Source organism: Streptomyces inusitatus, assembly GCF_014651115.1.
In the GTDB taxonomy this organism is placed as follows: domain Bacteria; phylum Actinomycetota; class Actinomycetes; order Streptomycetales; family Streptomycetaceae; genus Streptomyces; species Streptomyces amakusaensis.
Window position 1 is genome coordinate 372,605 of sequence record NZ_BMWG01000002.1, and the last position, 98,302, is coordinate 470,906.

The window sequence follows — 98,302 nt, forward strand, 5'->3', positions numbered from 1 at the left end:
GGAGCGGGGCGCCCCGGCGCGCGCGGGGGCCGCGCACGGGGGGGGGGGGGTGGGGTGGGTCCCCCTCGCCGACCACCTTTCCGTGTCCCCGTGTTCTCCGTGTGTTCTCCGTATCGGGCGGCGGTGGGGGTGATGTCCGAAACCTGCCGGACACCGTGGTGCGGGAGGGGCACACTCGAAAAGGGTGGCGCTGACTCGGGAGACGCGCCGCCAGATGTGAGGAAGGGAACGAACGGTCATGACCGGCATGACGGTCCATACGACGATCGACAGCCCGCTGGGCGAGATTCTGCTGGTCGGAGTGGTCTCCGAGACGGCTCCGGGGGGTACGGCGCTCGCCTCGCTGTCGCTGCCCGGGCAGAAGGGCGCGGCGGCCGTCCCGGAGGACGGGCGGCGCGATCCGGGGGCCTTCGAGGAGGTCGGCCGGCAGCTGACCGCGTACTTCGGGGGCCGGGCCACGGGCTTCGACCTGGAGTTCACGGAGTCGGGGACGGAGTTCCAGCGCGGGGTGTGGCGGGCGCTGGAGGAGATTCCGTACGGGGCGACGACGACGTACGGGGAGATCGCCGAGCGGGTCGGGACGTCCCGGGTCGGGGTGCGGGCGGTGGGGACCGCGATCGGGCGGAATCCGCTGCTGGTGGTGCGGCCGTGTCATCGGGTGATCGGTGCGGACGGGGCTCTGCGCGGCTACGCGGCCGGTCTGGAGCGCAAGGAGCGGCTTCTGGGGCTGGAGGGCGCGCTGAGTCGTGACTGAGGGCGCCGAGGCTCTCTTTCCGAGGGCGCTGGTCTCGGGAACGCCCGGGGGCCGACGGGCCGGTGAGCCCTCGGTGATCGCCCCGGGGGCGGTGCATGTGCCGGGGTGGCTGTCGCCGGAGCGGCAGCGGGAGCTGGTGGCGGCCTGTCGTGCCTGGGCGCGCGGACCGGTGCCGCTGCGGCACACCGCGCTGCCGGGCGGTGGGGTGATGTCGGTGCGAACGGTGTGTGTGGGCTGGCACTGGCAGCCGTACCGCTACAGCCGGACGGCGGACGATGTGAACGGCGCGCGGGTCGCCGGTTTCCCCGGCTGGCTGGTGGAGCTGGGCCGTACGGCGCTGGCGGCGGCGTACGGGCAGGGCGGCGGGGAGCCGGGCCGGGGGTACACCCCCGACACCGCGCTGATCAATTTCTACGACGGCGCGGCGCGGATGGGGATGCACCAGGACAAGGAGGAGCGCTCGGACGCTCCGGTGGTGTCGCTCAGCGTCGGGGACAGCTGTGTCTTCCGCTTCGGCAACACCCGTACCCGGGGGCGTCCGTACACCGATGTGGAGCTGGCGTCGGGAGATCTGTTCGTCTTCGGCGGGCCTTCGCGGTTCGCGTACCACGGGGTGCCGAAGGTGTATCCGGGGACGGCCGACCCCGCCGCGGGGCTGAGCGGGGGGCGGCTGAACATCACCCTGCGGGAGACCGGGCTGACCGGCTGAGACGCCGCCCCGGGCGGGGTGGGGCGTCAGCGCGAGCGGGAGTGGCCGAACAGCAGCCGGTAGCCGATCAGCAGCACCAGGGAGCCGCCTATCGCGGCGGCCCAGGTGGTCCCGTCGTAGAAATCCTTGGTGAACGGCCGGTCGAAGAAGCGGGCCGAGATCCAGCCGCCGAGGGACGCGCCGACGACGCCGATGAGGGTGGTGATGATCAGACCGCCCGGGTCGCGGCCCGGGAGCAGAAGCTTGGCGATGGCTCCGGCGAGCAGACCGAGAATGATCCAGCTGATGATGCCCATGTCCTGAACCCGCCTTTCGTACGGTGTTGTTCTGATGACGCCGGATGTGCCCCTTCTGGTTCCGAAAGGGGCCCCGGCGCCGGGTCGACTGCCGTGCTGTCACTCACTGTCAGTCATATGTCCAGCATCGAGCGGGACATGCCTCCATGGTGACGTACGCCACTGACAGTCGGCCTTCGCGCCGGTTCAGAACGACGGGCCGCATTCCCGGCGAGCGGGTATCAGCTGAGGTCAGCGGGTGGCGAAGGGCTGGTCGGAGGGGACGATCTCCTTGCCCAGCGGCATCAGGGAGACGGGGATCAGCTTGAAGTTCGCGATGCCCAGGGGGATGCCGATGATGGTGACGCACAGGACGATGCCGGTGGCGATGTGTCCCAGGGCGAGCCACCAGCCGGCCAGGACCAGCCACAGCACATTGCCGACGCACGAGGGCGCGCCCGCGTCCCGGCGCTCGACCACGGTGTAGCCGAAGGGCCAGAGGGCGTAGACACCGATCCGGAAGGCGGCGAGACCGAAGGGGATTCCAATGATCGTGATGCAGAGCAGAACACCGGCGAGGAGATAGCCGAGGAACATCCAGAACCCGCACAGAACCAGCCATATGACATTCAGGATCGTCTTCATGGGCGTTGACCTGCCATCTGTTCGAGTCGGGCGATGCGCTCCGCCATGGGCGGGTGGGTGGAGAACATCTTGGACAGGATCTTTCCAGGTCTGAAGGGGTTCGCGATCATCATGTGGCTCGCGGTCTCCAGCCGGGGCTCGGCGGGCAGCGGCAGCTGTTTCGTGCCGGCGTCGAGCTTGCGCAGAGCGCTCGCCAGGGCGAGCGGGTCGCCGGTGAGCTGCGCGCCCGACGCGTCCGCCTCGTACTCCCGCGAGCGGCTGACGGCGAGCTGGATGATGGCGGCGGCGACCGGCCCCAGGATCATGATCAGGAGCATTCCGGCGAAGCCCGGCCCGTCGTCGTCGGACCGGCCGACGGGGATCAGCCAGGCGAAGTTCACCAGGAACATCACGACCGAGGCGAGGGCTCCGGCGACCGAGGAGATCAGGATGTCCCGGTTGTACACATGGCTCAGCTCATGGCCGAGGACGCCTCGCAGCTCGCGCTCGTCGAGCAGCGAGAGGATGCCTTCCGTGCAGCAGACCGCCGCGTTGCGGGGATTGCGGCCGGTGGCGAAGGCGTTGGGGGCCTGGGTGGGCGAGATGTACAGCCGGGGCATGGGCTGGCGGACCGAGGTGGAGAGCTCGCGGACGATGCGGTAGAGGCCGGGGGCCTCGAATTCGCTGACCGGGCGGGCGCGCATGGCGCGCAGCGCCATCTTGTCGCTGTTCCAGTACGCGTACGCGTTGGTGCCGAGCGCGACGACGAGCGCGACGAGAAGCCCCGTACGGCCGAAGAAACTGCCGATGACGAGGATGAGTGCGGACAGTCCCCCGAGGAGTACGGCGGTCTTCAGCCCATTGTGCCGGCGGTGCACGGTACGCCCTCCAGGTGGTGCGGCAGGGGAACCCTTTTGCGTGGTGCTCCACTCTCCAGTGGACCCTTCTGTACTGGTCAACGCCAGGCGAAGGACGCCAGTTCCCTTGTGCTCCGTGCCGGGGGCCGGTCCGTTCGGGTGATGGTCCGGTCAGAAGAGGTCTGCCGCCGCGAAGCGGAGGACCAGCTGGGGGTAGCCGGACAGGACGACGCCCAGGACCGCGGCCAGGGCGATGGCCGCGGTGACGGCGACCGGGACGCGGCCGTGCGCGGGGCGCGGGGCGGCCTCGGAGGCCTCGGTGGTCTCCCCGGAGGCCGCGGGGGCCCCGGCGGGGGCCTTGAAGAGGATCGCGGTCCATTTCAGGTAGTAGTACAAGGCGATCACGACGTTGACGCCCATGACCACGGCCAGCCAGCCCAGGCCCGCGTCGACGGCCGAGGAGAAGACGACCACCTTGGCGAAGAGCCCGATGATGCCCGGCGGCAGACCCGCCAGGCAGAGCAGGAAAAAGCCCATGGTCAGGGCGGTGAGCGGGCTCTTCGCGTAGAGGCCCCGATAGTCGGAGATCCGGTTCAGCGGCTTCGTGCGCGCCACCAGGACCACCACCGCGAACGCGCCCAGGTTCACCACGGCGTACATGAGCGCGTAGGAGACGGTCGCGCCGATCTGGTCGTCGCTGGAGTACGCGGCGGCGGCGATCGGCACCAGGATGTAGCCCGCCTGTGCCACCGACGACCAGGCCAGCAGGCGTACCGCGCTCCATCGCCGGGTGGCCGACTGGCGCAGGGCGGCGACATTGCCCGCGGTCATGGTCAGGGCGGCCAGCACCGCGATCGCCGGGCCCCAGACATCGGCGTACCCGGGGAACGCGATCACGGTCACCAGGATCAGCCCGGAGAAGCCGACCGCCTTTCCGACGACGGAGAGGAAGGCGGCGATGGGCAGCGGTGCGCCCACATAGGTCTCGGGGACCCAGAAGTGGAACGGGACGGCGGCCGTCTTGAAGGCGAAGCCGATGAGTGTGAGCGCCACACCGGTCTTGGCGAGGGTGTCCAGCTGACCGGGGACTTCTCCCAGCTCAGAGGCGATCCGGGTGAGGTGGAGGGTGCCCGTGGTGGCGTACACGAAGCTCACGCCGAGCAGCGTCACGGCGGTCGCGGTGACGGAGGAGAGGAAGAACTTCAGCGCCGCCTCACTGGAGAACCGGTCGCCGCGCCGCATTCCGACGAGGGCGAAGGCGGGCAGTGAGGCGACTTCGAGGGCGACGACCAGGGTGGCGAGATCGCGCGCGGCGGGCAGCAGCGCGGCGCCCGCGGCGGAGGAGAGCAGCAGGAACCAGTACTCGCCGACGGGGGGCTTGCCGCGCTCGCCGTGGAGCGAGAGCAGCGCGGTCAGCAGGGCTCCGCCCAGTACCAGCAGCTGGATCGCCAGGGTGAAGTGATCGGCGGTGTAGCTACAGGTGGCGGGGTCCGTGGTGAGACAGAACGTCTCGCGTTCGCCGTCGCGCAGCGGTACGAGGGTGATGATCGCGGCGAGCAGTCCGACGATCGCGCCGGCGCCCAGCAGACGCTTGTGCTTCTCGGCCACGAACAAGTCGGCGACCAGGCAGAACAGCGCGGCCACCGCGGTGATGACGGGCGGCGCGATCGCGAGCCAGTCGACGGACTGGACGACGCTGGGGACGTCGCCGGCGGCGGTGACGACGGCGGGCGCGCCCCCTGCGATGGTCGTGATCACGACTTGCCTCCTGCGAGCAGCTTCTGCACGGCCGGGTCGGTCAGGCCGAGGAGGACCGCGGGCCAGAGTCCGGCGAGGACGGTGAGGGCGACGAGCGGCGACCAGGTGGCCAGCTCGTACGTCTGGACGTCGGCGATCGCCCTGGTCTCCTGGTCCTTGGGCCGTGGCACGCCCATGCAGACGCGGCGGACGACGATGAGGAGGTACGCGGCGGTGAGCAGGGTGCCGAAGCCGCCGATCGCCATGAAGGTGAGGAAGGCCGGGCGGTTCAGCCCCGGGGCCGGGTCGAAGGCTCCGAACAGCGCGAGCATCTCGCCCCAGAACCCGGCGAGGCCGGGGAGGCCGAGGGAGGCGACGGCGGCGAAGGCGAGCAGGGCTCCGAGCCGGGGCGCGCGGCCGTAGAGGGCAGCGCCGGTGGCTCCGGCGAGGGTGTCGAGGTCCGCTGTGCCGTAGCGGTCCTTGAGCGCTCCGACCAGGAAGAAGAGCAGGCCGGTGATGAGGCCGTGGGCGACGTTGGCGAAGAGCGCGCCGTTGACTCCGGTGGGCGTCATGGTGGCGATGCCGAGGAGTACGAAGCCCATGTGGCCGACGGAGGAGTACGCGATCAGGCGCTTGAGGTCGCCGCTCGCGCCCTTCTTGGCGAGGGCGAGGCAGGCGAGGGATCCGTAGATGATGCCGACGACCGCGAAGGCGGCGAGGTAGGGCGCGAAGGTCCGCATGCCGTCGGGCGCGATGGGCAGCACGATACGGACGAATCCATACGTTCCCATCTTCAGCATGACGCCGGCCAGCAGGACGGATCCGACGGTCGGCGCGGCGGTGTGGGCGTCCGGCAGCCAGCTGTGCAGCGGCCACATCGGGGTCTTGACCGCGAGGCCGATGCCGATCGCCAGAACGGCGATGAGCTGCGTGGACGCGGTCAGCGCCCGGCCGTTGTCAGTGGCGAGTGCCACCATGTCGAATGTGCCGGCCTGTAGCCCGATCAGCAGCAGACCGAGCAGCATGATCACGGAGCCGAGCAGGGTGTAGAGGATGAACTTCCAGGCGGCGGGCCGACGGGCCTCTCCGCCCCAGCGGGCGATGAGGAAGTACATCGGGATGAGCACCATCTCGAAGGCCAGGAAGAAGAGCACCAGGTCGAGGACGGCGAAGGTGGCGAGCGTCCCCGATTCGAGGAAGAGCAGCAGTGCGACGAAGGCCTTGGGGGACGGGCCCGCGGGCATCTTGTAGTAGCTGTACAGCGCGCAGAGGAAGGTCAGCAGCGCGGTCAGGACCAGAAGGGGGAGGGAAATGCCGTCGACGCCGAGATGGATGCGCACATCCAGGGCGGGGATCCAGCTGATGTCCGTCGTGGCCTGCATGTTCGACGGCTGGTCGTGGTCGAACCCGATGACCAGGGCGATCGCGGCCGCCAGGATCACCCCGGTGACGGTGACGCCGTGGCGCAGGACCGCCTGGTCGGGGTTCTTGCCGCGCAGTCCGGGCGGGGCAGGCAGCAGGGCGGCGGCGGCTCCCAGGAGGGGGCCGACGACGATGAACGCGAGAAGGAACTGCATCACGGACTCGCTGATATCGATCACGGCTCACGATCCCGCGTTGACGTTGGAGAGGACGACGGCGGCGATCGCCAGGACCACGGTGCCCGCGAGGAGCACGCTCACATAGGTCTGCACATTGCCGGTCTGGGCGCGTCGTACGAGGACACCGAGCCAGTTCGCGCCGGTGCCCGAGCCGCGCACATAGGTGTCGACGACCTCGCGGTCGAGGAAGCGGACGAGTTCGGCGCCGGCCTGTACGGGGCGGACGAAGAGCAGGTGGTAGACGGCGTCGAGGTGGAAGCCGGTCACCGCGTGGCGATGGAGGGGGCCCAGCAGCAGCCGGCCGGGGTCAGCCGGGTCGGGTGCCCCGGCGACCGAGCCGTAGGCGGCCTCGTGGGTGGCGACCGCCTCGGCCTCGACGGCGGAGGGCGCGGCGTCCGGGTGGGCGACGACGGCCGCCGCGGGCATCGGGACGGCCAGGCCGTCGCGGTGGCGCAGGGTGCGCCAGGCTCCGTAGGTCAGCAGCGCGCCGATCAGGGCCACACCGGTGCCGAGGACGGCGGTGAGCAGGGTGGGGGCGAGGCCCCGGCCGTCGAACCACTCGTCGAAGTAGCCGAAGGCGGCCCCGAGGCCGAGCGAGGGCACCGCGAGCAGCCAGAGCACGGAGGTCATGGCGCGGGGTTCGCGGCCGTGGTCGGGGGCTTCCGCGCCCCGGCCCCGGAAGGCGAGCAGCCACAGCCGGGTCGCGTACGCGGCGGTGAGCAGGGCGGCCAGCAGGCCGGCGACGAGCACGGTCCAGCCCGCGGCCGCGGGGGCGGTGAGGCCGCCGAGCGCGCTGTGCTCGGCGGCGACGAGGACTGCTTCCTTGGAGAAGAAGCCCGCGAAGGGAGGGATGGCGACGAGCGCGAGCAGGGCGACGGTCATCGTCCAGTAGGCGTCGGGGATCCGCTTCGGCAGCCCGCTCATCCTGGACATGGCGGCCAGCGAGTTGGTCCCGGCGGCGTGGATGACCACACCGGCCGCGAGGAAGAGGAGTGCCTTGAAGGCGCCGTGCGAGATGAGGTGGAAGACGGCGGCACCCCGGTCCGCGACCGCGAGGGCGCCCGCCATGTATCCGAGCTGGCCGATGGTCGAGTAGGCCAGCACTCGCTTGATGTCGTCCTGGGCGAGCGCGGCGAGTCCGGAGCCGACCATGGTGACCGCCGCCATCACGGCGAGGACGATCAGCGCGGCGGCGGAGGAGGCGAAGAGCGGAAGGAGCCGGGCCACGAAGTAGATGCCGGCCGCGACCATCGTCGCGGCGTGGATCAGCGCGGAGACGGGGGTGGGGCCCGCCATGGCGTCGGGCAGCCAGGTGTGGAGCGGGAACTGCGCCGACTTGCCCGCCACACCGGCGAGCAGCAGCAGCGCGATCAGCGTGGGGTGGTCGATGCCGCCCTTCTCGACCGCGTCGAGGATGCCGGTGATCCGGAAGGTTCCGGCGTCGGTGGCGAGCGCGAAGAGACCGATCAGGAAGGGGACGTCGCCCAGTTTGGTGACCAGGAACGCCTTCAGGGAGGCGGCGCGCGCCTCGGGCGTCTCCCAGTAGTGGCCCACGAGGAAGTACGAGCAGATGCCCATGATCTCCCAGCCGACCAGCAGCACCATCAGATCGCCGGAGTAGACGACGAGCAGCATCGCGGCGGTGAAGAGGGAGACGAGGGCGGCGTAGGAGGGGTAGCGCGGGTCGTCGCGGAGATAGGCCGTGGAGTAGATCTGCACACAGGAGGCGACGACGCCGACCAGAGCGGCGACCAGGACGGCGAAGCCGTCGAGGTGGAGCGCGAGGTCGATGGGGACCGATCCGGTCGGGGTGAACCGGGTGGCCGCGTCGATCGTCTCTCCGCCGCCCTGGCGGACGGCGACGACGACCGCGAGAACGGCCGCCGCGAGAGTCGGCAGGATCGCCAGGGGACGGACGAAGCCGGGGGCTTTCCGGCCGAGGAGCAGTCCGGCCGCCGCGCCGAGGAACGGAAGGAGGGGGACGAGGACGGCGAGGGTGGTGGTGGTCACGCGGTGGCCTCAGCCTTCTGCGTCCGCTGCGCCGGGGCGGCCGCGTCAGGGTCGTCGGAGCTGTCGTCGTCGGGGCCTTCGGCGGTGTCCCGGAGCCGGTCGACGTCCGAGCTGCCGCGGTTGCGGTAGACCATCAGGACGATCGACAGGCCGATGCCGATCTCGGCGGCGGCGATGGCGATGGTGAAGAGGGTGAGCGCCTGGCCGGAGTGGAGGGCGTCGCGCAGCCAGACGTCGAAGGCGACGAGGTTGAGGTTGACGGCGTTGAGCATCAGCTCGACGGACATCAGGACCAGGATCGCGTTGCGCCGGGCGAGCACTCCGTAGAGGCCGGTGCAGAAGAGGAGGACGCTCAGCACGGCGGGGTAGGCGAGGTGCATCAGCGCTCTCCCTCGGAATCGGAATCCGTGGCGGAGCCCGTTTCGGAGCCCTTGGCATGCTTGCGGGAGAGCACGATCGCACCGACGAGGGCGGCGAGCAGCAGCACGGAGAGGGCCTCGAAGGGCAGCACCCAGTGCCGGAAGAGGATCGCGCCGACAGTGTCGGTGGAGCCCTGGGCGGGTCCGTCGAGATCGATCCAGCTGGTGCGGAAGGCGTCCACCACGACCCAGACCAGGGCGGCGGCGGCCGTGCCGGCCACCGCGAGGGCGACCGGGCGGTTGCCGGAGTCGGCGTCCGGGGAGCGGCCGATGGGGGCCTTGGTGAGCATCAGCCCGAAGAGAAGGAGGACGACCACGGAGCCGAGATAGATCAGTACCTGGACCCAGGCGATGAACTCGGCCGTGAGCAGCAGGTACTCGACGGCGAGGCCGCCGAGCGCGACCACCAGCCAGAGGGCGGCGTGCACCAGCTGCCGGGTGGTGACGGTCATGACGGCCGCGCCGAGGGTGACGAGGCCGACGAGGATGAAGGCGATCTCGACGCCGGTCGGCGAGAGGAAGCCCTGGGTCGTGGCGGCGAGGTTCATGCCGTGCCTCCGTCGCCGGCGGCGGGGGCGGCCGGGGGTTCGGGGGTCTTGGGAGCTGCGGCCGGGGGTTCGGGTGCCGGAGCCTCGGGGGCGGGCTCGGCCTGGGCGGCGGCGAGCTTCTCGGCGGCCTTGCGGGCAGCCGCGATCTCCTTGGGCTCCTCGGCGGCCGGGTCGAGCGCGGGCGGTGCGGGGACCGTCCACATCCATTCGCGGAGTTTGTCCCGCTCATGGGTGAGTTCGTGGATGTCCGTCTCCGCGTATTCAAACTCCGGCGACCAGAACAGCGCGTCAAAGGGGCAGACCTCGATGCAGATACCGCAGTACATGCAGAGCGAGAAGTCGATGGCGAACCGGTCGAGGACGTTGCGGCTGCGCTCACGGCCACCGGGGGCGGCCGCGGGCACCGTCTCCTTGTGGGAGTCGATGTAGATGCACCAGTCGGGACACTCACGGGCGCAGAGCATGCAGACCGTGCAGTTCTCCTCGAACAGTCCGATCACGCCGCGGGAGCGGGGCGGAAGCTCGGGCTGGACGTCGGGGTACTGCGCGGTGACGGTCTTCTTCGTCATCGTGCGGAGGGTGACGGCCAAGCCCTTGGCCAGGCCGGAGCCGGGGATGGGAGGCATGGTTACTGAATCACCACCTTCACGACGCCGGTGAGGGCGATCTGGGCGAGAGCGAGGGGGACGAGGGTGGTCCAGGCGAGCTTCTGGAGCTGGTCCTCGCGCATCCGCGGGTAGCTCACCCGCAGCCAGATGATGATGAAGGCGAGCACGGCCGTCTTGAGCAGGGTCCAGACCCAGCCCAGGCCGTCGTCGCCCATCGGCCCGTGCCAGCCGCCGAGGAAGAGCACGGTGGTCAGACCGCAGAGCACCACGATGCCCGCGTACTCGGCGAGCAGGAAGAGCGCGAAACGGAGGCCGGTGTACTCGGTGTACGCGCCGAAGATGATCTCGGAGTCGGCGACCGGCATGTCGAAGGGAGGACGCTGGAGCTCGGCGAGGCCCGCGACGAAGAAGACGATGGCCCCCACGATCTGCCAGGGCAGCCACCACCACTCGAAGGCGTCGAGGATGCCGGTCAGCGAGACCGTGCCGGCCGCCATGGCGACGGAGGCGGCGGCCAGCAGCATCGGCAGTTCGTACGCCAGCAGCTGGGCGGCGGTCCGCAATCCGCCGAGGAGGGAGAACTTGTTGGCGGACGCCCAGCCCGCCATCAGCGAGCCGAGGACGCCGACGCCCATGACCGCCATCACGAAGAAGATGCCCGCGTCGACCACCTGGCCGACCGCGCCCTCGCCGGGGCCGATCGGGATGGCGACCAGGACGAGGAGGTACGGGAGCAGGGCGACGGCGGGGGCGAGCTGGAAGATCCGGCGGTCGGCGTTGGCCGGGACCACGTCTTCCTTCTGGGCGAACTTCACTCCGTCCGCGACCAGCTGGGCCCAGCCGTGGAAGCCGCCCGCGTACATCGGGCCGAGGCGTCCCTGCATATGGGCCATCACCTTGTGCTCCGCCTGTCCGATGACGAGCGGGAGGGCGATGAATGCGGCGAAGACGAGGAGGAGCCGGAAGGCGACGTCTAGGGCGTCGTTCACGCGGGGTCGCCTCCGGTGCGTTCGGTGGGCTCGCCGCCCTCGGGTCCGTCACCGGACTCGGGCTCGGGCTGGGGCCGTGGGGTCGGTTCGGGGGCCGGGGTCGCCTCCGGGGCGGGGGCGGCCGGGGCGGGGCTGTCCGCCGGGGGGCGCTCCGGTGCCGGCTTCGTGTCGTCGAACGCCGGGCGCGCGTGGTGCCAGGGCGCGTCCGGGGCCGGGGTGGTCTCGGCGGCCGGGGCCGGGGCCTGGGCCGCGTCCGGCGGGGTCTGGCTCGCGGAGCCGTCGCTCGCGCTGCGGGTGCGGCGCGGCGGGGTGGCGGCGGGGGCCGGGGCCGGGGTCTCCGGGGTGGCCTCGGCGGCCGGGGGCGTGGCGGGTGCGGGTGTTGTCTGGCTCGCGGAGCCCTCGGCGGCGGTGCGCGCGCGGCGGGCCGCCGGGGCCGGGGCTGTGCCGGGGGCGTCCGGGGTGCCGTCGGCCGCCGGGCGGGCGCGGCGGACCGGGCGCTCGGCGCCTGCGGCACCGGCACCGGCAGCGCCTGCACCGGCCGCTCGCGGGGTGCGCGCGGCTCGGGCGGGGCGGGCCGGGGCGGGCGGGAGCTGGCCCTTGAGGGGGCCCCACTCGTTGGGGTCGGGGACGCCGGGCGGCAGCATCTGGCGGCGCTTGGGCCCGCCGTGCTCGGCCTCGCCCGGTTCCTTGGCCCCGGGCCACGCCTTGGCGACCCGCGCGGCCAGGACGAAGTCCTTGCGCAGCGGGTGGCCCTCGAAGTTCTCGGGGAGGAGCAGCGGAACCAGATGGGGATGGCCGGTGAAGTCGACGCCGAACATCTCGTGCGTCTCCCGCTCGTGCCAGTCCGCGCCCGCGTAGACCTCCCTGGCGGTGGGGAGGGCGGGGGCGTCGTGCGGGACGGTCGTCCGGAGCAGCAGTCTGCGGACCCGTCCGGTCTCCAGGGCGGCGACGTGCGCGCAGATCCGGAAGCCGGTGCCGGGCTCGTCGACCGCGCTCAGCCAGTCGAAGTAGGTGCATCCCAGGGTGGTGCGGGCGGTCTCCAGGGCGGCGATCCAGCCGTCGGCAGGCACATCGACCGTGAGGAGGTCGTAGGCCAGCTCGGCGGTGGCGTCCGGGCCGAAGACCTCGGTGACGGAGTCCGGCAGGCCGTCGTACGCGCTCACTTCTCTCCCCCGGCGGCCGGGGCGGCGGGCGGGGCGACCAGACCGCTGCGCAGCTCGGAGACGGACGCGCGGCCCGTTCCGTACCGCTCGCTGAGCGACTCGCGGGCGATCTTCTCCTGGAGTTTCAGAATTCCCTGGAGGAGCGCCTCGGGGCGCGGCGGGCAGCCGGGTACATAGACGTCGACCGGGATGATCTGGTCGACGCCCTTGGTCACCGAGTAGGAGTCCCAGTAGGGGCCGCCGCAGTTGGAGCAGGCTCCGAAGGAGATGACGTACTTGGGCTCGGGCATCTGCTCGTAGAGCCGCTTGACGGCCGGGGCCATCTTGTCGGTGACCGTGCCGGAGACGATCATCAGGTCGGCCTGGCGCGGGCCGGGGGCGAAGGGGATCACCCCGAGCCGGATGAAGTCGTGGCGGGCCATCGAGGCCGCGATGAATTCGATGGCGCAGCAGGCGAGACCGAAGTTGAAGACCCAGAGGCTGTAGCGGCGGCCCCAGTTCAGGACCACCTTCATCGGCTCGGGGGCGAGCCGGGAGAGGATGCCCAGCCGCTGCGGCTCCGGCAGCGGGACCGGCGCGGCGGCCGTCCGTGCCGGGGAGGTTCCCGCGGCCGGGCCCGGAGTGGGATCCGGGGCCGGGGTCTGGGCCTGGGTCGGGGTCACGTCCATGCGAGGACGCCCTTCTTCCATGCGTAGAGCAGTCCCACGGCCAGGAAGCCGAGGAAGATGAACATCTCCACCAGGGTCGTCCCGCCGTATCCGGGGGCGGCGAAGACCGTCGCCCACGGGAAGAGGAAGATCGAGTCGACGGCGAAGATCACATACAGAAACGCGTAGACGTAGTAGCGGACCTGGGTGTGCGCCCAGCCCTCGCCGACGGGGTCCACTCCGCACTCGTAGGTGAGCAGCTTCTCCGGGGTGGGGGCCACGGGCCGCAGCAACCGCCCGGCTCCGAAGGCCACGGCCACGAACATCACGCCGATCAGGGCCAGCAGCCCCACGACCGAATAACTGGCGAAATAATCCGCCGCGAGCACGGCCACGGTGGGTTCCGGCACGTCCGCCCCTCGCTCCCTGACCTCGACCTCGCGGATCTCCCGCGCAGTGGCTGCCGGCGATCTGCTCGGTGATCCGTGTTCTGTACGCACGGGAGTCTAGGCCCTGCTAAGGGGACCCTCCGCAGTCGCATCCCGCTTCAGGTGGGGTTATCCCCACTTCATCCCACCCAGGTACCCCATGGCGCGCGCCGTGGGCGGCCAGGCAGGCTGGCTTCATGACCGCGACCGACACCTCGTACGGCACCGCCTCCGAAGCGCCCGGCGGCGACGACCGTCCGCCGCCCGTGAGGATCGCCCTTACCGGCCACACCTGGAAGGAGACAGCTCATCTTCTGGCCAATCTGCCGGTTGCGTTGATCGGTTTTATTTACGTGGCGTTCACAATCGGTCTGGGTGTGGGGCTGTCGGTGACCGTGATCGGGCTGCCCCTGCTCGCGCTCGGGCTGGCCGGGGCACGGCTGATCGGCAGGTCGGAGCGGGCCCGGGCGCGGCTGCTGCTGGGGGTGCGGGTGGAGGAGCCGAGTCCGCTGCACGGGCCGGGGCGGCGGACCGGGTTCGTCGCCCGGGTGGTGCGCGGGCTGAAGGACCCGGTGGCGTGGCGAACCGCGCTGTACTGCTTCATCCGGCTGCCGTGGGGGGTGCTGACCTTCGCCGTGATGATGGTGAGCCTGTTCCTGCTCTGGCCCGTGCTCCCCTTCGTCGCGCGCGGGCTGGCCAACGCCGACCGGGCGATGGTGCGCGGGCTGCTGTCGCCCTCGGACGAGCTGGAGCGCCGGGTGGCGGAGCTGGAGTCGGACCGGGGCGTGGTGGTGGACACCGCCGCCGCCGACCTCCGCCGCATCGAACGCGACCTCCACGACGGGGCGCAGGCCCGCCTCGTCGCCCTCGCCATGGGCCTGGGGCTGGCGAAGGAGAAGCTCCTGGAGGACCCGGAGACCGCCGCCGCGATGGTCGACGAGGCCCACGGCGAGGTCAAGCTCGCCCTCCAGGAGCTGCGCGACCTGGCCCGGGGCATCCACCCCGCCGTCCTCACCGACCGGGGACTGAGCGCCGCGCTCTCCTCGATCGCCGCCCGCTGCACGGCTCCGGTGCGGGTGTCGGTCGATCTCTCCGAGCGGCCGGCGGCGGCCATCGAGGGCATCGCCTACTTCACCGTCTCCGAGCTGCTCCAGAACATCAGCAAGCATGCGGGGGCGAAGAGCGCCTCGGTGGAGGTGTGGCGGTCCGCGGACCGGCTGCTGATCCAGGTCGACGACGACGGCCGGGGCGGGGCACGGCTGGACGGCGGTACGGGGATGGCCGGGCTCGCCGAGCGGCTGGGCGCGGTCGACGGGCTGTTCGTGCTGGACTCGCCGGTGGGCGGACCGACCACGGTCACGGTCGAGGTGCCGTGGCGCGAGCGCGGCGCGCTCTGAGCGGCCCGGCAGGAAAACCCCCGGCCGACCGCCCGACCGCCCCGGCCGACCGCCCGACCACCCGACTGCCCCGGCCGACCGCCCGACCGCCCTACCGCCCCTGCCCCCGCCCGGTGATCGCCAGTGGCCGGACACCGGAGCCCTGGTAGGGAAAACCCCCGCCCGGAGAGGGCGACCTCCCTCATGGTGCGTGCCTCGCCACCGGCGCACTCTGTATCCATGACAGCCCGCATCGCAGAACGGACGGCACCGATGGCCACGGACCACCCCCGCGCCCAGTGGCAGGACCGGCCCGAGAGCAGCCGCTCCTCCTTCGTCCCCCCGGCTCTGCGCGCCCCGTTCGAGGGCCGCACCTGGCGCGAGTTCGGCCATCTGCTGCTGGGGCTGCCGATCAGCGTGCTCTTCTTCGTCCTCGCCGTCGTGACCGTCTCGCTCGGCGCGGGCCTGCTGATCACCTTCCTGGGTGTGCCGGTGCTGGCCGCCGGGCTGATGGCCTGCCGGGGCCTCGGCGCGCTGGAGCGCGGCCGGGCGCGGGCGCTGCTGGGGCTGGACGTGGACCGTCCCGAGCCGGTCAGGCCGCAGGGGAAGGGCGTGATGGCGTGGGTCGGCGCGGTCCTCAAGAGCGGGGTGTCCTGGCGTCATCTGCTCTACGCGCTGCTGCACCTCCCCTGGGCGATCACCTCGTTCACGGTGTCGCTGACGCTGTGGGTCACGGGGTGGGCGCTGCTGGCGTACCCGCTGTGGCAGTGGGTCTTCCCGACCTACGTCGGGCAGCCGGGCATCCAGGTCTTCGGTGACGGGCGGAACAACAACTTCTATCTGGACACCTCCTTCGAGATCGCGGGCGCGTCGGCGGCGGGGCTGGCGACGGTGCTGCTCTCCGCCTGGCTGATCCGGGGCTTCGCGCAGGTGGACCGGCTGATGATCAGCGGTCTGCTGGGGCCCTCGCGGCTGGCGACCCGGGTGGTGGAGCTGGAGTCGGACCGGGGCGTGGTGGTGGACACCGCCGCCGCCGACCTCCGCCGCATCGAACGCGACCTCCACGACGGGGCGCAGGCCCGCCTCGTCGCCCTCGCCATGGATCTCGGTCTCGCGAAGGAGAAGCTCCTGGAGGACCCCGAGGCCGCGGCCGCGATGGTCGACGAGGCCCACGGCGAGGTCAAGCTCGCCCTGCGGGAGCTGCGCGACCTGGCCCGGGGCATCCACCCCGCCGTCCTCACCGACCGGGGCCTGAGCGCCGCGCTCTCCGCCATCGCCTCGCGGTGCGCCGTACCGGTGACCGTGGAGGTGGATCTCGCGGAGCGCCCGGCGGCGGCCATCGAGGGCATCGCCTACTTCACCGTCTCCGAGCTGCTCCAGAACATCAGCAAGCACGCCCGGGCGAGCCGGGCTTCGGTGGACGTCTGGTGCTCCGACGGCCGGCTGATGCTCCAGGTCACGGACGACGGCCGGGGCGGCGCGGATCTCGCCGCGGGCAGCGGTCTGCGCGGGCTGGCCGAGCGGCTGGGCGCGGTCGACGGGGTCCTGGCCATCGACTCGCCGGCCGGCGGGCCGACCTCGGTGACCGCCGAGCTGCCCTGGCGCGGCTGACCCCGGTCCGCCTGGAGGCTCTCCGCGGACCGCACTCCGTCCTCCGCACTCCGGCCGTGTTGCTGGGATGCTGGTGGGGACAGGGCGGTACCGGGATCGACAGGGGGGCATCAGCGCCGTGGAGAACGCCGTGCGGGACGCCGTGAGAGACGACGCCGCGAGAGACAGAGACAGAGACAGAGTACGAGTGGTCATCGCCGAGGATTCGGTGCTGCTCCGGGAGGGGCTGACCCGTCTGCTGAAGGACCGGGGCCACGATGTGGTCGCGGGAGTCGGTGACGGCGAGGCCCTGATCAAGACAATCGGCGAGCTGGCGGACCAGGGGGCGCTGCCGGATGTCGTGGTGGCGGATGTCCGGATGCCGCCCACCCACACCGACGAGGGTGTAAGGGCCGCCGTGCGGCTGCGCAAGGAGCATCCCGGCATCGGGGTGCTGGTGCTCTCGCAGTATGTGGAGGAGCAGTACGCCACCGAGCTGCTGGCGGGCAGCAGCCGGGGAGTGGGATACCTCCTCAAGGACCGGGTGGCGGAGGTGCGGGAGTTCGTCGACGCCGTCGTACGGGTCGCCCGGGGCGGCACCGCGCTGGATCCCGAGGTGGTGGCCCAGCTGCTGGGCCGCAGCCGTAAGCAGGACGTACTGGCGAATCTCACTCCGCGTGAGCGGGAGGTCCTCGGTCTGATGGCCGAGGGGCGGACGAACTCCGCGGTCGCCCGGCAGTTGGTGGTGAGCGACGGCGCGGTGGAGAAGCACGTCAGCAACATCTTCCAGAAGCTGGGCCTCTCCCCGAGCGAGGGGGACCACCGCCGGGTGCTGGCGGTGCTGACGTACATCAACTCGTAGCGGGACCCCCAGCGGGCTGACGCTCCGTCAGTGACGATCCCGCGGTGAGCCGCGCGGGCCGCCGCCCCGGAGCCGAAAGCCCCTGGTCCTAGACCCAAAGAATGAGCGGGAGCCTTGTACTGGACGCCATATCGGGGTGGATAAATTATGACAAAACAGGTCATCCAAGTGTCTCAAAGGGACGTCCACTCCCCGGCCTGTCCGGGGTAGGCCACCCTTACCGACGTAGGGTGGCTCTGGGCCGGCCAGTGGGACGACCGGCCCGGACAGCCGCCTCAAGGGAGGTTCAGTTCAGTGACCAGTCAGGTCAGTAGCCCAGCCGAGCACGCCGATGAGGCCGACGGGGCCGACGAGGCACTCGTCGGTGAACAGCGCGGGCCCGCCGCCGGCGCCGAAACCGGGCCGAAAGAGGTCCGCCGGCTGGACCGGGTGATCATCCGTTTCGCGGGGGACTCGGGTGACGGCATGCAGCTCACGGGTGACCGGTTCACCTCGGAGACCGCCTCATTCGGAAATGATCTGTCCACCCTGCCGAACTTCCCCGCCGAGATCCGCGCCCCCGCGGGAACCCTGCCGGGCGTGTCCTCGTTCCAGCTCCACTTCGCCGACCACGACATCCTCACCCCCGGCGACGCGCCCGACGTCCTCGTCGCGATGAACCCGGCCGCGCTCAAGGCCAACCTCGCGGACGTCCCCCACGGCGGCGAGATCATCGTCAACACCGACGAGTTCGCCAAACGCGCCATGGCCAAGGTCGGCTACACCACCTCGCCCCTGGACGACGGCACCCTCGACGCCTACCGCGTCCACCCGGTACCGCTGACCACACTCACCGTGGAGGCGCTCAAGGACTTCGGCCTCACCCGCAAAGAGGCCGAACGCTCCAAGAACATGTTCGCCCTCGGGCTGCTCTCCTGGATGTACCACCGCCCCACCGAGGGCACGGAGAAGTTCCTGCGGACCAAGTTCGCCAAGAAGCCCCACATCGCCGAGGCGAACATCACCGCCTACCGCGCGGGCTGGAACTTCGGCGAGACCACCGAGGACTTCGCGGTCTCCTACGAAGTCGCCCCCGCCACCAGCGCCTTCCCCACCGGGACCTACCGCAACATCTCCGGGAACCTCGCCCTGTCCTACGGCCTGATCGCCGCCGCCCGGCAGTCCGAGCTCCCGCTCTACCTGGGCTCTTACCCCATCACCCCGGCCTCGGACATCCTCCACGAGCTGTCCCGGCACAAGAACTTCGGCATCCGCACCTTCCAGGCCGAGGACGAGATCGCCGGCATCGGCGCGGCCCTCGGCGCGGCGTTCGGCGGCTCCCTCGCCGTGACGACGACCTCCGGGCCCGGTGTCGCGCTCAAGTCGGAGGCGATCGGACTCGCGGTCTCGCTGGAGCTGCCGCTGCTGATCGTGGACATCCAGCGCGGCGGCCCGTCCACCGGTCTGCCCACCAAGACCGAACAGGCCGACCTGCTCCAGGCGATGTACGGACGGAACGGCGAGGCCCCCGTGCCCGTCGTCGCCCCGATGACCCCCGGGGACTGCTTCGACGCGGCGGTGGAGGCGGCGCGGATCGCGCTGGCCTACCGCACCCCCGTCTTCCTCCTCTCCGACGGCTATCTCGCCAACGGCTCCGAGCCCTGGCGCGTACCGGAGACCGAGACCCTGCCCGACCTGCGGGTTCAGTTCGCCACCGGCCCCAACCACACCGAGGCCGACGGCACCGAGGTCTTCTGGCCCTACAAGCGCGACCCCGAGACCCTGGCGCGGCCCTGGGCGGTCCCCGGCACCCCCGGCCTCGAACACCGCATCGGCGGCATCGAGAAGCAGGACGGCACCGGCAACATCTCCTACGACCCGGCCAACCACGAGCACATGGTCCGCACCCGCCAGGCCAAGATCGACAACATCCGGGTCCCCGATCTGGAGGTCGACGACCCGGACGGCGCGACCACCCTCGTCCTGGGCTGGGGCTCCACCTACGGCCCCATCACCGCCGCCGTCCGCCGGCTGCGCGCCGAGGGCGTCCCCATCGCCCAGGCGCATCTGCGGCATCTCAACCCCTTCCCGGCGAATCTGGGCACCCTCCTCGCCCACTACCGCCGCGTGATCGTCCCGGAGATGAACCTCGGCCAGCTCTCCGCCCTCCTCCGGGCGAAGTATCTGGTCGACACCCACAGCCACACCCAGGTCAACGGCATGCCCTTCAAAGCCGCCCAGCTCGCCACGGCCCTCAAGGAGGCCATCCATGACTGAGGCACTCTCCCTGATCCCCAAGGCCGAAGCCCGGCAGAGCATGAAGGACTTCAAGTCCGACCAGGAAGTCCGCTGGTGCCCCGGCTGCGGCGACTACGCCATCCTCGCCGCCGTGCAGGGCTTCATGCCCGAACTGGGTCTCGCCAAAGAGAACATCGTCTTCGTCTCCGGCATCGGCTGCTCCTCCCGCTTCCCCTATTACATGAACACCTACGGGATGCACTCCATCCACGGACGTGCGCCCGCGATCGCCACCGGGCTCTCCACCTCCCGCCGCGATCTCTCGGTCTGGGTCGTCACCGGCGACGGAGACGCCCTCTCCATCGGCGGCAACCACCTCATCCACGCGCTGCGGCGCAATGTCAACCTCAAGATCCTGCTGTTCAACAACCGGATCTACGGGCTGACCAAGGGCCAGTACAGCCCCACCTCCGAGGTCGGGAAGATCACCAAGTCGACCCCGATGGGCTCACTCGACGCGCCCTTCAACCCGGTCTCCCTCGCGATCGGGGCCGAGGCCACCTTCGTCGCCCGCACCATCGACTCCGACCGCAAGCACCTCACCCAGGTGCTGCGCGAGGCCGCCGACCACCCCGGCACCGCCCTGGTCGAGATCTACCAGAACTGCAATATCTTCAACGACGGCGCGTTCGAGGCCCTCAAGGACAAGGAGCGGGCCCAGGAGGCCGTCATCCGCCTCGAACACGGCCAGCCCATCCTCTTCGGCGCGGACAACGCCAAGGGCGTCGTCCGCGACCCGCTGACCGGGGACCTCTCCGTCGTCGCGGTCACCGAGGAGAACCAGTCGCGGATCCTCGTCCACGACGCCCACAACCCTTCCCCCACCACCGCCTTCGCGCTCTCCCGGCTGGCGGACCCCGACACTCTGCACCACACCCCGATCGGGGTGCTGCGCTCCGTCGAGCGGCCGGTGTACGACACCCTCATGGCCGAGCAGCTCGACAGCGCCGTCGAACAGCAGGGCAAGGGCGACCTCGGCGCGCTCCTCGCCGGCAACGACACCTGGACCGTCGCCGGATAACGCGCCGGTCCAAAGGGCAGGGGCAGGGGCCCGGGAACACCCGACGAGGGCGTTCCCGGGCCCTTCCCGTGCGCCCTCAGCTCTTCGCGGTGACCGTCCCGCGCTCGCCGAGGAACCTGGCCCGGCCGCCCTCCACCCGGTGGACGAAGAGCGCGCCCGCGCTCTCGTCCAGCAGCTCGGTGGTGTCGCGGAAGACGATCGTCTTGGCGGCTCCCTCGTGCCTCACCCCGCGCAGCCGCTCCAGCAGCGCGGCGCGACCGGACCCGCCCCCGCCGCCCGGCTCCCGTACCGCCCGGGCGAGCCAGAGCACCGCGTCGTACGCCTCCGCCGCGTACCGCCCCGGCCCTGGCTCCGGCTCCGAGGACTTCCAGCGCTTTCGGTACGCGGCGAGAAACGCCCCGGCCCGGGAACCCGCCGCCGACCGCGCCGCCGGGCCGGTGTACGCCGTGCCGAAGACCCAGCCCTCGGCCGAGGCCCCGGCGCGGGCGAGGAACTCCGGCTCCAGCACGGGTTCGAGCGCGCCGCGCACCCCGGTGTAGCGGCGGTCGGCCAGGGCACGGGCCAGGCGCGCCGCGCGGGACGGCGAGTCCCCCGCGTAGATCACTCCGTCGAAACGGCCGGTCAGCACCGCGCGGGCCAGGGCGGTGAAGTCCTCGGTCCGGGCGGATGCGGATACGGAGTGGACGACGACCTCGTCCGCGCCGAACGGCACTTCGGTCGCCAGCATGGCGACCGGCCAGGAGAAGTCGGGGCTCGCCCGGTCGGCCACGACGGCGACGCGCCGGACGCCCCGGACGGCGAAGTAGCGGGTGAGGGAGCCGAGCAGAAACCGGTGCCCGGGACGCAGCTCGAAGTAGGCGCGCCGCTCGGCGGGGTTCAGGGCCAGGGCGGAGTCCGCCGCGACCGCCACCAGGGGCAGTCGCGCGGCGCGGTGGCGCAGCGCCGTGGCCCGGGTGACCTTCCGGGCGGTGAGGTCGACGACGGCCAGGACCGCCGGGTCGGCCGCCAGCGCCTCGGCCGCCGTACGGGCCCTGCCAGGGTCTCCGCCGTCGTCCCGTACGCGCAGGGCCAGCTCGAAGGGGCGGTCGGGCGCCGCGTTGAAGGTCTCGGCGGCGAGCCGGGCGGCGCGCTCCCGGGTTCTGCCGCCGGCCTTGTCCGGGCCGCTCAGATCGGCGAGGACCCCGATGACCCGGCGCGGCGGGGCGGCCCCGGCCTCGGCCCCGGTGCCGGGCCCGGACGGGCGGCTGCCGAACCAGAGCGCGGCGGCCCCGCCCGCTCCGGCCGCCGTCCCCAGGAGGAGGAAGCGGCGGCGTGAGCCCCGTACCCCCGGCGTCGCCGGGCCCCCCACGGCCACGGTCGGCTCCGGCACGGGCAGATCGAGGACGCGCGCCGAGCGCTCCGCGATCAGGGCGGGGAGCCCCGGGGGCAGCCAGTCGGTCCCGGGGCCGCCCGCCGCGCCGGTGCGCGGATCGGCGAGCGCGGCCCCCAGCTCGCGCGCGGTGGGGCGGGCCGCCGGGTCCTTGGCCAGCGCGGACCGCAGCAGCGGCAGCAGTCCGGGCGGTACGCCGTCGAGGTCGGGCTCCTCGTGGACGGTGCGGAAGACGATCGCGGCCGCCATCCCCGTACCGAAGGGCCGTCGGCCCGTCAGGGCGTACGCGAGCACGCAGCCGAGCGAGAAGACGTCGGCGGCCGGGCCGACCTCGGCGGATCCGGCCAGCCGCGCCTGTTCCGGGGAGAGATAGCCGGGTGTGCCGATCATGGCGTCGGTCGCGGTCAGCGCGGTGACGCCCGCCGAGCGGGCGATGCCGAAGTCGATCAGGCGCGGGCCGTCGAGGGCGAGCAGCACATTGCCGGGTTTGACGTCGCGGTGGATCAGGCCCTGTTCGTGCGCCCCGGCGAGGGTCCCGGCGAGCCCGCCGCCGAGGGCGCGCACGGTGTGCTCGGGCAGCGGGCCGTGCGCCGCGACGGCCTCCGCCAGTGAGGGGCCGGGGACGAACTCGGTGGCGAGCCAGGGTTCCTCGGCCTCCGGGTCCGCGTCGACCACCCGCACCGCCCCGGGGCCGGTGATCAGCCGGGCGATCCCGGCCTCGCGCCGGAAGCGGGCCCGGAAGCCGGGGTCGGCGGCGTGCTCGGCCCTGATCACCTTGACCGCGCAGAGCGTGCCCCGGGCCGAGCGGGCGAGATAGACGACGCCCATGCCGCCCGCGCCCAGCCGCCCGATCAGCCGGAACCCGGCGATCGAGGACGGGTCGGCGGTCTTCAGCGGGCGCATACGGCGACTCCGGGTGGCGGCAGGAGCGCCGCCGTGGGCTCGGGCACGGCTCAGGTCGTCTTCCGGGCGGGGGCGGGTTTCTCGGTGGGGGCGTCGGAGAGGAAGCGGAATCTGCCGCGCTCGGCGAGGTAGAGCCGGGTGCCGAGAGTGTCGAGATCGCCCTTCTCGCGGTCGAAGCGGTAGCTCCCCATGACGCCCCGGTAGTGGTTGATCCGCACCGCGTCGGCGAGCGCCGCCCGGTCGGGCAGCGGACCGCCGCGCTCGCGGGCGGTCATGACCAGCCGCCCGATCAGCAGACCGACCGCGTCGAACGCCTCCCCCGCGTAGAAGCCGGGGGTACGGCCGTACTTCTTCCGGTACGCGGCCACGAAGGGCTTCGCGGCCGGTTCCCCGGCGGTGTCGGCGGCCGGGGAGCCGATCACCCAGCCGTCGGCGGCGTCCCCCGCGAGCTTGAGGAAATCCTCGCTCAGCACGCGCGGCCCGGCGAGGAGCGGCCCGTCGAACCCCGCCGTCTTGAGCGCGCGGGCCGCCTTGGCCGCCGTCGCGGCCCCGCCCGCGTGGAGGTAGGCGTCGATGCCCGCGTCCACCATCTCGCCGATCACGGAGTCGTACGAGCCGAGCGAGGCGGGCACCACCCGGGGGTGCACACGGTGGCCGTAGCTCCGGAGCAGCGAGGTCGCGCGTACGGCGAACTGCCAGGAGTACTGCTCGTCGACGCGGTCCTGGAGCACCCCCGGGCGGCCGACGGGCCGCTTGAGCTGCCGCTGGTAGAAGGACTGGAGTACGTAGGAGAGCTGGGCGGCGGTCGCCGGGTGCGCGGGACAGGCCCGGGTGAAGGAGCGGCTGACCCCCTCGGTCAGCCGGTTGAATCCGGCCGAGACCGACATCAGCGGCAGCACGGCCTCCTCGTAGACGGGCAGCACCGCCTCGGTGGTGTAGTCGCCGGTGGAGCCGAGTACGGCGGCGACCTCACGGTCGGCGGCGAGACGGCGGGCGGCGGCGAGCGCCCGGGCCGGGTCGCCCGCGTCGTCCGCCGTGGTCAGGGTGAGCGAGAAGGGCCGGTCCGCGCGGGTGTTGAACGCGTCGACCGCGAGCCGGGCCCCGCGCTCCTGCTCGATGCCCAGTGCCCGCTGGGGGCCGGTCAGATCGGCCTGTACGCCGATGGTCCAGCTCCGCTCGCGGTCCGGGCCGGCCCCGGAGCCCTCCTCCGGGCGCAGGGCGGCCCAGAGACCGCCGCCCGCGCCCGCCGCGAGCAGGGCGCCACCGGCCGCCAGCAGCGCCTTCCGGCGGCCCGCGGTCCTCGGCGGCCGGGGCCTCCCGGGCTCGGTGGGCTCGATGTCGGGCAGCGCGAGCATCCTCGCCGAGCGCTCGGCGATGGTCCGTACGACGGCGGGCGGCAGCCAGTCCGCGCCGTGCGGGGCGTCCTCGGTCAGCCGCCCGGCGACCTCGGCGGCCGTGGGGCGCAGCGCCGGGTCCTTGGCGAGGCAGTCGGCGAGCAGCGCGGCGAGTCCGTCGTCCTCGACGCCCCGGAGGTCGGGGTCGTCGTGGACCGTGCGGTAGAGCAGCGCGTCCACCGCGCCCCGGCCGAAGGGGAGCCGTCCGGTGACGGTGTACGCCAGCAGACAGGCCAGCGCGAAGACATCGCTGGGCGGGCCGATCTCGGAGCCGCGCGCCTCGGCCTGCTCGGGGGCGAGGAAGCCGGGGGTGCCGACGATCATGTCCGTGGCGGTGATCGCGGTTCCGGTCTCGTCGGCGGCGCGCGCGATACCGAAGTCGATCAGGCGCGGGCCGTCGGCGGCGAGCAGCACATTGCCGGGTTTGACGTCGCGGTGGACCAGACCGGCCGCGTGGACGGCGGCGAGCGCGCGGGCGAGCGCCGCGCCCAGGATCCGGGCGCTGCGCGGGGGCAGCGGGCCGTGCGCGGCGACCGCCTCCGCGAGCGAGGGGCCGGGGACGAACGCGGTGGCGAGCCAGGGCTCGGGGGCGTCCGGGTCGGCGGCGGTCACCGGGACCGCCCAGGGGCTGGAGACCCGCCGGGCGGCGGCCACCTCGCGGCGGAAGCGGGCCCGGAAGTCGGGGTCCTCCGCCTGGTCGGCGAGGGTGACCTTGACGGCGGCCAGCTCGCCCGCCTCCGTACGGCCCAGATAGACGACGCCCATGCCGCCCGCCCCGAGGCGGCCGAGGAGCCGGTAGCCCGCGACGGCCGAGGGGTCCGTCGGGCGCAGCCGCTCCCGCTCGCCGGGCTCCCCCCCCCCCCCCCCGGGGGGGGGGGGGGGGGGGGGGGGGGGGGGGGGGGGGGGGGGGGGGGGGGGGGGGGGGGGGGGTGCTGCGGGTGCGCACGAGGGTGCGGGCCGTTGTCGGGGGCGCTGCCCCCGAGCCCCCGCGCCTCAATCGCCGGCGGGGCTGAATTTGAGGCACCCGTCTGGTGAACGCCCCTGAGGGGCTGATTTTTACCTGGCCCGGTGCCGCCGCGGCGGGGCTGAGATTGAGGCTTTATTTGTCGGTCAGGCGTTGGCGGAGGTAGTCGTGCCAGAGAGCGGTGAAGGCTTCGGGGGTGGTGGAGAGGATGGTGGTGAGGGCGGAGGGGAGGGCGGTGGTGGGGTCGGGGGCTTGGGTGAGGGCGCGGTAGAAGTCGGTGAGGTGGGTCTCGCTCCAGTGGTCGGCGATGAGTTCGCAGGCGAGCCAGCCGCTCTCGTAGGCGCGGGCGAGGGTTTGGGGGGAGCCGCCGAAGGCGAAGTCGTCGTTGGCGGGGAGGGTGGGAGGGAGGTCGCCGCGGCGGACGGCGCGGTGGAGTTCGGGGGCGGTCTGGGCGGCGGTGCGGCCGGTGTCGCGGTAGGCGACCCAGTCGGCGAAGCCCTCGGAGAGCCACATGGGGGTGGCGGGTGAGGTGTGGGCGCGGGTGGCGACATGGGTGGTCTCGTGGGTGATCACGACGCGCTTGCCGAAATCGCCGAGGGCGTCGTAGGCCGCCGGGTTGACGATGACGCGGTCCGCGGGGGCTTCCCCCGTCGTGCCGGTCTCGCCGGTGGTGACGGCGGCGATGCCGCGGTATCCGGCGGCGGGGGCGCCGAGGAGGGCCCCCATGGCCTCCAGTGAGCGGGGGGCGAGCACCACGACCCGGCCGGCCCAGCGGGTGGGCCAGGCGTCGGAGACGGCGGGGACCGAGCGGTCGGCGGTGCGGGCGAGGGCAGTGAGGCGGGCCTCGTCGTGGCCGACGCCGAGGATCAGGCTGCGTTCGCCGCGGACCGCGCGGACCGGGCCCTGGTGCCAGAGCTGCTGGGCGCCGCCCTCGGCGGCGCGGTCGGCGGTGAGGTGCCAGCGGCCGTCGCGGCGGGCCAGCTCCAGGGTGCGGGCGGCGGTGACGGGGCCGGAGTCGTAGCCGGAGATCCGGTAGCGCAGCTCGGCCTCGGCGGTCGCCCGGTCGCCGCGCCGCCGCACCTCGCCGAGGCGGTACTCCCAGGAGGCGAGGGGCACCTCCGTCAGATTGCGGAAGTGCCGCAGCTCCTCGGCGCGCAGCCGGTCCGCGGCGGGGTCCAGCGCGGCGAGATAGCCGGGCTCGTCGCGGGCGAGCACGGCGGCCGCCCGGGCGTCCAGCACCCGGCGGATCTCCGCCGGGGCGCCCGCCCGGTCCCCGGGGGCCTCGCCGCAGCCCGCGAGCAGCACCGGGGCCAGCACCGCCGCGACGAGCGCGAGGCCCGCCCCGGCACGTCCCCTCGCGCGCCGCGCGCGCCTGTCGTCCGCCACCCTGCCGATCGTACGGAACCCCGGCACCGGTCAGACGCGAGTGACCCCGGAGACCGGCATCATCCCGACCGGGTCGTAGCGGACCGAGGCCCCCGGATAGGGGGCGTGGAGAACCTGGCCATTGCCCACGTACATCGCGATATGACTGGCGTCGGACCGGTAGGTGATCAGATCGCCGGGCCGGGCCTCGGCGAGCGAGACCCGGCGGCCGGCGTTGCGCTGCGCCTGGGAGGTGCGCGGGAGTGAGATGCCCGCCTGGGCGTACGACCACTGGGTGAGGCCCGAACAGTCGAAGCCGGAGGGGCCGTTGGCGCCCCACACATAGGGGCGGCCGACGGCGGCCCGGGCCGCCCCGAGCGCGGCGGCGGCCCGGGAGGAGGCGGCCGGCGCGCCGACGGCGCCGGGGGCGGCCCGGTCCCGGCCGGAGCGGGAGGCGCGGGTGAATTTGTCCCGCTCGCGCGCCGTGAGGGTGTTGAGCAGCCGCTGCGCCTCGGCGAGTTTGCGCTCCACGACGCGCTTGCTGCGGGCCACGGCGGCGCGGGTGCGCTCCAGTTCGGCCAGGGCTCGGGCGGCCTCCGAGCGCTCCTGGACCAGTTCGCGCTGGACCACGCGGAACTCCCGCAGTACGGCGTTCTGGCGTTCGCCGAGGCGCTCCAGGGCCTCGGCCCTGGAGAGATAGCTGTCGGGGTCGGAGGAGAACAGCAGGATGAGCGCGGGGTCCATGCCGCCGGAGCGGTACTGCGCGCCCGCGACCGAACCGAGCGCCTGCCGCATCCGGTTGACGTTCTCCTGGCCGCGCGCCACGCCGTCCTGGGTCCGGGAGAGCGCCCGGCGCAGCTTCACGGACCGCTCGCCCGCCGCGTTGTACCGCTCGGTGGCGCTCTCCGCCTCCTCGAACAGCCGGTCCACCCGCGCCTGTGCCGTCTGTGGGGAGCCGCCGTGCGGATCCGCGCTCGCCGGCACGCCTCCGAACGCCGCGGCGGCCGTCGCGACCGCCGCGGCGGAGAGGACGGTGACCTTGGCACTGTGAGTGAGACCGGACTGTGAGGGCCGTCGATGGGACGCCACTGACCGCGCTCCCTTCCGCATGTGCGAGGAATGCGTACGGGTGCGGCACACCGTGCACGACGGAGCGGACGCGAACGCCGTACGAGGGCTGTTGCGCGGCAGACAGTAGTCGGGCGACCACACGCTGACCAAAGACATCGCCCGGCGCGCACAACCGCGCCCCGCCGGGAGACCACAGGTCACCGGCGGGGCGCGGCGTCAGCGAGCGGATCGGGAATTCCCCCGAATGGGCGGCATGAACGGGCCGCGCCCGGGGTCCGGACCGTGGAGGGTCAGACGCGGACCCCGAACATGTACGGCATGTTGCTCATCGCCTCGTACCGGACCACGGTGCCGGTGCGAGGGGCGTGCAGAACCTGTCCGTTGCCCGCGTAGAAGCCGACGTGGTGCAGATCGGAGTAGAAGAAGACCAGGTCGCCGACTTGCAGATCGCTCTGGGAGTTGATCCGGGTGCCTATGCCGGTCTGTGCCTGGGAGGTGCGGGGTATGGAGATGTTGGCCTGGGCGAAGGCCCAGGAGGTCAGGCCGGAGCAGTCGAAGGAGCTGGGGCCGGACGCGCCGTAGACGTAGGGCTTGCCGAGCACGCTCTGGGCGGCCGCGTACGCGGAGGAGGCGCGGCCCGAGGCGGGCTTGGCCTTCTCGGTGGAGGGGCGGTCGGCGGTACGGCTGGCGCGGTCCTCGTCGCCGCCGGTGGCGCGGTCGCTCTCGGCGGCCTGGGCCTTCTCCGCGGCCTGCTGGGCCTTGGCGGCCTTCTCGTCCTCCTCCTTCTTGAGCGCGGCACGCTCCGCCGCGGTCAGGGAGTTGAGGAGTTTCTGCGCCTCGCCCAGCTTGGACTGGACTTCCTGCTTCTTGGAGCTGAGCTCCTTGCGGGTGTCGGAGAGGTCGCCGAGCTTGCCCTGGGCCTCCTTGCGCTGCTGCGCGAGGGTCCGCTGCTTGTCCTGGATCTCGGTGATCGCCTCGGTCTGCTTGGCTCCGAGCTGGTCCAGCGCGGAGGCCTTGTCGAGGTAGTCGTCCGGGTCCGAGGAGAGGAAGAGCTGAAGGGCCGGGTCCATGCCGCCGGAGCGGTACTGCGCGCTGGCCACCGAACCGAGGCTGTCACGCAGCTCGTTGAGGTCGTCCTGACCGCGGGCGACCTTGTCCTGGAGGTTGTCGACCTGCTTCTGGAGCTTGCCCTGCTGCTCCTTGGCGCCGTTGAGCTTCTCCGTGGCCTGCGCGGCCTCGTCGTAGAGCTTGTCGACCTTCTCCTTGACCTCGGCCTTGCTCGGCTTGGGATCGGCCTGAGCGGTCTGGGAGGTCAGGGCGACGGCGGCGGCCGCGGTCGCGGTGAGCACGGTCACTCGGGCGCGGCTCGGCTGCTTGGGACGACGGTGGGACGCCACGAAGGACGGCTCCTTCTTCCTCGAAGCCGCCTACCGGGAGTGAAGGCGTTTCCCCGGCTCCGTACTCACAGCTCCCGGGAAACGGCTGAGGCGCACGGACTCGGCGGTCCTCCGCTGCCACCCCGGATGGGTGATCAACCGCGCGAAGGTTCGAGGCCCGACACTAGTGACCCACTTGTGATCACTTCAAATCCTGTGGGAAAAAATCTCGGTCGGACACGCATTCTTTACCCGTTTCACACCCGTAGTGATGAGCATTTGACGCTACGTCCCGTTCATATGAGAACGAATACGGTCATTGGGCATGGGAGTTGACATCAGCCCCGATTCGGCACAGGAGCTGAGGTAAGGGCCGAGAGGACGGCCGGGGTGACGGCCGGGTGACGCCCGGGGTGACGGCCGAGGTGACGGCCGACGGGCGGTCAGACCCTGGAGAGCCGTTTCAGCAGCAGCGCCGAAGCGACCGGTCTGGCACCGGCCTTGGCCACCCCGTCGGCCACCTCCCGGTCGGTGGAGACCACCACGACGGGCCGGCCCGGCGGCTCCGCGCGCACCAGCTGACGGATCAGCTCGTCCGCGGTCACCCCCGGCTTGGAGAAGAGCACCCGCACCCCGCGCGGCGGCGCGAGGAGGACCGGAGCGGCCAGTTCGGCCCCGTCGAAGACACAGGTGATCTCCGCGCCGGTCTGCGCGGCCAGCACCGAGAGCCCGCCGAGCAGCCGCAGCCGCTGCTTCTCCAGCGGCATGGTCGGATAGCCGGTCTTGGTGACGTTGTAGCCGTCGACCACCAGATGCGCCTGCGGCAGCGCCAGCAGCTGGTCGAGGAGGGCGGGATCGGTCTCGGAGAGCGCGCGGGCCGCGATGTCCTTGGGGGACATCCGCCCGGGTTCGACGGCGTCGACCGTGTCGGCGGGGTGGACGGAGACCGGCGGCAGCGCCAGCTCACGGCGGAGCCCCTGGGCCGCGTCCAGCACGGTGTCCAGCAGCAGCCGCAGCCGCATGTCCTCGATCGAGCGGCCCTCCCGGGCCGCCCGGCGGCCCGCCTCCACGGCGGCCTCCGCCTCGACGAGCCGGGCCCTGAGCCGCCGGGTCTCGCTCTCGGCGGCCGACACCTGGGCGGAGCACTCCGCCCTGGCCGTCTCGATCTCGGCGGCGGCCCGGCGCAGCGCCGCCTCACCGCGCTTGATGTCACTCTGGGCGCTGCGCACCTTGCGCCGGAGCGACTCCGCGTCCTTGCGGGAGGCGTCCAGCTCGGCGCGGAGCCGCTCGGTCTCGCTCTTGGTGAGCCCGCGCGCCTCCGTCAGCTCCTCGCGGAGCCGCTCCAGCTCGCGCCGCCCCGCCTCGTCGGCGCGCTCGGCGTCCGCGCGCTGGGCCTCCTCGCCCGCGGCGGCCACCAGCTTCACCCACCCGGCGGGTCTCAGCACATAGGCGGCGGCGGCCACATCGAGGGGGTCGGCCGCGGCCGGCGGGGAGCCGGCCGCGAGCGCGGCGCACAGTTCGGACTGGACCTGGGTCAGCCGCTCCCCGATGCGCTGCCGGAAGAGCGGGTCGCTCTCCAGCGCCGCCGCCATCGCGTTGCCCGCGAATTTGGCGCGCCGGGAGGGCGTGAACCGGGCGTACTGCCGCAACTGGGCGGGAAGTTCTCCGACGGTCAGACCGCCGAAGGCGTCCGAGACCAGTGCCACCACTCGGCGCCGGACGCCTTCCGGCAACGGCCGGTCGAGCGCCTCGGCGGCGTCACCGGCCGCACCGGCCGGTTCGGCGCCGCTGTCAGGCTGCTCCACAATCCGTCACCCCACTACCCGGAAACACCCGCTCGCGCGGGGTCCACTACCCTTCGCGCGGGCTCCGTCAGGAGTCCGCGCCCGGCCGGTCCACCAACTCGATCTTGTCCACGGCGTTGCACCAGCGACAGCGCACGGACTCGATGGTCTCACTGAGCACCTCGCGCTCCTCGACCTTGGGCTCTCCCGCCAGGTCCAGATGGACGTATTCGACGACCTTCGACGAGCGGGTGACATCGAAACGGGTGAGATTGCCGCAGAGTGTGCAACGCCAGCGGGTGTCAGCGGTCGGCGAGGGAACCGTCGTCATAGTCGCGTCCTCTTCCGTTGTGCGGTTTTCCGGTTGCCGCGGTGCGCCGTCGAACTGCGGGTGTACTCCCCGTAACTCTATGGCCTCGCGGGTATCCGGGGACACGGCGAGGCACTCTGTACCGTTCCATTCCACTACGCCATCATCTGTCCATGGTCGATTGGCGGGGTGTGGCCCTGGGCGCGATCCGGGGTGCGGCGACGGGGCCCACCGTGACATACGGCGTGATCGCCGTGTGCTGCGCGGTCTTCCTGGTCTCCCCGGTCTCGGGGCTCAACCCGTCCTACGGGACGGGGGACGCGCTGCTGGCGGCCCAGAGCGCGTACTTCGAGCGATGGGGGGTGATCCCCGCCGAACTGATGAGCGGGGACCCCGGCACTCTGCTGACACCTTTCACCGCGCTCTTCGTCAGCGGGAACTGGCTGCATCTCCTCGGCAACATGCTCTTCCTCTACGTATTCGGCGCGATGGCCGAGGAGCGGCTCGGCCAGCCCGAGTTCATCCTCTTCTACACGGTCACGGGGTACGTGGCGCTCTGCGCCTACGCGGCGGCCAACGCCGGGTCCGACCAGACCCTGGTGGGAGCGTCGGGGGCGATCTCGGGGGTGCTCGGAGCCTTTCTCTTCCTCTTCCCGAGGGCGAGGGTCACCAGTCTCTTCCCGTTCCTCTTCTTCCTGCCGCTGCGCTTCCCCGCCTGGATCGTGCTGATCTTCTGGTTCGCGCTCCAGTGGCTGGCGGCCTCGGGGGCGGGAAGCGGCGGGCCGGGAGTCGCGTATCTCGCGCATCTGGTGGGGTTCGGGGCCGGATTCCTCTACGCATGGGGACGTTTTGGACGTGGGGCTAGAGTGAAGTCCTCAGCAGCGGCCACCGAGGGAGAAAGCAAGCCGTGATCACCGCGATCGTGCTCATCAAGACCAGCGTGGACCGGATCCCCGAGATCGCGGAGTCGATCGCCGCCCTGGACAGCGTCAGCGAGGTCTTCTCCGTCACCGGTACGTACGACCTGATCGCGATGGTCCGGGTGGCCCGGCACGACGATCTGGCCGAGGTGATCCCGGGCAGCATCAGCAAGATCGCCGGGGTGGAGGCGACCGACACCCATGTGGCCTTCCGCACCTACTCGCAGCACGACCTTGAGGCGGCGTTCGCGATTGGGCTGGATTCCTGAGCCCCGAACCCCCAAGATGAAGACTTCCTCATCTTCGTCTCATCCTGCTTCTCTCGTGATCTGGCCAGTATCGAACACATGGTCTTCTCTCATCGCATAGCGGCACTCGCCGCGGTCGTCGCGATCCCCCTGGGTATCGCGGTGACCAGTTACGCCCTCACCGACAGCCCGGACGACCGCAAGGTTCCCCCGAAGGTGGAGCTCCCGACGGGCACCCCGGCGGGCTCGTCCGGTTCCTCGGTGACCCCGGAGGAGCCCACCGAGCCCCGGCCCGCCGACTCGGGGCCCTCCTCACCCCGCCCCGTCCCCAGCGACGAGACGGTCAGCACCCAGCAGCCCGGCCCCGGCTCCGACACCCCCTCCCAGCCGGTCGACGAGACCGTCTCCGGGCCCCCCGTGCGCGAGAACCCCCCGAGCGGCGACGACAACGATGACGACGGCAACGGACAGGGCGACGACGGCCCGGGCGGCGACGACTTCGGTGACGACGGCTGACCCCGTACGCCGCTGGGTCTCCGCACGGCTGCGCATCCTGCTCTGGCTGCTGCTCGTCATGGCAGTGGCCCTGGGCGCGGTGGCCACGGCGACCCGCTCCGTACTGCTACGCGATGTGGACCATCGGATCAACGGCCTCCTGGTCCAGGAGGCCGCTGAGTTCGCCAACTTCGTCGCCCAGGGCGTCGACCCCAGCAACGGCAAGAAGTTCAGCGACCCCAACCCGCTGCTGCGGGTCTTCCTCGCCCGCCAGTACGCCGACCCGGACGAAGAGCTGCTCGGCCTGGTCGGCCGGGCCGGCATGGGCCCGGCGAGCAAGGCACAGGAGCGCGAGGCCAGGGCCTACAAGCCGCTCGCCGACGACTCCGCCTCACTGGCCGCCGTCTTCGAGTCCCCGCACGCCACCGGCACCCTGAACCGCCCGCAGGGCGAGGTCCGCTGGGCCAAGGTGGAGATCGACTCCGGCCCCGGCCACGAGTCGGCGGCCTTCGTCGTCGCCATCCACCCCAAGGGGGAACAGGACAAGGCCAACGACATCTTCCTGATGCTGCTGGCCATCTCCGGAGTGGCCCTGCTGATGACCACCGGCGTCGGCTGGGCCGTCGCCGGCCGCATCCTCCAGCCCGTACGGCTGGTGCGCACCACCGCGGCGCAGCTCACCGAACAGGATCTGACCCGGCGGATCCCGGTCGAGGGCCGCGACGACATAGCGGCCCTCGCCGAAACGTTCAACGCGATGCTGGACCGGCTGGAACGGGCCTTCGCCGCGCAGCGGGAGTTCGTCGACGACGCGGGCCACGAGCTGCGCACCCCCATCACCATCATCCGCGGCCATCTGGAGCTGATGGGCGACGATCCGGTCGACCGGGAGGAGACCGTACGGATCGTCATGGAGGAGCTGGACCGGATGAGCCGCATCGTGGAGGACCTGCTGCTGCTCGCCAAGGCCGAACGGCCCGACTTCGTCTCCGCGGAGCCGGTGCAGCTCGGCGAGCTGACGGCCGACGTCTTCGTCAAGGCGCGCGCGCTCGGCGAACGGGAGTGGACCCTCGCCGGGGTCGCCGACGCCGAGGTGCACGTCGACGCGCAGCGGATCACCCAGGCCATGGTCCAGCTCGCCCAGAACGCCGTCCAGCACACCGTCCCCGGCCAGCGGGTCTCCATCGGCTCCCGCAGCCGGGAGGACGGCATCGAGCTGTACGTCGCCGACACCGGCCCCGGCGTCCAGCCGCAGGACGCCGAGGTCATCTTCGAACGGTTCCGGCGCGGCACCGCCCGGCGCGGCGCGCGCGCCACCGGCGCGGGGCTCGGGCTCGCCATCGTCAAGGCCATCGCCGAGGGCCACGGCGGACGGGTCGAACTGCGCCCCACCGAAGGCGGCGGCGCCACCTTCGTCCTCGCACTCCAGAGAGAAGCGACCCTGTGAATCGGATACTCATCGTCGAGGACGAGGAACGCATCGCCTCCTTCGTGGAGAAGGGGCTGCGGGCCAACGGCTTCACCACCACCGTCGTCGGCGACGGAGACGCCGCCTACGACTACGCCGTGACCGGCGGTTTCGATCTGATCGTGCTGGACATCGGGCTGCCCGGCAAGGACGGCTTCACCGTGCTGCGCCAGCTTCGCGAGGCCCGGGTCTCGGTGCCGGTGATCGTGCTCACCGCACGGGACTCGGTACGGGACACCGTGGCCGGCCTGGAGGGCGGCGCGGACGACTGGATGACCAAGCCCTTCCGCTTCGAGGAGCTCCTCGCCCGGGTGCGGCTGCGGCTGCGCACCGCGGCGGGCGCGCCCGAGGTGACGGTCCTGCGCAACGGCGAGCTGACGCTCGATCTGCGCACCCGCCGGGCCCGCTCGGGCGAGCGGACGGTGGATCTGACCGCGCGTGAGTTCGTCCTGCTGGAGCTGTTTCTGCGCCACCCGGGGCAGGTGCTCTCCCGGGAGCAGATCCTGTCGCACGTCTGGGGGTACGACTTCGACCCCGGCTCCAACATCGTCGACGTCTATGTCCGCGCCCTGCGCAAGAAGCTGGGGGCCGGACGGGTCGAGACGGTACGGGGGATGGGATACCGGCTGCCCGAGTGAGCGGGCGCGTGAAGTTCCTTTCATGAAGTGCTCATGGAGCCCTCACCGCCCGGGTGAAATCTCTTCCATGTGACCTTGAACCTGCGACAAGCGGCGACCCTGTGCGTGGCCCTGAGCATCTGCGCACTGCTCATCGTCCCCGGAAACTTCCCGGGGCTGAGCGGCGACGCCCGTATCACCCTCGCCGTCTTCGCCCTGGCGACCTGCGCCTGGATCGGCACGCCGATCGACGACACCTATATCGCCCTGGGCGCGGGGCTCGCTCTGACCGCGACGGGGGTGATCAGCAGCGACGAACTCTTCGGCACCCTCGGTGACGACACCGTGTGGCTGCTGATCTGCGCCTTCGTGCTGGCCGCCGCGGTGGCCAGGACCGGGCTCGCCGGGCGGGCCGCCGCCTTCCTGGTCGGCGGTGCGCGCACGGTGCGGCAGCTGGTCCATCTGACCACCGCGGCGCTGGTGGTCACGGCCTTCGCGGTGCCCGCGACCTCGGGGCGGGCCGCGCTCGCCATGCCGGTCTTCCTGGCGCTGGCGAAGGCGCTGTCTGACCGCAAGCGGCTGGTGGTGATGCTGGCGCTGCTCTTCCCCACCGTCATCCTGCTGTCGGCGGTCGCCACGCTGATCGGCGCGGGAGCGCATCTGATCACCGTGTCGGTGCTGTGGGAGGCGGCCGGGGAGCGCATCGGCTTCACCGAGTGGCTGATGATCGGACTGCCGCTGGCCGTGGTCTCCTCCCATCTGGCGGCGGAGGCGGTGCTGTTCACCACGACCCGCCGCGAGGACCGCGGGGGTCCGGTGCACATCACCGCCGAGGAGATCCAGAAGCACAGCGACAAGCCGGTCACCGGCCCGCTGGAGGCCGCCGAGACCCGGTGCGCCCTGCTGCTGGCCACGGTGGTCGTCCTGTGGTGCAGCGAGCCGCTGCACCGGGTGCCGCCCGCCGTGGTGGCGCTGATCGGGGCCATAGTGGCGGCCTCGCCGGCGCTGGGCACCGTACGGCTGAAGGACGCGCTCAAGACCGTGCCGTGGTCGCTGCTGCTGTTCATGGCGGCGACCATGGCGATGGGTGTGGCGCTCGCCGACTCCGGGGCGGCGAAGTGGCTGGTCGGCGGGGTGCCGCTGGATCTGCCGCCGTGGCTGTTCCTCACCGTGGTGGTGGGTGTCTCCACCATGGCGCACCTGGTGCTCCAGTCCCGGTCGGCGAGATCCTCGGTCCTGGTGCCGCTGGTGGTCGCCGCGGCCGTCGGCGCGGGGGTCAACCCGGTCGCCGCCGCCCTCGCCTCCACCGCCGCCGCGGGCTTCTGCCACACCCTGCCCGCCTCCGCGAAGCCGGTCACCCTCTTCGCCGAGATCCCCGGGACCCCCACGTACACCCCGCGCGATCTGCTACGGCTCTCCGCCGTGCTCGCCCCGATGACCGCGGCGCTGGTGCTGCTGTTCGCGGTCGCCGTCTGGCCGCTGATCGGCGTACCGCTCCGCTGACGGCCCGCCCGTCCCCCGGATCCTCAACCCTCTGTTCAACCCTCTGTCAGGAGTTCATACGATGCTGACCCGATTCGCGATCGCCCCCAGCGGTTTCAAGGAGTCCCTCTCCGCGCAGTCGGCCGCCGAGGCCATCGCCGAGGGCGTACTCAGGGTGGTGCCCGAGGCCGAGATCGATCTGATCCCGCTGGTCGACGGCGGCGAGGGCACGGCGCAGGCGCTGGCCTCCGCGTCCGGCGGGCGGCTGGTGCGGCTGCGGGCCACCGGGCCGACGGGCGAGCCGATCGACACCCACTTCGCGCTCCTGGGCGAGCGGGAGGAGACCGCGGTGGTGGAGATGGCGGCGGTGGCCGGGCTCTCCCTCGTACCGCGTGAGCTGCGCGATCCCGGCGCGACGACGACCTATGGCGTGGGTGAGCTGATCTCGGCCGCGCTCGACACCGGCGTCCGGCGGATCCTCGTCGGCTGCGGCGACTCCGGGACCTCGGACGGCGGGGCCGGGGCGCTCCAGGCGCTCGGCGCTCGGCTGCTCGACCAGAGCGGCCGGGAGCTGCCGCGCGGCGGCCGGGAGCTGGTGCGGCTGGCGCGGATCGACGCCTCCGGGCTCGATCCCCGGCTGGCGCGGACCGAGATCCGGGTCGCCTGCAATCCGTTCAACGTGCTGTGCGGCGAGCGCGGGGTGGCCAGGGTCTTCGGGCCGCAGAAGGGGGCGACGCCCGCGCAGGTCGAGCTGCTCGCGGCGGGCCTGGAGCGGTGGGCGGCCGTGCTCACCCGGGATCTGGCGGTCCGCACCGATCTGTACGACGGGCCCGGCACCGGGGCCTCCGGCGGTCTGGGCGCGGGGCTCGCGGCGCTCGGCGGCGCGCTGCTGCCGCGCTTCGACGTCCTCCTGGACCATCTGGACCTGGACGCCCGGCTGGCCCGCGCCGATCTGGTGGTGACCGCCGAGGGCGCTCTCGACCACCAGACCCCGCGCGGCAAGGTGCCGGCCGAGGTGGCCAGGCGCGCCAAGCTCCACGGGCGCGAGGTGCTGGCGCTGGCGGGCACCATCGGGGAGGGCGCGCATCTGGTGCGCTCCTCGGGGGTGGACGCGTACAGCTCGATCCTGCCCGCGCCGGTCTCGCTCACGGAGGCGCTCGGCCGCGGTGGGGAGTTCCTCACCGACGCGACCGAGCGTGCCCTGCGGATGATTCTGATCGGGACGCGGCTACCGGTTCACGCGGAGGCGGTGTCCGGGACGCACCGGCCGTCCTCGGTGCGGTAGTTCCACCGCGCGCCCTGGGCGACCAGTTCCTTGACGGCGCGGACAAAGCGCTCGACGTGCTCCTCGGGGGTGCCCGCGCCGAAGCTGACCCGGATCGCGTTGAGCGAGCGCTCGCCCGGCTCGCTCTCCGGCGCGCCGCACTCCCCCGGGTCCTGCGGGTCGCTGCCGAGCAGGGTGCGGACCAGGGGGTGGGCGCAGAAGAGTCCGTCGCGGACGCCGATGCCGTACTCGGCGGAGAGCGCGGCGGCGAAGTGCGAGCTGTTCCAGCCCTCCACCACGAAGGAGATCACGCCGACCCTGGGGGCGTCGTCGCCGAAGAGCGAGAGCACCTTGACCTCGGGGACCTCGGCGAGACCGGCGCGGACCACGCCGACCAGCCGCTGCTCACGGGCGACGAGCTCGTCGAAACCGGCCTCGGTGAGGGCCTTGCAGGCGGAGGCTATGGCGTAGACGCCGATGACATTGGGCGAACCGGCCTCGTGGCGGGCGGCGGTGGAGTGCCACTCGACCTCGACGCCGCCGTCGGCGCGGCGCGCGACCTTGCGGGACGCGCCGCCGCCGGCGAGGTAGGGGTCCGCGTCCTGGAGCCAGTCGGCGCGGCCGGCCAGCACGCCCGAGCCGAAGGGGGCGTAGAGCTTGTGTCCGGAGAACGCGACCCAGTCGACGTCGAGTTCGCGGACGGAGAGCGGGTGGTGGGGGGCGAGCTGGGCGGCGTCCAGGACGATGCGCGCGCCGTGGGCGTGCGCGGCGGCGGCGAGTTCCCGTACGGGCCACAGCTCGCCGGTCACATTGGACGCGCCCGTCACACAGACCAGGGCGGGCCCGTAGGGGTCGCGGTCGGCGAGGGCGCGCTCCAGGGTGGTGACGGCCTCGGCGGGGGTGCGGGGGGCGTTGAGGTAGGTGACCTCGGCGTCGCGCCAGGGGAGCAGGGAGGCGTGGTGCTCGGTCTCGAAGACGAAGACCTGGCAGCCGGCGGGGAGGGCGGCGGCCAGCAGGTTCAGCGAGTCGGTGGTGGAGCGGGTGAAGACGAGCTGGTCGCCCTCGCGGCAGTCGAGGAACTCGGCGACGGTGCGGCGGCTGTTCTCGAAGAGGTCGGTGGAGAGCTGGGAGAGGTATCCCGCGCCCCGGTGGACGCTGCCGTAGTAGGGCGCATACGCGGCGACGTCGTCCCAGACGCGCTGGAGGGCGGGGGCGCTGGCCGCGTAGTCCAGGGCGGCGTAGGTGACTTCGCCGCCGGTGACGAGGGGGACCGTCACATCGCGGCCGAGGACGGCGAGGGGGGTGCTCACGGTGGTGTCGACGGCGGTGTTCGGGCGTGCGGACATGGCGATATCTCCCGGCAGGACAGGCGGAATGGCTTCTTGGACCCGGCCGCGGGCGTGCGGAATCGCAGTGCGGCGTGCCGGGGATTGCCTCGGGGAGCGCGGCGGAGGCCGCGCGTGGAGGGTGTGCTGAAGAAGGGGCGTACAGCCCTATCGCATTCGCTTGCTCACGAGACTGCTCCCTTGAGGACCAGGACCCCAGGGCGTACAGGGGTCCGCGCTTGCCGCAGACCTCGCTGCCTACGGCCTGGTCTTCACCCGGGGCACCCCGCCACGGACGGAGGGTTGCCGGACAGCGGGCCGGGGCCGTAGTCGCTGTCGCTCATGACCTGCCGGAACCGTATGCCAGCGGAGCGCGACAGCGCAAGACCGTTCCGCATCCCAAGACGGTCCGGGAACACGAGAAGGCCCCCGCCGGCTTCGAAAGTCGGCGGGGGCCCGGGGGCGGGAAGGCGTCAGGCGCTGGTGGCGGCGACCCAGCGCTCCAGGGCGGCGGCGGCCGCGCCGGAGTCGATGGAGTGGGCGGCGCGGGTGATCGCCGCCGCGAGCTGGTCCTCCAGCGAGGCGTCCGAGGGCGCGAGGGCCACCAGCGCCGCCGCCGAGTTGAGCAGGACCGCGTCACGGACCGGCCCCTTCTCCCCGGCGAGGAGGCGGCGGGCCACCTCCGCGTTGTACGAGGCGTCCGCGCCGCGCAGGGCCTCCACCGGGACCAGCGGGATCCCGATGTCCCTCGGGTCGAAGGACCGCTCCCGCACCGAGCCGTCCCGTACCACCCAGACCCGGGAGGTCGCCGTCGTCGTCAGCTCGTCCAGCCCGTCGTCGCCCCGGAACACCAGTGCGGAGGATCCGCGCTCGGCGAGCACACCCGCGAGGATGGGCGCCATCCGGGCGTCCGCGACACCGGTGGCCTGGGCCTTCACCCGGGCCGGGTTGGTCAGCGGGCCGAGGAAGTTGAAGGTGGTGCGGATGCCCAGCTCCTTGCGGGCCGCCGCCACATGGCGGAGCGCCGGGTGGAACTTCACCGCGAAGCAGAAGGTGATGCCCGCCTCCTCCGCGACCTCGGCGACCCGCTGGGGGGGCAGCTCCAGATTGACGCCGAGCTTCTCCAGGACGTCCGAGGCCCCCGAGGCGCTGGACGCCGCCCGGTTGCCGTGCTTGACGACCTTCGTACCGGTCCCCGCGACGACGATCGCGGACATCGTGGAGATGTTGACCGTCTTCGCGCCGTCGCCGCCGGTGCCGACGATGTCGACGCTGGGGCCCGGCACCTCGATGAGCCGCGCGTGCTCGTACATCGTCCGGACCAGGCCGGAGATCTCCGCGACGGTCTCGCCCTTGGCGCGCAGCGCCACCGCGAATCCGGCGATCTGCGCGTCGGTGGCCGCGCCGCTGAGGATCTGGTGCATCGCCCAGGCGGTGGCGTCCGCGCTCTGGTCGTGCTGGTCGAGGAGGGAGTTCAGCACGAGGGGCCAGGAGAGGTCCGCCACGCTGTCGCCGCCTGCCGGGGTCACAACGTTCATGGTCCGCTCCAGGGTCCATCTGGGGATAAGGGGTAGGCCTCCACCCTATCCAGCCCCGGGGACGGCCAAGAGCCCCGTCCATTGCCTGGACGGGGCTCTTGGCTGTGGCGATCGTAACGATCAGATCAGGCGATCAGTGGTGGCCGTGGCCACTGGTGATCTCCTTGTACTCCTCGGCGGTGGGCTTGGGAATCTGGTTCCCCTCGCCGTAGAAGCTCTGGCTGAGCTTGGCCTGCGTCTTCTTGACGAGCGAGACCTTCCGCTCCACGCCGTTCTTGTCCACGGTCGGGCCGATCTCGATCGGCTTGTACTGCTCGTGCGCGGTGAGGCGGTACAGCTCACCCTGGCTGAGCGGTTCGTGGACCTCGACGAACTCACCGTGCGGCAGTCGCTTGATGATGCCGGACTCGCGTCCGTGCAGCACCTTGTCCCTGTCGCGGCGCTGGAGTCCGAGGCAGATGCGCTTCGTGACGATGAAGGCGATGACCGGTCCGGCGAAGAAGAAGATCCGGACGAACCAGGTGATCGCGTTGATCGACAGGTTGAAGTGGGTGGCGACGATGTCGTTGCCACCGCCGATCAACATGATGAAGTACGCGGTCAGCCAGGCCACACCGAAGGCCGTACGCGTCGGGGCGTTGCGCGGGCGGTCCAGGATGTGGTGCTCGCGCTTGTCCCCGGTGACCCAGGACTCGATGAAGGGGTAGACCCCGATCGCGCCCAGCACCAGCGGGAAGGCGATCAGCGGGATGAGTACGCCCAGTGCGAGCGTATGACCCCAGGCGTTGATCTCCCAGCCGGGCATCACACGGATCAGACCCTCGGCGAAGCCCATGTACCAGTCGGGTTGCGCGCCGGTGGAGACCTGGTCGACCCGGTAGGGGCCGAGTGCCCAGATCGGGTTCAGCGTGGCGACGGCGGAGACCACCGCGATGATGCCGAAGACCAGGAAGAAGAAGCCACCCGCCTTGGCCATGTAGACCGGCAGCAGCGGCATGCCGACGACGTTCTTCTCGGTGCGGCCGGGACCCGCGTACTGCGTGTGCTTGTGGTAGACGACCAGGATCAGATGGCCCACCAGCAGACCGAGCATGATGCCCGGCAACAGCAGGATGTGGATCGAGTAGAACCGGGACACGAAGTCGTGACCTGGGAACTCCCCGCCGAACAAGAACATCGAGATGTATGTGCCCACGACTGGCACGGCCAGGATCGCGCCCTGCATGAAGCGGACGCCGGTGCCGGAGAGCAGGTCGTCCGGGAGCGAGTAGCCGGTGAAACCGGTGAACATGCCCAGGAAGAGCAGCAGGAAGCCGAAGAGCCAGTTGACCTCGCGCGGCTTGCGGAACGCGCCGGTGAAGAAGACGCGCATCATGTGGACCATCATCGCGGCGACGAAGATCAGCGCGGCCCAGTGGTGGATCTGCCGGATGAGCAGACCGCCGCGGACGTCGAAGCTGATCTCCAGCGTCGAGGCGTAGGCCTCGGACATGCGTACGCCCTGCATGGGGACGTAGCTGCCGTGGTAGACGATCTCGTTCATCGACGGGGTGAAGAACAGCGTCAGATACACACCCGTGAGGATGATGATCACGAAGCTGTAGAGGCAGATCTCACCGAGCATGAAGGACCAGTGGTCCGGGAAGATCTTGCGCATGTTGGCCTTGGCCAGGGAGTAGATCCCCAGCCGGCCGTCCGCCCAGTCCGCGACCCGCTCACCTGCGGGTGCTTTGCGCTCGGGGCGCTTGGTCTCAGTTGCAGTACTCATCCGCGCTCCCAGAAGGACGCACCGACAGGCTCGTCGAAGTCGCCGAGCGCTTCGAGGTTGCCCTCCGCGTTCACACCGATCCGCAGCTGCGGAAGGGGGTGACCGGCGGGGCCGAAGATGACCCGGGCTCCGTCGGAGAGGTCGAAGGTGGACTGATGACACGGGCAGAGCACGTGGTGGGTCTGCTGCTCGTAGAGGCTGATCGGGCAGCCGACATGGGTGCAGATCTTGGAGAAGGCCACGATGCCCTCGTGGGACCACTCAAGCTCTCGCTTGTCCTTGATGTCGTCCGGACGGATCCGGACGATCATCAGGGCGGCCTTGCCGATCTCTTTCTGGAAGTCGTGGCTGTCGTCCTTCAGGCCCTCGGGCATGGCGAAGACGAGCGAGCCGACGGTGATGTCCTCGGGACGCAGCGGCTCATGCGTGTTCATGTTGATGAGCTGCTTGCCCTTGGCCCAGAGCGTCACCCGGAGCTTGCGCTCCGGCAGCGGACCGAGGTCGCGCAGAAGGACCACTCCGGTGAGCGGGACCAGCGCCATCGCGCCGAACATCGTGTTCCGGATCAGCTTGCGACGGCCGAAGCCGGACTCCTCGTTGCCCGCCGCGAAGTCGGCCAGAACCTTGGCCTTGACCTCGGGCGAGGCCTCGATGGGGTGCCGCTCGTCGGCGACCTCCTCGTCGGACATCAGGGTGCGGGCCCAGTGGACCGCGCCCGCCCCGATGAAGAAGAGGGCCCCGCCGAGCGTCCAGCCCAGCGAGAAGTTCAGCGCGCTCACCCGGCCGAAGGGCCAGATGTAGACGAGCTTGTCGACGGGGAAGGCCACGAAACAGGCGATGAACGCCACCGTGGACAGCATCGAGAGCGTGAAAAAGAGGGCGACGGTGCGCTCGGAGCGCTGAGCGGCCCGCTCGTCGATGTCCTGGATGCGCGGCTTGTGCGCCGGCAGTCCGGGATCGTGGAACGGGTCCTCGTCCACCCGCTGGGCGACGGCGGTGCCGCCGTGCCCTGCCGCGCCGTGCGCGGTGCCCTGCTCAGCCGGCAGGTTCTCTTCTGGAATGTCTTGGCTACTCATGACTTCTTGGCCTTAGCGGTGTGGGCCGCGACCCAGACGGCGGTTGCGATCAGCGCACCCAGACCGAAGATCCAGGCGAACAGACCCTCACTGACGGGACCGAGCCCGCCCAGCGTCAGACCGCCGGGGCTCGACGCCTTGTCCGGGTCGTTCATGGTCTCGACGTAGGCGATGATCTCCTTCTTCTCCTTCTCCGGCATGACGCCGTCGGGGAAGGAAGGCATGTTCTGCGGGCCGGTCTGCATGGCCTCGTAGAGATGCTTGTTGCTGACGCCCTCAAGAGTGGGGGCGTACTTGCCGTCCGTCAGCGCGCCGCCCTTGCCGGTGAAGTTGTGGCACTGGGCGCAGTTGGTACGGAAGAGATCGCCGCCCTTGGCGACGTCGGCGCCCTTGGGGCTGTACTGGTCCTCGGTCGGCGTGATCGGACCGGCACCGAGCGAGGCGACGTACGCCGCGAGCTGGTCGATCTCGGCCTGGGAGTAGATGACCTTCTTCTTGGGCACCTGCGCACCGGGCTGCTGCGCCGGCATACGGCCGGTGCCGACCTGGAAGTCGACGGAGGCCGAGCCGACGCCGACGAGGGAGGGACCGTCAGTGGTGCCCTCGCCGCCGGTTCCGTGGCAGCTCGCGCAGCCGACGGTGTACAGCTTCTTGCCCTCCTCGATGGCGAGGGACTGGGAGGTTTCTTCGGCCTGTGCCTTGTCCGCAGGCGCGAACGCGGCGTACAGCCCCCCGGTGGCCGCCAGCGCGAGGAGTAGGACGACGACCGCCGCCAGCGGATGGCGTCGTCGTGCGGAGAGCTTTTTCACGGATTACCCCGGTGTCAGGATTTTCTGCGTCGATGCTTCTGGACTGTGTCTGCTTCGGGCGCGAACGCCCACGCCCGTTACTTGATCATGTAGATCGTGGCGAAGAGGCCGATCCAGACGACATCGACGAAGTGCCAGTAATAGGACACGACGATGGCGGAGGTTGCCTGCTCGTGGGTGAATCTCCTGGCCGCGTACGTCCGGCCCAGGACCAGCAGGAAGGCGATGAGTCCGCCTGCCACATGCAGTCCGTGGAAGCCGGTGGTCAGGTAGAACACCGAGCCGTAGGGGTCAGACGAGAGGGAGATCCCGTGCTGGACCAGCTCGGTGTACTCGTAGACCTGACCGCCGATGAAGATCGCGCCCATGATGAACGTGATGATGAACCACGTGCGGAGCTTCTTCACATCGCCGCGCTCGGCGGCGAATACGCCGAGCTGGCAGGTGAGAGAGGAGAGCACCAGGATCGTGGTGTTCGTCGCCGAGAACGGGAAGTTCAGAAGGTCGGCCTTCGAGGACCAGAACTCGGCACCCGTTACCGAGCGCAGAGTGAAGTACATCGCAAAGAGGGCCGCGAAGAACATCAGCTCGGAACTCAACCAGATGATGGTTCCGACGCTGACGAGGTTCGGCCGATTGACCGACGGGTGCGCGTGCCCGGTTTCTACTGTCGTTGCTGTCGCCACGACCGACATTATGTCGGTCGCTTATCCCGCCCTCACTCCGGGGGGTGCCGTTCGGTGTGTCAGCCGCCCCCGTCCGGCCCGAACGGCCCATCGACGGGGTGTCCGAACCGCTGTTTGCGAACAGGGTGAGCGAGTAGCATCCGGGCCACCGGTACCTGATCCAGAGGGACCCAACGACGCGGAGGAACAATGCAGCCGACCGCCACCGTGCTGGTCTACAGCGATGACGCCAACACCCGTGAGCAGGTACGGCTCGCGGCCGGGCGCAGGCCCGCGGCCGACGTCCCCCCCGTCGCCTTCATCGAGTGCGCGACGCTCCCGGCCGTGCTGGAGCGGCTGGAGGAGGGCGGGGTCGACGTCTGTGTGCTGGACGGCGAGACGGTGCCCGCGGGCGGGATGGGCGTCTGCCGGCAGATCAAGGACGAGATTTTCGACTGCCCGCCCGTGTTGCTGCTCATCGGCCGCCCCCAGGACGCCTGGCTGGCCACCTGGAGCCGCGCGGAGGCCGCTGTGACGCTTCCGGTCGACCCGGTGGAGTTCGCGGACGCGCTGGCCGCCCTGCTGCGCGAGAGGCTCGGTGTGGGGGCCTGACGGCCTTCCCGCGCGGCCGCGGCGGCCTCTGACGGGCCGTCGCGGGCCTTCAGGGGCGCGCCACGAGGGCCCCAGGGGCTCCTGGGGGCTCAGATACGGGGTCGCAGCCGTGCCACGTCGGTGGCGCTGCTGCCGTCCCTGACCGCGCCGACGAGGGCGCTGCCCTTGCGCCAGTCCGCCCAGGACAGATTCCAGTCCCCGTAGCCGTTGCCGAAGGTGTCCATCTCGTCTCCGACGCTGTTGATGACATGGACGAGGTCGCCCTCGCGCACGGTCTCGTAGAACCAGGCGGCGTTGCCGGTGGACATGCCGGTGCAGCCGTGGCTGACATTGGCGTAGCCGTGGGAGCCGATGGACCAGGGCGCGGCGTGGACGTACTCGCCGCTCCAGGTGACCCGGGTGGCGTAGTAGACCGGCAGGTCGTAGGCCTCGGAGCCGCCGATGCCGACGCTGGAGCCGCGCATCCGGACGAAGTACTCCTTGCCCAGCACCACCTTGGTGCCGTTGCGGGTGGAGAAGCCGGGCTTCCCGGTGGTGATCGGAATGGTGTTGATCACTTCTCCGTTGCGGAGCACGGTCATCCAGTGCGAGGAGGCGTCGGTGTAGGCCTCAACCCGGTCGCCGATGGTGAGTTTGAGGGGGTCGGAGGCGCCGCCGTAGAGCTGGTGGGAGACCTTGACGCCCTGGAGGTTGCTGGAGACGGTCACCTTCGCGCCCGCCGGCCAGTAATCCTTGGGCCGGAAGTGGAGCACCTCGTCGTTGACCCAGTGCCAGGCGCCGTCGACCGACGGCTTCGAGTCGACTTTGAGGGCGCGTTCGACCACGGATCTGGCCTCGCGGTCCTCGATCGGCGCGCTGAGTTCCGCGATGATGGGCTGTCCGACGCCGTAGGTGCCCTCCTCCGGGCCGAAACCGACGGTCAGCTGCCGCTTGGCCGGGGATGTCTCAAAACCGAGCGTACGGGTGCCGGGAGCGCCCTTCTTGTCCTCGGTGGCGACCCTTGCGGTGTACTTCGCGCCGGCCGACAGGGCTCCGGTGGAACGCCAGCGGCTGCCGTCGGCGGCGAGCTCGCCCGCCAGATGGTGGCCCGAGTCGTCGACGACCGTGACATCGGTGATCCGGGCGCCCGTCCGCTCGGTCTCGGCGACGGTGACCTCAAGGGGCTTGTCGGGGCTGGCCTTCGCGGCGCCCTGAGGCGTGTTGAAGACGATCTGGCGCGCGGCGTCGAAGGGCTTGGCCGAGAGCGGGTGGCTCTTCGTCTCACCACCGCACGCGGTGACGACCGACCCCAGGGCCAGGACCAGCAGGGTGCAGCGGAGAACTGAGCTGAGGCGAGGCGTCTGGTTCATAGCCTCACGGTATGAAAATCGCATCACGGCGGCGCGTTGAGTGCGTACAAACGGGCGGGCCCGGATCCCCCGCACGAGTGAAGCGGGGGATCCGGGCCCGGACCGTCTGCGCGGCCCGCGCGAGGGTTCGCGCGGGCGGTGCGGCGATCAGTGGAGCCGGGGGCTCACTGGTTCTGGTTCTCGCCGCGGTAGTACTCGTACACCCAGCCGAAGATCCCGAAGAGGATCAGCGGGGCCGAGAAGTACATCAGCCACCAGCCCACGGCCACGGCGAGGAAGGCGAACGCCGAACCGATGCCCAGCGCGAGCGGCTGCCAGCTGTGCGGGGAGAAGAACCCCACCTCGCCGGCCTCGTCCGCGACATCGGCCTCCTGGTCGTCCTGGGCCATGGCGTCCACCCGCCTGGCCGTGAAGGCCAGGTAGTAGCCGACCATGACGGTCAGACCGAACGCCAGGAAGAGCGCGGTGGTGCCCGCGGGCTCCTTCGACCAGACGCCGTAGAGGATGGCCACAGCGAGGATGAACACGCTGAGCCACAGGAACATCTTTCCCTGGATCTTCACTTCGCCGCACCCTTCCCGCCGACGAGAGCCTTGTCGACCTCACCGCGATTTTCGAGCTGGTCGACAATCGCGATCTCGGGGTGGTGGAGGTCGAAGGCCGGGGATTCGGAACGGATCCGCGGAAGAGTGAGGAAGTTGTGCCGCGGCGGCGGGCAGGAAGTCGCCCATTCGAGCGAACGGCCATAACCCCACGGGTCGTCCACCTCGATCTTCTTTCCGTACTTCGCCGTCTTCCAGACGTTGTACATGAAGGGAAGAACCGAGGCTCCGAGCACGAACGAGCTAATGGTCGAAATCGTGTTCAGTGCGGTGAATCCATCGGCCGCGAGATAGTCCGCGTAACGCCGCGGCATTCCCTCCGCGCCCAGCCAGTGCTGGACCAGGAAGGTGCCGTGGAATCCGATGAACAGCGTCCAGAAGGTGATCTTGCCCAGGCGCTCGTCCAGCATCTTGCCGGTGAACTTCGGCCACCAGAAGTGGAAGCCGGCGAACATCGCGAAGACGACGGTGCCGAAGACGACGTAGTGGAAGTGGGCCACCACGAAGTACGAGTCCGAGACGTGGAAGTCCAGCGGCGGCGAGGCCAGGATGACACCGGTCAGACCACCGAAGGTGAAGGTGATCAGGAAGCCGATCGTCCAGAGCATCGGCGTCTCGAAGGAGAGCGACCCCTTCCACATGGTGCCGATCCAGTTGAAGAACTTCACACCGGTCGGTACCGCGATCAGGAAGGTCATGAAGGAGAAGAACGGCAAGAGCACGCCGCCCGTCACATACATGTGGTGCGCCCACACCGTCACCGAGAGACCGGCGATGGCGATCGTGGCGGCCACCAGGCCCGAGTAACCGAACATCGGCTTACGGCTGAAGACCGGGATGATCTCCGAGACGATGCCGAAGAACGGCAGGGCGATGATGTACACCTCTGGATGGCCGAAGAACCAGAAGAGGTGCTGCCACAGCAACGCGCCGCCATTGGCCGCGTCGAAGATGTGTGCGCCGAATTTCCGATCCGCCTCCAGCGCGAAGAGCGCGGCGGCGAGCACGGGGAAGGCGAGCAGGACCAGAACACCGGTCAGCAGCACGTTCCAGGTGAAGATCGGCATACGGAACATCGTCATACCGGGTGCGCGCATGCAGATGATCGTGGTGATGAAGTTGACCGAGCCGAGGATGGTGCCGAAGCCCGAGAGGGCCAGACCCATGATCCACATATCGGCGCCGACGCCCGGCGAGCGGACCGCGTCCGACAGCGGGGAGTAGGCGAACCAGCCGAAGTCGGCCGCACCCTGCGGGGTGAGGAAGCCGCCCACCGCGATCAGCGAACCGAAGAGGTAGAGCCAGTACGCGAACATGTTCAGCCGCGGGAACGCCACATCGGGCGCGCCGATCTGAAGCGGCATGATCCAGTTCGCGAACCCGGCGAAGAGCGGGGTGGCGAACATCAGCAGCATGATCGTGCCATGCATGGTGAACGCCTGGTTGAACTGCTCGTTCGACATGATCTGCGTGCCCGGACGGGCCAGCTCGGCGCGCATGACGAGCGCCATCACTCCGCCGACACAGAAGAAGACGAACGAAGTGATCAGGTAAAGCGTACCGATGGTCTTGTGGTCGGTGGTGGTGAGCCACTTCACCACCACATTGCCCGGCTGCTTGCGCCGTACCGGCAGCTCGTTCTCGTATGAGTCGTCAGCTGCTGCGGCGGCACCCTGAGATTCGTTGAGGATGCTCACAGTTGCTTCTTCTCCGCGTTTTTGGCCGGGTCCGTCTGAGCGATGCCGGACGGGATGTAGCCGGTCTGCCCCTTCTCGGCCAGCTCCTTCAGGTGCTGCTGGTAACGCTCCGGGGAGACGACCTTGACGTTGAACAGCATCCGGGAGTGGTCGACGCCGCAGAGTTCGGCGCACTTGCCCATGAAGGTGCCCTCCTTCGTGGCCGTCACCTCGAAGGCATTGGTGTGCCCGGGGATGACGTCCTGCTTGAAGAGGAAGGGAACCACCCAGAAGGAGTGGATCACATCACGGGAGGTCAGGATGAAACGGACCTTCTCCCCCTTGGGGAGCCACAGGGTCGGGCCCGGGTTTCCGTTCTGAGGATTGCGGGTGCCCGGGATTCCGTAGTCGTAGACGCCGCCGGCGTTGGCCGGGAGGTCCTTGATGTACTTGTCCGGAATCGCGTTCAGGTGCTTGTCGGTCTTGGCATCGCCCTTGGAGCCCTCTACATCCTCGATGTAGTTGAAGCCCCAGCTCCACTGGTAGCCGACCACATTGATGTTGTGGACAGGCTCCTTGGAGAGGGAGAGCAGTCTCGACTCGTCACGCGCGGTGAAGTAGAAGAACACCGAGACGATGATGAGAGGGACCACCGTGTACAGCGTTTCGATGGGCACGTTGTACCGGGTCTGCGGAGGTACCTCCACCTTGGTGCGGGTGCGCCGGTGGAAGATGACGCTCCACAGGATCAGGCCCCACACCAGAACGCCCGTGACGAGCGCCGCAGCCCAGGATCCCTGCCACAGGGAGAGGATGATCGGCGCCTCTTCCGTGACCGGGGTGGGCATGCCGAGGCGTGGGAAGTCTTCCCATGTGTATTCGCAGCCGGTCGCGGTAACCAGGATCAGGCCCGCAGTCAGCGCCTGCGGCAGCTTCCGCCGCATCGGGCGCCGCGACGAGCGGTCGGAGCCGTTGGGACTCACGTAGCGCCTTCCCGAGAGTCTCGGCCCGCGCGACGGGATGCGGCCGTCTCGCTGGTCGGTCGCCGGCCCTGACGCGGGCAGGGGTTTGGATGTTTATGCGGACCAAACCCTACTGGACGCTATTTGGGGTCGCGCGGGGAGGGTGCCCAACGCGCCGTCCGCCCCCCCGAAGGGGTGGAATCCCCCTGGATAACGTGGGCTTTCCCCTCGGAATCACCCGGGTATTCGGCAAGGTTTTCGGAGCCTGGGACGGGCATCTGACGCTCCCTCGGCCGCCGGGGGTTAGCGTGGCGCGGTGTCCTACTTCGATGCCGCGTCCTCCGCCCCTCTGCACCCGGTGGCCCGCCAGGCCCTGGCCGCCTCCCTCGACGAGGGCTGGTCCGACCCGGCCAGGCTCTATCGCGAGGGCCGCCGGGCCCGGCTGTTGCTGGACGCGGCCCGGGAGGCGGCGGCCGACGCGGTCGGCTGCCGGCCGGACGAGCTGGTCTTCACCCCGTCCGGGACGCACGCGGTCCACCTCGGCGTGTCGGGGGCGGTGGCGGGCCGACGGAGGGTCGGCCGGCGGGTGGTGGTCTCGGCGGTGGAGCACTCCTCGGTGCTCCACGCGGCGGGCGAGGAGGCGGTGCGGGTGCCCGTCGACCGATACGGCCGAGTGGCGGTGTCCGACTGGGCCGGGGCGCTGGGCGAGGGCGTGGCGCTGGCCTGTCTCCAGTCGGCCAGTCATGAGGTGGGCACCGAGCAGCCGGTGGCCGAGGCGGCCGGGGTCTGCCGGGAGGCGGGGGTGCCGCTGCTGGTGGACGCCGCCCAGTCGCTGGGCTGGGGTCCGGTCGGCGGCGACTGGTCGCTGCTGACCGCGAGCGCGCACAAGTGGGGCGGACCGGCCGGGGTGGGGCTGCTGGCGGTCCGCAAGGGGGTGCGGTTCGCGCCGCGAGGACCGGCGGACGAGCGGGAGTCGGGGCGCTCCCCCGGCTTCGAGAACATCCCGGCGATCGTGGCGGCGGCGGCCTCCCTGCGGGCGGTCCGGGCCGAGGCGCGGGAGGAGGCGGTACGGCTGCGGGCCCTGGTGGACCGGATCCGCGCCCGGGTGCCGGAGCTGGTGCCCGACACGGAGGTGGTGGGCGACCCGGTGGGCCGGCTCCCCCATCTCGTCACCTTCTCCTGTCTCTATGTCGACGGTGAGTCCCTGCTGCACGAGCTGGACCGGGAGGGTTTCTCGGTCTCCTCGGGCTCGTCCTGCACCTCCAGCACGCTCGAACCGAGCCATGTGCTGCGGGCGATGGGGGTGCTGAGCGAGGGCAATGTCCGGGTGTCGCTGCCCCTGGGCACCCCGGCCGAGGAGGTGGACCGCTTTCTGTCGGTGCTGCCCGGGGCGGTCGCCTCGGTACGGGAGCGCCTCGGCGCGCCGGTGGGCGCGGGGGCGGCGGCCGGCGCGGCGGCGGGGCCGTCGTCGCTGGTGGTGGACGCGCTGGGGAAGCGGTGTCCGATCCCGGTGATCGAGCTGGCGAAGGTGATCGGCCGGGTGCCGGTCGGCGGGACGGTGACGGTGCTCTCGGACGACGAGGCGGCCCGGCTGGACATCCCGGCGTGGTGCGGGATGCGGGGCCAGGAGTATGTGGGGGCCGAGGAGAGGGAGCGGGGCGCGGCCTATCTGGTGCGGCGCGCCGAGTAGAGCGTCTCCATACAGGGGCTCCCCCCGGGCCGCCGGGCCCGGGGGGAGGGCGCTCGTCAGCCGAGGTGGCGCTCGACCTCGGCGCCGGCCTCGTCGCCGTAGGCCTTCTTGAAGCGGTCCATGAAGTGGGCGCGGCGGAGGGTGTACTCCTGGGTGCCCAGGGTCTCGATCACCAGGGTGGCGAGCATGCAGCCGACCTGGGCGGCGCGCTCGTGGCCCACGCCCCAGGAGAGACCGGAGAGGAAGCCCGCGCGGAAGGCGTCGCCGACTCCGGTGGGGTCGACCTTGGCGTCCTCGGCCGGGCAGCCGACCTCGATGGCCTCTTCGCCGATCCGCTCGATGCGGACTCCGCGCGAGCCGAGGGTGGTCACCCGGTGGCCGACCTTGGCGAGGATCTCGTCGTCGCTCCAGCCGGTCTTGGACTCGATGAGCCCCTTCTCGTACTCGTTGGAGAAGAGGTAGGTGGCGCCTTCCAGGAGGGTGCGGATGTCGTCGCCGCTCATCCGGGCGATCTGCTGCGAGAAGTCCGCGGCGAAGGGGATGTTCCGCGAGCGGCACTCCTCCGTGTGGCGGAGCATCGCCTCGGGGTCGTCCGCCCCGATCAGCACCAGGTCGAGCGCGCCGGTGCGCTCGACGACGGACTGGAGTTCGATGAGGCGGGCCTCGCTCATCGCGCCCGTGTAGAAGGAGCCGATCTGGTTGTGGTCGGCGTCGGTGGTGCAGACGAAGCGCGCGGTGTGCAGCACTTCGGAGATCCGCACGGATCCGGTGTCCACGCCGTGGCGGTCGAGCCAGGCGCGGTACTCGTCGAAGTCCGAGCCGGCCGCGCCGACCAGGATCGGGCCGGTGCCCAGCTGGCCCATGCCGAAGCAGATGTTCGCCGCGACACCGCCCCTGCGCACATCGAGGGTGTCGACGAGGAACGAGAGGGAGACCGTGTGCAACTGGTCGGCGACTAGCTGATCGGCGAAACGACCGGGAAAGGTCATGAGATGGTCGGTTGCGATGGAGCCGGTGACTGCGATTCGCACGGCGATGCGCTCCTGTGGCGGGGTGTGGATGACGCTTAACGCTACCCGTTCCCGGATCGACAACCGATGGGGCGAAACTACCCGATAGTAGCTCTTTTTACCGTGTTCCCTGGTGCGTACGGTGCAGATATGACGAACTCTCGCCGTTCCCCTGTCGTACGCGAGTCCGAATTCACTCTGTCCCAGCTACGGGGTGACTGCGTCCGGATGGCACCCCACTGGGTGGTTCCCGCGACCGCCGCGCCCGTGCCCGTGCCCGCGTCCCGCATCCGTGGTGTAGTCGTCTCGGCGGCCTCGGCCCGGCTGGTCGACGCCATGTCCGAGTACGGCGACTGAGGGAGTTCCGCACGGCGCCGGCGCCGTCAGACGCGTCCGGGGAACCGGGTGCGCCTCTGCTCCGTCCCACCCACGCCCCGGGTCGCCGGGACGGGAGACAAGGAGCGATGCGGTGAGCGGTACGGAGAACACGCACGACGGTCCATCTCGCGGGCGTCCCCGGCTGATCGCGGCCGTGGCCGCGGCGGTGCTGATCGCGGGGGGCGGCAGCGCCTACTTCGCCTCGGCGGGGTTCGGCGCGAGCGGGGACGGCGGCCGTACGGACGCGAAGAGCGGCGCGCCGGAGAGTGTCCCGCCCCGGCTCGGGATCGGCTCCGGCGAGCGGGACGGCCGGATCGCGCCCGGTGAGCCGGACCCCTCGGGAGGGCCCCGGTACACGGTCGAGGGCGAGCTGTCCGCGGGCCCGGAGCGGGCCCCGGTCTACCGGGCGACGGGCACGGTCTCCGGGCCCGAGGTGGCCCGGCTCGCCGAGGCGCTGGAACTGCCGGGGACGCCCCGCTCGGCGGGCCCCCAGTGGACGATCGGGGCGAGCGGGGACGGCACCGATCCCCTGCTCCGGGTCGACACGGCCGCGCCGGGGAGCTGGACGTACACCCTCTCCCCCGGCGGCGACAACTGCCGAGGGGGCAAGGAGTGCCCGGAGCTGGACAGCACCGGTGACACCGGCGACACCGGGACCCCGCCGGACGAGCGGACCGCGAAGGAGGCCGCCGCCCCGGTGCTGAAGGCGCTCGGCCAGGACGGCGCGAAGCTGGACGCGCGGCAGACGATCGGTTCGCTCCGGGTGGTCAACGCCGATCCGGTGGTCGGCGGGCTGGCGACGTACGGCTGGTCGACCGATCTCCAGATCGACGCGGACGGCCGGGTGGTGCGCGCCGCCGGGAATCTGAAGCCGCCGGTGAAGGGCGAGGAGTACCCGGTGCTCTCCGCCGCCGAGACGCTGGAGCGGCTGAACGCGGGCCCGGGCGCGGGCACGGACTCGGCCGTACGGGATCCCCGCTGCGCGCCCCGGCTGCCGGGCGGCGGTGGCGGTTCGGGGCACGACGTCCCGTGCGGGCCGCAGGCCTGCGCGTCGGCGGTGCCGCTGGACGGCGGCGGGGCGGGGACGGCGGCGGTGCCGGAGGAGGACCCCTGCGAGGGGGAGAGCACTCCGGCCGCACCTCCGGCCAAGAAGGTCATCAAGGTGACCGGGGCGTCCTTCGCGCTCTCCGCGCAGTACGCGGACGGGCGGCCGGTGCTGGTGCCGTCCTGGCTGTTCCGGGCGGAGCCGGGCGGCTCGATGCCCGCGTACACGGTGGCCGAGCCCGCGGTGGAGCCCTCTTTCCTGCGGGAGCCGTCGGTGCCGCCGAAGGAGGCGCCCTCGCCGTCGGAGGCCCCGGCCGCGGGCGACGGCCGGATCCTGTCGTACAGCGCGGAAGGACGGGCGCTGACCGTCACCTTCTGGGGCGGGGTGTGCGGCGAGTACCGGGTGACCGCGGCGGAGAGCGGCGAGCGGGTGACGGTGCGGATCGTCGAACCGGAGCTGAAGCCCGGTGAGGCCTGCATCGCCCTGGCGAAGGAGATCAGGAAGACAGTGACGCTGGAGAAGCCGCTGGGCGGCCGCGAGGTCGTGGACGCGGACAGCGGCGAGAAGGTCGCCCGGGCGTCCGGCTGACCGGATCCGCCCACAACGCTGAACGGCGGAAGGCGGCGGCCCCTGGACCGGGGGTCGCCGCCTTCCGCCGTTCAGCGGTTCAGAAGACTTAGCTGAAGGAGTCCCCGCAGGCGCAGGATCCCGTGGCGTTGGGGTTGTCGATGGTGAAGCCCTGCTTCTCGATGGTGTCCACGAAGTCGATAGAGGCGCCGCCGAGGTAGGGGGCGCTCATCCGGTCGGTGACGACCTTGACGCCGTCGAAGTCCTTCACGACATCGCCGTCGAGCGAACGCTCGTCGAAGAAGAGCTGGTAGCGCAGGCCGGAGCAGCCACCGGGCTGAACGGCGACGCGCAGCGCCAGATCGTCCCGGCCTTCCTGGTCCAGCAGGCCCTTGACCTTGGCCGCGGCGGCGTCGGAGAGGAGGATGCCGTCGTTCACGGTGGTGGTCTCGTCCGATACGGACATCTGCTTCATCACTCCCGGGATGGGTCTCCCCAGCGGAGGCGGGGGAATACGGAGACTGCTTGCCGACAATGGCAACCGGCTTGGCCGCGGATTCATTCCGGGCCGGAGGCGTTCTTTCCCTTTCATGCTCGCACACCGCTCCCGCCGGGGGTGCGGCACGGCGGACCGGGGGTGCGTCACATCGACGCTATGGGCATCGTCAAAGTGACATGAAGCGGTTATGATAGATAGCGTCAAATAGACGAAAAGGTCTGTACAGAAAATAGAAAGGGTGTGTGTCGTGACCACCGCCCAGACCCGTACGGAGTCGCAGGACGTGCTCGATGTACAGCCGACCCCGCTCGCCCTGCTGCTGCTCGGCCGGGAGGCCGACCCCCGCAGCGAGCGCGGCGTGGAGTGCCCCGGCGATCTGCCCTCCCCCTCCGACCCGAACCTGGTGGCGCGCGCCCGCGCCGCCAAGGAGAAGCTCGGGGAGAAGGTCTTCGTCCTGGGTCACCACTACCAGCGTGACGAGGTCATCCAGTTCGCCGATGTCACGGGCGACTCCTTCAAGCTGGCGAAGGACGCGGCGGCGCGGCCGGAGGCCGAGTACATCGTCTTCTGCGGTGTCCACTTCATGGCGGAGTCCGCGGACATCCTCACCTCCGACGACCAGAAGGTCGTGCTGCCGGACCTCGCCGCCGGCTGTTCCATGGCGGACATGGCGACGGCCGAGCAGGTCGCGGAGTGCTGGGACACGCTGACCGACGCCGGGGTGGCCGAGCAGGTCGTCCCCGTCTCGTACATGAACTCCTCGGCGGACATCAAGGCGTTCACCGGCAAGCACGGCGGCACCATCTGCACCTCGTCCAATGCCAAGCGGGCCCTGGACTGGGCCTTCGAGCAGGGCGAGAAGGTGCTCTTCCTGCCCGACCAGCACCTCGGGCGGAACACCGCGGTCCGGGACATGGGCCTCTCGCTGGACGACTGCGTCCTCTACAACCCGCACAAGCCGAACGGCGGGCTCACCGTCGAGGAGCTGCGCGCGGCCAAGATGATCCTCTGGCGCGGCCACTGCTCGGTGCACGGCCGGTTCTCGCTGGAGTCGGTCGAGGATGTGCGCGCCCGGATCCCGGGGGTGCGGGTGCTGGTCCACCCCGAGTGCAAGCACGAGGTCGTGGCGGCGGCGGACGAGGTCGGCTCGACGGAGTACATCATCAAGGCCCTGGACGCGGCTCCCGCCGGGTCGAAGTGGGCGATCGGCACGGAGCTGAATCTGGTGCGCCGGCTGGCGAACGCGCACCCCGACAAGGAGGTCGTCTTCCTCGACAAGACGGTCTGCTTCTGCTCGACCATGAACCGGATCGATCTGCCGCATCTGGTCTGGGCCCTGGAGTCGCTCGCCGAGGGCTCGCTGGTCAACCGGATCCAGGTGGACCGGGAGACCGAGAGCTTCGCGAAGCTGGCGCTGGAGCGGATGCTCGCACTGCCGTAGCGGCCCCCGCCCGGAAAAGCGCCCGGCCCGGACCCCCTCCACAGGGGTCCGGGCCGGGCGTTCTTGTGCGCGGTCAGGCGTTGGCGGGGGCGGGCTCAGCCACCGCCGGGGCGCCGGGGTCGCGCGGGCCGGCCGGGGGCCCGCCGCGCTTGGCGGCCTTCTTGGCCGCCCGGCGCTCCTTGCGCAGCTCGACCATCGCGTACAGCGTCGGCACCAGCAGCAGGGTCAGCAGCGTGGAGCTGATCAGACCGCCGATCACGACGACCGCCAGCGGCTTGGCGATGAAGCCGCCCTCGCCGGTGACGCCGAGCGCCATCGGGAGCAGGGCGAAGATCGTCGCCAGGGCCGTCATCAGGATCGGGCGCAGCCGGTGCCGCCCGCCCTCGACGACCGCCTCGACCACTCCGTACCCCTGGGCCCGGTACTGGTTGATCAGGTCGATCAGCACGATGGCGTTGGTGACCACGATGCCGATCAGCATCAGCATGCCGATCAGTGCCGGTACGCCCATCGGGGTGCCGGTGAGGATCAGCAGGCCGATCGCGCCGGTCGCCGCGAACGGGATGGAGACCAGCAGGATCAGCGGCTGGATCAGCGAGCGGAAGGTGGCGACCAGCAGCATGAAGACGATCGCGATCGCCGCGAGCATCGCCAGGCCGAGCGAGCCGAAGGCCTCGTCCTGGTCCTCGGAGACACCGCCGATAGCGGCGGTCGCGCCCTCGGGGAGGTCGAGGGACTTCAGCTCGGCCTGGAGCGCGGTGGAGACCGCGCCCGTGTTGTCGCCGGTCGGCTTGGCGGTGATGGTCGCGGCGCGGGCGCCGTCGATCCGGGTCATCGAGACCGGGCCCGCCGCCAGCTCGACCTTGGCGATCTGGCCCAGCTTCACCGGGCCGAGGGGCAGCTTCCGCAGCTCGTCGATGGTCTTGGCGGGCTTGGCCGAGGTGATGACGATGTCGCGCTCGGTGTCGCCGAGCACGGCCTTGCCGGCCGGGGTGCCCCGGACCGCCTGGCTGACGGCCATGCCGAGGGCGGCCTCGCTGAAGCCCGCCTCGACGGCCTTGTCGTTGCCCTTGACCGAGATCCTGGGGATGCTCTGGGCCAGGTCGCTCTGGACGTCGGTGACATCGTCGAGTCCGGCGACCTTCTTACGGACCGCCTCGGCGGCCTTCTGGAGGGTCTTGGGGTCGGCGGCCTTCACCACGACGCTCAGGTCCTGGTTCCCGAAGCCGTCGCCCGCCGCGATGGTGGTGTCGCCGATGCCCTTGAGCGCGCCGAGTTCGGTGTCGATGCGGTCGCGGGTCCGCTCGTAGTCGCCCGCGTCCTTCAGCGTCATCTGGTACGAGGCCTGATTGGCTCCCGCACCGCCGCCGAAGGCCGCCATGAAGCCCGAGGAGCCGACGGTGACCTGGTAGTTCTCAATCGTGTCGATGCCCGCGAGAACCTTCTCGACCTTCGCGGCGGCGGCGTCGGAGGCCTCCAGGGAGGTGCCCGGGGGCAGCTCCTGCTTGATGGACATGACCTCCTGCTCGCCCTGGTCGAAGAAGTTGGTCTTCAGCAGTCCGGCCATGCCGAAGGTGCCGGCCAGGACGACGACGGCGAGGACCACACTGGTGATCCGGCGGCGGGTCGCGAAGCGCAGCACCGGGACGTACGCCCGCTGGAGCTTGCTGCGCCCCTCCTTCTCCTCCGCGACACGGCGGGCCTCGTCCGGGTCCATGCCGCGCACGGCCTTGGGCGCGCGGAGGAACCAGAACGAGAGCACCGGCACCACGGTCAGCGAGACCAGCAGCGAGGCCAGCAGGGCTGCGGAGACGGTGAGCGAGAACGAGCCGAACAGCTCGCCGATCATGCCGCCGGTCAGTCCGATCGGCAGGAAGACGGCGACGGTGGTCAGCGTGGAGGCGGTGACCGCTCCGGCGACCTCCTTGACGGCGGTGATGATCGCGGCCTGGCGCTCCTCGCCGTAGCCGAGGTGGCGCTTGATGTTCTCCAGGACCACGATCGAGTCGTCCACGACCCGGCCGATGGCGATGGTGAGCGCGCCCAGGGTGAGCATGTTGAGCGAGAGGTCCCGGGTCCAGAGCACGATCAGCGCGAGGACGACGGAGAGCGGGATGGAGACCGCGGTGACCAGGGTGGAGCGGAGCGAGGCGAGGAAGACCAGGATCACGATCACGGCGAAGAGCAGGCCGAGGGCGCCCTCGGTGGTGAGGCCGGAGATCGACTTGGAGACGGCCGGGCCCTGGTCGGACACGACGCTGATCTCGGCGCCGTCGCCGAGGTCCTTGCGCAGCTCGGGCAGCTTCTCCTGGACCGCGTCGGAGATGGCGACGGCGCTGCCGTCGTTGTCCATGGTCGCGAGGACGGCGAGGCTGGGCTTGCCGTTGGTGCGGGTGAGGGAGACGGCGGTGGACGGCGTCTGCTTCACCGTGGCGATGTCGCCGAGGCGTACGGGTCCGCCCTTGGCGGGCGGCGCGGGGGCCAGGCGCAGATTCTCGATCTGCTGGACGCTGGTGAAGCCGCCGCCGACCTGGACGGTGCGGCTCTTGCCGTCCTCGTCGAAGGAGCCGGCGGGGACGGTCGCGCCGCCCGCGTTCAGCGCCTCGGCGAGTACGGCGGTGTTCAGGCCGGCCGCGGCGAGCGCCCGGTCGTCGGGGGTGACGGAGACCTGGAGGTCCTGGACTCCGTCGATGGAGACCTGTCCGACGCCCTCGATGTCCTCGATGGCGGGGACGACGGTCCGCTCCAGCTGGTCCGCGAGGGCCTGCTGGTCGTTCTCGGAGGTGACGGCGAGGACGACGGTGGGGATGTCGTCCGTGGAGCCGGCCACGACCTGGGGGTCGACGTCGTCGGGCAGCTGTGCGCGGGCCCGGTTCACCGCCTGCTGCACGTCGGCGACGAGCTGCTTGGCGCCGTCCCCGTACTCGAAGCTGGCCATGATGACGGCGCTGCCCTCGCTCGCCGTGGAGGTGATCCCCTTGATGCCGTCGACCGCCTCGATGGAGCTTTCGAGCGGCTCGACGACCTGCTTCTCGACCACATCGGGAGACGCGCCCTGATAGGGAGCGATCACGGAGACCATCGGGAGTTCGATGGAGGGCAGAAGCTGCTGCTTGAGCTGGGGTATGGCGATCGCCCCGAAGGCGATCGCCACGATCGAGATCAGCCCTATGAGGGCGCGTTGCGACAGGCTGAATTTTGACAGCCAGGACATTTGGGGACTCTCTTCTGTGGCTTGCGCGGCAGGCATGGCGGGCGGGATCGGGCCCGCGTTTATACGATCAGCCATGAGAAGGGCCCGTCCGTCGGCCCCAAGTCCCGTTTCCTTATGCCGTCCATACCGCAACCGCAGTACACAGCGCGGGAGATTCACTCCGCCCTTGGGCGGACCAGACCCGATTCATAGGCTATGACGACGAGTTGGGCGCGGTCGCGGGCGCTCAGCTTGGCCATCGCCCGGTTCACATGGGTCTTGACGGTGAGCGGGCTGACCTGGAGACGTTCGGCGATCTCGTCGTTGGAGTGGCCCCCGGCGACCAGGACGAGCACTTCGCGTTCGCGGACGGTGAGTGCGGCGAGGCGCTGGGAGTACGCCTCGGACCGCTGGTCGTCGTCGAAGTCGCCGCCCTGGGCGAGGAATTTGGCGATCAGCCCCTTGGTGGCGGCCGGGGAGAGGAGGGCCTCGCCGCCGGCGGCGACGCGGATGGCGCTGAGCAGCTCCTCGGGTTCGGCGCCCTTGCCGAGGAAGCCGGAGGCTCCGGCGCGGAGCGACTGGACCACGTACTCGTCCACCTCGAAGGTGGTGAGCATGACGACGCGGACCCCGGCCAGCTCCGGATCGGCGGTGATCGCGCGGGTGGCGGCGAGTCCGTCCGTACCGGGCATCCGGATGTCCATCAGGACGACGTCGGCGCGTTCCGAGCGGGCGAGGGCGACGGCCTGCGAGCCGTCGGCGGCCTCGCCGACCACCTCCATGTCGGGTTCCGAGTCCACCAGGATCCGGAACGCGCTGCGCAGCAGCGTCTGGTCGTCGGCGAGCAGCACCCTGATCGTCATCCGTCGTCTCCCGTCCGGGCCGTGAGGGGCAGTATCGCCTGGACCCGGAAGCCGCCGCCGTACCGGGGGCCCGCACTGAGGCGTCCGCCGATCGCGCCGACCCTCTCGCGCATGCCGAGGAGGCCGTGGCCGCCCTCGGTCTCGGTCTCGGTCTCCGGGGCGCTCTCCCGGCCGGTCTCCGGTACGGGGGTGTCGGCGGGGCCGCCGTCGTCGAGGACGGTGACTTCCAGGGTGCGGCCGACCCGGATGACGCTCACCTCGGCCCGGGCGCCCGGTCCCGCGTGCTTCTGCACATTGGTCAGCGCCTCCTGGATGATCCGGTACGCGGCGAGGTCGACCGCGCCGGGCGGGGTGATGCCGTCGTCGGCGCGGGCCACCTCGACCGGCAGACCCGCCTGGCGGAAGGTGGTGACCAGTTCGTCGAGCACCCCGAGGCCGGGGGCGGGTTCGGTGGGGGCCTCCGGGTCGCCGGACTGGCGGAGCAGTCCGACGGTGGCGCGGAGTTCGTTGAGGGCGGAGCGGCTGGCCTCGCGGACATGCGAGAGGGCCTCTTTGGCCTGGTCGGGGCGTTTGTCCATGACATGGGCGGCGACGCCGGCCTGCACATTGACCAGGGCTATGTGGTGGGCGACGACATCGTGGAGATCGCGGGCGATCCGCAGCCGCTCCTCGGCGACGCGGCGGCGGGCCTCCTCCTCGCGGGTGCGCTCGGCGCGTTCGGCGCGTTCCTTGATGGCGTCGATGAAGGCGCGGCGGCTGCGGACGGCGTCCCCGGCGGCGGCGGCCATGCCGGTCCAGGCGAAGATGCCCAGATTCTCCTGGGTGTACCAGGGGGTGGAGCCGAAGAACATGGCGCTGCCGGTGAGCCCGGTCATGGTGAGCAGTCCGACGCGCCAGGTGGTGGGCCGGTCGGTGCGGGAGGCGACGGTGTAGAGGGCGATCACCGCGCTCATGGCGACCGGGGCGGAGGGGTCGCCGAAACTCAGTTCCAGGGCGGACAGCGCGCTGGTGAAGATCAGGACGCCCATCGGGTTGCGGCGGCGCGGCACCAGCGCGACGGAGACGACGGCCATCAGGAGCACGCTGCGCACGTCGGGGGTGCGGTTGCCGAACTGGGGTCCGTGCACCCCGCTGACGGCGAGCGAGCCGACGATCATGGCGACCAGGACGACGACGGCGAGCGCGCCGTCGAAGGCCATCGGGTGGGAGCGGAGCCAGCGCTGAGTGCGGGCGAGCCCGGTGGCGAGTGAGGTCACGTCGGGCAAGGTTACGGCGTGTCGCGGCCGCCCCGCCGGGTGGGCGGGGCGGGTGCGATCGGCCCGTCAGCGGTCGGCCCGGTGGGCGGTCAGCCGGCCGGGTCCGGGATGAGGCCCTCGTCGCCGAGCATCGCCCGGACGTCCGCCAGGGTCGCGTCCGGACCCGGGAGGATCAGCCCGGACGGCTCCAGCGCGTCGTCCGGAAGAGGTTCGCCGAGGTCGTGGACCCGGTCCAGCAGAGCGGTGAGGGTCCGCCGGAAGGCCGGTTCGTCCCCTCGCTCCACCTCGGCGAGCAGCTCGTCGTCGAGCTTGTCCAGCTCGGCGAGGTGGCCGTCGGCCAGCCTCACCTGACCCTCCCCCATGATCCGAACGACGGTCATGACGAGTCCCTACTGCTTGTCGAAGTTGGGCCTGGTGCCGTTCCGCTGCCCCTGGGCGTCCTGACCGGCCGCGCCGCCGCCCTCGATGGCCTGCTTCGAGGCGCCGGAGCCGCCCGCCAGCTCGGCCTTCATCCGCTGGAGCTCCAGCTCTACATCAGTACCACCGGAGATGCGATCCAGCTCGGCGGCGATGTCGTCCTTGGCCGTCCCGGTCGGGTCGTCGAGCGCGCCGGAGGCCAGCAGCTCGTCGATCGCGCCGGCCCGGGCCTGGAGCTGGGCGGTCTTGTCCTCGGCCCGCTGGATCGCCAGACCGACGTCGCCCATCTCCTCGGAGATGCCGGTGAAGGCCTCGCCGATCCGGGTCTGCGCCTGGGCGGCGGTGTAGGTGGCCTTGATGGTCTCCTTCTTGGTGCGGAAGGCGTCGACCTTGGCCTGGAGCCGCTGGGCGGCCAGGGTGAGCTTCTCCTCCTCGCCCTGGAGCGTCTGGTGCTGGGTCTCCAGATCGCTGACCTGCTGCTGGAGGGCGGCACGGCGGGAGAGCGCCTCGCGCGCCAGATCCTCCCGGCCGAGCGCCAGCGCCTTGCGGCCCTGGTCCTCCAGCTTGGCGGACTGCCCCTGCAACTGGTTGAGCTGGAGTTCGAGGCGCTTGCGGGAGGTCGCCACATCGGCCACTCCCCGGCGCACCTTCTGCAACAGCTCCAGCTGCTTCTGGTACGAGTAATCAAGGGTCTCGCGCGGATCCTCGGCCCGGTCCAGGGCCTTGTTCGCCTTCGCGCGGAAGATCATCCCCATACGCTTCATGACACCGCTCATGGGCTTCGCGCGCCCCCTTCTGACGGACTACAGCTTCAGCACTCCAGAACCCACAGTACGGGCCCTGCATCCATTACCGCACTGTTCAGGCGCGGATGCGCTCATCCCCAAGGACGACTGCGCGGTGCCATTGATCCGGCGCAAGGAGTAGACGACCGTCAGGGAACCCCTCAGGAACCCGGCGTAAACACGGAAGCATGACCGTTTCTCATGGCTTTCCTTGCCCTATACCGCTCTATACCCACTTTTGTACGGCTGTCACCGGCCGGGTTCCGGGCCGGTAGGAGGAACGCGGGGGAACGTCGGGGAACAGGGCGTTGCCGGATCGTTCCCCTCCGGCGTTGGGTACCCGCGCCCCACCCCGTACCCTTGGGCTTTGTGTTCCGTAGCCGTGCCAAGACAGAGAAGGTCCCCACCGACAAGGTGACGGCCGACCTCTCCCAGCAGTCCCGTGACCCCGAGGCCCCGAAGGGCCGCCCCACCCCCAAGCGGAGTGAGGCCCAGACCCAGCGCCGCCGTGCCGCCACCCAGCCGCTGGACCGCAAGGCGGCCATGCGCCGCCAGCGCGACGCCCGGCGCGCGGACCTGGCGCGGCAGCGGGAGGCGCTCGCCAGTGGTGACGAGCGCTATCTCCCCACGCGCGACAAGGGTCCGGTGCGCCGCTTCGCCCGTGATTACGTGGACTCCCGCTTCTGCGTCGCGGAGTTCTTCCTGCCGCTCGCGGTGCTGATCCTGATCCTGAGCATGATCCAGGTGGGCCAGCTCCAGAACATCGCGCTGCTGATCTGGCTCGGTGTGATCGCGATGATCGTGATCGACTCGATCGGTCTGGGCTTCCGGCTGAAGAAGCAGCTGAACGCCCGCTTCCCCGACGAGCCCAAGCGCGGCGCGGTCGCCTACGGCCTGATGCGTACGCTCCAGATGCGCCGGCTCCGGCTGCCGAAGCCGCAGGTCAAGCGCGGAGAGCGGCCCTGAGTACGGAGGCCCCCGGCGCCGTGGACGCGGTGCCGGGCACCCCGGTGGTCGGCGAGGTCGCCGAAGTCGCCCGGGCCGCCCAGTTCGCCGACGGCCCCGGGGAGGCCCCCGGCGGTCTGCTGGAGGCCGTCCACCAGGAGCTGCTCGCCCGTCGGCTCGACGAGCAGATAGCGGCCCGCTTCCCGGTGGGCCAGCGGCTGCGGATCCTCGACGTCGGCATGGGCCGGGGTGTGCAGACGCTCCGGCTGGCCCGCGCCGGGCACGAGGTCACCGGACTGGAGTCCGACCCCACCCTGGTCGGCGCCGCTCAGGAGGCCCTGGCCACCGAGCCCGAGGGCATCCGGGAGCGGGTCCGGCTGGTCGAGGGCGACTGCCGCGACACCGGTGTGCACTTCCTCCCCGGCGCGTTCGACGTGGTGCTCTGCCACCGCGTGCTGATGGAGTCGCAGGAACAGGACCCGGACGCGACGCTCGCCGGGATGGCCAGGATGCTCGCCCCGCGCGGGCTGCTCTCCCTCCTCGTACGCAACGCGGACGCACTGGCCCTCGGGCCGGGGCTGGCCGGGGACTGGGACGGGGCGCTGGCCGCGCTCGACGCCGACCCCGGCACCGACCGGCGCGGCGCCTCGGTGCGCGCCGACCGGCTGGAGGCGCTCACCGCGACGCTCGCCGGGATCGCGGCCCCGCTGCACGCCTGGTACGGCGTACGGGTCTTCACCGGCTGGGGCGCCGACGCGCCCGTGCCGGACGAGGGCACGCTGGAACGGCTGCTGGCCGCCGAGGACCGGGCCGGGCGGACCGACCCGTACCGCAGGGTGGCGGCACTGCTGCATCTGTGCGGGGCCCGGGATTCCTGAAGCCCCGGCCGACCCTCCAGTGATTTCCGTGATTTTCGCGAGGGAGTCAGGCAACGGCGGCTCCCTCGCGTCCCCCCTCAAGTGAGCAGAGCAGAGATCCCGGCCCAGAACGCCGAGAAGAACGAGACGACGACCCCGAAACTCTCCGCCGGGGAGACCTGGCGGGCGCTGTACGCCCACTTCCGTCCCCACCGGGGGCTGGTCGCGCTCGGCGCGGTCTTCGCCCTGGTCGGCGCGGTCACCGGGCTGATGCAGCCACTGGCGGCCAAGGAGCTGGTGGACCGCCTCAGCCAGGACGAGTCGATCACCGGGATCCTGATCGCGCTCACCGCGCTGGTGGTGCTCGGCACGGTGATCGAGGCGACCGGCGGATACATCCTGAGCCGTACCGCCGAATCCGTGGTGCTGGCCGCCCGCCGCACCCTGATCGGACGGCTGCTGCGGCTCAAGCTGCCGGAGATGGAACGCTCCCAGCCCGGCGATCTGATGTCCCGGATCTCCTCGGACACGACCCTGCTGCGCGCGGTCACCACCCAGTCGATCGTCGCGGCGGGCACCGGCGGTCTCACCGCCGTCGCCACCGTCGTGATGATGGGCATGATGGACATGGTGCTGCTCGGCGTCACCCTCGGGGTGATCGTGCTGATCGGCGGGTGCGTCGGCCTCGTGATGCCGAAGATCGCCCAGGCCGCCACCCGCTCGCAGGAGGCGGTCGGCGAGATCTCCACCCGGCTGGAGCGGGCCTTCGGGGCCTTCCGCACCCTCAAGGCGTCCGGCGCGGAGGAGCGCGAGACCGCGATCATCGGCGCGGCGGCCGAGGACGCGTGGCGGCACGGCGTCCGCTCCGCGAAGTGGGAGTCGGTGGCCTGGTCCTCGGTGGGGCTCGCGGTGCAGGTCTCCTTCCTCGCGGTGCTCGGCATCGGCGGGGCACGGGTGGCCTCCGGCGCGATCTCCGTCTCGACGCTGGTGGCGTTCCTGCTCTTCCTCTTCTATCTGATCGACCCGGTGTCCAAGCTGGTGGAGGCGGCGACCCAGTACCAGGAGGGCTCGGCGGCCATCGCCCGGATCGTGGAGGCGGAGCGCCTGGAGACGGAGCAGACCGAGAGGACCGGGCGGACGGCCCCTGCGGAGAAGACCGGGCAGACCGGGCCTGCGGCGTCGGTCGCGTTCGAGAACGTCTCCTTCCGCTACCGCGAGGACCTTCCGCCGGTCCATCACGGGGTCTCCTTCGAGGTGCCCGGCGCCGGGATGACCGCGTTCGTCGGCCCCTCGGGGGCCGGAAAGACGACCGTGTTCGGGCTGATCGAGCGGTTCTACGAGGCCGACGGCGGCCGGATCCTGATCGACGGCCGGGATGTGCGCGACTGGCCGACCGCCGAGCTGCGCGCGTCCATCGGATATGTGGAGCAGGACGCTCCGGTGCTGGCGGGAACGCTCCGGGAGAATCTGGTCTTCGCCTCGCCGGACGCCACGGACGAGCAGATCCACGAGGTGCTCGTACGGGCCAGGCTCGACGCGCTGGTGGACCGGCTGCCGGAGGGGCTGGACACGGTGGTGGGCCACCGGGGCTCCAAGCTCTCCGGCGGTGAGCGCCAGCGGGTGGCGATAGCGCGGGCGCTGCTGCGGCGGCCCCGGCTGCTGCTGCTCGACGAGGCGACCAGCCAGCTGGACGCGGTCAATGAGATGGCACTGCGGGACGTGGTCGCGGAGGTGTCGCGGGAGGTGACGGTGCTGGTGGTCGCGCACCGGCTGTCGACGGTGACCCTGGCGGACCGGATCGTGGTGATGGACGCCGGGCGGGTGCGCGCGGTGGGGACGCACCAGGAACTGGTGGCGGGCGATCCGCTGTACGGGGAGCTGGCGGCCACGCAGTTCCTGGCGACGGTGCCCGAGAACGCGGCCTGAACCGCCGAACGTCGGATCTCCACAGACGGATGTCCGTGGACGCCGAGGGTTCCGGTCACCGGTTCGGCGGCGTCCAACATGCCGATATATTGGGGCGAAAGGGATACTCCGGTCATGGAGATATCCCCTCGTCCCCTCTCGCGCGGCACCGCCCGCCGCCGTCTCCGTCTCCGTCTCCGGCGGCTGCTGCCGTCGGCCGCGGGGGTCTGCGCGGCGGTCCTCATCGGCGGCTGCACGGGGACTCCCGGGCCGGAGCGCACCGAGGCGTCCTCGTGGCAGCGGATGGAGAGTTCGACCCGGGCGGCCCCGCCCTCCTCGGTGAACGAGCTCCAGACCGACTACGAGACCGTCATCAAGAACGTACTGCCGTCCGTGGTGCAGATCGAGGCCGGGAACAGCCTCGGGTCGGGCATCGTCTACGACAGCAAGGGCCATGTGATCACCAATGCCCATGTGGTGGGCGAAGGGCGGTCGTTCCTGGTCACCGTGGCGACGGGCGAGGAGCCGCTGACCGCGAAGCTCGTCTCCTCCTACCCGGAGCAGGACCTGGCGGTCATCAAGCTGGAACGGGTTCCCGCCGGGCTGAGGCCCGCGACCTTCGGCGACTCCTCGAAGGTGGCCGTGGGGCAGATCGTCCTCGCCATGGGGTCGCCGCTCGGGCTGTCCAGCAGCGTGACCCAGGGCATCGTCTCCGGGATCGGCCGCACGGTGAGCGAGAGCGCCACCGGCGGCGGGACCGGCGCGACGATCGGGAACATGGTGCAGACGTCCGCCGCGATCAACCCCGGGAACAGCGGGGGCGCGCTGGTCAATCTGGACAGCGAGGTGATCGGGATCCCCACCCTGGCGGCGACCGACCCGGAGCTGGGCGAGGGGGCCGCGCCCGGGATCGGGTTCGCGATCCCCGTCTCGATGGTGACGACGGTCGCCGACCAGATCATCCAGAACGGGAAAGTCACCCACTCGGGACGGGCCGCGCTGGAGATCACCGCGCGGACCGTGCTGGACGACAGCTACCAGCCCGCCGGAGCGGCGGTGGTGGAGGTCGTCAAGGGCGGGGCGGCGGACAAGGCGGGGCTGCGGGCCGGCGACATCATCACCAAGGTGGGGTCGTCGGAGATCACGTCGATCACCGGGCTCGCGGAGGCGCTGGCGTCGGACGAGCCGGGGGAGAAGGTGGTGGTGGGGTATGTGCGGGACGGGGAGGAGAGGACGGCGGAGGTGACGCTGGGGGAGGTCTGAGAGCTGACGCTCTCGGTTACCCGGTCAATGTGCGGGCCGTTGTCGGGGGCTCCGCCCCCGAACCCCCGCTCCTCAATCGCCGGAGGGGCTTGAATTTGAGGCACCCGTTCAGTGAACGCCCTGGCTTCGCAGGGAGTGGACCCAGCGAAAGCTTGATTTATCGGCCCGGCCCCCACAGTTGCGGGGGCCGGGCCGGAGTGCGAGAAGGTTACTCGGCGGTGTGGAGGCTCATGGGGCCGTAGATCTGGGTGGAGTCCTCGGAGAGGGTGACCTGGTCGGCGCCGCCGTCGCGGAGGTCTTTCCAGTGCTCACCGATCCAGGACTCGGCGTCGCCTTGTGTGGTGAACTCCTCCGGCTCGACAGCCGGCTGGACCTTTGTCCCGTCGGACTTCTCGAACTGCCACGTCCATGCCATGTCCGCCTCCTTGGGGGTCTGAAGTGATCTCTGTCCCGCACGCAGCGTAGCCGGGGGCGCGGGGGGCGCGGGGAAGCGGGAGGATCAGGGGTGTGGAACTGACACTGCTCGGTACCGGCGCCCCGGCCGGTCTCCCCCGGCCCGACTGCCCGTGCGCCGTGTGCGCCGCCGCTCGCGGCCCGGGGGCGCGGGCCGCGACCGCGCTGCTCGTGGACGGGGCGCTGCTGCTGGATCTGACGCCGGGGGCGGCGCTGGCCGCCGCGCGGGCCGGACATTCGCTCGTGGGCGTACGGCAGGTGCTGTTGACGCATCCGCACGACGGGCCGGCCGTGGATGTGCCTGCGGGGCTGCCGTCGGCGGGCAGGGTGCCGGACGGGCGGGTGCTGACGCTGATCAGCGGGCATCGGGTGCGGGCCGTGGCGATGGACAATCCGGGCACGGGGTACGAGGTGGCCTCGCCGGAGGGCGACCGGCTGCTGTATCTGCCGCCGGGCGGCGCGCCCGCCGGGCTGGCGGAGGGGCTGGCGGCGTACGAGATGGTGGTCGCGGATGTGGTCGGGCGGCCGGACGCGATCGCCAGGCTGCGCGCGGCGGGGGCGATCGGGGCGACAACCGATCTGATCGCGGTGCACATCGACCACGATGCGCCCGGGGGCCCGGAGCTGGACCGCAGGCTGGCCGCCGCCGGGGCGCGCGCCGTGCCCGACGGCACCACGCTGATCGTCGGCGAGTACCACGCGGTGCCCGATGTGCCGCGCCGGACGCTGGTGACCGGCGGGGCCCGCTCGGGGAAGTCGGTGGAGGCCGAACGCAGGCTGGAGGCCTTCCCCGATGTGCTGTACGTGGCGACCGGCGGCCGGCGCGAGGGCGACGCGGAGTGGGCGGACCGGGTGGAGCTGCACCGGGAGCGGCGGCCCGGGTCCTGGCGTACCTCCGAGACCTGCGAGCTGGCCCCGCTGCTCGCCGAGGACGGCCCCCCGCTGCTGATCGACTGTCTCTCGCTCTGGCTCACCGACGCGATGGACCGGGCCGGCGCGTGGGACGACGAGGTGTGGCGGGAGCGGGGGGAGCGCGCCCTGCGGGAGCGGGTCGCCGAGCTGATCGCCGCCGTGCGGCGGAGCCCGCGCACGGTGGTGGCGGTGACCAACGAGGTGGGCTCGGGGGTGGTGCCCGCCACGGCGGCGGGCCGCCGCTTCCGGGACGAGCTGGGACGGCTCAACGCGGCCTTCGCGGCCGAGTGCGAACAGGTGCTGCTGGTGGTCGCCGGGCAGGCTCTGGTACTCCGGAACTGAGCCCGCGCGCACCCGGTACTGTTCGGCGAATGAGCAGGCTGAATCTCGATGACTTCTCCGAACTGATCGAGCGTCCCGACAGCGGTGTCCGGCGCGACGCAGAGGAACGCAGAGAGCGGCTGACCGTGCCGCCCGGCGCGCTCGGCCGGCTCGACGAGCTGGGCGAATGGCTGTCGGCCGCCCAGGCGTCGGTGCCGGTGAAGCCCGTCGGACAGCCGAAGGTGCTGCTGTTCGCCGGTGACCACGGCATCGCCGGTCTCGGCGTCTCCGGCCGGGCGGCCGGCACGGCGCATCTGCTGGTGCGCGCCGTGCTCGACGGCGCGAGCCCGGTGGCCGTGCTGGCCAGGACCGCCGGTGTGCCGGTGCGGATCGTGGACGCCGGGCTGGACTGCGATCCGGCGCTGCTGCCCGAGGAGATCGTCCGCCACCGGGTGCGGCGCGGCAGCGGGCGGATCGACGTCGAGGACGCGCTGAGCGCGGACGAGGCCGAGCGGGCGGTGCGGCTGGGGATGGCCCTCGCCGACGAGGAGGCCGACTCCGGGACCGATCTGATCGTTCTGGGCGATCTGAGCGTCGGCGGCACCACACCCGCGTCGGCGCTGATCGCCGCGCTCTGCGGCACCGACGCCTCGGTGGTCACCGGGCGGGGCGGCGCGGGCATCGACGATCTGGCGTGGATGCGCAAGTGCGCGGCGATCAGGGACACGCTGCGCAGGGCCCGGCCGGTCCTCGGCGATCAGCTGGAGCTGCTGGCGGCGGCGGGCGGCGCGGATCTGGCGGCCATGACCGGCTTTCTGCTCCAGAGCGCGGTGCGCCGGATGCCGGTGATCCTGGACGGGGTGGTCTCGGCGGCGTGCGCGCTGGTCGCGCAGCGGGCGGCGTTCCGTGCGCCGGACTGGTGGCTGGCGGGGCAGCTGAGCGGTGAGCCGGCGCAGGCCAAGGCGCTGGACCGGATGGCGCTCAACCCGCTGCTCGACCACGGCGTCACTGTGGGGGAAGGGACCGGGGCGCTGCTCGCACTGCCCATCGTCCGGGCGGCGGCCGCGCTGGCGGCGGAGCTGCCGGAGAAGGAGAAGGAGAAGGCTCCGGAGGCCGAAGCCGCTCCGGATCCGGCTTCGGATCCGGCTTCGGCTCCGGCTCCGACGGGGATCGACACGGACTGACGGACACGTCGGTACGGCCGCCGCGGGTCCAGTGGTGGCCGTACCCTCACCTCCCCCGCCCAGCGGTGCCCCATATCATCGCATTTCATGGGAGAGGTCCGTTTGTCCAGCAACTCGCAGTCCGCGCCGCCCGGCCCCGCGCCCGGCGGCCCGGCCGCCCGGAGCACCGCCCGCTCCCGGCGCGCCGCCTCCTTCGCCGTCTGGTATCTGCGCGGGGCGGCGTTCATCAATGTCCTGAGCGCCGTCTGGGTCTCGCTCGGCCAGGACCTGCGACGCCACAACGTGGCCGAGTACTTCACCCCGTACCTGCTCACCGCGGGTTTCGCCTCCGGCGTCCTCGCCCTCTTCCTCGCGGTCACCATGCGCCGCCGCAAGCGGGCCGCCTGGATCCTCAACCTGGTGCTCGGCGGGGGCTTCCTGCTGCTCTTCGCGCTCGCCCTGGCGCTTGAGGAAGGCTTCCGCGGGCATCCGCAGAACTGGGTCTCACTGGCCCTGACCGCCGCCTTCGTCGCCTCCCTGCTGCTGGGCCGGCGGGAGTTCTACGCGATCGGCGACCGCTCCAACCCCAAGCTCGCGGCGGCCGTCGCCACCGTCGGACTGCTGGTCACCTCACTGCTGGCGGCCCTGCTGGTCACCGTCACGAACACCGCCGACACCGGCTCCACCTTCCTGGAGCGCTGGCGGTACGGGGTGCTCCGGCTGATCTCGCTCGCGGCCAACGACGACCACATCACCGGCATCGAGACCCCGGGCTGGGTCGATGTCGTCATCAACACCGCCTCCACCGCGCTGCTGCTCGCCGTGGCGTACGCGGCCTTCCGCTCCCGCCGTACCGTCGACCCGCTCACCGAGGAGGACGAGGAGCGGCTGCGCGCCCTGCTCGCCCGGCACGGCGAGCGCGACTCGCTGGGCTATTTCGCGCTGCGCCGCGAGAAGAGCGTGGTGTGGTCCCCCACCGGGAAGGCCGCCGTCGCCTACCGGGTGGTCGGCGGGGTGAGTCTCGCCTCCGGCGATCCGATCGGCGATCCGGAGGCCTGGCCGGGCGCGATCGAGCCCTGGCTCGCCCAGGCGCGCGAGCACGGCTGGTGCCCGGCCGTGATGGGAGCGGGCGAGGAGGCCGGCACCGTCTACGCCCGGCACGGCCTCGACGCGCTGGAGCTGGGCGACGAGGCGATCGTGGAGATCGCCGATTTCACCCTGGAGGGGCGGGCCATGCGGACCGTGCGCCAGGCGTACAACCGGGTGCGGCGCGCCGGGTACGAGGTGCGCGTCCGCCGCCACGAGGAGATCCCCGCCGAGGAGATGGCGGTGCTGCTCGAACGCGCCGACGACTGGCGCGACGGGGAGACCGAGCGCGGTTTCTCCATGGCGCTCGGACGGCTGGGCGACCCCGGGGACGGCCGCTGTGTGATGCTCGAATGCACCGACGGCGAGGGCGTCCTGCGGGCCGTGCTGAGCTTTGTGCCCTGGGGTCCCGGCGGGCTCTCGCTCGATCTGATGCGGCGTGACCGGGACTCCGAGAACGGCCTGATGGAGTTCATGGTCATCGAACTGCTCCAGCGGGCGGGCGGACTCGGGGTCACCCAGGTCTCACTGAACTTCGCGATGTTCCGCTCGGTCTTCGAACGCGGCTCCCGGCTCGGCGCGGGCCCGGTGCTGCGGCTCTGGCGCTCGCTGCTCAGCTTCTTCTCCCGCTGGTGGCAGATCGAGTCGCTCTACCGCGCCAACGCCAAGTACCGGCCCATCTGGGAGCCCCGCTTCCTGCTCTTCGAGAAGAGCGCCGACCTGCTGCGCATCGGGGTGGCGGCGGGCCGCGCCGAAGGCTTCCTGGAGGCCCCCGGCCTGCCGAAGTGGCTGCACCGCAGGCATCTGGAGACCCGGCGCTGAACCGCGGGAGGGTCATCGCTCCCGTGCGGCGGCGGGCGGGTCCGGCGTACCGCCGAGCAGATTCTGGAACCGGCGGCGGGGCCCGTCCCAGCGGCGGTCGTGACGGTAGGCGCGCAGCAGCGCCCTGGCCCGGGCCCTCGGCCGGGAGCGGTAGCAGCGGCGGGCCCACGCCGAGCCGGGGCGGGCCAGCCGGAGCGCGCCGAAGAGGGCCACGAAAGGGACGAGCGTGCCGATGAGCGCCGTCCTCGGTTTGCCCTTGACCAGGGTGATCAGCACGAAGAGGAAGTTGAGGCCCAGGGTGAGGGCGAGGTTCGCGCGGTCCTGGCGCTCGGCGGGGCTGAGCGAGTCGACGTCGAGCGGGGAGAAGCCGCTGAGCACCAGCAGGGCGAGGGCGGCGGCGAGGACGACGACCTCCACGCTCTGGCGGCCCTGTTCGCTCCAGTAGACGTCGTCGATGTGGACGATCAGCGCGAACTCGTCCAGGAGCAGGCCCGCGCCGATCCCGAAGACGACCGCGCAGATCGCGGCGGTGAGCCCGTGCCGTCCGCTGCCCACCGCGCCGAAGCCGCCGACGACGGTGAGCACCACCCCGGGCACCGCGTGGTGGATGTGGGTCCCGCCCGCGGTGATGTCGCGGAAGGGGCCGATGCCCGCCCTGATCAGCCGGGTGATGGTGCGGGTGATGAGGAAGGTGAGGACGAAGGAGGCGAGGGCGAGCAGCATCGGGAGCTTCCCCGCCTCGGTGATGTTCTCCTGGAACCAGCGCCCCATAGCGAAATGCCCCCTTGTGAAAGGTATGCGTAATTTACCGCTTGTGGGGTGAGAGGGGCGGGCTACGCTTCGCCGGTGGACCGCCCGCCCCGGGCGGCTCCCGGCGCCCTTCGGCGATCCCCAGCGATCCCCCAGTGATTCCCGAGCGAGTGAAGTGAGCGGTGTGAGCGGTCTGACCGGCATACGTTTCGCCTTCGGCACCCTGACCGTGCTGCCCGTCCGCCTCACCCGCTGGGACCGCGGGGCCGCCCGGGCGGGCATGCTCTGCGCCCCGCTGGCCGGTCTGGTGGTGGGTCTGGCGGCCGCGGTCACGGGCGGGGCGCTCCGGCTGCTGGGGGCCGGGTCCGCGCTCGCCGCCGTCGCGGCCGTCGCGGTGCCCGCCGTCCTCACCCGGGGGCTCCATCTGGACGGGCTCGCGGACACCGCGGACGGCCTGGGCAGCGGGAAGCCCGCCGAGGACGCGCTGCGGATCATGAAGCAGTCGGACGTCGGACCGTTCGGCGTGATCACCCTGCTGTTCGTCCTGCTCGCCCAAGTCGCCGCCCTCGCGCAGCTGTACGACCGGGGCTGGGCGTACGGCGCGCTCGCCGCCGTGACCGCCGGGGTCACCGCCCGGCTCGCCCTCACCCTCGCCGCCCGCCCGGGGATCCCCGCCGCCCGCCCCGGGGGCCTGGGCGCGGCGGTCGCCGAGACCGTCCCCGTACGCACCGCCCTGGCCGTCGCCGCGCTGGTCACCGTCTGCTGCGCGGGCGTCGGCGCGCTCCTGGGCGGGTACGGCGCGGTGCACCAGGCGGTCGCGGTCCTGGCCGGGCTCGCGGCGGCCCAGCTGCTGCTGCGTCACTGTGCGCGCCGGTTCGGCGGGGTGACGGGCGATGTGTTCGGCGCTCTCGCCGAGACGGCGGCGACGGTCGCGCTGGTGGCGCTGGCCCTGGGCTGAACGGCCGCTCAGCGCGTCCGGGGGCGGCCCGGGCCGGGCGGGGAAGCGGCTCCGCCGTGATCGGGATACGTGACCGCGCGTACGCTTTTCCCCTGGCGGGGTGTTGACCTATCCCCCCAACGGCCCCCAAAGGCCCTGGAAACTCAACGGAAGCGAGATTTCACCACCGTGACTGCTCTCACTCTCAGCACTGCCGGCGCTGCGACGCTGCGCGCCGACGCCCTCGTCGTCGGCATCGCGAAGGGCGCCAAGGGCCCGGTGGTCGCGCCGGGCGCGGAGGCCGTGGACAAGGCGTTCGACGGAAAGCTCGCCGCCGTACTGGAGACCCTCGGGGCCACCGGCTCCGAGGGCGAGGTGACGAAGCTTCCCTCGCCCTCCGGCTTCAAGACCCCCGTCGTCCTCGCGGTCGGCCTCGGAACCCTGCCGGCCAAGGACGAGACCTACGGTCTGGAGACCCTGCGCCGGGCCGCGGGCACCGCCGCCCGGGTGCTGACCGGGTCCAAGAAGGCCGGCTTCGCCCTGCCGATCGAGGACGCGGAGGACGCCGGGGCCGTGGCCGAGGGCGCGCTGCTGGGGGCCTACGCCTTCACCGCGTACCAGGGCGGCGGGAAGAAGGCCGCGAAGGGCGGCGGCCCCAAGCAGGCGCTCGCCGAGGTGGCCCTGCTGGGCGCGAAGCCGCGCGACAAGGCGTTCAAGGCCGCCGCCGAGCGCGCCGTCGCGATCGGCGAGGAGCTGAACCGCGCCCGCGACCTGGTCAACACCCCGCCGAACGACCTCACCCCCGACGCCTTCGCCGTGCTGGCCGCCGCCGCCGGCAAGGAGCACGGGATCAAGGTCCAGATCCTGGACGAGAAGGCCCTCCTCAAGGGCGGCTTCGGCGGCATCATGGGCGTCGGCCAGGGCTCGCAGAACCCGCCGCGCCTGGTGCGGCTGAGCTACACCCACCACAAGGACGCCAAGACCCTCGCCCTGGTGGGCAAGGGCATCACCTACGACTCGGGCGGCATCTCGCTGAAGCCCGCCGGTCACAACGAGACGATGAAGTGCGACATGGCCGGCGCCGCCGCCGTGTTCGCCGCCGTCGTCGCCGCCGCCCGGCTGGGCATCGCGGTCAATGTCACCGGCTGGCTCGCGCTCGCCGAGAACATGCCCTCGGGCTCGGCCACCCGCCCGGGTGATGTGCTGCGGATGTACAGCGGCAAGACGGTCGAGGTGCTCAACACCGACGCCGAGGGCCGGCTGGTGCTGGCGGACGCGCTGTGGAAGGCGTCCGAGGAGCACCCCGACGCGATCGTGGACGTGGCGACGCTGACCGGCGCGATGATGGTCGCGCTGGGCAACCGCACCTTCGGTGTGATGGCCAACGACGACGCGTTCCGCACCGCGGTCCACGAGACCGCGGAGGAGGCCGGCGAGCAGTCCTGGCCGATGCCGCTCCCGCCCGAGCTGCGCAAGGGCATGGACACCCCCACCGCCGACATGGCCAACATGGGCGAGCGGATGGGCGGCGGCCTGGTCGCCGGTCTCTTCCTCCAGGAGTTCGTGGGCGAGGACATCGCCTGGGCCCACCTGGACATCGCGGGCCCGGCCTACAACGAGAGCGCGCCGTTCGGCTACACCCCCAAGGGCGGCACCGGCTCCTCGGTCCGCACCCTGGTGCGGCTGGCCGAGCGGATCGCCGACGGCGAGCTGGGCTAGTCACCCGGAGTGACCCCCGGTGCCTCACGGTGCCCCACGGTACGGCCCCGCCCGCGCTCGGGCGGGGCCGTGCCGCGTGAACGGGCGGTACGGCGCGGTACGGCGCGGTACGGCGCGGTCCCACGCGGTCGGGGTGTCCCGAAAGCGCCGTTCGCTGTGGATGAAACATCCCTTTCGGTGGAATCGGCCCGGCCGCCGGAATGTTATTACCTGTGAGTAACTCCTGAGGTGATCGATCAGACGCCACAAGAGACCGGCCCCGCGTCCCGTCTTTCCGCAACAAGTGCGAAGATGGGTCCTCGGCAGGACAGGGCCCGACCTAAGGGCCGACGAGACATCGGCCGCACACCAGCCGAACGGCCGGTTTCCCCCGGGTGAGGGGGCCCCGGTGCCCGGCGCACATGCATGGAGGACGTGACGTGGCGAACGACGCCAGCACCGTTTTCGACCTAGTGATCCTCGGCGGCGGTAGCGGCGGTTACGCTGCGGCGCTGCGCGGAGCTCAGCTGGGTCTCGACGTCGCCCTGATCGAGAAGGACAAGGTCGGCGGCACCTGCCTGCACCACGGCTGCATCCCGACGAAGGCTCTGCTGCACGCCGGCGAGATCGCCGACCAGGCGCGCGAGTCGGCCCAGTTCGGTGTCCGCGCCACGTTCGAGGGCATCGACGTCGCGGCCGTGCACAAGTACAAGGACGAGGTGATCTCGGGCCTGTACAAGGGACTCCAGGGTCTGATCGCCTCCCGCAAGATCACCGTGATCGAGGGCGCGGGCCGCCTCTCCTCGCCGACCTCGGTCGACGTCAACGGCCAGCGGGTCGAGGGCCGTCACATCCTGCTCGCGACCGGCTCCGTGCCGAAGTCGCTGCCGGGCCTGGAGATCGACGGCAACCGGATCATCTCCTCCGACCACGCGCTGAAGCTGGACCGCGTCCCGCAGTCCGCGATCGTGCTGGGCGGCGGCGTCATCGGCGTCGAGTTCGCCTCCGCGTGGAAGTCCTTCGGGGCCGACGTCACCGTGATCGAGGGTCTGAAGCACCTGGTCCCGGTCGAGGACGAGAACAGCTCCAAGCTCCTTGAGCGCGCGTTCCGCAAGCGCGGCATCAAGTTCAACCTGGGCACCTTCTTCGAGAAGGCCGAGTACACCCAGGACGGCGTCCGCGTCACCCTCGCGGACGGCAAGACCTTCGAGGCCGAGGTGCTGCTCGTCGCCGTCGGCCGCGGCCCGGTCTCCGCCGGCCTCGGCTACGAGGAGCAGGGCGTCGCGATGGACCGCGGCTATGTCCTCGCGGACGAGTACATGCGGACGAACATCCCCACGATCTCCGCCGTCGGCGACCTGGTCCCGACGCTCCAGCTCGCGCACGTCGGCTTCGCCGAGGGCATCCTGGTGGCGGAGCGTCTCGCCGGTCTGACCACCGTCCCGATCGACTACGACGGCGTGCCCCGGGTGACCTACTGCCACCCCGAGGTCGCGTCCGTCGGGATCACCGAGGCCAAGGCCAAGGAGATCTACGGCGCGGACAAGGTCGTGGCCCTGAAGTACAACCTCGGCGGCAACGGCAAGAGCAAGATCCTGAAGACCCAGGGCGAGATCAAGCTCGTCCAGGTCAAGGACGGTGCCGTGGTCGGCGTCCACATGGTCGGTGACCGGATGGGCGAGCAGATCGGCGAAGCTCAGCTGATCTACAACTGGGAGGCTCTGCCGGCCGAGGTCGCGCAGCTCATCCACGCGCACCCGACCCAGAACGAGGCGCTCGGCGAGGCCCACCTGGCGCTCGCGGGCAAGCCTCTGCACGCCCATGACTGAGCCCCTGGCGCGCGACGACCACTTCCGCACTTTCGTAAGGAGCAACTGAAACCATGTCGGTTTCCGTAACCCTTCCGGCGCTCGGTGAGAGCGTCACTGAGGGCACTGTCACCCGCTGGCTGAAGGCCGAGGGCGAGCGCGTCGAGGCCGACGAGCCGTTGCTTGAGGTCTCGACCGACAAGGTCGACACCGAGATCCCCTCGCCCGTCGCCGGCATCCTGGCCTCCATCAAGGTCGCCGAGGACGAGACGGTCGAGGTCGGCGCCGAGCTGGCCATCATCGACGACGGATCGGGCGCCCCCGCGGCTGCTCCGGCTCCGGCCGCCGAAGAGGCTCCGGCCCCCGCGGCCGAGCCCGCCGCCGCCCCCGCGCCCGTCGCGGAGGCCGCACCGGCCGCCGAGGCTCCCACCGCCCCGGCCCCGGTCCAGGCCGAGACCCCGGCCGCCCCGGCCGGCGGCGCCACCGGTACGGACGTGGTCCTCCCGGCGCTCGGCGAGAGCGTCACCGAGGGCACCGTCACCCGCTGGCTGAAGGAGGTCGGCGACTCCGTCGACGCCGACGAGCCGCTGCTTGAGGTCTCCACGGACAAGGTCGACACCGAGATCCCCGCGCCCGTCGCCGGTGTGCTGCTGGAGATCGTGGTCGGCGAGGACGAGACCGCCGAGGTCGGCGCGAAGCTGGCCGTGATCGGCGCCCCGGGCGCGGCTCCGGCCGCTCCCGCGGCCCCGGCCGCCCCGGCTCCCGCCGCCGCCCCCGCCCCTGTCGCCGCCCCGGCCCCGGCCGCTCCGGCACCCGTCGCCACCCCGGCTCCGGCTGCGGCTCCGGCTCCGGCTCCGGCTCCGACCCAGGTCGCACCCGTCACCCCGGCCCCCGCGCCCGCTCCGGCGGCCGCTCCCGCCGCCCCGGCTCCGGCCCCGTCCGTCTCCTCCGGCGACGCCTACGTGACCCCCCTGGTCCGTAAGCTCGCCACGGAGAACGGCGTGGACCTGTCCGAGGTCAAGGGCTCCGGCGTCGGTGGCCGTATCCGCAAGCAGGACGTCGTCGCCGCCGCGGAGGCCGCCAAGGCCGCCGCCCAGGCTCCGGCCGCTCCCGCCGCCGCTCCGGCGGCCGCCGCCCCGAAGGCCGCCCAGGCCCTTGAGGTGTCCCCGCTGCGCGGTCAGACGGTCAAGATGACCCGGATGCGCAAGCTCATCGGCGACAACATGATGAAGGCGCTGCACAGCCAGGCGCAGCTGACCTCGGTCGTCGAGGTCGACATCACCAAGCTGATGAAGCTGCGCGCCCAGGCCAAGGACGCCTTCGCGGCCCGTGAGGGCGTCAAGCTCTCCCCGATGCCCTTCTTCGTGAAGGCCGCCGCCCAGGCGCTGAAGGTCCACCCGATCATCAACGCCCGGATCAACGAGGACGAAGGCACCATCACGTACTTCGACTCGGAGAACATCGGCATCGCCGTGGACTCCGAGAAGGGTCTGATGACGCCGGTCATCAAGGGCGCGGGCGACCTGAACATCGCCGGCATCTCCAAGAAGACCGCCGAGCTGGCCGGGGCCGTGCGCTCCAACAAGATCCGCCCCGACGACCTCGCGGGCGCGACCTTCACGGTCAGCAACACCGGTTCGCGCGGCGCGCTCTTCGACACGGTCATCGTGCCGCCGAACCAGGCGGCCATCCTGGGCATCGGCGCGACGGTCAAGCGCCCGGCGGTCATCGAGACCGCCGAGGGCACCGTCATCGGCGTCCGGGACATGACCTACCTGTCCCTCTCCTACGACCACCGTCTGGTGGACGGCGCGGACGCCGCCCGCTACCTGACGACGGTCAAGGCGATCCTCGAAGCAGGCGAGTTCGAGATCGAGCTGGGTCTGTAGACCCAGCCGGCCATGTGACACCACGCCCCGCCCGGAACACTCCGGGCGGGGCGTCTCGCGTTCTTCCCGCCCTCCACCCGTTCTTCCCGCCCTCCACCCCAGCGGGGCAGACATGCCCCTAGGTCGTGTCTTCGAAGTCCCGTCTGCCTGTCGTGCCCTGGCACGCACGCTCGCCGCGTTGTCGTCGGTCGCCGACGCTCCGCGTCGACTCCCTCCTCCGCCTTGCGATCGCACGCACCAGACCCCGCCAGACCCGCCCTACGGGCGGACGACGCCACTTCGAAGACACTCCCTAACCCCACGAAGGGGATAATCGGTGGGCTGTACCCGCCCTGAAGGAGCCCCCACATGACCCCGCCCGTCGTCCATTCGCTGCGCGAGCAGATCCGCGCGCACATCGTGGAGGGGATCGTCAGCGGACGCTGGAAGCCGGGTGAACGGATCGTGGAGCGCGGCATCGCGACCGAGCTCCAGGTCTCCCAGACGCCCGTCCGGGAGGCGCTGCGGGAGCTGGAGAGCCTGCGGCTGATCGAGTCCGCGCCCAACAAGGGCGTCCGGGTCCGCAACCTCACCGCGGCGGACCTGGAGGAGAGCTATCCCGTACGGGCCGGTCTGGAGCAGATCGCCGCCGAGCTGGCGGCCGACCGGCTGGCCCGGGACTGCTCGGCGCTGGAGCCGCATGTGGCGGCGCTGTACGCGGCGGACCGGGCGGGCGACTCGGCCGGCCAGGTGCGGCACACGGTCGGCTTCCACCGGGAGCTGGTCCGCGCGGCCGACAACGCGGTGCTGCTGCACACCTGGGAGGGGCTGGGCATCGAGGTCTTCACGGCCCTGTCGATCCGCTGGCTGGGCACCGTGCAGCAGTCGTACGCCGAGGAGCACCAGGCGCTCGTGGAGGCCTTCCAGCGCCGCGACCCGGCCATCGGGACCCTGGTGAAGGCCCATGTCCTCGGCTGCGCGCCCCGGCCGTGACCGGTACCGCCATTACGGCACCCGGTGCCCTGTTTCGGGGCACGGAATGCCAATTTCGCTCTCCGGAGAACTTTTACCTCCGAATACTTTGATCGATCATCGATCAGCGGCTTACAGTCACCTTTGGGCTTCACCCGGCCCGTCGCCCTGTCCTGCCAGACATGGCCCCTTTAACTTTCCCCCCAGTCCGGAAGGCGGCGACATGACCGACCCCGTAGCCAAGCTTCCGAGCGAGCTCGACCAGCTCCCGGACCGCGACGCCGAGGAGACCGCCGAGTGGGCGGCCTCCCTCGACGCCGTCGCCCAGCACGCGGGCACCCACCGCGCCGCGTATCTGATGCGCCGTACCCTCCAGCACGCCGAGACCGCCGGGGTTCCCATACCCCGGCTGCTGGAGACGGACTACGTCAACACCATCCCCACCGCCGCCGAGCCCGCACTCGACGGCGACGAGGCGCTGGAAGCGCGGATCACCGCGTGGAACCGCTGGAACGCCGCCGCCATGGTGACGCGCGGCTCCCGGCTCGGCGTCGGCGGCCACATCGCCACCTTCGCCTCCGCGGCCTGGCTCTACGAGACCGGCTTCAACCACTTCTTCCGGGGCAAGGAGGCGGACGGCAGCGGCGACCAGCTCTACATCCAGGGCCACGCCTCCCCCGGCATCTACGCCCGCGCCTTCCTCGACGGCAGGCTCACCGAGGCCCACCTCGACAACTTCCGCCAGGAGGCGGGCGGCGAGGGTCTGCCCTCGTACCCGCACCCGCGCCGGCTGCCCTGGCTGTGGGAGTTCCCTACCGTCTCCATGGGCCTGGGCCCGCTCTCCGCGATCTACCAGGCGCGGTTCAACCGCTATCTGCACAACCGCGGCATCAAGGACACCTCGCAGTCGCACGTCTGGGCCTTCCTCGGCGACGGCGAGATGGACGAGCCCGAGTCGACGGCGGCCCTGGCCCTGGCGGCCCGCGAGCGCCTCGACAATCTGACCTTCGTCATCAACTGCAACCTCCAGCGCCTCGACGGCCCGGTCCGCGCGAACTTCCGGGTCGTCCAGGAGCTGGAGGCGCAGTTCCGCGGCGCCGGCTGGAACGTCGTGAAGACGCTGTGGGGCTCCGCCTGGGACGAGCTGTTCCAGCTCGACACCACGGGCGCGCTGGTCCGTCGGCTGCGCGCCGTCCCGGACGCCCAGTTCCAGACGTACGCCACCCGTGACGTCGCGTACATCCGCGAGCACTTCTTCGGCGCGGAGCCGGCCCTCGCCGAGCTGGCGAAGCTGCTGACCGACGCGAAGATCGCCGAGTGCTTCTACACCTCCCGCGGCGGCCACGAGGCCCGCAAGGTGTACGCGGCCTACCGCGCGGCGCTCGCCCACGAGGGCGCGCCGACCGTGGTGCTGGCGCAGACCGTCAAGGGCTTCACCCTGGGCAAGGGCTTCGAGTCGAAGAACGCCAACCACCAGATGAAGAAGCTGTCGATCGACGAGTTCAAGGGCATGCGCGACCTGCTCGACCTCCCGATCCCCGACAGCGCCTTCGAGAGCGGTGTGGTGCCCTACGGCCACCCCGGCGCCGACTCGCCCGAGGTCCGCTACCTCCAGGAGCGCCGCGCGGCCCTCGGCGGCCCCGCCCCGGCCCGCCGGGTGCGCGCCGTCGCGCTGCCCGCCCCGGAGGAGCGTGCCTTCAAGGCCCTGGAGAAGGGCTCCGGCAAGCAGGAGATGGCCACCACCATGGCGTTCGTACGCCTGGTGAAGGACCTGATGCGGGACAAGACGACCGGCAGGCGCTGGGTCCCGATCGTCCCCGACGAGGCCCGTACCTTCGGTATGGAGTCCCTCTTCCCGTCGGCCGGCATCTACTCCCCGCTGGGCCAGACGTACGAGCCGGTCGACCGCGACCAGCTGATGTACTACCGGGAGGCCAAGGACGGCCAGATCCTCAACGAGGGGATCACCGAGGCCGGCTCCATGGCCGACTTCATCGCCGCCGCCACGTCGTACGCGACGCACGGCGAGCCGATGATCCCGTTCTACATCTTCTACTCGATGTTCGGCTGGCAGCGCACCGGCGACCAGATGTGGCAGCTCGCCGACCAGCTCGGCAAGGGCTTCATCGTCGGCGCGACCGCCGGCCGCACCACGCTGACCGGTGAGGGCCTCCAGCACGCGGACGGCCACTCGCACCTGATCGCGGCCACCAACCCGGCCTCGCTCAACTACGACCCGGCGTTCGCGTACGAGATCTCCGTGATCGTCAAGGACGGTCTCCGCCGGATGTACGGCGAGAACCCTGAGGACGTCTTCTACTACCTCACCGTCTACAACGAGCCCAAGCCGCAGCCCGCGATGCCCGAGGGCGTCGAGGAGGGCATCCTCAAGGGCCTGTACCGCTTCAAGGAGGGCGTGCCCGCCTCCGCGAGCGCGCCCAGGCTCCAGCTCCTGGCCTCCGGCACGGCGATCCACTGGGCCCTGGAGGCCCAGGGCATGCTGGCCGACGAGTGGGGCGTCACGGCCGACGTCTGGTCCGCGACCTCCTGGGGCGAGCTGCGCCGGGACGCACTGGAGTCGGACGAGGCGCTGCTGCGGGGCGAGCAGAGCACCCCGTACATCCGCAAGGCGCTGGAAGGCGCCCCGGGCCCGGTCCTCGCGGTGAGCGACTGGATGCGTCAGGTCCCCGACCAGATCAGCCAGTGGGTGGAGCAGGACTGGTCCTCGCTCGGCACCGACGGCTTCGGCATCTCGGACACCCGGGTCGCGGCCCGCCGCCACTTCGGCGTGGACGCGCAGTCGATCACCGTCGCGGCGCTGGCGCAGCTGGCGCGGCGCGGCGAGATCCCGGCCTCGGTGGTCAAGGAGGCCCGGGAGCGCTACGGCCTCTGAGCACCCCGTACGCATCCCGTACAGCCATGAGGTGATCACCCCGGGCCGCCGTCCTCGCGACGGCGGCCCGGGGTGATCGCTGTTTCCGGGCTGTTTTCCGGGCTCTTGTCTTGACCTTGACACCGGGTGAAGCCCTGGAGTGAGGACACCATGTTCACCATCGGAGACTTCGCCAGGCACGGCCGGGTTTCGCCCCGGATGCTGCGGCACTACGACGCGCTGGGGCTGCTGCGCCCCGAGCGTGTCGATCCGTTCAGCGGCTACCGCCACTACGCGGCGGCGCAGCTCGCGCGGCTCAACCGGATCATCGCCCTGAAGGATCTCGGCTTCACCCTGGAACAGGTGGGGCGGATCCTTGAGGAGCGGGTGAGTACGGAGGAGCTGCGCGGGATGCTGACGCTGCGGCGGGCCGAGCTGGAGCAGGCGGCCGCCGAGGCGGCGGCCAGGCTGGGCCAGGTCGAGGCGAGGCTCCGTTCGATCGAGAGTGAGGGGCACATGCCCAGCGACGACGTCATTGTGAAGAGCGTTCCCCCGGTGCGGGTGGCCGAGCTGACCGCCGTCTCCGCGAGTTACGCGCCCGAGCACATCGGCCCGGTGATCGGTCCGCTGTACGGGGAGCTGTTCGCGCGGCTGGAGGCGGCGGGGATCACGCCCGTCGGGCCCGGCATCGCGCACTACGAGGACGCGCCGGAGGGCGAGGGCGCGATCCTGGTGCACGCGGCGGTGACGGTCTCGTCCTCGGTGCCCCCGGGCCCGGGGGACGGCTTCACGGTGGTCGATCTCCCGGCGCTGGAGCGCGCCGCGACGATCGTGCACCGGGGCTCGATGGACGAGGTGCTGGCCACGGCCCAGACGCTGGCCCGCTGGGTCGACGCGGGCGGGCACCGGGCGGCGGGGTACGCGCGTGAGGTGACCCTCGAATGCCCCGAGGACCGCTCCCAGTGGGTCACCGAGCTTCAGGAGCGGCTGGTCTGAGGCCCGCCGCCGGGCGGTCATCATGGAGGGATGCGCGCTGCCCGGCTGATCAAGATGGTGCTTCTGCTCCAGTCCCGGCCCTCGATGACCGGCCCGGAGCTGGCCCGTGAGCTGGAGGTGTCGGAGCGGACCGTCACCCGGGACGCGCTCGCGCTCTCCGAGGCTGGGGTCCCGGTCTACGCGGACCGGGGCCGGTCCGGCGGCTATCGGCTGATCGGCGGCTATCGCACCCGGCTCACGGGGCTCGGCCGCAGCGAGGCGGAGGCGCTCTTCCTCTCCGGTCTGCCGGGCGCGCTGCGCGACATGGGTCTGGAGGACGCGGCGTCGGCGGCCCGGCTGAAGGTGTCGGCGGCGCTGCTGCCCTCGCTCAGCGACGCCCCGCGCAGCGCGGCCCGGCGCTTCCATCTGGACGCTCCGGGCTGGTACCAGGAGCCCGAGACCCCGCCGCTGCTGGCGGACGTCGCCGAGGCGGTCTGGGAGGACCGGCGGATCGTGGCCGCGTACCGCGACCGCCGGGGCGCGGACGTGATGCGCGAGATGGAGCCGTACGGTCTCGTGCTGAAGGCGGGGGTCTGGTATCTGTGCGCCCGGGTGGAGGGCTCCTTCCGGGTGTACCGGCTGGACCGGTTCGCCTCGGTCGAGGCGGAGGGCGGATCCTTTGAGCGGGACGAGGGGTTCGATCTGCCGGGCTTCTGGGACGAGCGGGCGGCCCAGTTCGCCCGGTCCCTGCTCCGGGCCGAGATCGTCGTACGGGTGAGCGAGGAGGGCGCGCGGCTGCTGCCGTACACCGTGGACCGCGCCGCCGCCCGCGCCGCGCTGGCGGCGGCGGGCGAGCCGGACGGGCGGGGCCGGGTGACCCTGACACTGCCGGTGGAGTCCCACGAGGTGGCGTACGCGCAGCTGTACGGGCTGGGCCCGGAGCTGGAGGTGCTGGAGCCCGCGGAGCTGCGGGAGCGGTTCGGGGAGTCGGCGCGGCGGACGGCGGAGCTCTACCGGCGTCCGGAGGAGAGCGCCTGATCCGCTCGTCAGCGGTACTCCGCGAGGTCCGGCGTCCCCCCGGCCTTCTCCGCGAGCAGGAAGCCCCACACGTCCGGCCGGCTGCCGTCCGTGTCCGTCAGGCCGTACTCCCTCGCGAGCTGTCCGCTGTCGAGCGACCGCCCGTTCCAGCGGGCCCGCTCCCCGTCGGCGGCGAGCGCGGCGACGCCCCGGCCGAGGTAGGCCGGGGACTCGGAGAGCGCCCAGTGGCGCTGCTTGTCGATGCCGTCGCGCCAGTTCTCCTCGGTGAGTCCGAAGAAGTCGAGCATCTCCTCGGAGCGGAGGAACCCGGGGGTGACGGCCACCGCCGTGCCGCCCACGGACTTCAGCTCCTCGCCGAGGGTGTAGGCCATGCGGATCGGGCCATTTTTCGCGAGGTCGTAGTAGAAGTTCTCGCGGAAGTCCTTGTTGGTGCGGGAGGTGCCGTCGGTGACCTCGACGACCAGCCCGCCGGGGCGGCGCACCAGCAGGGGCAGGGCGATGCTGCTGGTGATGATGTGGCTGCGGACGCCGAGGTCGAGCATCCTCAGTCCCCGGTCGAGATCGACGTCCCACATCCTGGTGTCGAAGTCGAGCAGGGAGTTCCCGCCCCAGACGTCGTTCACGAGGATGTCGAGCCGGCCGTGGTCCCGCTCCACGCGGGCGATCAGCTCCCGCACCCGCCCGGCCTCCAGATGGTCGGTGGGTACGGCGATCCCCCGGCCGCCCGCCGCCTCGATCAGCTCGGCCGTCCCCTCGATGGTCTCCGTCGCCCGGCCCATCTCACTGACCTGGTCACGGGTGGTGCGGCCGGTGGCGTAGACGGTCGCACCGGCGGCTCCCAGCTGTACGGCGATGGCCCGCCCCGCGCCCCGGGTGGCTCCGGCGACGAGCGCCACCTTCCCCGACAGCGGTCCGCCGGTCGCCGTCCTCTCCTTCATGTTTTCCTTCATGGGAACGACCGTCGCACGGATACCGGACACCTTCTGTCTGCCATTCCCGGCGGATTCCCGGGCCGGTATTTCGGCGGCTCCGCGTGCGCGGGCCCCCTCCAGCCACGATGCTGGACCCGTGATGGACGAGACGGAGTTCTGGGAGATCGTGGACACCACCCGCGAGGCCGCCGAGGGCGACCCCGAGGAACACGCCGACCTGCTGGTCGAGCGGCTGATGCGGCTGGACCCGGACTCCGTGCTGGACTTCGCGCGCCACTTCGAGGCCCGCTACAACCGCGCCTACACCTGGGATCTGTGGGGCGCGGCCGCCGTGCTGCTCGGCGGCGCGAGCGACGACGCCTTCGACTACTTCCGCTGCTGGCTGATCGGCCAGGGCCGGGAGATCTTCGAGGGCGCGCTGCACGAGCCGGACGCGCTCGCCGAGCTCCTCGACGACTTCGACGAGGACATCGACGGCGACGGCGAGGAGCTGGGGTACGCGGCGGACGAGGCGTACGAGCAGCTCACCGGGGTGGTGGCACCGGATCTCGGGATCACCGCGCAGAGCGCGGAGCCTTCGGGCACCCCCTTCGACTTCGACGACGAGGGCGTGCTCGCGAGCCGCTTCCCCCGGCTGTGGGAGCGCTTCGGCAACGACTGACCGTGAGGGTCCGGGGCCTGTCCGACGGTCAGAGCAGGGCGCGGCCCATCATCACGTCGTCCACATACCGGCCGGCGATCCAGAACTCGCCCCGCAGCACGCCCTCGACTTCGAAGCCCTCGGACTCGTACAGGGCGCGCGCCGGCGCGTTGTGCCCCAGCACCCGCAGGGTGACGCGGACCGCGCCCTCCTCGCGCGCCCGCTCGCACGCCGCCCTCAGCAGCGCCCGGCCGACCCCCTGCCCGCGCACGGCGGCGGCGACGGCCAGCCCCTGCACCTGGCGTACATGCCGATTGCAGGCGAGCGGGGTGGGCGGGGTGATCCGGGTGTAGCCGACGACCGTGCCCCCGGCGTCCTCGGCGACGATGAAGTCACCGGGCGGATGCCGGTCGAAGAACGGCGCGCCGACGACCGGGCGCGGAAGCACCGCGTGCAGGGTCGACCAGCTCTCGTGGTCGAGCCGGTTCAGCGCCTGGTCGTCTTCGGGCAGGGCCTGCCGAATCCGTATCCCCGCCATCGGTGCCGTCTCCCGTGTCTCCCGCATGGGACAACTGTGTCACGGGGTGGCCAGGGGGCAGGATGTTTTTATGCGGATCGCGATCGCGGGCTCCTCCGGACTCATCGGCTCAGCACTGGCACGCTCACTGCGCTCGGACGGCCACGAGGTGGTGGCCCTGGTCCGCCGCCCCGCGCGGTCGGCGGCCGAGGTGGAGTGGGATCCCCTCCGGCAGACGGTGGACGCGGCCGGGCTCGACGGCTGCACGGCGGTGGTGAACCTCTCCGGCGCGGGCATCGGCGACCACCGCTGGACCGAGTCGTACCGCAGGGAGATCCGGGACAGCCGGGTCCTGGGCACCGCCGCGCTGGCGGAAGCGGTCACCCGGCTGGACACCCCGCCCGAGGTGCTGCTGTGCGGCAGCGCGGTCGGCTACTACGGCGACACCGGCGACCGCGCGGTCGACGAGAGCGCCCCGCCCGGCGACGGCTTCCTGCCCGGCGTCTGCGTCGAGTGGGAGGAGGCCGCCGCCCCTGCCGAGGAGGCGGGCATCCGCACCGTCTTCGCCCGCACCGGTCTGGTCGTGTCCCGCGAGGGCGGCGCCTGGGCCCGGCTGTTCCCCCTGTTCCGCGCCGGACTCGGCGGCCGGCTGGGCGACGGCCGCCAGTACTGGAGCTTCATCTCCCACCACGACGAGGTCGCCGCCCTCCGGCACATCCTCGACACCCCCGCCCTCTCCGGCCCGGTGAACTGCACCGCCCCCTCCCCCGCCACCAACCGCGAGATCACCGCCGCCATGGGCCGCCTCCTCCACCGCCCCACCCTCCTCCCCGTCCCCGCCCCCCTCCTCCGCCTCACCCTCGGCGACATGTCCTCCGACATCCTCAGCAGCCAGCGCGCCCTCCCCGCCAAACTCCTCTCCTCCCACTTCACCTTCGCCTTCCCCACCATCACCCAATCCCTCTCCGCCGCCCTCACCAAAACCTGAGATGCGGGCGAGGGAGGCCAATTTCAAGCCCCGCTGGGGGTCCCCCCGGCGAAGCCAGGGGGAGATTGAGGCGCGGGGTTCGGGGCGGAGCCCCGCCCTGGACCCGCACCGGACGTGCGGCCCTCACACACCGGGGCCCGAGGCCACAACGCGCCCCCCGCGCTCCGTTGCCCCACCCCATGCGCGCACCCCCACCCCCCACCCCCTCCCTACCCTCAGTGCGAACCCCGGCTCTCCGGGCGGCCCCCGGGCCGCCCCCGCCGCGCCGACCTCCGGGAGGGCACGTGCTCATCAGCACCGCTCACAGTGCGGATCATGCGGACGTCATCATCGTCGGAGCCGGCATATCCGGCCTCGCCGCCGCCCACCGGCTGATCAGAGCCGGCGTCAGTGTCAGCGTTCTGGAGGCCGCCCCCCGTGCGGGCGGCAGATTGACGACCGAGGAGACCGACGGCTTCCGGCTGGACCACGCCGGGCAGCTGCTCAGCACCTCGTACAGCGAGCTGCGCCGGGTGGCGGCCCTGATGAAGGTGGGGCTGCGCCCGTTCTCGCCGGGGGTGCTCGTGCACAGCGGGGGGCGGCTCCAGCGCTTCGGGGAGACGGTCCGGCGTACCGGAGAGCCCGGAAGCGCGAGGGGCGCACTGACGGTGGCACGCGCCCTGGCAAGCGCCCCCCGGCCGCTGGACGAGGCGAGACTCCGCGCCTCGCTCGCCCGGCTCGCGGGCACCTCCGTGGAGCGGCTGGCGGCCCGCCCGGAGCGTACGGCCGCCGAGGCGCTGTCGGTGCGGGGCCTGCCGTCCCGTACGGTCCAGGGCGTGCTGCGCCCGCTGCTGTCCGCGCTGCTGTGCGATCCGGAGCTGACGACATCGAGCCGCTGCGCCGATCTGGCGCTGCGCGGCTTCGCCCGGGGGCGGCTGTGCGTCCCCGCCGGCGGCTCGGCCGAGCTGCCGGCGCGGCTGGCGGCGGCGCTGCCGGAGGGCACGGTGCTGACGGGCGTACGGGTGACGGACACCGCGATCAACCGGGTCCGCACCCTGGAGCACGGCGAGCTGTCCTGCCGGGCGCTGGTGCTGGCGACCGGGGCACGGGAGGCGGCCGAGCTGCTGCCGGGGCTGCGGGTGCCCGCCTTCCACCCGGTGACGGTGCTGCACCACACGGCCCCGTGCCCGCCGCCGACGGGCGCGGCGCTGGTGCTGGACGCGGACGGCGGGGGCCCGGTGTCGCACACGGCGGTGATGAGCGAGGTGGATCCGGCCCGGGCGCCGGACGGCCGGGCGCTGATCACCTCGACGGTGCTGGGCGCGCCCTCGCCGGAGCTGGCCCGGCGGGCGTCGGCGCAGCTCGCGCGGGTGTACGGGACGCCGACGGACGACTGGGAGCTGTTGGCGGTCCACCACGACCCGTACGCGGTCCCGGCCATGGAGCCCCCGTACGACCTGCACCGGCCCGTACGCGTCCTCGCGGGCCTCTATGTGTGCGGCGACCACCGGGGCACCAGCACGGTCCAGGGAGCCCTGCTCTCGGCCCGCCGCGCGGCCACCGCCGTCCTCCAGGACTTCGCCCTCCGCCCCCGCGAGCCCCGCCCGAGCGCCCGGGCCGCCTGAGTGGCGGGCGCCCTTGTGATGATTTTTCCCGGCCGGGAAGTCATCAGCGTATGGAATCGACGACACAGAACCCACCGCCCGACCTCCGGCCCGCCGCCGACGCCGTGGCCCGTCTGCTCGACGGGGTGGCGGACGGGCAGCTCGGGGAGCCGACGCCCTGCCCGGGCTACACGGTAGAGGGGCTGCTTGGGCATCTCACCGGGCTGGCGACGGCCTTCCGGGACACCGCGCTGAAGGATCTGGGACCCACCACGGACACCGCCCCGGACAGTGCCCTTCCGACGCTGGACGACGACTGGCGGACCGCCCTGCCGGAGCGGCTCGGGGAGCTGGCGACGGCCTGGACCGGCCCCGAGGCCTGGGAGGGCACCACCCGCGCCGGCGGCGTCACCCTGCCCGCCCCGGTCGCGGGGCAGGTCGCCCTGAACGAGCTGGTCGTCCACGGCTGGGACCTCGCCCGCGCCACCGGCCAGCCCTACTCCCTGCCTGAGGCCAGCCTGCGCGTCTCGTACGAACTGCTGGCCGCCGCCGGAGACGACGACCCCCTACGCGGCACCAACTTCGGCCCCGCCGTCCCCATCCCCGGAAACGCCCCCCTCCTCGACCAAGTCATCGCCCTCAGCGGCCGCTCCCCCGCCTGGACCCCGGCGAAGCCAGGGAGAGATTGAGGCGCGGGGTTCGGGGCGAGGGAGGCCAATCTCAGCCCCGCCGGCGATTGAGGCGCGGGGCTCGGGGCGGAGCCCCGACCCGGACCCGCACCGGACGTGCGGCCCCACCCCGACCCCCGCCGGAGGCGCTACCCCAGCGCCGCCACCCGATCCCGATACCCCCGCACCGCCGCCGCGTCCCGGTACGGCTCCAGCCTCCGTTCAAAGTCGCGTACGTACTCCAGCGCCCTGGCCGACCTCATGTCGGCCGCCTGGAGGGCCGCCTCGGCCCCCAGCGCGCAGGCCTGGTCCAGCTCGCCCAGGCCCAGCCGGGCGGAGGCGAGGACCACGCGGCAGAAGAGCCGGCTGCGGGCCAGGGCGGAGGGGCGGAGCTGGAGGGAGCGTTCGGCGTGCTGGACGGCCTGGCGGTACTGCTGGAGGTCGCGGTAGCAGTGCCCGAACTCGTCCGCCATCTGCGCCTCGTCGAAGAATCGCGCCCAGTAGGGCACGTCGTCCCCGGGCCTGGCGGCTCCCAGCGCCCGTTCGGCGCGGACCAGGGAGGCCGTGCACGCCCTGGCGTCGCCGAGGACTCCGTGTCCGCGCGCCTCCACGGAGTGCAGCAGCGCCTGGACGACCGGCGGGGCGGCCGGGCCCACGCCCTGCTGGGCGACCCGGGTGAGCTGGACGGCCTCCCTCCCGTGGCCGAGGTAGACGGCCTGGCGGGCCATGGTGACGAGGACGTAGGAGCCGTACGCGCGGTCCCCGGCGGCCTGGGCGAGCCGCAGCGCCTGGACGAAGTAGCGCTGGGCGAGTCCGTGGGCGGCGATGTCGTACGAGGTCCAGCCGACGAGCCGGGTCAGATCGGCGACGGCCGCGAAGAGTCTGCGGCCGGTGACCTCCCCGTAGGTGCCGCGCAGCATCGGTTCGGCCTCGTGTTCCAGATAGCGGACGAGGGCCTGGCGGGCGTGGCCCCCGCCGTAGGCGTGGTCGAGGGTGCGGAAGAGTTCGCCGACCGATCGGAGCGCGGCGATGTCTCCGCCGGAGACCCGCTGTCCGGGGCTCCGGTCGGTGCCGCGCTCGGCGGGCCGGGGGCGGGGCACTCCGGGCGCGCCCTGTGCGGGGACTCTCCCGGTGGTGGCCTGTTCGGCGGCCCGGCCCACGCGTTCGTCGGCCCGGCCGATGAGCCAGTCCCGGCTGGGCACCACCAGTCCCGCCGGGGTGAAGGCGATCTTGCGCAGCTCCGCGTGGCTGCCCGAGTCCTTGCGCCAGAGCCCGCTGACGATGTCCACCGCCTCTTCGGGCGTGGCGGCGAACTCCAGACCCGCGTAGACGGGTGCGCAGGCGTCGAGGCCCAGGTCCTGGGCGGAGAGCCGGCGGCCGAGCCGTCGGGTGAACACCTCGGCGATCAGCGCGGGCGTGGTGCCGCGCGGCTGCTGGCCGCGGAGCCAGCGGGTCACGGAGGTCTTGTCGTAGCGCAGGTCGAGACCGTGTTCCAGCCCGAGCTGATCGACTCGGCGGGCGAGGCCCGCGTTGGAGAATCCGGCTTCCTGGATGAGTGCGGCGAGCTGCCGATTGGGGATGCGCTGCGAGGGTCGTTCCGTCATCAGCTGTGCGGTCTCCTGCCTTCCGGGCCAGTCGCAGCCCTCATGGAACGGCGCGAATTTAGCGGCCTTTGCCCTGCGTACTGCCGGGTCGGCCGCACATTCATCCGATCGTGTGAGCAACCGGGTGAACACTGACGGCCCGCCCTCGGCCGTCACGGCCGCGTGCACCGCCGTACAGTGGCTGGGCGCGACAAGTGCACGGTGAAGGTTCTTAGGGAGGCAGTGCCGTGAGTGAGCTGCGGTTCGTCCGGCTGGGCTTCGGCGAGGAAGCGGTCGAGTACCAGGAGGCGTGGCAGAGGCAGCGCGAGGTGCACGCGGCCCGGTTCGCCGACGAGATCCCGGACACCTGTCTGCTGCTGGAGCACCCGCCGGTCTACACGGCCGGACGGCGTACGCAGGACAGCGAGCGCCCCCTGGACGGCACGCCCGTCATCGACGTGGACCGCGGCGGCAAGATCACCTGGCACGGCCCGGGGCAGCTGGTGGGCTATCCGATCCTCAAGCTGCCGCGTCCGGTGGACGTCGTCGCCCATGTCCGCAGGCTGGAGGACGCCCTGATCGGGGCGTGCGCCGAGTTCGGTCTGGAGACCAGCCGGATCGAGGGCCGCAGCGGGGTGTGGGTGCTGGGCGACCCGGTCGAGGAGCGCCCGGCGCTCGGCGGGCTGTCGCTGGACTTCGACCCGAGACTCACGGACGAGGAGTTCGACCCGAGGCTGAACGGCCCGGAGTACGCCCCCTCCAACGCCGGTCAGCGCCGTGAGGACCGCAAGCTCGCCGCGATCGGCATCCGGATCGCCAAGGGTGTCTCGATGCACGGCTTCTCCCTGAATGTGAACCCGGACAACACCTGGTTCGACCGGATCGTGCCGTGCGGGATCCGGGACGCGGGGGTGGCCTCGCTGGCGAATGAGCTGGGCCGCGAGATCACCATCGCGGAGGTGCTGCCGGTGGTGGAGCGACACCTGAGGTCGGTGTTGGAGAACGCCGATCTCCGCCCGAGGCGGGTGGAGAGCGCAGTGTAGAGCGCGTGATGGGAATGCGCCCCGGTGAGTAGGGGTTGGCCGGACGTAGGGCCGAACAATTGACGGGCGTACCCTGGTGTGCGCCGCAGAATCGAATGCCGCGATAGCAGAAAGGGGCGCCGACGTGTCCGCTGTCGCACCCGACGGACGCAAGATGCTGCGCCTGGAGGTCCGGAACGCCCAGACCCCCATCGAGCGCAAGCCCGAGTGGATCAAAACCCGGGCGAAGATGGGCCCCGAGTACACCAAGATGCAGGCGCTCGTGAAGGGCGAAGGGCTGCACACGGTGTGCCAGGAGGCGGGCTGTCCCAACATCTACGAATGCTGGGAGGACCGCGAGGCGACCTTCCTCATCGGCGGTGACCAGTGCACCAGGCGCTGTGACTTCTGCCTGATCGACACGGGCAAACCGCAGGCGCTGGACCTGGACGAGCCCCGCCGGGTCGGCGAGTCGGTCGTCACCATGGACCTGAACTACGCCACCATCACCGGCGTCGCCCGCGACGACCTGGAGGACGGCGGCGCGTGGCTGTACGCGGAGACCGTCCGCCAGATCCACTCGATGACGTCGGAGCGCGAGGGCGGCCACACCAAGGTCGAGCTGCTGATACCGGACTTCAACGCGATGCCCGCGGCGCTGGCCGAGGTCTTCTCGTCCCGGCCCGAGGTGCTCGCGCACAATGTCGAGACCGTGCCCCGCATCTTCAAGCGGATCCGTCCCGGTTTCCGCTACGACCGCTCGCTGGAGGTCATCACCCGCGCCCGTGAGGCCGGGCTGGTCACCAAGTCCAATCTGATCCTGGGCATGGGCGAGGAGCGCGCGGAGATCACCGACGCGCTGCGGCAGCTGCACGACGCGGGCTGCGAGCTGATCACGATCACCCAGTATCTGCGCCCGTCGGCGCGGCATCTGCCGGTGGACCGCTGGGTGAAGCCGCAGGAGTTCGTGGAGCTGAAGGACGAGGCCGACCAGATCGGCTTCTCCGGTGTGATGTCGGGCCCGCTGGTCCGTTCCTCGTACCGGGCCGGCCGGCTCTTCGGCCAGGCCATGGAGCGGCGCGGCCAGTCGGCCGCCACCGTGCAGCAGGCCACCACCGTGTGAATTCGGGCACAAGCGACTACCGCCCGGTAAGGGCTGGTCATGGCGCGGCCCGTACTCCCCCCGCAGGTAGGGGCGGCGTACGGGCCGCGTCCGCGTTCACCGGGCCCGGCGCGGCGCGGCGTCATGGTTTCATCCATGTTTGACCGGTCGGTCACCCCCTGGTAACACCAACGGGTAAACCTGATCCCAGTGTCCGAATGTGTCCGGATCTCAGGTATCCAGAGGGGGGCCTCCGCCAATGCAGACCGCACCGACCGCCAGCCCGTCCATCACCGGCGCCCTGCGTGCCGTGGAGTCCCTGCTTCTCGGCGGCGGACAGCGCACCGCGCGCCGCAACGCCTGGTCGGCGGTGCTGGAGGACCGCGGCCGGGCCAGGGACCGGGCCGAGGCCCAGCATGTACTGGAGGCCGTGGCTGGTACCGCCCCACAGGCCACGTAAACTTCCGGTTATGGCGAGGAAGGCAAAATCAGACGGCGCTGACGCCGCTGCGAACCCGGGGCGACTGAAGCAGATCGCTCAGACCTACAAGATGACCCGAAAGGCCGACCCGAAGGTCGGTCTGATCATCGCGGCTGTGGGAATCGTCACCTTCGGTGTCTTCCTCGCGATCGGCTTCTGGGTCGGCCACCCCATCTATCTGGGCATTCTGGGCTTCCTCCTGGCGTTCCTCGCGATGGCGATCATCTTCGGCCGCCGTGCCGAGCGGGCGGCTTTCGGCCAGATGGAGGGCCAGCCCGGCGCTGCCGCCGCCGTTCTCCAGAACGTGGGACGCGGCTGGTCCACCACCCCGGCGGTCGCGATGAACCGCAGCCAGGACGTGATCCACCGCGCCGTCGGCCGCGCCGGCATCGTGCTGGTGGCCGAGGGCAACCCGAACCGGCTGAAGTCGCTGCTGGCGGCCGAGAAGAAGAAGATGGCGCGCATCGTGCTGGACGTACCGGTGCACGACATCATCGTGGGCACCGAAGAGGGCCAGGTGCCGCTGAAGAAGGTCCGTACGACCATGCTGAAGCTGCCGCGAGTACTCTCCGGCGCGCAGGTGGCGGCCGCGAACGACCGGCTTCGGGCACTTGGGGATCTTATGAGCAATATGCCCATGCCGAAGGGGCCCATGCCCAAGGGCATGCGGATGCCGCGCGGCGGCCCGAAGACCCGCTGAGGCACGCGTTCCGCGCGTCCGACTGACTGACTGACGAATGGCTGAGGGGCTCCCGGATTCCGGGAGCCCCTCAGCCATTCGTCGTTTCCGTGTCTCTCCGCGTCTCCGCGTCTCCGTGCTAGATCCGGACCTGTACGGCACGGGCGAGGCGGTCGTGCAGCCCGCGCCCGTCGCGGTCCCAGATGAGCGCCGGGATCGCGAGGCAGAGCAGCGCGCTGCGCACCACGACCCGCCCGACGCCGAGCCTGCCCCCGTCCGCGGAGACCACGGCGAGGCCCAGGACGCGCTTTCCGGGGGTGAAGCCGACAGTGCCGACGGTGAGCACGTTCAGTACGAGAAAGACGGCCAGGGCCCAGTTTCCCGCGGCCTGCCGGTCGCCGTCGGCGAGGAGTCCGTACGCGATCAGGAAGCAGAGCCCCCAGTCGATGAAAAGGGCGCCGAAGCGCCGTCCGAGGGGGGCCATGGAGCCCGGTCCTGCCTCCGGCAGACCGAGCCGCTTGCCCCGGTGCCCGAAGTCGGCGCCCATCTCCTCGGCCGCCGCGCGGGGCCCCGAGAGCCACGATCCGATTACTTGCCTGTTGTCCACCCGTCCACGGTACTGCGCCCGGTTTCCCCTCCTTCCGCCCGGTCCCGGTTCCGGGCGGAACGCCCGGCGCGCCGGGCCGCCGCCCCGTACCGCCCCGGTTAACTTGTGCGAAACAAATGGGTCATGCTGGAGAAATCCCGTCTGCCTAAGGTCGGGGCTGCGCGCGCCACCGCACTGGCCGCACGACCGAGCTGTACAAACCCGCCCCGCCCGGGACGGGAGTAGGAGGAGTTGGATGTTCCAGAACGCCGACGACGTCAAGAAGTACATCGCCGACGAGGACGTCAAGTTCATCGACGTTCGATTCTGCGACCTGCCTGGCGTGATGCAGCACTTCACGATCCCGGCCGCGGCGTTCGACCCGACCGAGGAGCTGGCCTTCGACGGCTCCTCGATCCGCGGCTTCCAGGCGATCCACGAGTCCGACATGGCGCTCCGCGCCGACCTGTCGACGGCCCGTGTCGATCCCTTCCGCCGGGACAAGACGGTCAACATCAACTTCTTCATCCACGACCCGATCACGGGCGAGCAGTACAGCCGCGACCCGCGCAACATCGCCAAGAAGGCCGAGACCTACCTCGCCTCCACCGGCATCGCGGACACCGCGTACTTCGGCCCCGAGGCCGAGTTCTACGTCTTTGACTCGGTGCGCTTCAACACCTCCGCCAACGAGGGCTTCTACCACATCGACTCCGAGGCCGGCGCCTGGAACACCGGCAAGGTCGAGGACAACCGCGGCTACAAGGTCCGCTACAAGGGCGGCTACTTCCCCGCCCCGCCGGTGGACCACTTCGCCGACCTCCGCGCGGAGATCTCCCTCGAACTGGACCGCCAGGGCCTCCAGGTCGAGCGCCAGCACCACGAGGTGGGCACGGCCGGCCAGGCCGAGATCAACTACAAGTTCAACACCCTCCTCGCCGCCGCCGACGACCTGATGCTCTTCAAGTACATCGTGAAGAACGTCGCCTGGCGCAACGGCAAGACCGCCACCTTCATGCCGAAGCCGATCTTCGGCGACAACGGCTCGGGCATGCACGTCCACCAGTCCCTCTGGCAGGGCGGCGTGCCGCTCTTCTACGACGAGCAGGGTTACGCCGGTCTCTCCGACACCGCGCGCTACTACATCGGCGGCATCCTCAAGCACGCCCCCTCGCTCCTGGCCTTCACCAACCCCACGGTGAACTCCTACCACCGCCTCGTGCCCGGCTTCGAGGCCCCGGTCAACATGGTCTACTCCCAGCGCAACCGCTCCGCCGCGATGCGGATCCCGATCACGGGCTCCAACCCCAAGGCCAAGCGCGTCGAATTCCGCGCCCCGGACCCCTCCTCCAACCCCTACCTCGCCTTCTCCGCCCTCCTCCTCGCGGGCCTCGACGGCGTCAAGAACAAGATCGAGCCCGCCGAGCCGATCGACAAGGACCTCTACGAGCTCGCCCCCGAAGAGCACGCGAGCGTCCCCCAGGTCCCCACCTCCCTCCCGGCCGTCCTCGACGCCCTGGAGTCCGACAACGAGTACCTCCAGGCCGGCGGCGTCTTCACCTCCGACCTCATCGAGACCTGGATCGACTACAAGCGCACCCACGAGATCGCCCCGATCCAGCTGCGCCCCCACCCGCACGAGTTCGAGCTGTACTTCGACATCTAGGAACACCCCGGGCCGGAGCGGATCTCCCCGCTCCCCCGAGCTGTCCACCAGCCGTCGGCCACGCGCTTCCTTCCCGGAAGCCGTGGCCGGCGGCCGTTTCCGTCCATGGCACAGAATGGGCGCATGACCGATCAGGAGGACGAGAACGCCCGGCAGGCC

At 71.5% G+C, this 98,302-nt stretch carries 86 protein-coding genes and 1 riboswitch; of the genes, 43 read left to right on the plus strand and 43 right to left on the minus strand.

Annotated features, from left to right (window positions below):
- Positions 1 to 247 precede the first annotated feature (247 nt).
- A complete protein-coding gene (locus tag IE247_RS05540; RefSeq protein WP_190122094.1) occupies positions 248 to 754 on the plus strand; it encodes a methylated-DNA--[protein]-cysteine S-methyltransferase in 507 nt (168 codons plus the stop codon).
- Between the two features lie 28 nt (positions 755 to 782).
- Entirely contained in the window at positions 783 to 1,463 is a 681-nt protein-coding gene (locus IE247_RS05545; protein ID WP_190122095.1) for an alpha-ketoglutarate-dependent dioxygenase AlkB family protein, read from the plus strand.
- Between the two features lie 26 nt (positions 1,464 to 1,489).
- Here the strand turns inward: IE247_RS05545 and IE247_RS05550 are convergent, their stop codons facing one another.
- The 13 genes from IE247_RS05550 to IE247_RS05610 all read right to left on the minus strand — a co-directional run bounded on the left by IE247_RS05550 (position 1,490) and on the right by IE247_RS05610 (position 13,351).
- Entirely contained in the window at positions 1,490 to 1,759 is a 270-nt protein-coding gene (locus tag IE247_RS05550; protein ID WP_190121734.1) for a GlsB/YeaQ/YmgE family stress response membrane protein, read from the minus strand.
- Positions 1,760 to 1,990: 231 nt separating this feature from the next.
- Positions 1,991 to 2,383, minus strand: coding sequence for a YccF domain-containing protein (locus IE247_RS05555; protein ID WP_190121735.1), 393 nt, complete (start codon positions 2,381 to 2,383; stop codon positions 1,991 to 1,993).
- Entirely contained in the window at positions 2,380 to 3,240 is an 861-nt protein-coding gene (htpX, locus tag IE247_RS05560; RefSeq protein ID WP_190121736.1) for a zinc metalloprotease HtpX, read from the minus strand. The genes IE247_RS05555 and htpX overlap by 4 nt, the downstream gene beginning before the upstream one ends.
- Positions 3,241 to 3,390: 150 nt before the next feature.
- Positions 3,391 to 4,977 (minus strand): NADH-quinone oxidoreductase subunit N, encoded by a 1,587-nt coding sequence (locus IE247_RS05565; protein WP_190121737.1) that lies wholly within the window; start codon positions 4,975 to 4,977, stop codon positions 3,391 to 3,393.
- Positions 4,974 to 6,557: a complex I subunit 4 family protein gene (locus IE247_RS05570; protein ID WP_190121738.1), complete on the minus strand. Its 1,584-nt coding sequence runs from the start codon at positions 6,555 to 6,557 to the stop codon at positions 4,974 to 4,976. The genes IE247_RS05565 and IE247_RS05570 overlap by 4 nt, the downstream gene beginning before the upstream one ends.
- Positions 6,558 to 6,560: 3 nt before the next feature.
- Positions 6,561 to 8,567: an NADH-quinone oxidoreductase subunit 5 family protein gene (locus IE247_RS05575; protein WP_190121739.1), complete on the minus strand. Its 2,007-nt coding sequence runs from the start codon at positions 8,565 to 8,567 to the stop codon at positions 6,561 to 6,563.
- Complete coding sequence (gene nuoK / locus IE247_RS05580; RefSeq protein ID WP_190121740.1) at positions 8,564 to 8,947, minus strand: NADH-quinone oxidoreductase subunit NuoK; 384 nt, start codon at positions 8,945 to 8,947, stop codon at positions 8,564 to 8,566. Before nuoK ends, IE247_RS05575 begins: the two co-directional genes overlap by 4 nt.
- Positions 8,947 to 9,534 (minus strand): NADH-quinone oxidoreductase subunit J family protein, encoded by a 588-nt coding sequence (locus IE247_RS05585; protein WP_190121741.1) that lies wholly within the window; start codon positions 9,532 to 9,534, stop codon positions 8,947 to 8,949. The genes nuoK and IE247_RS05585 overlap by 1 nt, the downstream gene beginning before the upstream one ends.
- Positions 9,531 to 10,160 (minus strand): NuoI/complex I 23 kDa subunit family protein, encoded by a 630-nt coding sequence (locus IE247_RS05590; RefSeq protein ID WP_190121742.1) that lies wholly within the window; start codon positions 10,158 to 10,160, stop codon positions 9,531 to 9,533. The genes IE247_RS05585 and IE247_RS05590 overlap by 4 nt, the downstream gene beginning before the upstream one ends.
- 2 nt (positions 10,161 to 10,162) lie before the next feature.
- Complete coding sequence (locus IE247_RS05595; protein ID WP_190121743.1) at positions 10,163 to 11,131, minus strand: complex I subunit 1/NuoH family protein; 969 nt, start codon at positions 11,129 to 11,131, stop codon at positions 10,163 to 10,165.
- Positions 11,128 to 12,294, minus strand: a complete 1,167-nt coding sequence (locus IE247_RS05600) for an NADH-quinone oxidoreductase subunit C (RefSeq protein WP_190121744.1) — start codon at positions 12,292 to 12,294, stop codon at positions 11,128 to 11,130. The genes IE247_RS05595 and IE247_RS05600 overlap by 4 nt, the downstream gene beginning before the upstream one ends.
- Positions 12,291 to 12,962, minus strand: a complete 672-nt coding sequence (nuoB, locus tag IE247_RS05605) for an NADH-quinone oxidoreductase subunit NuoB (protein WP_190121745.1) — start codon at positions 12,960 to 12,962, stop codon at positions 12,291 to 12,293. Before nuoB ends, IE247_RS05600 begins: the two co-directional genes overlap by 4 nt.
- Positions 12,953 to 13,351 carry an NADH-quinone oxidoreductase subunit A gene (locus IE247_RS05610; RefSeq protein ID WP_190121746.1) on the minus strand — a complete coding sequence of 133 codons (399 nt, stop codon included), beginning with the start codon at positions 13,349 to 13,351 and terminating at the stop codon, positions 12,953 to 12,955. Before IE247_RS05610 ends, nuoB begins: the two co-directional genes overlap by 10 nt.
- Positions 13,352 to 13,566: 215 nt before the next feature.
- Between IE247_RS05610 and IE247_RS05615 the strand changes: the two genes are divergently transcribed.
- The 5 genes from IE247_RS05615 (at position 13,567) to IE247_RS05635 (ending at position 20,495) form a co-directional block, all read left to right on the plus strand.
- A complete protein-coding gene (locus IE247_RS05615) occupies positions 13,567 to 14,766 on the plus strand; it encodes a sensor histidine kinase (RefSeq protein ID WP_190121747.1) in 1,200 nt (399 codons plus the stop codon).
- Between the two features lie 252 nt (positions 14,767 to 15,018).
- The gene (locus IE247_RS05620; protein ID WP_373305523.1) at positions 15,019 to 16,356 is read left to right on the plus strand and encodes a sensor histidine kinase; all 1,338 of its coding nucleotides are present in this window, start codon (positions 15,019 to 15,021) and stop codon (positions 16,354 to 16,356) included.
- A 187-nt stretch (positions 16,357 to 16,543) separates the two neighbouring features.
- Positions 16,544 to 17,197: a LuxR C-terminal-related transcriptional regulator gene (locus IE247_RS05625; RefSeq protein ID WP_506005032.1), complete on the plus strand. Its 654-nt coding sequence runs from the start codon at positions 16,544 to 16,546 to the stop codon at positions 17,195 to 17,197.
- Positions 17,198 to 17,491: 294 nt separating this feature from the next.
- Positions 17,492 to 19,453, plus strand: coding sequence for a 2-oxoacid:acceptor oxidoreductase subunit alpha (locus IE247_RS05630; RefSeq protein WP_190121749.1), 1,962 nt, complete (start codon positions 17,492 to 17,494; stop codon positions 19,451 to 19,453).
- Positions 19,446 to 20,495: a 2-oxoacid:ferredoxin oxidoreductase subunit beta gene (locus tag IE247_RS05635; RefSeq protein WP_190121750.1), complete on the plus strand. Its 1,050-nt coding sequence runs from the start codon at positions 19,446 to 19,448 to the stop codon at positions 20,493 to 20,495. The genes IE247_RS05630 and IE247_RS05635 overlap by 8 nt, the downstream gene beginning before the upstream one ends.
- Positions 20,496 to 20,571: 76 nt before the next feature.
- Here the strand turns inward: IE247_RS05635 and IE247_RS05640 are convergent, their stop codons facing one another.
- From IE247_RS05640 to IE247_RS05670, 7 genes are all read right to left on the minus strand, one after another.
- Positions 20,572 to 22,767 (minus strand): bifunctional serine/threonine-protein kinase/ABC transporter substrate-binding protein, encoded by a 2,196-nt coding sequence (locus tag IE247_RS05640; protein ID WP_190121751.1) that lies wholly within the window; start codon positions 22,765 to 22,767, stop codon positions 20,572 to 20,574.
- 50 nt (positions 22,768 to 22,817) lie between these two features.
- Positions 22,818 to 24,992: a bifunctional serine/threonine-protein kinase/ABC transporter substrate-binding protein gene (locus IE247_RS05645; RefSeq protein ID WP_229868798.1), complete on the minus strand. Its 2,175-nt coding sequence runs from the start codon at positions 24,990 to 24,992 to the stop codon at positions 22,818 to 22,820.
- A 268-nt stretch (positions 24,993 to 25,260) separates the two neighbouring features.
- The gene (locus tag IE247_RS05650) at positions 25,261 to 26,511 is read right to left on the minus strand and encodes an amino acid adenylation domain-containing protein (protein ID WP_190121753.1); all 1,251 of its coding nucleotides are present in this window, start codon (positions 26,509 to 26,511) and stop codon (positions 25,261 to 25,263) included.
- Positions 26,512 to 26,541: 30 nt separating this feature from the next.
- Positions 26,542 to 27,579: a C40 family peptidase gene (locus IE247_RS05655; protein ID WP_190121754.1), complete on the minus strand. Its 1,038-nt coding sequence runs from the start codon at positions 27,577 to 27,579 to the stop codon at positions 26,542 to 26,544.
- Positions 27,580 to 27,851: 272 nt separating this feature from the next.
- Entirely contained in the window at positions 27,852 to 28,958 is a 1,107-nt protein-coding gene (locus tag IE247_RS05660) for a C40 family peptidase (protein ID WP_190121755.1), read from the minus strand.
- A 422-nt stretch (positions 28,959 to 29,380) separates the two neighbouring features.
- Complete coding sequence (locus IE247_RS05665; RefSeq protein WP_190121756.1) at positions 29,381 to 30,742, minus strand: NYN domain-containing protein; 1,362 nt, start codon at positions 30,740 to 30,742, stop codon at positions 29,381 to 29,383.
- A gap of 67 nt (positions 30,743 to 30,809) precedes the next feature.
- On the minus strand, positions 30,810 to 31,052 hold the full coding sequence (locus IE247_RS05670; RefSeq protein WP_190121757.1) for a hypothetical protein: 243 nt from the start codon (positions 31,050 to 31,052) through the stop codon (positions 30,810 to 30,812).
- Between the two features lie 152 nt (positions 31,053 to 31,204).
- Between IE247_RS05670 and IE247_RS05675 the strand changes: the two genes are divergently transcribed.
- The 7 genes from IE247_RS05675 to IE247_RS05705 all read left to right on the plus strand — a co-directional run bounded on the left by IE247_RS05675 (position 31,205) and on the right by IE247_RS05705 (position 37,546).
- A complete protein-coding gene (locus tag IE247_RS05675) occupies positions 31,205 to 31,942 on the plus strand; it encodes a rhomboid family intramembrane serine protease (protein ID WP_190121758.1) in 738 nt (245 codons plus the stop codon).
- Complete coding sequence (locus IE247_RS05680) at positions 31,939 to 32,220, plus strand: Lrp/AsnC family transcriptional regulator (protein ID WP_190121759.1); 282 nt, start codon at positions 31,939 to 31,941, stop codon at positions 32,218 to 32,220. The genes IE247_RS05675 and IE247_RS05680 overlap by 4 nt, the downstream gene beginning before the upstream one ends.
- 78 nt (positions 32,221 to 32,298) lie before the next feature.
- Positions 32,299 to 32,715: a hypothetical protein gene (locus IE247_RS05685; RefSeq protein WP_190121760.1), complete on the plus strand. Its 417-nt coding sequence runs from the start codon at positions 32,299 to 32,301 to the stop codon at positions 32,713 to 32,715.
- The gene (locus IE247_RS05690; protein ID WP_190121761.1) at positions 32,651 to 34,141 is read left to right on the plus strand and encodes a sensor histidine kinase; all 1,491 of its coding nucleotides are present in this window, start codon (positions 32,651 to 32,653) and stop codon (positions 34,139 to 34,141) included. Before IE247_RS05685 ends, IE247_RS05690 begins: the two co-directional genes overlap by 65 nt.
- On the plus strand, positions 34,138 to 34,800 hold the full coding sequence (locus IE247_RS05695; RefSeq protein WP_190121762.1) for a response regulator transcription factor: 663 nt from the start codon (positions 34,138 to 34,140) through the stop codon (positions 34,798 to 34,800). Before IE247_RS05690 ends, IE247_RS05695 begins: the two co-directional genes overlap by 4 nt.
- Before the next feature lie 69 nt (positions 34,801 to 34,869).
- Entirely contained in the window at positions 34,870 to 36,282 is a 1,413-nt protein-coding gene (locus tag IE247_RS05700) for an SLC13 family permease (RefSeq protein WP_190121763.1), read from the plus strand.
- A gap of 61 nt (positions 36,283 to 36,343) precedes the next feature.
- The gene (locus IE247_RS05705) at positions 36,344 to 37,546 is read left to right on the plus strand and encodes a glycerate kinase family protein (RefSeq protein WP_190121764.1); all 1,203 of its coding nucleotides are present in this window, start codon (positions 36,344 to 36,346) and stop codon (positions 37,544 to 37,546) included.
- Here the strand turns inward: IE247_RS05705 and IE247_RS05710 are convergent.
- The 6 genes from IE247_RS05710 to ctaE all read right to left on the minus strand — a co-directional run bounded on the left by IE247_RS05710 (position 37,498) and on the right by ctaE (position 44,736).
- On the minus strand, positions 37,498 to 38,871 hold the full coding sequence (locus tag IE247_RS05710; RefSeq protein WP_190121765.1) for an aminotransferase class V-fold PLP-dependent enzyme: 1,374 nt from the start codon (positions 38,869 to 38,871) through the stop codon (positions 37,498 to 37,500). The two genes, IE247_RS05705 and IE247_RS05710, sit on opposite strands and share 49 nt — an antisense overlap.
- A 209-nt stretch (positions 38,872 to 39,080) precedes the next feature.
- A riboswitch (SAM riboswitch) is annotated at positions 39,081 to 39,198 on the minus strand.
- A 125-nt stretch (positions 39,199 to 39,323) separates the two neighbouring features.
- Entirely contained in the window at positions 39,324 to 40,388 is a 1,065-nt protein-coding gene (gene trpD, locus IE247_RS05715; RefSeq protein WP_190121766.1) for an anthranilate phosphoribosyltransferase, read from the minus strand.
- Between the two features lie 133 nt (positions 40,389 to 40,521).
- A complete protein-coding gene (gene qcrB, locus IE247_RS05720) occupies positions 40,522 to 42,156 on the minus strand; it encodes a cytochrome bc1 complex cytochrome b subunit (protein WP_190121767.1) in 1,635 nt (544 codons plus the stop codon).
- Positions 42,153 to 43,232 carry a cytochrome bc1 complex Rieske iron-sulfur subunit gene (gene qcrA, locus IE247_RS05725; RefSeq protein WP_190121768.1) on the minus strand — a complete coding sequence of 360 codons (1,080 nt, stop codon included), beginning with the start codon at positions 43,230 to 43,232 and terminating at the stop codon, positions 42,153 to 42,155. Before qcrA ends, qcrB begins: the two co-directional genes overlap by 4 nt.
- Complete coding sequence (gene qcrC, locus IE247_RS05730; protein ID WP_190121769.1) at positions 43,229 to 44,041, minus strand: cytochrome bc1 complex diheme cytochrome c subunit; 813 nt, start codon at positions 44,039 to 44,041, stop codon at positions 43,229 to 43,231. The genes qcrA and qcrC overlap by 4 nt, the downstream gene beginning before the upstream one ends.
- Positions 44,042 to 44,118: 77 nt before the next feature.
- Positions 44,119 to 44,736: an aa3-type cytochrome oxidase subunit III gene (ctaE, locus tag IE247_RS05735; protein WP_190121770.1), complete on the minus strand. Its 618-nt coding sequence runs from the start codon at positions 44,734 to 44,736 to the stop codon at positions 44,119 to 44,121.
- A 180-nt stretch (positions 44,737 to 44,916) separates the two neighbouring features.
- Between ctaE and IE247_RS05740 the strand changes: the two genes are divergently transcribed.
- On the plus strand, positions 44,917 to 45,318 hold the full coding sequence (locus tag IE247_RS05740; protein ID WP_190121771.1) for a DNA-binding transcriptional response regulator: 402 nt from the start codon (positions 44,917 to 44,919) through the stop codon (positions 45,316 to 45,318).
- An 89-nt stretch (positions 45,319 to 45,407) separates the two neighbouring features.
- On the opposite strand, the gene IE247_RS05745 is transcribed toward IE247_RS05740, so the two are convergent.
- From IE247_RS05745 to ctaC, 4 genes are all read right to left on the minus strand, one after another.
- Positions 45,408 to 46,667 carry a L,D-transpeptidase gene (locus IE247_RS05745; RefSeq protein WP_190121772.1) on the minus strand — a complete coding sequence of 420 codons (1,260 nt, stop codon included), beginning with the start codon at positions 46,665 to 46,667 and terminating at the stop codon, positions 45,408 to 45,410.
- 164 nt (positions 46,668 to 46,831) lie between these two features.
- Positions 46,832 to 47,230 (minus strand): cytochrome c oxidase subunit 4, encoded by a 399-nt coding sequence (locus IE247_RS05750; protein ID WP_190121773.1) that lies wholly within the window; start codon positions 47,228 to 47,230, stop codon positions 46,832 to 46,834.
- Positions 47,227 to 48,966, minus strand: coding sequence for an aa3-type cytochrome oxidase subunit I (gene ctaD / locus IE247_RS05755; protein WP_190121774.1), 1,740 nt, complete (start codon positions 48,964 to 48,966; stop codon positions 47,227 to 47,229). The genes IE247_RS05750 and ctaD overlap by 4 nt, the downstream gene beginning before the upstream one ends.
- A complete protein-coding gene (gene ctaC / locus IE247_RS05760) occupies positions 48,963 to 49,928 on the minus strand; it encodes an aa3-type cytochrome oxidase subunit II (RefSeq protein WP_190121775.1) in 966 nt (321 codons plus the stop codon). Before ctaC ends, ctaD begins: the two co-directional genes overlap by 4 nt.
- Positions 49,929 to 50,223: 295 nt before the next feature.
- Between ctaC and IE247_RS05765 the strand changes: the two genes are divergently transcribed.
- The gene (locus IE247_RS05765; RefSeq protein ID WP_190121776.1) at positions 50,224 to 51,597 is read left to right on the plus strand and encodes a cysteine desulfurase/sulfurtransferase TusA family protein; all 1,374 of its coding nucleotides are present in this window, start codon (positions 50,224 to 50,226) and stop codon (positions 51,595 to 51,597) included.
- A 56-nt stretch (positions 51,598 to 51,653) separates the two neighbouring features.
- On the opposite strand, the gene IE247_RS05770 is transcribed toward IE247_RS05765, so the two are convergent.
- Positions 51,654 to 52,628 (minus strand): carbohydrate kinase family protein, encoded by a 975-nt coding sequence (locus tag IE247_RS05770; protein WP_190121777.1) that lies wholly within the window; start codon positions 52,626 to 52,628, stop codon positions 51,654 to 51,656.
- Between the two features lie 129 nt (positions 52,629 to 52,757).
- Here IE247_RS05770 and IE247_RS05775 point away from each other — a divergent pair, with 129 nt between their 5' ends.
- Together IE247_RS05775 and IE247_RS05780 are read left to right on the plus strand one after the other, a co-directional pair.
- Positions 52,758 to 52,964 (plus strand): hypothetical protein, encoded by a 207-nt coding sequence (locus IE247_RS05775; protein WP_190121778.1) that lies wholly within the window; start codon positions 52,758 to 52,760, stop codon positions 52,962 to 52,964.
- 112 nt (positions 52,965 to 53,076) lie between these two features.
- Positions 53,077 to 54,618 (plus strand): hypothetical protein, encoded by a 1,542-nt coding sequence (locus IE247_RS05780; protein WP_190121779.1) that lies wholly within the window; start codon positions 53,077 to 53,079, stop codon positions 54,616 to 54,618.
- Positions 54,619 to 54,706: 88 nt separating this feature from the next.
- On the opposite strand, the gene IE247_RS05785 is transcribed toward IE247_RS05780, so the two are convergent.
- Positions 54,707 to 55,063, minus strand: a complete 357-nt coding sequence (locus tag IE247_RS05785) for a HesB/IscA family protein (RefSeq protein ID WP_190121780.1) — start codon at positions 55,061 to 55,063, stop codon at positions 54,707 to 54,709.
- Positions 55,064 to 55,343: 280 nt separating this feature from the next.
- On the opposite strand from IE247_RS05785, the gene nadA reads away from it, so the two are divergent.
- Positions 55,344 to 56,537, plus strand: coding sequence for a quinolinate synthase NadA (gene nadA, locus IE247_RS05790; protein WP_190121781.1), 1,194 nt, complete (start codon positions 55,344 to 55,346; stop codon positions 56,535 to 56,537).
- Positions 56,538 to 56,610: 73 nt separating this feature from the next.
- Here nadA and IE247_RS05795 read toward each other — a convergent pair whose 3' ends face one another.
- The 5 genes from IE247_RS05795 to IE247_RS05815 all read right to left on the minus strand — a co-directional run bounded on the left by IE247_RS05795 (position 56,611) and on the right by IE247_RS05815 (position 63,042).
- Positions 56,611 to 59,751 (minus strand): efflux RND transporter permease subunit, encoded by a 3,141-nt coding sequence (locus IE247_RS05795; RefSeq protein ID WP_190121782.1) that lies wholly within the window; start codon positions 59,749 to 59,751, stop codon positions 56,611 to 56,613.
- 155 nt (positions 59,752 to 59,906) lie between these two features.
- Positions 59,907 to 60,593 carry a response regulator gene (locus tag IE247_RS05800; protein WP_190121783.1) on the minus strand — a complete coding sequence of 229 codons (687 nt, stop codon included), beginning with the start codon at positions 60,591 to 60,593 and terminating at the stop codon, positions 59,907 to 59,909.
- Entirely contained in the window at positions 60,590 to 61,849 is a 1,260-nt protein-coding gene (locus IE247_RS05805; RefSeq protein WP_190121784.1) for a sensor histidine kinase, read from the minus strand. The genes IE247_RS05800 and IE247_RS05805 overlap by 4 nt, the downstream gene beginning before the upstream one ends.
- 89 nt (positions 61,850 to 61,938) lie before the next feature.
- Complete coding sequence (gene pspAA / locus IE247_RS05810) at positions 61,939 to 62,229, minus strand: PspA-associated protein PspAA (RefSeq protein ID WP_190121785.1); 291 nt, start codon at positions 62,227 to 62,229, stop codon at positions 61,939 to 61,941.
- Between the two features lie 9 nt (positions 62,230 to 62,238).
- Positions 62,239 to 63,042 carry a PspA/IM30 family protein gene (locus IE247_RS05815; RefSeq protein ID WP_190121786.1) on the minus strand — a complete coding sequence of 268 codons (804 nt, stop codon included), beginning with the start codon at positions 63,040 to 63,042 and terminating at the stop codon, positions 62,239 to 62,241.
- 378 nt (positions 63,043 to 63,420) lie between these two features.
- Here IE247_RS05815 and IE247_RS05820 point away from each other — a divergent pair, with 378 nt between their 5' ends.
- From IE247_RS05820 to IE247_RS05835, 4 genes are all read left to right on the plus strand, one after another.
- A complete protein-coding gene (locus tag IE247_RS05820; RefSeq protein ID WP_190121787.1) occupies positions 63,421 to 64,017 on the plus strand; it encodes a DUF3043 domain-containing protein in 597 nt (198 codons plus the stop codon).
- Between the two features lie 116 nt (positions 64,018 to 64,133).
- On the plus strand, positions 64,134 to 64,874 hold the full coding sequence (locus IE247_RS05825; RefSeq protein WP_190122097.1) for a class I SAM-dependent methyltransferase: 741 nt from the start codon (positions 64,134 to 64,136) through the stop codon (positions 64,872 to 64,874).
- 81 nt (positions 64,875 to 64,955) lie between these two features.
- A complete protein-coding gene (locus IE247_RS05830; RefSeq protein ID WP_229868683.1) occupies positions 64,956 to 66,779 on the plus strand; it encodes an ABC transporter ATP-binding protein in 1,824 nt (607 codons plus the stop codon).
- A gap of 114 nt (positions 66,780 to 66,893) precedes the next feature.
- The gene (locus IE247_RS05835; protein WP_190121788.1) at positions 66,894 to 68,021 is read left to right on the plus strand and encodes a S1C family serine protease; all 1,128 of its coding nucleotides are present in this window, start codon (positions 66,894 to 66,896) and stop codon (positions 68,019 to 68,021) included.
- 208 nt (positions 68,022 to 68,229) lie between these two features.
- On the opposite strand, the gene IE247_RS05840 is transcribed toward IE247_RS05835, so the two are convergent.
- Positions 68,230 to 68,436: a hypothetical protein gene (locus tag IE247_RS05840; RefSeq protein WP_190121789.1), complete on the minus strand. Its 207-nt coding sequence runs from the start codon at positions 68,434 to 68,436 to the stop codon at positions 68,230 to 68,232.
- A gap of 92 nt (positions 68,437 to 68,528) precedes the next feature.
- Here IE247_RS05840 and IE247_RS05845 point away from each other — a divergent pair, with 92 nt between their 5' ends.
- The 3 genes from IE247_RS05845 to IE247_RS05855 all read left to right on the plus strand — a co-directional run bounded on the left by IE247_RS05845 (position 68,529) and on the right by IE247_RS05855 (position 72,778).
- Positions 68,529 to 69,728 (plus strand): bifunctional adenosylcobinamide kinase/adenosylcobinamide-phosphate guanylyltransferase, encoded by a 1,200-nt coding sequence (locus tag IE247_RS05845; protein ID WP_190121790.1) that lies wholly within the window; start codon positions 68,529 to 68,531, stop codon positions 69,726 to 69,728.
- 29 nt (positions 69,729 to 69,757) lie between these two features.
- A complete protein-coding gene (gene cobT, locus IE247_RS05850; protein WP_190121791.1) occupies positions 69,758 to 70,891 on the plus strand; it encodes a nicotinate-nucleotide--dimethylbenzimidazole phosphoribosyltransferase in 1,134 nt (377 codons plus the stop codon).
- Positions 70,892 to 70,978: 87 nt separating this feature from the next.
- On the plus strand, positions 70,979 to 72,778 hold the full coding sequence (locus IE247_RS05855; RefSeq protein ID WP_190121792.1) for a phosphatidylglycerol lysyltransferase domain-containing protein: 1,800 nt from the start codon (positions 70,979 to 70,981) through the stop codon (positions 72,776 to 72,778).
- Positions 72,779 to 72,790: 12 nt separating this feature from the next.
- Here IE247_RS05855 and IE247_RS05860 read toward each other — a convergent pair whose 3' ends face one another.
- Entirely contained in the window at positions 72,791 to 73,549 is a 759-nt protein-coding gene (locus IE247_RS05860; RefSeq protein WP_190121793.1) for a hypothetical protein, read from the minus strand.
- A gap of 163 nt (positions 73,550 to 73,712) precedes the next feature.
- Between IE247_RS05860 and IE247_RS05865 the strand changes: the two genes are divergently transcribed.
- The 8 genes from IE247_RS05865 (at position 73,713) to IE247_RS05900 (ending at position 85,696) form a co-directional block, all read left to right on the plus strand.
- A complete protein-coding gene (locus tag IE247_RS05865; protein ID WP_373305508.1) occupies positions 73,713 to 74,486 on the plus strand; it encodes an adenosylcobinamide-GDP ribazoletransferase in 774 nt (257 codons plus the stop codon).
- Between the two features lie 168 nt (positions 74,487 to 74,654).
- Positions 74,655 to 76,184, plus strand: a complete 1,530-nt coding sequence (locus IE247_RS05870; protein ID WP_190121795.1) for a leucyl aminopeptidase — start codon at positions 74,655 to 74,657, stop codon at positions 76,182 to 76,184.
- 419 nt (positions 76,185 to 76,603) lie between these two features.
- Complete coding sequence (lpdA, locus tag IE247_RS05875) at positions 76,604 to 77,992, plus strand: dihydrolipoyl dehydrogenase (RefSeq protein ID WP_190121796.1); 1,389 nt, start codon at positions 76,604 to 76,606, stop codon at positions 77,990 to 77,992.
- A 53-nt stretch (positions 77,993 to 78,045) separates the two neighbouring features.
- The gene (sucB, locus tag IE247_RS05880; protein ID WP_190121797.1) at positions 78,046 to 79,860 is read left to right on the plus strand and encodes a 2-oxoglutarate dehydrogenase, E2 component, dihydrolipoamide succinyltransferase; all 1,815 of its coding nucleotides are present in this window, start codon (positions 78,046 to 78,048) and stop codon (positions 79,858 to 79,860) included.
- A gap of 348 nt (positions 79,861 to 80,208) precedes the next feature.
- Positions 80,209 to 80,832 carry a GntR family transcriptional regulator gene (locus IE247_RS05885; RefSeq protein ID WP_190121798.1) on the plus strand — a complete coding sequence of 208 codons (624 nt, stop codon included), beginning with the start codon at positions 80,209 to 80,211 and terminating at the stop codon, positions 80,830 to 80,832.
- Positions 80,833 to 81,034: 202 nt separating this feature from the next.
- Complete coding sequence (gene aceE / locus IE247_RS05890; RefSeq protein WP_190121799.1) at positions 81,035 to 83,704, plus strand: pyruvate dehydrogenase (acetyl-transferring), homodimeric type; 2,670 nt, start codon at positions 81,035 to 81,037, stop codon at positions 83,702 to 83,704.
- 150 nt (positions 83,705 to 83,854) lie between these two features.
- A complete protein-coding gene (locus tag IE247_RS05895; RefSeq protein WP_190121800.1) occupies positions 83,855 to 84,679 on the plus strand; it encodes a MerR family transcriptional regulator in 825 nt (274 codons plus the stop codon).
- A gap of 30 nt (positions 84,680 to 84,709) precedes the next feature.
- Positions 84,710 to 85,696, plus strand: a complete 987-nt coding sequence (locus tag IE247_RS05900; RefSeq protein WP_190121801.1) for a helix-turn-helix transcriptional regulator — start codon at positions 84,710 to 84,712, stop codon at positions 85,694 to 85,696.
- Between the two features lie 8 nt (positions 85,697 to 85,704).
- Here IE247_RS05900 and IE247_RS05905 read toward each other — a convergent pair whose 3' ends face one another.
- Entirely contained in the window at positions 85,705 to 86,646 is a 942-nt protein-coding gene (locus tag IE247_RS05905) for an SDR family oxidoreductase (protein ID WP_229868686.1), read from the minus strand.
- 121 nt (positions 86,647 to 86,767) lie between these two features.
- Here IE247_RS05905 and IE247_RS05910 point away from each other — a divergent pair, with 121 nt between their 5' ends.
- Positions 86,768 to 87,289 carry a DUF4240 domain-containing protein gene (locus IE247_RS05910; RefSeq protein ID WP_190122100.1) on the plus strand — a complete coding sequence of 174 codons (522 nt, stop codon included), beginning with the start codon at positions 86,768 to 86,770 and terminating at the stop codon, positions 87,287 to 87,289.
- A gap of 28 nt (positions 87,290 to 87,317) precedes the next feature.
- Here the strand turns inward: IE247_RS05910 and IE247_RS05915 are convergent, their stop codons facing one another.
- Positions 87,318 to 87,833 (minus strand): GNAT family N-acetyltransferase, encoded by a 516-nt coding sequence (locus tag IE247_RS05915; protein ID WP_229868689.1) that lies wholly within the window; start codon positions 87,831 to 87,833, stop codon positions 87,318 to 87,320.
- Positions 87,834 to 87,876: 43 nt separating this feature from the next.
- On the opposite strand from IE247_RS05915, the gene IE247_RS05920 reads away from it, so the two are divergent.
- From IE247_RS05920 to IE247_RS05930, 3 genes are all read left to right on the plus strand, one after another.
- Entirely contained in the window at positions 87,877 to 88,773 is an 897-nt protein-coding gene (locus tag IE247_RS05920; protein WP_190121802.1) for a TIGR01777 family oxidoreductase, read from the plus strand.
- A 284-nt stretch (positions 88,774 to 89,057) separates the two neighbouring features.
- Entirely contained in the window at positions 89,058 to 90,377 is a 1,320-nt protein-coding gene (locus IE247_RS05925) for an NAD(P)/FAD-dependent oxidoreductase (protein WP_229868692.1), read from the plus strand.
- A 50-nt stretch (positions 90,378 to 90,427) separates the two neighbouring features.
- On the plus strand, positions 90,428 to 91,045 hold the full coding sequence (locus IE247_RS05930; RefSeq protein ID WP_190121804.1) for a TIGR03086 family metal-binding protein: 618 nt from the start codon (positions 90,428 to 90,430) through the stop codon (positions 91,043 to 91,045).
- A gap of 128 nt (positions 91,046 to 91,173) precedes the next feature.
- Here IE247_RS05930 and IE247_RS05935 read toward each other — a convergent pair whose 3' ends face one another.
- The gene (locus IE247_RS05935) at positions 91,174 to 92,628 is read right to left on the minus strand and encodes an NsdA family TPR-like regulatory protein (protein WP_190121805.1); all 1,455 of its coding nucleotides are present in this window, start codon (positions 92,626 to 92,628) and stop codon (positions 91,174 to 91,176) included.
- Positions 92,629 to 92,855: 227 nt separating this feature from the next.
- Here IE247_RS05935 and lipB point away from each other — a divergent pair, with 227 nt between their 5' ends.
- The 4 genes from lipB (at position 92,856) to IE247_RS05955 (ending at position 95,912) form a co-directional block, all read left to right on the plus strand.
- Positions 92,856 to 93,650 carry a lipoyl(octanoyl) transferase LipB gene (gene lipB, locus IE247_RS05940; protein ID WP_190121806.1) on the plus strand — a complete coding sequence of 265 codons (795 nt, stop codon included), beginning with the start codon at positions 92,856 to 92,858 and terminating at the stop codon, positions 93,648 to 93,650.
- Between the two features lie 124 nt (positions 93,651 to 93,774).
- Positions 93,775 to 94,752: a lipoyl synthase gene (gene lipA / locus IE247_RS05945; RefSeq protein WP_190121807.1), complete on the plus strand. Its 978-nt coding sequence runs from the start codon at positions 93,775 to 93,777 to the stop codon at positions 94,750 to 94,752.
- Between the two features lie 238 nt (positions 94,753 to 94,990).
- Positions 94,991 to 95,191 carry an SCO2195 family GlnR-regulated protein gene (locus IE247_RS05950; protein WP_190121808.1) on the plus strand — a complete coding sequence of 67 codons (201 nt, stop codon included), beginning with the start codon at positions 94,991 to 94,993 and terminating at the stop codon, positions 95,189 to 95,191.
- 10 nt (positions 95,192 to 95,201) lie between these two features.
- Positions 95,202 to 95,912, plus strand: a complete 711-nt coding sequence (locus tag IE247_RS05955; RefSeq protein ID WP_190121809.1) for a DUF4191 domain-containing protein — start codon at positions 95,202 to 95,204, stop codon at positions 95,910 to 95,912.
- Between the two features lie 118 nt (positions 95,913 to 96,030).
- On the opposite strand, the gene IE247_RS05960 is transcribed toward IE247_RS05955, so the two are convergent.
- Complete coding sequence (locus IE247_RS05960; RefSeq protein WP_190121810.1) at positions 96,031 to 96,498, minus strand: RDD family protein; 468 nt, start codon at positions 96,496 to 96,498, stop codon at positions 96,031 to 96,033.
- Positions 96,499 to 96,733: 235 nt separating this feature from the next.
- Here IE247_RS05960 and glnA point away from each other — a divergent pair, with 235 nt between their 5' ends.
- Positions 96,734 to 98,143 (plus strand): type I glutamate--ammonia ligase, encoded by a 1,410-nt coding sequence (gene glnA, locus IE247_RS05965; RefSeq protein ID WP_190121811.1) that lies wholly within the window; start codon positions 96,734 to 96,736, stop codon positions 98,141 to 98,143.
- Positions 98,144 to 98,302: the final 159 nt, after the last annotated feature.

What these genes read in the sequence shown, in the direction of transcription:
- nuoB (WP_190121745.1), bottom strand. Translation starts at nt 12,962, where the DNA reads ATGGACGTGACCCCGACCCAGGCCCAGACCCCGGCCCCGGATCCCACT.
- trpD (WP_190121766.1), bottom strand. Translation starts at nt 40,388, where the DNA reads ATGAACGTTGTGACCCCGGCAGGCGGCGACAGCGTGGCGGACCTCTCC.
- glnA (WP_190121811.1), top strand. Translation starts at nt 96,734, where the DNA reads ATGTTCCAGAACGCCGACGACGTCAAGAAGTACATCGCCGACGAGGAC.
- IE247_RS05800 (WP_190121783.1), bottom strand. Translation starts at nt 60,593, where the DNA reads ATGACGATCAGGGTGCTGCTCGCCGACGACCAGACGCTGCTGCGCAGC.
- IE247_RS05840 (WP_190121789.1), bottom strand. Translation starts at nt 68,436, where the DNA reads ATGGCATGGACGTGGCAGTTCGAGAAGTCCGACGGGACAAAGGTCCAG.
- IE247_RS05775 (WP_190121778.1), top strand. Translation starts at nt 52,758, where the DNA reads ATGACGAACTCTCGCCGTTCCCCTGTCGTACGCGAGTCCGAATTCACT.
- IE247_RS05930 (WP_190121804.1), top strand. Translation starts at nt 90,428, where the DNA reads ATGGAATCGACGACACAGAACCCACCGCCCGACCTCCGGCCCGCCGCC.
- IE247_RS05540 (WP_190122094.1), top strand. Translation starts at nt 248, where the DNA reads ATGACGGTCCATACGACGATCGACAGCCCGCTGGGCGAGATTCTGCTG.
- IE247_RS05885 (WP_190121798.1), top strand. Translation starts at nt 80,209, where the DNA reads ATGACCCCGCCCGTCGTCCATTCGCTGCGCGAGCAGATCCGCGCGCAC.
- IE247_RS05745 (WP_190121772.1), bottom strand. Translation starts at nt 46,667, where the DNA reads ATGAACCAGACGCCTCGCCTCAGCTCAGTTCTCCGCTGCACCCTGCTG.
- pspAA (WP_190121785.1), bottom strand. Translation starts at nt 62,229, where the DNA reads ATGACCGTCGTTCGGATCATGGGGGAGGGTCAGGTGAGGCTGGCCGAC.
- sucB (WP_190121797.1), top strand. Translation starts at nt 78,046, where the DNA reads ATGTCGGTTTCCGTAACCCTTCCGGCGCTCGGTGAGAGCGTCACTGAG.
- IE247_RS05740 (WP_190121771.1), top strand. Translation starts at nt 44,917, where the DNA reads ATGCAGCCGACCGCCACCGTGCTGGTCTACAGCGATGACGCCAACACC.
- qcrA (WP_190121768.1), bottom strand. Translation starts at nt 43,232, where the DNA reads ATGAGTAGCCAAGACATTCCAGAAGAGAACCTGCCGGCTGAGCAGGGC.
- IE247_RS05950 (WP_190121808.1), top strand. Translation starts at nt 94,991, where the DNA reads ATGCAGACCGCACCGACCGCCAGCCCGTCCATCACCGGCGCCCTGCGT.
- IE247_RS05675 (WP_190121758.1), top strand. Translation starts at nt 31,205, where the DNA reads ATGGTCGATTGGCGGGGTGTGGCCCTGGGCGCGATCCGGGGTGCGGCG.
- IE247_RS05795 (WP_190121782.1), bottom strand. Translation starts at nt 59,751, where the DNA reads ATGTCCTGGCTGTCAAAATTCAGCCTGTCGCAACGCGCCCTCATAGGG.
- IE247_RS05900 (WP_190121801.1), top strand. Translation starts at nt 84,710, where the DNA reads ATGCGCGCTGCCCGGCTGATCAAGATGGTGCTTCTGCTCCAGTCCCGG.
- IE247_RS05640 (WP_190121751.1), bottom strand. Translation starts at nt 22,767, where the DNA reads ATGCGCCCGCTGAAGACCGCCGACCCGTCCTCGATCGCCGGGTTCCGG.
- IE247_RS05555 (WP_190121735.1), bottom strand. Translation starts at nt 2,383, where the DNA reads ATGAAGACGATCCTGAATGTCATATGGCTGGTTCTGTGCGGGTTCTGG.
- cobT (WP_190121791.1), top strand. Translation starts at nt 69,758, where the DNA reads ATGAGCAGGCTGAATCTCGATGACTTCTCCGAACTGATCGAGCGTCCC.
- IE247_RS05710 (WP_190121765.1), bottom strand. Translation starts at nt 38,871, where the DNA reads ATGTCCGCACGCCCGAACACCGCCGTCGACACCACCGTGAGCACCCCC.
- IE247_RS05895 (WP_190121800.1), top strand. Translation starts at nt 83,855, where the DNA reads ATGTTCACCATCGGAGACTTCGCCAGGCACGGCCGGGTTTCGCCCCGG.
- IE247_RS05615 (WP_190121747.1), top strand. Translation starts at nt 13,567, where the DNA reads ATGACCGCGACCGACACCTCGTACGGCACCGCCTCCGAAGCGCCCGGC.
- IE247_RS05815 (WP_190121786.1), bottom strand. Translation starts at nt 63,042, where the DNA reads ATGAGCGGTGTCATGAAGCGTATGGGGATGATCTTCCGCGCGAAGGCG.
- IE247_RS05620 (WP_373305523.1), top strand. Translation starts at nt 15,019, where the DNA reads ATGGCCACGGACCACCCCCGCGCCCAGTGGCAGGACCGGCCCGAGAGC.
- ctaE (WP_190121770.1), bottom strand. Translation starts at nt 44,736, where the DNA reads ATGTCGGTCGTGGCGACAGCAACGACAGTAGAAACCGGGCACGCGCAC.
- IE247_RS05635 (WP_190121750.1), top strand. Translation starts at nt 19,446, where the DNA reads ATGACTGAGGCACTCTCCCTGATCCCCAAGGCCGAAGCCCGGCAGAGC.
- nuoK (WP_190121740.1), bottom strand. Translation starts at nt 8,947, where the DNA reads ATGCACCTCGCCTACCCCGCCGTGCTGAGCGTCCTCCTCTTCTGCACC.
- IE247_RS05550 (WP_190121734.1), bottom strand. Translation starts at nt 1,759, where the DNA reads ATGGGCATCATCAGCTGGATCATTCTCGGTCTGCTCGCCGGAGCCATC.
- IE247_RS05905 (WP_229868686.1), bottom strand. Translation starts at nt 86,646, where the DNA reads ATGAAGGAAAACATGAAGGAGAGGACGGCGACCGGCGGACCGCTGTCG.
- aceE (WP_190121799.1), top strand. Translation starts at nt 81,035, where the DNA reads ATGACCGACCCCGTAGCCAAGCTTCCGAGCGAGCTCGACCAGCTCCCG.
- IE247_RS05935 (WP_190121805.1), bottom strand. Translation starts at nt 92,628, where the DNA reads ATGACGGAACGACCCTCGCAGCGCATCCCCAATCGGCAGCTCGCCGCA.
- qcrB (WP_190121767.1), bottom strand. Translation starts at nt 42,156, where the DNA reads ATGAGTACTGCAACTGAGACCAAGCGCCCCGAGCGCAAAGCACCCGCA.
- IE247_RS05835 (WP_190121788.1), top strand. Translation starts at nt 66,894, where the DNA reads ATGGAGATATCCCCTCGTCCCCTCTCGCGCGGCACCGCCCGCCGCCGT.
- IE247_RS05860 (WP_190121793.1), bottom strand. Translation starts at nt 73,549, where the DNA reads ATGGGGCGCTGGTTCCAGGAGAACATCACCGAGGCGGGGAAGCTCCCG.
- IE247_RS05590 (WP_190121742.1), bottom strand. Translation starts at nt 10,160, where the DNA reads ATGCCTCCCATCCCCGGCTCCGGCCTGGCCAAGGGCTTGGCCGTCACC.
- IE247_RS05855 (WP_190121792.1), top strand. Translation starts at nt 70,979, where the DNA reads ATGGGAGAGGTCCGTTTGTCCAGCAACTCGCAGTCCGCGCCGCCCGGC.
- IE247_RS05910 (WP_190122100.1), top strand. Translation starts at nt 86,768, where the DNA reads ATGGACGAGACGGAGTTCTGGGAGATCGTGGACACCACCCGCGAGGCC.
- IE247_RS05585 (WP_190121741.1), bottom strand. Translation starts at nt 9,534, where the DNA reads ATGAACCTCGCCGCCACGACCCAGGGCTTCCTCTCGCCGACCGGCGTC.
- IE247_RS05705 (WP_190121764.1), top strand. Translation starts at nt 36,344, where the DNA reads ATGCTGACCCGATTCGCGATCGCCCCCAGCGGTTTCAAGGAGTCCCTC.
- IE247_RS05785 (WP_190121780.1), bottom strand. Translation starts at nt 55,063, where the DNA reads ATGTCCGTATCGGACGAGACCACCACCGTGAACGACGGCATCCTCCTC.
- IE247_RS05920 (WP_190121802.1), top strand. Translation starts at nt 87,877, where the DNA reads ATGCGGATCGCGATCGCGGGCTCCTCCGGACTCATCGGCTCAGCACTG.
- IE247_RS05955 (WP_190121809.1), top strand. Translation starts at nt 95,202, where the DNA reads ATGGCGAGGAAGGCAAAATCAGACGGCGCTGACGCCGCTGCGAACCCG.
- IE247_RS05685 (WP_190121760.1), top strand. Translation starts at nt 32,299, where the DNA reads ATGGTCTTCTCTCATCGCATAGCGGCACTCGCCGCGGTCGTCGCGATC.
- IE247_RS05690 (WP_190121761.1), top strand. Translation starts at nt 32,651, where the DNA reads ATGACGACGGCAACGGACAGGGCGACGACGGCCCGGGCGGCGACGACT.
- IE247_RS05915 (WP_229868689.1), bottom strand. Translation starts at nt 87,833, where the DNA reads ATGCGGGAGACACGGGAGACGGCACCGATGGCGGGGATACGGATTCGG.
- IE247_RS05670 (WP_190121757.1), bottom strand. Translation starts at nt 31,052, where the DNA reads ATGACGACGGTTCCCTCGCCGACCGCTGACACCCGCTGGCGTTGCACA.